Genomic DNA, 83,138 nt, shown 5'->3' on the forward strand with positions numbered 1-83,138 from the left:
TAAAAGTAATGCTGGTGCTACACAAACCGCAATAAATATATTTCTTGATCCTTTTTTATTCATAGCGTACACCCCTTCTGTAACAAGAAAACGGTGAGCATTATACTCACCGTTTTACTTATATTATTATGCATCATATAGGATACAAACGGCTTAGTTCATTGTATCTCTTAATTTGTCACTAGTTTCTTCAATATTTGATTGCCATTCTTCCAGAGATACTGAACCAGCTATTACTCCATCAATAGATTTATACAGTGTATCATGCATATTCACGCCAGGTACTGGTTCAGTTGAAGCAAACCCACCCATAGCAGGAAGTGCACCTTGTTCATCATAAATACTGTAGAATAATTTTTTGTCGTCTTCTAATTGATCAGTAATGCCATTAATAGGTTGAACCGCACCAGCTTCTAAGAAAATAGAAGCTGCTTTATCGGAATACATGAAAGTAAGAAATTCTTTTGCAGCATCTTTATTTTCAGCTTGCTTAGGTATCCACATTTGCTCAAAGAAAGTAAATGCATAACGATCACCCTCTTCACCAAATGCAGGAGCTGGCATCATACCCCATTCAAATCCTTCTTCTCTTGGTGCTTCAGCCATTTCACCTACTACCCATGTACCATTTGGCATAAATAAAGCTTCATTATCTAAAATCATTTGTTGGTTTTTCGTGAAGTCATTCGGATTTGCGTTTGCTACTGTGTTTGGATGTGTATAGTCACCCAAGTTTGCAATTGTTTCTAATACTTGTTTTGCTTCTTCTGTTTCCCAAATACCATCTTCATAGGTCATTGCAGAGTGATAAAAATCAGGCCCACCTGCAGCATACATTAATGATGGGATTAATGAATCAAAATATCCTGCAACTGGATAAGTAAATAAAGCAGTATCTTCACCTTTTGCTTTATCACCTAAAGCAAACATTGCATCCCAAGTAGCTGGCGTTTCCCAACCTTTTTCTTCTAATAAGTTTGCATTATAGAATAATCCAGTAGGGCTATAAAACATAGGAGCTAAGTATGTTTTGCCATCAGCATAAGGATTTGTAGCAAGTGTATCGGTAAAACCATCAAGTAGTTTTTCTTCTACTGTTACATCTTCTCCAGCAACTGTCATACCTAACACATCAGTAATTTCTTCTAAACCATTTTCTTTAATTAGCGTATCTGTCAAACCTTCTTCTCTACCTGTAGCTAATAAGAAAATGTCAGGATATTCACCTGCTTGTAAGTTTGGACGAACTACCTCTTCCAAATTTTTCTCAACAGTTAGCTCAACGGTTACATTCTCATTTACCGCTTCGTAAGCATCTGCAATTTTATCCCACATTTCTGCACCATATGCAGATTCTAACGCAGCAACTTTTAGTGTAACTTTTTCTGAGCCTTCATCTGATGGTGTTTCTGCTTCCTCATTATCATCTGTCCCTCCACAAGCTGCTAGAACAAGTGAAAAAACAAGTAAAGTAATAGTGAGTAATAATTTTTTCAGTTTCAAGTTAAGACCCTCCTAAATTTTTTTCTTTACAACTTAAGCTTACCTATAATGAAGCGCTTTCACAATAAACATCTTGTTGTTTTTTATAAGTATATTGCTGTTTATATAACAAATTTTTCTTATAAATATAAACTATCCCAAGATTTCTTTTTTATACAGGCAAGTAATTCTCACTCATATTTTCATCCATTTATAACCCATCGGTTCCAGCGTAACTTCAACGGTTGATCCATCACCTTTCCATACTTTCGTTTTTTGTGTATCAAAAGAATTATTAATGACAACAAACGAGCTTGCTTCTGGGAAAGCTACACACTCTGTTTGCACATTAGATGTATACCATTTTTTCAATAAGCTTTCTTTTGAAGCAGCCCAATATAAAGATCTTAGTAGTAACCGTGTATTTTCAGGGCTGAATGGCAAGCCTGCAATATAAACCGATCGTCCTGATCCAAATTGATTTGCTGCTAACGTTACATCTGAATCTACCACATTGAGTACCATTGTGTTTTGATTGGATTGGTATACATATTTCATCCCCTCTCCAAAGTTTATTGGAGTATGTTGATCTTCTAAAATAAAATGATTTTCAGCATAAAGCGTATTATATTTATTAGTATTTAAACTAAATCCAATATCTTTTTGAACTCCCAAAACATCAGACAATTGAAAAAATCTCCCTTGATTCTCATAAGCCGTCGGTTCCCCAACACCAATGAATCCTCCGCCATTATCCACCCATTCTTTAATGGTAGAAACAACTTCCTCGTCCAACCAAGATTCTCCACCACTCCAAGCGGTGTAGGCATCTCCAGTATTTATTATTACGCCAATATCATCAGCTATACCGTCTTTTTTAATATCATCAAAACTAATGAACGCAACATCAAATGGCATGCCACTTAAACTTTCAAGTATTCCATAATATGAGTAACATTGTTTGTACCAAATAGCATGATGAACATGATGACTCATCCACTTTCTAATATTTCCCCAACTATTTAGAATTGCTATCTTAAATGGAGCCTTGTAAGCACTTGTTTCTTTTGAATTCGTATGGATCTGTCTAAATTCATTTGTTATTTCTTCTACACGATCAACAAAATCCGGGAATTTTAGTGCTAGGCTTAAATACCCTCCATAACCCATTCTTTGTATCGGGCTTTGCAAAATAGCTCTTCTAGCTTGAAGCCAGTTTTGGTTTGCCTCCCCGACTGGGTCACCACCTTCTCTAAATGTATCTGGAAAGAAATACGGCAAAAACCTTCCTTCCGTATACTTCACATTAGGAATATCTGAAATCATTCTTAATGTTACTCCATCTCCTACTGACCCAACTACGGCATCAAGTCCAATGTTTTCAAAATACTTACCATAAGGTTCTGTCCCTGCCCAGTGATCACCAAGAAACATCATTGCTTCTTTACCATAACTATGAATAATATCCACACATTCTTTTGCAAGTTCGCTAATAAAACGTTGTTGAAAATCGATCCAATCTAAAAATGATTTAGAAGGAATTCGGAATGGGGAGTTATAATACCCTTCATCAACAAAATCCTCTGGGTGAAGCTTATATCCTTTTTCTTCTTCAAATGCTTGTAATGCAAGTGGACTAACTGTTGCACCATAACCAAACCAATCGACATACTTTTGCTTTGCAGCATCATTAAATACAAGTGTGAAATTATAAAAGAATGTCGTTATCCTTACCACATCAGTATCTTCATGCTCGTCTAACCATTTTTTCAAGTTCTTTAATATGTGCTTTCTCGTCTTAGGATATCTTGGATCATATGGGATGTGATGTTCCGTGTCCCATTGATTTGTTACGTGATTGTACATATGCACAGGATCCCAAAGTTGATATGCTAAAAAATTAACTGTATAGATATGCCATTTTTTCACCTGTAAAACCGTAACTTCTTTTGTTTCTTCATCATAAGCCCACTGTTCAGTAGGTACTATTTCTCCTGTTGTTCTGTCAATTACCTCCCACCATCTCTTGATATCATGATCAGTATCAGGGATAACTTGCTCATCAAAGTATCCTTCCATAATCGGAATAAGTACGTTACTAGCATGTGCTGTTACAGGCGCAGACATTAAATAAAAGTGTTGTCTTTCATCTAGGTTTGCCTTTGCCCATTCTTGGTCTCCTCTAGTAAAGAAGTATTTAGAATAAACTTTACTCGCCATATTTTTCACTTCTGAGGTTAGCTTTGTTCCATCTGAATCACGTACAGCATCTGCTCCCCACCTATCGATAATGTCAGCTATTTTAGTTTCTAAACCTTCTTCTACCGGTAATGTAACACGACCTTTGCCTTTCATCATTTATGTCCCTCCTAGTTAGTTAATGTTTGAACAATATTATTTCTTTTAAATAATGATTATAGAAGCTATACGTACAGGTTATTCTAATTTCATAGTTATAGCATTAACTTATTTGTTATTTTTAACAACTTTTTTGCTATAATAATGCTAAGCGCCTTTACACCTATAAAATCATGCTATCTTATTTCACAGAAATTTATTGTATGATATAAAAGACAAAGACATCCTAAAAAACAAACACTTGAGATACGTTTAATCAAAAAACATATATCATGCATTAGCTTCCACGAGGGAGGAATGATTAGATGACAACAACTCGCTATTCGGTTATAGAAGCTAACAAGAAAGATAATTTCACTCTGCTATTTGCATCCAAATTAAAATACAGTTCTGAATGGGCAGGACTTACTCACACGCACCCATTTACTGAGATATTCTATATTATAAAAGGAAAAGGAACGATTACCACAACCCAACATAAGTTTGATGTAAGGGAAAATAACGTCTTCATTGTTAACCCAAATGTTGCGCATATGGAAGCCTCTTCTTCAGAAGACCCGCTTGAATTTATTATCATTGGAATGGAGGGGTTGAACTTTACAGATTTGTCTGAAGACGGTGGATCTTTCAGCTTTCATAAACTGTCAAATCAACAAAACGATGTGAAATTTTATTTTCAAAAAATATATCAGGAAGCACAAGAACAGTTGGAAGGTTACGGGGATACTTGTAATTATTTATTAGGTGCGTTAATCATGCAATTAAAACGACAATTAAAACTAAAAATCGAAGCAGAAAAACAGACAAAATTACGGAAAGAAATCGCCCAAGCAAAACAATATATTTACCAACATTTTAAAGAAAATATTACATTAGATAGGTTATCTCAACTGACTCATCTGAACAAATTTTATTTATCACATTCTTTTAAGGATGAGGTTGGACAAACACCTATTGAATATTTAAATTATTGTCGAGTTGAAGAAGCTAAAGTACTGCTATCAACAACGAATTATAGTATTTCTCAAATTGCTACTGTCGTAGGCTATTCTGCTCAATCGTATTTTTCAGAAGTGTTTAAAAAATACGAATCACAATCACCGTCAAATTATCGTAAAAACCTTTCTATGGATAAAAACTAGGACAAGTATTGTTTTGCTTGTCCTAGTTTTTGTATCTTATTTCATTTTAATTAGAATACCTGTTTTATCATCTTGTTGTTTTAATCGCGGATAAACCATACATGCCTTGTCTTGATTTTCCTTCTGGTTCACCTCAGTTAATAATGTGTCTAATCCTGATGAAAAAGCTATCTCTGCGCTACACTTCCAGCCATTCTCTTCTCTCTTTTGAGTAGGCAGTAATAAGCCATCACTTAGTAATAATATCCCGATCACTTTATTTAAATGAATTTTTCCATACTCAAGTTGGTCAAAGCCTTCTTTACTGCCATCTAAAATTCTATATCCATCTGGTGTATTATACTTTTTCCGGTTTTCTAATAAAATTGGATTGACTAATTCTCTCAGTTTACTAAGTTCGACTCCTTGTCCAAATTCTTTACGAAGTGCTACGATTTTATCTAGTGCTATTTGATCAAACAGATGAACCATATCATGTGTAATCATTCTTATTTCTCCATTATCAAACTGCAGAAACAGCATGCAATCCCCTGCATGTACATAATCAAAACTAGAGTAATCTTCATTAAGTTGTATAGCAGCGATTCCAGTCGTACTTCGCTTACACTTTGGTATCGATTCGAACGTTACCTCGTCTGTATCTTTAATATGTTGTTTGTAATAAGAAACAATTTGATGATTTAATTTCTTGTTCGCCTTTTGCATACATGTTAATAAAGCATATTGATTTGTTTCTTCTAATAAAAATGATTGAAATGTCTCTGACGCCAATCTCCCAGGTATTCCCCCATCTAGCCCTGTAGCACCATCCATTACTGCATAAATATTTGCTTGTTTATTTATTACAAAACGATCTTCATTAATTGGTCTTGACCCATTTTGATATATTTTAGTTATTTTCATTGATACATTCTCCCTTTCATATTGATAGGTTATATGTACATTTATATAGAAAAAATCTCCTTATAGTAGAAAGCGTATTACACTTTATAACCCGTGTCTACTGATAAGAAGATTTATGTTAACTATTTTTTATTCTTAAGATTGTATCCTTGTTATGTTTTCTCGCTCTAACTGTTTCTTACTCTTCACAAAAAATGAGAGCACTAATCCAACAATAGAAATTACACCAGCTACAGTAAAGGAAACATTTACTCCGTGTATTGCACCATCAATCCCATCAGCAGGAATAGCACTGTTGGTCATCACAGATACTAATAACGCAGTACCCATAGCTCCAGCAATTTGACGCATCGTATTGTTCATTGCTGTACCATGTGGAATAAGGTCTGGTGGTAATTGATTTAAACCAGCTGTTGTAACTGGCATCATTACCATAGAAACACCGAACATTCTAAAGGCATGCATCATCGTCAAGTACGTAATCGTTGTTTCAGTTGATAGATCTGAAAAAGCAAACGTTGATATCGTAACAATGATTAGGCCAATAATCGCAAGCCACCTTGCACCGAACTTGTCAAATAATCGACCTGTAATAGGATTCATGAATCCCATAATAATTGCACCTGGCATTAACATTAACCCAGATTGAGTTGCAGTATAACCTAACATATCTTGTGTTAATAATGGTAAAATTACTGCCCCACCAATCATTGCAATAAATACAACCATTCCTAATACCGTAGTAATAGTAAATACTTTATTTTTAAAGACATAAAAATTCAGAATTGGTTGCTCTAAGGTAGATTGTCGCATAATAAATGTAGTCAAACTTATCACGCCAACAGTTAATGAAATAATGACAGTCCAACTACTCCAACCAGTGTTACCAGCTATACTAAATCCGTATAATAGGCCACCAAATCCGAACGTTGATAAAATAATCGACAAGCTATCCAATTTAGGAGACTTACGCTCTGTTACATTTTGTAGAATAAAATAAGCAACAATTATGTCAATGATTACAATTGGTAAAATGACATAAAATAAACTTCTCCACGGAAATTGATCAATTAACCAACCAGATAAAGTTGGACCAATTGCTGGTGCAAAAGCAATTACTAAACCGAACATTCCCATTGCGGCACCACGTTTTTCGACTGGGAAAATAATAAACAATATCGTCTGCATTAATGGCATCATAATCCCTGCACCTGATGCTTGTAAAATACGACCGACCATTAAAGCTGAAAAACCAGGTGCTAATGCAGCTACTAAAGTTCCCAGACCGAATAATCCCATCGCTGTTATAAATAACCTTCTTGTTGTGAATTTTTCAATTAAAAAAGCAGTGATTGGTATCATGATCCCATTAACAAGCATGAAAATGGATTGTAGCCATTGCACTGTATTAGGTTCTAGTGCTAAATCTACCATAATTTTCGGTAATGCTGTTGCAAGTAATGTTTGGTTTAAAATTGCTACAAATGCACCTGAAATTAATACAATTAATAACGGTACTCTGTTAATTGATTTCGATTCATTTGTTTGATCTAGATTGCTAGTCATTCATCATCCTTCTTTCTGATAGAACCTAATCTGTTATATGAGTGTTTTAAAAGCAGCTCGAATCACATCGCCACGACTAATAATCCCAACTAGTACGCCATCTTTAACAACCGGTAATTTTTTTATTTGTTTTTCTCCTAAAATAGCAGCAATATTTTCTACATGTTCATTCGAAGAAACAGTGATCACTTTTGTTTTTGCTATCTTCAATACATTCAAATCTAATAGCTTGCCTGTTCTTTCTTCAAAGCTATACTCATCGCCCATCATAACATTAACAAAGGAAAAAGAATCAATAACAATATTTTTATGCCTACCAATGTAACGCATCATATCACCATCACTAATATAAGCAACTACTTCATTACGCTCATTGACAACGGGTAGCCCGCTAATACCATGTTGGATAAATTGTTTAATCACAGTTTTAATTGTACTTGTTTCCTTTACTTTAATAACAGGATATTTCATTAGTTGGTTTGCATTCAAAATGACTTCCTCCAATTATCAAAAATAGTTGCATGATACAATTAAATAATTCTATTATGCAACCATTTCCTTGTCAATTTATTTGATTTAAGGTAAAACTAAAAGAAAGGATAGGATATGTGAGAAAATAACATATAAGGTGATGTGAAAGATGAGTAATGACTCTATTGAATCAATTGAAATCGAAATGGCCATTTTAACGAGAAGAATAACGATGCTTGCAACTGAGAAAAAAAAGGCATTTGACCGTTCTTCATATTTACTTTTACAAGCATTAGCTACTCATGGAGAAACTGGGGTAAAGAAGTTAGCGACTATCTTGCAATTAGATATTTCCACTATTAGTAGACAGGCCGCTTTACTAGAACAAAAACAATTAATAAGAAAAATACCCAATCGAATAGATAAAAGGTCTTATTATTATCAAATTACTAAAAGCGGAAAAAAAACATTACACGCTTATAAACAAAAAAGAATGGCATTTTTCTCAGATTTATTAGCAGATTGGTCACACAAAGACCGTATCAAATTTAGTCAATTACTAGAGAAATTTAATCAAACTGCACAGGAATATTATCGAAAAAAATAACATATTAAGGAACTAATGTGGTAAAAAATTGAACAATGCTATATAATACACCTATAGAATGAGGTGAGGAGATGATTGGTTTAAATGTTCTTTCCCTTTTAATATTGATCATACTGTATGTTGGTATACCAGTTGCCGTTATTTTATTATTAAAGTGGATTTATCATATAAAAAAGAACAGTGACTATCAAGTAGAACAAAACAAGCGTATGATTCAATTACTGAAAAAAATGGAAGACAATGCTTAATATAAGGATAACATTGCTTTCTACCTTCCTTGAAAATAGCAACGTATATGTAACGTTTATCCTTACATTAAAAAACTAACCTAATAGAATCCCTCCATTCCATTAGGCTAGTTTTACCTTGTTATCTATTTTAATAAATAATAGCTTGTACAATAAATGACGTGGATAAGTAAAGAGCTTACAACAGTCATTTATTATCCAAAATGTAATGTTACAGACATTATATCAATACTTATTAATTGCACCGTCTACTGCATGTCATTTTTTGAATGCTGGTGCTCCTTTTAATCAATTATTTCACGCTATAAAAACTATACTACCTATTTATTTTTAAAATCGGGCAAAGCGTTTTTTGTTACTATAGTATGGAGCATAGCGGGATCGAACCGCTGACCTCTTGCATGCCATGCAAGCGCTCTCCCAGCTGAGCTAATGCCCCAAAAAAAAAGACTCATCATTCACAACTAAACAAAATATATTCCTATAATCATCAGAAGTCTAATTACATTATAGCCACTTTCAAAACAAAACACAATTAATATTGAAACTTATTATTCATCTTTATCGTATAATTATTTGGAGGTGAAACGTTAATGGATATCTTTCTACTACTTGCACCGTTAATTGTTTTAGAAGCAATTCTCGTAATTGTAGCTCTATTAGCTTGGTTTAAAACCGATAAAACAAACGGCCCTCGTTGGCTATGGTTATTTATTATTTTATTGTTACAAATTATCGGTCCTATTCTATTCTTTATCATTGGGAGGAGGCAACAGTAATTTCATGTTCAACGTACAACATGTAACTAAAAAATTTAATGGCAATCCAGTTGTAAATGATATATCTTTTCGTTTGGAATCCGGAAAATGTGTCGCACTACTCGGGGCAAACGGGGCAGGAAAAACAACGACATTACGCATGTTATCTGGATTATTAAAACCAACAAGTGGCTCCATTTCTTTCGAAGGAATGAAACTAGGGGCTGATATTCGAAAACATATTGGTTATCTCCCGCAACATCCTGTTTTTCATGGTTGGATGACTGGGAAGGAATTTCTAATTTACGTTGGTCAACTTGCAAACTTAACAAAAATAAAAGCAACCGAACTTGCTGATTATTATCTTGAACGAGTTGGTATATTAGATGCAAAGGATCAACGTATTAGTAAATATTCTGGCGGAATGAAACAACGATTAGGTATTGCTCAAGCATTGATCCACAGTCCAAGTATGATCATGTTAGATGAACCTGTTTCTTCATTAGATCCAATCGGGCGCAGAGAAGTTTTAACATTAATGGAAGAACTAAAAGAACAAACGACGATTCTGTTTTCAACACATATTTTAAGTGACGCTGAAGAAGTTAGTGATGATTTATTACTCATGCATCACGGAAAAATAGTTGAATCAGGAACATTAAACGAGTTACGTCACAAACACCAAACGTCTAAGGTTAACTTATCTTTTCATGAATCAAATGAAAACTACCTTTCAATGATTGAGCAACTTCCTGGAATTACAACTTGTTACCTTGATCGTGAAGACATTGTTTGTGTCATTACGGATATGGAGTTAACACGACAAGCGTTACTAGCAAAAATAACAGCAGAGCAATGGCCGCTTACTAGGTTTGAAGTAAGTCGAACATCACTAGAAGATTTATTTATGAAGGCGGTGAAAAAGTGATGCAGTGGCGTACAATTTTCCGAAAAGAAATGTTAGAATACTGGCGTAATTTTAGTTGGATATGGGTACCAATTGTATTCATTATTCTTGCGATTATGGATCCACTGACTACTTATTATATGCCGATCATTTTAGACAAAGCTGGTGGACTTCCTGAAAGTGCAGTTTTTGAAATGCCTGATATTTCTGCTGTTGATGCATTTATGATGAGTCTGAGTGAATATAGTATGTTTGGTGTACTGGTGATTGTATTAATTACTATGGGGGCGATAGCAGGGGAACGAAAAAGCGGCGTAGTAGAGCTCATTTTAGTAAAGCCGGTACATTACGGAACGTATATCTCAAGTAAATGGGCTGCTAAATTAACTGTTGTATTGGCTTCTGCTAGCATCGGACTCTTAACTAGTTGGTATTATGTCAGTTTATTATTCGGTGACATACCATTTGTTCTGATCATACAAGCAATTTTCTTCTATAGTTTATGGTTCGTGCTTGTTATCACAATCACTATTTTCTTTAGTTGTTTATTCAAATCATCTTCGGCAGTCTTTGGCACTTCAATTGTTACTTTGATAAGTATGTCTGCTATTTATCGTGTATTCTCACATAAACTGAGCTGGTTTCCAAATAGCTTAAGCGGTCATATTAGTGAAATGCTACAGACTGAAACGATTTCAAATTCACTCTGGGGTGCGTCAATGATTACAATTGCCTCTACCCTAATCATACTATCTATTTCTATTCATATCTTTAGAAAAAAAGAACTCGCTTGACTAGAGGAAGCTTCTTATAACAGAAGCTTCCATTTTTTAAGAACATATAGACCTTCAAATGACTAAAAGTAAGTACTACCAGCCAGACATTTGTAACAATAAGCTTTAGAAATGTTGTTGTTTTATGTTATCTATAATTTACGATAGAAAGTTATTTTAAAACTATCTCAACAATTTCTGGGCAACTTTTGATTTCCAAATACCAAACCCCATTAAAGCACCAATCAAATTTAGGATAAAATCATCAATATCAAAACTTCCTCTTCTAGTAATTAATTGTACTACTTCAAGAACGAATAATATTACTATCATTGAGATTAAAAATAAGTTCGCTTTGTGTAATTTCCTAATAAAAAAAGGTAAATAAATACCCATTGGCAAAAACATAAATAAATTACCAGAAAGGTTTTTTATAGGTACATCAATATTCATACTTCCATCAAATATTGCTTGAATATAAGTACTGATAGTTCTAAAAGGAATAAGATTTGAAGAGTACCTTATATATTCAAACATTGAAAGGTTAGTCCACATATAACCTCTATTATCTAAGAACATCAACATTAACATCACGAGTAAATAAAATATAAAACTAATACTAAAAATAACCTTGACTTTCTTCATCTTATCCCCCACTATAAATATTTTTTTAAAGTCTCTTTCACTGAACATAATTTGAACTTTATCTCTTCTCTCATCAATCTTCTTCTCGGATTAAAGAATAAATAGACTGTTTCTTAATTAGGTTAACAATAACAAACCATCCAATCGTGATCAAAAAAAGAATTATTAAAATGGACAGGTAAAAATATTGGATATAGAAGAAATATGGATATAAATTATCTAATAATTGAGTAAGTGTAAAAATCATTAAAGACAGTACAGTTGCTATAAACAAGTAAATAATCATTTCTAAATATAATAACTTATTCACCTCCTTTTTCCTCATTCCCAAGGAAAGATAGATCCCCCATTCTTTTTTCATTAATCTATATTTACTAAATACAATGACTGTTGTACATAAAATCGATAAAACAACGGAGAGACCATAAGTAAGTTTACCTAAATATCCAACAAACACAGATATACGTTTATCGTCCTCGATAAATGTAGAGATATTTTGGTATAAACTGCCCGGTGTTAGTGCAGTTAATTTATTTAATTCCGATTCAATTGCCTTTATTTCCTCTCTATTTATACGTTCTTTTAAGTAAATAGATAATTCGTTATACCCTGTTAACAAGCCTTGCTCAATTGCAGTCTCTTTAGCCATAACAATTATAAATTCAGAGTATTGAAAATGTAATGAATCAGAAATAGTAAAGTTAAAAGGGCTATTAATCATTTCTAAAATTTCAAAGTTCCATTCCGTTGATTTATGATTTCCTTGCTTTTTTTGGACTAAAGTTATTGTTTGTCCATTTAATTTTTTTGCATCTGCTGATTTTGTATAAGCTGGATTGTATAAAATTACTTTTTCTAGTAAATTCTCATATGTCAAATTAGGATATAGTTTAATAAATTGTTCTTTGTCTACTAAAATATATTTGACATTAGGAATAATATAATCTTGTTTATAAGTACCAGCATTAGGATTAGTTTTATTTTGATTAAACCAATTTCGGATTGAAGTAGTTACTAAATTTTCATTTAAAAAAGGATGAATATCCACCATAAAAGGCGTTTTTTCGACAAAGTCAATGCCAGCCATCTCTTCAATTTGTTTTACTTTATTTGGAGGAAAAGTTAATCCCTCCTGTAATAAGACGGTTAAATTATCTACAACATCAAATCCATAAATTTCTTGCGAATTCAAATAATAATCAACCTTTGCATCCCATATACCAGTTGACTCTTTTTCTACAAAAATTGAGAAGGTAAGTATTAGAATAGATAAAGTCAAAGTAAATATCACTAATATAGAATGCTTAGGATTAGTTAGTAATTGATTTATAACTTTATTTACCATAAAATTATTTGCAATTAACGATATTTTCTTGTTTTGAGACTTATTGGGATACAGCCCCTTTAATAATTCATTAATTGATCTATTCTTAATTCGATTAAGAGATAGATACGAACTAAAAAAAGTAATGCAAAATAATACAATAATCCATATTGCTACTATCATAGTAATAGTTATAACATTAGAGAAATCTAAGTTACTGATATTAAAGGTATTTTGAATTATCCATATATGTAAGAAATATTGTAGTGGCAAGGATAACAAAAAACCAGTTAAAAGCAGAATAAGAATTTGTACAAGTATCAATTTTAACAATTTTAAGTTTGTTGACCCTACGGCTTTAAATATAGACAACTTTTTTTGTTGAGTAATATTAAAAAAGTACAATAAGCAAAACATACATAAAAAGGAAGCGATAAGTGTAATAAGTTGAAAAATAAAAGACAGCATTGTGATGTGTCGATAGTTTGCTAACCCATTATAGAATAGTCGTTCATTGAAAAAACCAACTTGACCTTCTAAAAAAGTAGAAGCCTTTTTATGCATCTTATCAATTTTTCCATAAGGCCCATTTAATTGAACTAAAAAATTTCGGTATTTAGTCTCTAGCTCGTTGTCTTTTGAAAGGACTATATTCGGAAAATCATTTATTCCTTTTTGAACATCATGAGGAACAGCCCATTTTGCTGAATAGTCATTGATTATTCCTGATAATTCCAACTCTATTTCTGTATTGTCTATCTTTACTATCTTCTTTTCACCTATCATCCAATTATTATCTATTAAGGATAAATACGAAGATTCAATTGCTACTTCATTTTTCTTTTTTGGGAATGAGCCTTCCAATAATGTGATTTTCCCAAGTTCCCTTGCTTGTTTATCTATAGTTCCTACTGTTGCTTTATACCCATTATTTAATTCAAAGTTCCCTAGAAGATCAATACCACCAATATGTTCTACCTCTTTATTTTTATAAAGAGTTTCTTTTGTTTCACTTGTGTCTAACAGGACCAGCGTATGCTTTCCGTAATCAAGATATGCCTGCTCTTTCATACCCATCTTAATAGACTCTGATGCTGTAGAGATAGATATAATAGAAGCTACAATCATAGATAGAGTTATTACTATTAAGAAGAACCATTTTTTACGTGAGACCAATGTTCTGTACCCTAATTTAAACATTTATATACTCCATCTTTAATTCGCCCTTTTGCATTTTATATAAGTGATGAGGAACTCTAATTAGATTTTTTTCGTGCGTTACAATAATGAATGTTATCCCATACATCCTATTAAATTCAGAAACCAAATCAGCAATTTTTCTCGTTGTTTTATGATCAAGATTGCCAGTCGGTTCATCTGCGAAAATAACTTCGGGTAAAGTAATAAGTGACCTCGCTATTGCAACTCGTTGTTGTTCTCCTCCTGATAATTGGGACGGTTTTTTATCTAATAGATATCCAATTTCTAAACTCTCTGCTATTTTCTTTACATTAAGTTTATTGTTATCTATTTGATTAAATACTAAGGGTAATTCAATATTCTCTCTAACTGTTAATTCGGGAATTAAAAAAAAGGATTGAAAGATGAATCCGAAGAATTTTCCGCGAATATTAGCTTGTTCATCATCATTTAATTCATAGAATGAGCGATTTCGATAATAGACTTTACCTAATGTTGGTTCTTCAATTCCACCTATCATACTTAACAAAGTAGATTTTCCTGAACCACTTTTACCTTCTATTACATGAATTTTTCCTTTTTTCACTTCTAAAGAGCTGCGCTTTACAGCAATTAGATCATTTGAAAAAGTCTTGCTTATGTTGCTAGCATTTAAAATAACAGACAAAAAAAGTCCACCTTTCTTTTTAATCGTTTTTCATTAAAATCTTTATAACTTAACTTTATAATATAATAGATTGTAAATAAATCCAATAATATATTGGTAATTTCACACAAAAAATCCTATTAAACCAAAAAATGTCTAATACTTGAAATAAGTGTTACTATCTAGTATAATTACATTTAAATAGAAAATAGGAGGTAAAAAATGAAAAAATCAAAAACTTTTAAAATACTTCTAGGACTTTTCATCATAACATTATTATTAATTCCAATTGCAACAAGTGCAAGCTCCGCCAACTATTCTTTCAAAATATCAGCTAGAGTAGATGGTAGTACCTCACACTCTTTAGCTAACAAATCAACTTCAACAACTGCTCGAGGTCAAACTTACTATTCATCTGGATCAGTGAATCCTACCAGCTCATACTACTACCCTGAATTAGATGGCGGTTGGTTTAGAGTTTATAGTACAGGTGACATTAAAGCGAATGGTTATTATTACACAAAGAGCTTTGGAACAATAAAGAAAGATAACTATACTATAAATGTTATTAAATCAAAAAAAGGATCCTATGGAGAGTATATCCAAGGATCTGGTTCTATAAAGCAATAGAGTATTTACCTGTTTGTGTTTTAATGTCATGATACTTAAGACAATAGAATAAATCATTTTAAATTTTACCCAGCTAGGAGAAAACCTCGATAAATAATAAAAAAATTGCACTTTTCCAACGCATAGTTGGAAAGTGCGATTTTTTTGGGTTCTATGGTAAATCGCGTTGGGGAATGCTAGTAGTCAACTAAAATAATGATGTGTCCAGGTCCCTGTTCAAGGGAATTTATTCTTTTATCTAAAGCCGTTTAATCCGAAGCTAATCTACTCTTCTAATAGGTAAGGAACAGCATCGAAAAGACCCGCCCGATTTAATAATTTCACTGAACGGTACCTCAATCACGGAAAAACCATGCCTAGTAAGATCCTGATTAACTTTTTTGTTTTCTGGCAAGCTAATAACGGTATAATTACCAATTGGCAATACATTTGTACCTAACGTGAATTGCTCCTCTTCGGATACCTTAATGATGACCTCATAGTTATTTTCAATTTTTTTTAAATCATCTTCTTGAAATGCATCAGGGTAAATAAGTACAGTATGATGTGCGATAACGTTAAATGCACAATCTAAGTGTAATATTTGTTTTGGGATTGGTAAGGGAATAATTTGATGGTGTGGTAATTGTGTTTGTAGCATTTGGATTGCATCAATTGTTGTTCGCTCACTTACTCCAATCCAAATGGTTTGTCCATCAACAATCACATCTCCTCCTTCTATGGAAGAAGTTTCGATCGATTGAAACGGGATCAGTTGTTGTGCTAAATGTCGCTTTAATTCACTAACTTCAGGAGCTCTAATTTGACGTTGCATATTTGACGTATATAATGTTTTTCCAATACAAAATCCAATATCACGGGTAAATACTTGTTCATATAGATCGGGGTTGGGTTTTAGTTCCAACACTTCTATTTGTTGGTCTTTTAACGTTTGAACAAATTGCTCATGCTGTTCCATAGCAATCTGCACATCAATATTTTCAGACTTATAATGTTTTTGTGTTTCATTTATGATCTTTCCTATTTTCATATAGGCGGGGGAACAAACAATTACTTTCTCCAACCTGCCATACTCTGTCTCACAGTTTACCTCATCTATTACTACTTTTTGATTCGATTGCAAAAAACATAACCTCCCTTATTTGTCTCTGTCTATTCATTTATTTTATTATAGCAAAAATCATTTAATTGGTTTGATAATTAGACTGTTAACTCCCGAATTAGTAATCGTGTACTCTTCTCCATCGGTTGTTATGACGATATCTCCTGCTTTAGCAGTTGAATATATTGTGGCACCAACTGCAAGCAAATTATCGACAGTAGCTTCTACTGGATGTCCATAGGTATTACCCTTTCCATAGGACAGAATAGCAATTTCAGGATCAACAGCTTGCAAAAAGGCAAATGAACTCGATGTATCTGAACCATGGTGTGCCACTTTAATAATTTCTGCATTTACATCTGTGCGTTGCATAATTTTCAATTCTTGTTTCTTTTCTACATCACTCATTAAGAGAAAATCGATTTTGTTCATCGTCAATTGTAATGCTAGGGAAGACTGATTGTTTGTTTTTACAATCGAATTTGCATTTAACACGATGAGTGAGGTATTATCTGCTAATGCTTTTACTGTGTTTAATTTAACAATATGTAACGGTATATTCTTCTCCTTAATATTTCGGAAGTAACGATGATACGTCCTTGTATAATAAAACTTTCCACTATCCCATATTTCTTTAATAGGTATTTGATTAATAATTGATCGTAAACCGCCTATATGATCAATATCTGGATGAGTTGCAATTAATAAATCTAATTCCTGTACGTTCTGTTTTTTTAAATAGTTCAGTACCTTTCTACTTGCTGACGGCGGCCCACCATCAATTAAAATATTTTTCTGCTCTGGTGTTTGTATTAAAATACTGTCACCTTGACCAACATTAATAAAGTGGACTTTCATTATATCGTCCTCAGCATAAACGGTCCCTGGATTGAAGTGAAAAAACAGAGCAATGAAAAACAGAATAACAAACTGTACTATTTTCATAAATCATGTTTCCCTCCTATCACGAGAAAACAATTCGACATTCATAGGATAAGTAAGTTTTTATTTTTTATGAATAAATTAAAATTGATTTTAAACAAAAAAAGATGCCACAATAATAGTGGCACCCTGTTCAAATAGTTATTTTACGCTTTTTTTACTTGAATGTTGTTATCAACTAGCTCTACTTGAATATTAATCACTTGTTCATCTTCTAATAATAGATCTGTAATACCGTCTTCCACCGTATCCTGGATCACTCTACGTAATGGACGTGCACCAAATCTTGGATCATAACCTTTTTTTGCAAGGTATTGTTTTGCTTCATCTGAAACAGTGATTGTATATCCTTGTTCTTGTACATTATCTTCTAATTCGTCTAGCATAATATCTACTATTTTAATAAGATTTTGTTGCTGTAATTCATTAAATGGAATGATCGCATCAAAACGATTCAAGAACTCTGGTTTAAAGTAATCACTTAATGATTCTAACGTAGATACAGCTTCATTCTGATCATTATTAAAACCAACTGTAATGTTCTTCACTCCACTACCAGCATTACTTGTCATAATAATTACCGTGTCTTTAAAGCTCACTTTTCTACCATGACTATCTGTTAAATGACCGTCCTCCATAATTTGAAGAAACATATGCTGTACATCTGGATGAGCTTTTTCAATTTCATCTAACAAAATCAAACTATACGGATTACGACGGACTCTTTCTGTTAACTGACCAGCTTCTTCATGCCCAACATATCCTGGAGGTGAGCCGATTATTTTTGACACAGCATGCTTTTCCATGTATTCACTCATGTCTAGACGAATGAGTGCATCTCTCATTCCAAATAGCTCTTCTGCTAGAGCTTTTGTTAATTCTGTTTTCCCAACACCAGTTGGGCCTATAAATAGGAATGAGCCAATTGGTCGATACTTCGATTTTAATCCAGCACGACTTCTACGAACGGCCTTTGCTACTTTTTCGACTGCGATATCCTGTCCAATTACTTTTTCACCTAGGTTTGCAGCAAGATGTTGCATTTTTGATTGTTCATCGGATTGAATTTTTCGTACTGGAATGCCTGTTTTTTCTTCAATAATTAGTTGAATGTCTTCTACTGTTACAGATACTTTTGTTTGTTCGATTGATTCATTCAATTTTTTCTCTAACATCAACTCTTGGTGTCTTAAGTTAGCAGCACGCTCATAATCTTCTTTTTCTGCTGCTTCTTGTTTTTCTTTAGCAATGTTATCTAATTGTTTCTGTATTGTTTCCTTATCTGATTCAGCATGAGCAAGATTTAGACGAGCGCCGGCTTCATCAATTAAATCAATCGCTTTATCAGGTAAAAACCGATCTTGCAAGTAACGTTTTGATAACGTCACTGCTCCTTCAATTGCTTCGTTCGTATAAGTTACATGGTGATACGCTTCATAACGCTCTTGTAATCCCTGTAAGATTTGAACAGCCTCTTTTATACTTGGTTCTTTCACCATAATTGGTTGGAAACGACGTTCTAATGCTGCATCTTTTTCAATTTGGCGATATTCTTTTAATGTCGTTGCACCAATTAATTGTAATTCACCACGTGCCAACGCGGGTTTTAAAATATTCCCAGCATCCATTTGTGAGCTCTCGGCAGTACCAGCACCAACTAACAAATGGATTTCATCTACAAATAATATGACATTCTTACGTGATTGCAACTCGGAAATTAATTGCTTCATCCGCTCTTCAAATTGGCCTCGAACACCAGTATTAGCAACAAGTGACGCTACATCTAGTAAATAAATTTCTTTATCTAATAATTTTGAAGGCACATTACCTTCTGCAATCTTCAGTGCAAGTCCTTCTGCAATTGCAGTCTTACCTACACCAGGTTCTCCTATTAATACTGGGTTATTTTTGTTCCTTCTATTTAATGTCTCCATCACACGTTTTACTTCTTTATCGCGACCAATAACTGGGTCAATAATTCCTGCTTTGGCTGCATGTGATAGGTTACTCCCAAGCTCATCTAATAATCCGGACTGATCTGCACCGTTTTGTTTTGCTCCATTTGAGGTAGAGCCAGCAAAAAAGTCTTGAAAACCTTGTTGTCCTTGGCCTTGACCACCAAAGATACTTGAAGGATTTTTTGCATTTTGTTGTATTTCTTTAAAGCAAGTTTCACAAACATGCATTTGTTGTGTTTGATTATTAAATCGAAGGGCTATATTAATATTAGCTGGACGAATGCCACAATGTTGACATTTCATAAAAAACTCCTCCTCAACTTAATTTAATTTAATCAAGATTTGGTTTGACTATCTTTGACCTTTGACTCTATTATAATCTGACCTTTTTTGACTTTCAAGTGTTTTGCATATATTTTTACTTTTTCTTTTTAAAATTAAAGCTTTCATTATTCTAATTTTATCGGTTCATATGACGTTTATTACTATTTCATTATAAAGTTGCATATATTGTATTAATTTTTAAAATTTAGGGAATAATTAAGCTATGAATCTACCATACTAGTAACAAGGAGGAGATTATTATGATTTTAGCGTATAGTTTGTATACCGTTAGCTTTGCAGGTGCTTTTCTAGTTAGCTATTACTATATTAATTATGCAACAGAACATGCATTGATTCGTCTCTATGCCAATATTATTGTTGCTAGTGTGATGCAGCTATCTATTTATTCACTTTCTGTATTCGGCTGGCTTTTATACACATTCCAAGAAAAAGAAGCACACTTTTATATTGGACTTCAACTAGGATTTTGGCTCGTACTAATCAGTCAACTTGGATTAATTGGTTTAGCTTTATACAAATTTAAAAAAGCAGAAACGATTCAACTAGCACAAAACGCTTGGCGCACTAGTAAAGAGAAGTTTCTAAAAATTCACAAAAATATTCGATCATTTTCTAAAGCGCAAACGAAAAATTGATCAACAAAAAGCAGAGACAGTATTATAATCTCTGCTTTTTTCTATTAAAAATATTAAGCTTTTTTAACTATTTTAAACAAAATACTTACACTGGCTGTTTTTCAAATTGACGTAATTCTACTCGACGAATTTTGCCAGAGCTGGTTTTTGGCAATTCATTAATGAATTCAATTTTTCTCGGATATTTATATGGTGCTGTCATTTGCTTTACATGATCTTGTAATTTTTTTACTAATGAAGGGTCATTTTGGTTTATATTGTCTTGCAAGACGATATATGCTTTGACTACATTTCCTCTAATCTCATCTGGACTAGCAACTACTGCGCATTCTTTTACAGAAGCATGTTTAATCAATGCGTCCTCGACTTCAAATGGGCCAATGGTATAGCCAGAGCTTACGATAATATCATCACTTCTACCTTCAAACCAGAAATACCCTTCTTCATCAAGGACGGCTTGATCACCTGTCACAAAGTAAACACCACGTCTTGCTTTTTTTGAGCGTTCTTCATCTTTATAATAGCCTTTGAAAAGGGCTGGTGTATCTAATGGAATAGCGATATCTCCGACTGTACCAACAGGCACTGGATTAGCATTCTCATCAATTAATACAACTTCATTTCCAGGTGTAGGTTTTCCCATTGAACCAGGCTTCACTTTCATTCCTTTCATAAAACCTAACAATAATGTACTTTCTGTCTGTCCATAACCATCACGAACTGTAACATTGAAGTAACGCTGAAAAATAGCTATTACTTCCCTGTTTAACGGTTCACCAGCAGATACTGCACTATGCAAGAATGGTAGTTCATATTCAGATAAATTGTCCACCTTTGCCATCAAGCGATATTCAGTTGGTGTACAGCATAATACATTGATTTGTTGATCTTGCAACAGTTGTAAATATTTTTTAGGATCAAATTTCCCATGATAAACAAAACCGGTCGCTCCCGATCCTAGTATAGATAAGAGCGGACTCCAAACCCATTTTTGCCATCCTGGAGCTGCTGTTGCCCAAACAACATCACCCTTATCCATAGCTAACCAATTAACTGGAGCCGTCTTTAAATGAGCGTATCCCCATGCATGTGTATGCATAACACCTTTCGGATTTCCTGTTGTACCAGATGTGTATGGCAAAAAAGCAAGATCATCACGAGTTGTATTTGCCATGACTAGTTCGTCTGAAGCCTCTTCTTTCCATTCGTCTATTGCAATCCAATCCTTCACTGCTTCTCCTACTGTGAATTTCTCCAATATATTGATTTGTTCAATTTCACTAAATTGATCAACAAATGGATAATAACTAACAATCGCTTTAACCTCACCATGTGTAATTCGATATTGTAAATCTTTCGTTCGAAGCATTTCAGAACTCGGTATAATTACAATACCTGTTTTTAACGCTGCAAGATACACTTCATATGTCTCAATCAAACGAGGCATCATTACTAGAATTTTGTCCCCTTTTTGCAATCCTCGTTGTAAAAAAATATTTCCAATTTTATTTGCGTTATATAGTAATTGTTGATAGGTTACACGTTTTTCTTTTCCGTTATCATCCTGCCAAATAATCGCAGTACGATTTGGATCTTGTGCATATTTCTCCATTTCCATTGCAATGTTGTACTTTTCTGGTGCTATTAAATCTTGTTTTTTCATTATTCACCCTTCTTTTATTTGCATGAAAAAATAAATCACACAATTTAGTAGTAGGTACTAATTGTATGTCATTATATCAGATTTTAATCCTTGTTTTCAATATAAATCAAAATATAGTGATCATTAACATAAAATTGATCATGAAATAAAACAAACGATTTATTCCTTATTTGCAATGCAATATGTTAAAATGAAAAGTAACTAAAAGGAGGGTTTTTTCATGCAACTTACTATTATGATAAATAAAAAGCAAATAACAATCGAAACATTACACATGTATGTATATAAGCAAAGTAAAGTCATCGAAGCAGTGGATAAAAACAATCGCTATTACTACCTTGTTTTTTATCATAATCAATACATCAATGGTGTAAAGACGACAAAAATTAAGATTGGTTCACACATGCACCGCGCCTTAACTAATGGCATCCCATTTCCATCCGACCATCCTTTTATAAATACTTTATTAAATAAAGAGATGTTTTCTTGTATAAAATTCAACCAACTCTACACAAAACTGCAACAAAAGTACTCTCCTACAGAAACTGCTTTAATCCTATCTTTTTTTGATACGTTCACTTCTCCAAACTCGATACAAAAGTTACTTAAAAAAACTTTTTATTCCTATAGAAGAAATGGAAAACTTCGCAAAGCTTTTCAAATATTATATATTTTAAAACAGGTAGATTCGACCGATACATTTGCATTAGATATGATTGGGAAAATGGAATTCCAAAACTATCGAACACTTTATCAAGCACTAGATACATTAGAGCAACATGATGCTGTAAACTTTGAATCACTTTGTTTTGAGCAATTAACTCAGCATGATATACAAAGAAAATTAATTGATTTTTATACTAAAAACAACCGATTATTGGATGCTTCCATCGTGCGTATTTTTCTATTACGTCAACAGTTTCAACCATTCGTTTGGCATGAGCTACTAACATCACTATCTGATTGGGAAGTGGAAGCTCAAATAAAAATATTATTAGACCTAAACCAACATAATCCTCATCCCGACTTTGAAAAAGAACTTATTTCAAGATTGTTACATTCTTCTTACCATAAAGAGACTATTTCTTTTCTTATTGAACATGAATATGTACCAACAACAGATGAATCCAGTCAAGTTATTTATCACCTAAATCACACAGACCCACAGCAATTAGTAGATTATTTCCATTTATCTAGAAAAAAATTATTGCAGCTTCATAAACATTTACCAAAGAAACAATTAGAACAAATCATTACCCCTTTCGTGAAAGCTTTTATGCCAATTTTTCACCTTTCAGAAATCCAAGCGTGGATAAAAAGTGTTAAAGAGGAAGAGGAACATTTTCTAATTGAAAAAACATTAAAAAACATAGAAAATCTTCAAGATGATCCGGATCGTCAATATAAACTTGGTGAATTATACGTTTCTCTAGATCAGTTAGATAAAGCAATTGAATGTTTTAAATGGGAGGTAGAATTAGACCCAAATAATACAAAAGTAATTAAAACGATCATAAAGCTTTCCAAGCAAATGGGGAATGATTCTGAAGCTGCTGTTTATCAAGATTTATTAATCCAAACACAAAAATATGTTTAAAAAACATAAAGCACGATTGCACAGTTAGCGCTATATGAATTGGATAAATATCAAATAGTTAATGTTTATTAATCATACTGCGGTAAAAAAATTCGGACGAATCAATGAGCACTTGCACGAAATGTCGATCACGTTGAAATTTAACCATATCCGGCATAACTTATCATCCACTAAACAACAAAAAATCCGGACGAATTTAAATTCGTTCGGATTTTTTTCATTATTACATACCTAAAATCGATTTCGGCAATTTATCTTTCATTACTAAATCATCCAATGATTGAAACGTATACCCTTGTTTTCTTAAATCATCGATAAAATATTCCAGTGCTTCAGCATTATCAGCTGAAACTGTATGCAATAAGATAACTGCACCAGGATGAATTTGATCCATGATTTGTTGATAAGAAGCTTTCCAACCTTTTTGTTTATCTGAGTGCCAATCAACAAAAGCTAATGACCAGAACATATGTGTATAACCAAGCTCATTTGCCCATTGAATCGTTTTAGCGTTAAATGTCCCTTTAGGAGGGCGAACATATTGTAATCTTTTTAATTCAGTAATGGAAGCAACAGCACGATCTAATAATTCTAGCTCTTCTTTCATTTTATCCTTTGAAATGGATGTGAAATCAGCATGATGATTCGAATGATTTCCAATAATGTGTCCATCCTTCACCATACGCTTAATTAAATCCGGTTCACTTCTAACATAGTGACCCGTAACAAAAAATGTAGCTGGAACCTTTTTATCATGTAAAACATCTAATATATGCTTTGTATATCCTGCTTCATAGCCATTATCAAATGTTAAATAAACAACTTTGTCACCTGATTGATCCATGTAATAACCGCCATTTTTTTCTAAAATTTCACCAAATTTACCGACTTCTGGCGGGCTGTGATCTGTCCCCTTTTTATATCCCCACCCGTAGCTTTCTGCCTTCACAAAAGCTGAACCAGTTCCTACGAAAATACATACTGAACTTATAATCATGATCCATTTTTTAAACACAACTATCACCCGTTTTTTCTTTTAGTGTGCCAAGAAACGAATCATTTATTCCTTAAAGTAAAAGTCAGTCCTCAAAAAAACAGCAATGTAAAGCTAGCAAATCAGGACCATGACGTTTCTTAAGGTCATCACGTAATGTTCCTCTACTACATGAGAGATGACCAAATATCATTTTTTGAACTTTTGAACATCGTCTTAAAGCATTAATGCAGCAAGCCAGCCTAGAATAAATAGTGGTATATTAAAATGTAAAAAGGTTGGTACACAAGTATCCCAAATGTGATGATGCTTCCCATCCGCATTCAACCCTGAAGTTGGTCCCAACGTACTATCACTAGCAGGTGAACCAGCATCTCCTAATGCACCAGAAGTGCCAATCAATGCAGCTGTTGCTAATGGCGAAAAGCCTGCCGCCATACTAATTGGCACGTATAGCGCTGCAATAATTGGAATGGTTCCAAATGATGAACCTATCCCAATTGTAATAACAAGACCAACAGATAAAAGAACAAATGCAATGAATGCTTTATTGCTATCTAAGAAACCTGAAGATGCTTGGATTAAAGCAGTTACTGCTCCTGTTTCTTTTAAGACATGGCCAAATCCGGAAGCAGTTAACATAACGAAAGCAATCGTTCCCATCATCGTAATCCCTTCTGTAATCACCTTGTCACCTTGTTTAAAGGGTACAACTAAAAATACAAATAGTAAGATAAGTCCGGTTAGCGCACCGATAATTAAACTATCTGTTATAAGTTGCATGGTTAATGCTCCAATAATAGCAATTACTGTTAACCAATGATTACGATGAAAGGAGACTATTCTTTTTTCTTGCTCTAAATCGACACGTGTAGATTTTTGTACTGGTTTCCGATACGTAATAAATACTGCAATCAGTAATCCAATAACCATTCCTAATCCAGGAATTAACAATGAAGCATTAATTTGCCCCATTGAGATTGTTGCACCATTCGACTTCATCCCTTCAAAAATGGTTTCATGAAATAATAATCCATATCCAGCAGGTATCATAATATACGGTGCTTTTAATCCAAAAGTTAAAGCAGTCGCAATTGCACGTCTGTCAATTTGCATATGATCAAACAACTTTAACAATGGCGGTATTAAAATGGGAATGAATGCAATGTGAACTGGAATAACATTTTGTGATAATGATGCGATAATTGCAATTACCAATATAACCATCGTGCGTTTTCCAGATAACACACGGATTAAATAATTCACAAGTACATTTGTAATGCCTGTATAACTTATCGCTACAGCAAATGCACCAAGTAAAATATAACTTAAGGCAGTTTTTGACTGACCTCCCATACCTTCAACAAGTAACTCCACACTTTCTATTACACTTAATCCAGACATCCATCCAGCAATAAGACTAGCAATTATTATAGCAATAATGACATGGACTCTAGCTAAGCTTAATAAGATCATAACTAATACAGATATGATAACTACCCAACTCATCTTAAATCCTCCAATGCTTTAACAATCTAATACTTTACTATAATAAAATATTTGAAGAAAAAAAACAATCCCTCTATTTTTAGGGATCGTCTTTCACCATTTATTTTGTTTGTAATGCTTGTTCCATTTTCTCAATTAATTCAAGTAATTGATCTACATCTTCAACAGATGCGTGATTAGGATCAAGCTGATCTAATTGAACTAAAAATGTTTGTAACTGTGCTTTCAATTGACTCATTTTAGCTTCTTGTACCATCTTATGCTCCTTTTTATCTAGCTTGCTTGCTTGTTTGTTACATTATACCTTTTTATCGAACAAATTAAAATGCTGCCTCAAGAATTAGATAATCATTTATGCTATAATGAACCAGATCCGTGTGATATGGAGGGAAGATAATGAATACAAAAGATATTCTAGCATTCATTAAAAGCGTGTTAGAAACAAACATTGCCCAGATTGCTCTTGGCGGACTAATTATTTTAGTCATGGTCATTATTTCACGTCGCATTATTCGTTCTTTCTTTAAACGAACACGATTTGTAGATGATAAAAAAGAAAAAACGATTGAATCTATGTTAAATTCTGTAATTAAATATGTTGCAACCATTGGGTTTATTCTCTATATTCTTTCTGTCTTTGAAATCGAAATAGGCAGCATGTTAGCAGGTGCTGGGGTACTCGGAATTGTCATTGGTTTCGGCGCCCAAAGTTTAGTGAAAGATCTCTTTGCTGGTATTTTTCTATTATATGAAAAGCAATTACAGCAAGGGGATTGGGTTAAAGTGAATCAAACGTTTGAAGGTTTAGTTGAGGAAATTGGTTTTCGGGTAATCAAAGTAAGGCAATGGTCTGGTACATTAGTAACCATTAGTAGTGGGCAGATACAAACCATTGAAAATTACAATATGAATAAAATGCGTGTAATCGAAAGTGTTACAGTAAGCTTTTATGAGGATCCTAAAAAATTGGTTTCTATTCTAGAACAGACATGCGAACGATTAAATGAGGAGTTAGGTTCCTATCTAAAAAAAGACTTGAGTGGTAGTCCAATCGAGCCGTTTACCCTTTATGGAATGGGCTCATTAAATGATAATTATCGTGGATACAAATATACAATAACCGGGCTTTGTGAAGACTTAGTTTACTTTACAGCAGCAAAAGAAACACGTCGAATAATGGCTGAAACGATGTTTGATTATGGTATTCAAATGGCTGAACAACATATTGATATGCGCACAAGTACATGGAAGAAGGAGTAGTCGACATAAATGACTACTCCTTACTTTGTTTGAAATGAAAAAGATAAGTGGTCTTGTATAGGAATCCAAGCACCAACACTTTGTTTGGTAACATTTTTTACGACTATTTTTTTCTTTGATCCCTTTAATTCAATATAGATATCTCCATAAGTAATTGCACCTTTTTCGTTTATAGCTGGAGCATATGCATCCAGTTGACCGTTTTTATTCATCGGAACCGTATACGCATTCGCTTTTTTCGTATCTTTTCCTATAATCGTATGAAACGACAATGGTAAGTTCATGTTTTGTTTCACTTTTAAAAGTATTAACTTTTTTATTTGGTCTGGCTTATCTATTTTTGTTGTTAATGCACCTTTAATGTGTGCTTCTTCTAACTGATTATAGCTTAATGTTTTCTTTACATCATTTCCTGTATTTATTAATTCATTCGTATTAATTTTTTGATATTCCCAATTCATTTCTGTTTTATCCGATTGATAGTTCAATGGCCAATGCCCCATATAAATGCTTCCTCGATACCCAATAGCAAATGGAGTAGTTTTTATTGAAGATTCATTTAATAGTTGAATTAACTTCGGATTTTCAATGTCGACATCTGCATCTTCCATTAATTTTTCAACAAACGAATTTGGTTCAAATATAACTTCATCTTCTGTAGAATTTGAATACGTATTTTCGTTGGCAATTGATAACACATGATTTGGAATTTCCAAACCTTTCTCTTTAGCCATTACTGACACAGGAAAGATGGATAATACGATAAAACTTACTATAAATAGTTTTATTTTACGATGTTTCATATTTTTCTATCCCTTCCTACAAAATCTTGCGCTATTGTAGTATTCGTTAGTAATAGAAAAATATACAAAACTACATTTTAAGTGTCAAAGGAGTGATCTAGACGTGTTGCGATTTTTTTTGCTGTTGGCTCAAACAATTGAATAGAAGGGCCTATCCCAAATAAGATAATAAATGTACCTATTCCAATCGGTCCACCAACGATAAAAGCTAACACAAATGCCAACACTTCTCCTAATGTTTTTGCTACTCTCGTACTTAAATGAAATCGTTGTTGAAGCGATACCATTAATCCATCAACAGGATTAAGCGGGAATTGGGGTTGCAAATACATTGAAACACCCAAACCTAATATTAATATCCCAATAGTTAAAGAAAGTATCTGAACTAATAAGCCATCTATATTCCATCCGTCCATTACGATTAAAAGCCAAAAATCAATCATAAATCCTATAAGAAGTACTGTTATAAGTGCAAAATAATCTGGCTTTGTTTTTACAATTATCGCATTAACGATCATTAGAATTAACCCGATGATAATAACCCAATTCCCTACAGTGAACCCTGTTATTTCTGCAAGCCCAACATTCAATGCGTCCCATGCACCAGCCCCAAGATCTGCTTTAATGGTCATAGAAACCCCGAAGGATAGAACAACCAATCCTATAATAAAAAATAATATTCTCGCTCCAATGTTTTTCAATCAATCAACCTCCACTTTTTTCACGTACTAGCTATCAAAACTTTCATATTGTCACAAATAAAAGAGCACTTATTCCATGGAATAAGGCTCTTTTATTTTATAAACTTAATTGAATTGTTTCAAGACTTTCTTCTATTTCAATACTGTTTTCTACAGATTGAATCATTGAACAGTTCTTTCTTGCCAAAGCAAGATTTTTATAAAGTTTCTCATCACTTAAATTTTTTCCTTTAATCACATAATGCAACTTAATTTTTTCAATTCGATTTGCTTCGTCTGGATTTCTCGTTACATCTGTTCGAACAACGAAATCGTCAATATTCACGCGCTGCTTCTCTAAAATTTTCATAAACACAGAAGCACTACAGCCTGCAATAGATGCTACCATTAATTGATATGGGCGATAACCATAATCTTCATTTCCGGAAATATCTAATATTCCATAAGGAAGATCTACACGAACGCCAGCTTCTTTAAACAAAAATTCCATTACTATCAACTCCTTCGATTAATCTATATATATGCTTCCCGTTACTATTTACTATAACACATTCAAAAATAGTTATTGATCTTTTTTATTTAAATAATTAGAGTATAATATGTTGTTAGGTTAGAGTGAATTGGAGTGATACATATTTTTTTGAATAACATGCGTTTTTGGATATTGATAAGTTTTGTAACCGTATCGGGATTTTCGCAAGGGATGTTGCTACCTTTATTAGCAATTATTTTAGAACAAAATGGCGTTTCTTCTTCCATGAATGGTCTACACGCCACAGGACTTTATATTGGTGTGCTTATCGCTTCTCCATTTATGGAAAAACCATTACAAAAACTGGGGTACAAGCCTATAATACTTATAGGTGGGTTCCTTGTATTTAGTTCATTATTTGTCTTTCCTATTTGGCAAGCACTCTGGTTTTGGTTCGTTCTTAGACTTTTAATTGGTATTGGTGATCATATGCTCCACTTTGCTACCCAAACATGGATTACTTCTACAGCAGCACCAGAACAAAGAGGACGAATTATTGCTTTTTATGGCTTGTTTTTTAGCCTCGGATTCTCTATCGGCCCTGTAATGACGAGACTACTTGCTATTCATGAAAGTTTACCATTTATCGTGTCAGCCGTTTTTTGTCTTATTATCTGGGTACTGATGCTATTTATTCGTAATGAACATATTAATACGAATGAGGGCGTTGAAATGATAGAAGTATCTTCATCCATTGGTCGATTTATTAAAACTGGAAAAATAGCATGGGTAGCATTGCTATCTCCATTCGCTTATGGATTATTAGAGTCCACGTTACATGGTATATTTCCTGTGTATGGACTACGGATTGGACATGATGTGGGATTATTGTCACTCGTCATTCCTTTATTCTCACTTGCTAGTTTGATCACTCAAATTCCGCTTGGGATATTAAGTGATAAAATCGGACGAAAAAAAATGTTACTAATCATTATTAGTTTAGGTATTGTCATATTTGCTATCGGTGCACAAGTAGAACATTCTGTCATTGGGTTATTTATTACCTTTGCTCTTTCCGGTATGTTGGTAGGATCGCTGTATTCATTAGGTATTTCCTATATGGCAGATTTACTCCCTAAATCATTGCTTCCAGCGGGAAATATCATGTGTGGTATTGCCTTTAGTATTGGCAGTATTACAGGCCCATATTTAGGTGGTTTATTTATTGACTGGTTCCCTAACACTTCTTTTTTCTATATTATTGTCATTTTATTAGTCCTTGTTGTTATTGCAATTGGTTCAAAAAAAGAAACAGGAGATACAATGTCCGTTTAGACATCGTATCTTCTTCCTCTTTAGTTACCACTAATTTTTTGCTTCTCTTAACACTTATCATTCATTAACATAACGACTAAATCTTTTTTCAAGTCTTTCCTGAAAAGCAGATATAACAATGCATAATGGCCAATAAATCAATGCTACAGTGATGTACATCGTTAACGAATCAAACGATCTCCCACTAACAATCTGTGCTTTTTGAAACATCTCTGGTACTGTTATGACTGCAGCTAGTGAGGTGGCTTTAGTTAAATCTAAGAAAACATTTGTCAATGGGGGAATAGCTATTCTTGCAGCTTGGGGCAAAATAATCCCTCCCAACGTTCGCCAATATGGAATCCCTAACGTTGTAGCCGCCTCCCATTGACCTGTATCAATGCTATTTAAAGATGCTCGATTAATTTCTGCAATATACGCTGCACTATTCAAACCAAAACCTATCACAGCAGCTTGAAATGCCGTAAGTTCTATCCCTACCTCTGGCAACCCTAAATATAAAACATACAAAAATACAAGAATTGGCGTACCCCTCATAAATGAAATATATATTCTCGTTGGCCAACGTAATAAACGATAACTAGAACCTCTCCCTAATGCTAAGAAAAGTCCAAGCAATGCCCCCACTCCCATTGAAAGAAATGCAACAGCAATCGTCATCGGTAAGCCACTTAAAACAAAAGGTAAATTTTCGATTGCTAACTTCACGTCAAAAATACTTAACAATGTATCCATCCATATCCCCCTCTATTTTTCTAATTTCTCATTCTGTTTTATCTTAAGTTTATTATGACACATTTGTCTAGACTGATTGTAATTATCATTGTCAACATCTATTAAATTGTCAAATTTTCTTTCAAAATCATGGTGATTTTGACTTGCACTTTTTTCTTAATAGAATATGCTGATATTAGAAGTATTTTATAATTATTTTAAATTACTTTTAAAATTATAATTGAAAAACATTATCATATCAGCGATTTGATATTTTGTTCATTTAATTATTATCAATTAAGAAAAGAAGGTGAATATTTTGAGGGGGTTTTTTAGAATGATTATTACTAATATCACATCACTATCCTTTCTAAAAAAACATCACGAATTAATAGCTGCAATCGGAAGTGGTTTAATTATTTTAGTAGCATGGTTAATAAAAGACATCATTCCTTATCAACTATGGGTTAGTTTCATGTTAGCAGCTTTTATTATCGGTGGCTATGCTAAGGCAAAAGAAGGCATAGAAGATACCATGGAAAATCGAACATTAAATGTCGAGCTGTTAATGATTTTAGCTGCTATCGGATCAGCTTCTATTGGTTATTGGGAAGAAGGTGCAATCCTTATCTTTATTTTCTCTTTGTCAGGTGCACTAGAAACATACACCATGCAAAAAAGTGAAAAAGAACTATCATCTCTCATTAATTTACAACCAAAACAAGCAATGATGATCACAAACGACACTGAGAAACTTGTTCCTGTAGATGCGTTACGTAAGCATGATATGATATTAATAAAACCCGGCGAGCGTGTTCCAGCGGACGGTAAAATTGAGAAAGGCACCTCCACACTAGATGAAAGTGCACTGACCGGAGAAGCTTTTCCAGTTACAAAAAGTAAGAATGATGAGGTTTATGCAGGTACAGTAAACTTAAGCGGAAGTCTATACATTACAATTACAAAGCAAGTAAAAGACTCTTTTGTTCAGCAAATTATTAAATTAGTTCAAACAGCACAACAACAAAAATCACCATCACAGTTATTTATTGAACGTTTCGAAGGCACTTATGTCAAAGTGGTATTAATCAGTGTTGGTATCATGCTATTTTTACCACATTATTTACTTGGATGGAGTTGGATAGACACCTTTTACCGAGCGATGGTTTTACTCGTTGTGGCTTCACCTTGCGCTCTTGTAGCGTCTATTATGCCAGCTAGTTTATCTGCTATCTCAAATGGAGCAAGAAACGGAATTTTATTTAAAGGTGGCGTGCATATTGAACAATTAAGCTCAGTCAATGCTATAGCATTTGATAAAACGGGTACACTGACAAACGGAAAGCCTACTGTAACGGATACGTTATTTGATCCATCTATAAACACAGAAGAAGTTCTTTCCATCATTGCAACAATTGAGAAAGAATCAAATCATCCATTGGCTCAAGCGATTGTTACTTATTGTAACGAAAACAAAATTAAAACAGATTTGCCCCTGGATCACATGCAAGAAGAGTCAGGTAAAGGCGTTTATGCTAGATATCAGGAAGATACTTGGCTAATCGGAAATGAAAAACTATTTACTAGAGATGACCAGTCCTTATCATTTATTCAACAAGGGGAAGTGTTAGCAAAACAAGCAAAGTCAATCGTTTATATTGGTAAAAACAAAACAATCATTGGATTAATCGCATTAAAAGATGAAGTAAGACAGGATACAAAGCAGGCAATTCAAGCTTTTAAAGAAGCAGGTATCTATACGGTTATGTTAACAGGTGATAACAATAGCACCGCTCAAGCAATTGCAAAAGAAACAAACATTGATTCGTTTATTGCTTTATGCATGCCCCAAGATAAGCAGGAACATATTAATAAATTAAAGAAATCCCATCAATCGATTGCTATGATCGGGGACGGAATTAATGATGCTCCAGCACTTGCTACAGCAGATGTAGGCATTGCAATGGGTGCAGGAACTGATGTCTCAATAGAAGCTGCTGACATTATTTTAATGCAAAACCAATTGAGCAAGATTGTGCATGCCAGAAACCTTTCCAAGCGAATGAATCGGATCGTAAAACAAAACATCTATTTTTCGATTAGTGTAATCCTTGTACTTATTTTCGCAAACTTTACACAAGCCATTGACCTACCACTTGGTGTCATTGGACATGAAGGCAGTACTATTTTAGTAATTTTAAACGGACTACGCTTACTGAAATAAATATAAAGATAATATATTTTAAAACAAACTAAATGAAACGCCACTTATATTTTTAAAGTGGCGTTTCATTTAGTTTGTTTTATTCTAGGACGTTTTTCGTTTAGTAGGGCATTAATTTCCCCACCAACTATAATAATCATACCTGAAAGAAAGAACCAAATCATTAATACAATGACACTTCCAAGGCTACCGTACGTAGCTGAGTAGTTTCCAAGGGTAGTAACATAATAAGAAAAGGCAAGTGAAACAAGTTGCCAACCAATTGTTGCAAAAATTGCTCCTACAGCTACATTTTTTAAGCTTACTCGTTTGTTAGGCGCAAGCATGTATAGAGCTAAAAGAACAACAAATAGAACAAAAGAGGATATGACCCAACGCATTGTATCCCATATTTCGAGAAAACCCTCAGACAAACCAAAGAATGAAAATATAAAAATACCAATTTGACGTCCAAATATCGGGAGAAGAAAAGCCATAATGATGACTAATAGCATAGCAATAGTTAATACAATTGCTATTAATCTAGAAACAATAAATGAACGGTTTTCTTCTACATCGTAGGCTTTATTAAATGCTCGTATAATTGCATTAATTCCATTGGAAGCAGACCAAAGCGTTCCAATAATTCCTATCGATAGTAAACCTCCATTCCGTCGATTGGTGATATTATCCATATTATTCTCAATAAGATCTAATATTTCTGCCGGAGCATATGCAGAGAAGAAGCTAATAATATCTACGTTATCAAAAGGAATGTATCCAACTAAAGTAACTAAAAAAATTAAAAAAGGAAATAAAGACAACAATAAAAAGTAAGCTAACTGGGCTGATAGTCCAGTTACATCATCTTCACCAATCCGCTTAAGCAGTTGTGTTAAAAAAGAGATAACTTTTTTCATTTTCTTTATTCCCCTTCTCCAGCATTATCTAACTGTGATTTTATTTATCAACTTACAGCTATCTGATCACGTTATCCAACTACCGTTTCTTTTTTTCGTCGATTTGATTGACAATACTTTGAAACTCATTAATAAAATCCAAAGCCGTATCAAAACCTTTAAGCATTAGTGTAGACATTGATTCATACTGATTTCTAATTTCAGCGACAACATCAGACGGATGCGTCATTAAAAAAGTTGTTTTTCGATTAACCTTCCTTAGCTTGGACTTAACTGACATACGCGTATCTCGATCAAAAAACGTAAGTGCACCGCCGACAATCGCTCCTACTACAATACCTTTGGTTAATAAACTCTTTTTCAAACTCACACACCTCGTTTTTGCTTTATTTCTGACAATAACGCACTACATCCTTTGCTTACCAAATGATACGTGTAATCAAAATTTTTCGTAAAGTATGGATCAGGAACATTTTCTTCTTCGGCTTTTTCAACATAATCCATTAACTTAGCAACCGTTACACCTTCCACTTCTTTACGAATCGTTTCAAGATCATGAATATTTTGCTCATCCATCGCAATAATATAATCAAATGTCTCCCAATCTTGTTTCACCACTTGTCTTGCTTTCATACCTTGATATGAAATATTTTTTTGATCTAGGACTTTTCTAGTACCTTCATGAGGGGGCAAACCAACATGCCAATCGCCAATTCCAGCTGAATCAACATGGAATTGATCAGCAATGCCCTCTTCTTCTGTTAATTGTCGAAAGATTGCTTCCGCCATTGGAGATCTACAAATATTTCCTAAACAAATAAATAATACATTTATCATAGCTATACCACCTATTCTATTGAATTACTCCTATTATACGCATAAAACACCTTTTTTTAAAAAAATTAATTTTGCTGATTAAACAAAAATGACATTAAGATACTTTATTTATTGGATTAGCAATGACCGATTCAATAGTTTGTTGTAATTGTTCAGCTATCGTATGATTTTTCATCTCTTTGTATTGATCTGGCATCATCGGATCACATATAGTTAGAGATACATGCCCCCCCTTCACTTTCATATCATTTTCTTCAAAAATTTTATATGTTCCATCGATGGCAATTGGAACGATTGGAACATTCGCTCGTGTTGCTAAGCGAAGACTCCCCGATTTAAATGATTGAACTGCTTTCCCTCGAGTCCTTGTTCCTTCTGGGAAAATTACCATCGATTGGCCTGCTTTTAAACTTTCAATGCCATCATCGATCACTTTTATCGCAGCTCTTCGGTTCGATCGATCAATAAAGACACATTTTAATTCTTTCATCCATGACGAAATAATTGGTATTTTTTTTATTTCTTGTTTGGAGATAAACCCCATCGGTTTATCGACATATCCAAGTAGAACAATAATATCGAATAGCCCTTGATGATTGGACACAAATAAGACTGGACCTTCTGGTAGTTTGTTTGTTCCCCTCACATCAATGGTTGACTTTGTCCGTTTAAAAACCTTTTGTGAGACTTCCTTTGGCGTTTTGAAAATACGTTTTCCTTTTTCACTAAATGGAATATGATCAGGAATACGTCTCACTTTGATTAAATTAGGAAAACTTTTTAAAACTAATAAACCTGCATATAGATAAATACCTATTGTTTTCAAAAATTACACCTCTTTGATTCGATTTCTTTAATAACTACTGTACATTCAAAAAGATCTGTTCTTGTGCAACTAATAGAACTTTTCCCTTTGTAGACTCGTTAAAAGTCATATTCCCCTCTCAATAAATTTGAAAATAGCTTTTCACCCTCTATTATAGAATAACTTTTGCAAAGATGAAATGCGTGAAACTTTTCGTATAAAAATAGGGGTGTTACAATACCTATAAGATTTAAGTGAAAGGACGAGCGATATGCTTATAGGAAGTAAAGGATGATATGTAGAGAAGATAAAATACATTGCTGTTCGTCGTTTGAAAGGTAGAAAGAGTTAAATTATTTATCGTTGCAAACATGTAAATAAAATTAAAAAATTTGAAGAGGTAAACTGTATAGCTATCTCTTTTTTGCCAAAACTAAAAAACATTAAAGTAAAGTTAAAACAGGATAAAAACTGTTGGATAACCCCCAAAAAACAAAGGGGTTGCTAGAATATTTATAAATGAAATATGAACACCATTGGAGGAAGCATCATGTTTTCAAATGCTGAGATTGGCATAGATTTAGGAACGGCAAATATCCTTGTATACACAAAAGCAAAAGGAATTATTTTAAATGAACCTTCTGTTGTTGCAATTAACTCTCAAAATAATCAAGTAGTCGCTGTAGGAAAAGAAGCGAAAGAAATGGTTGGAAAAACTCCTAGGCACATTGTTCCGATTCGCCCTCTAAAAGATGGCGTTATTGCAGATTATGATATTACCGCACAAATGCTTAAAGAAATTTTAAAGAAAGTAAGCAAAAAAGCCGGTGTCTCTATGCGAAAACCTACCGTTGTCGTTTGTACACCTTCAGGAAGTACATCGGTAGAACGAAGAGCAATTCATAACGCAGTAAAAAGTTATGGCGCTAAAGAAGTCCATTTAATTGAAGAACCAATTGCAGCCGCAATCGGTTCTGACCTTCCAGTAGATGAACCGATTTCTAGTGTTATTGTTGATATAGGTGGAGGGACTAGTGAAGTTGCAATTATATCATTCGGAGGTGTTGTGTCTTGTAAATCAGCTAGGATCGGCGGAGATAAATTGGATGAAGAAATCATTCAGTACATTCGCCGTCATTTCAATATCTTGATTGGTGAAAGTACGGCTGAGAAAATTAAAATGGAGATTGGTTATGCATTAATTGATCATCCAGAAGAAACAATGGAAGTAAGAGGTCGCGATCTAGTTACTGGATTGCCTCGAGTGATTACTGTTACGTCCACGCAAATACAAGATGCGATCCGCGAATCCCTACTATCTATTTTAGAAACGATTCATGCAACATTAGAAAGTTGTCCACCTGAATTAAGTGGAGACATTGTCGATCACGGAATAACTATCGCAGGTGGAGGGGCACTTATTAAAGGTATGCAGGAATGGTTAGCTAATAAAATTCATGTTCCTGTTCATTTAGCACCAAACCCGTTAGAATCCGTTGCAATTGGAACAGGTAAATCATTAAAAATGATTCAAAAATTACAAAAAGCAACTAAATAAAATAAAAAAAACCGAACGATTGCAATCGTTCGGTTTTTTGCATAAATTTTACACATGCTAATTATTTCACTTGGACAGTTAATACTGTAGTTTCACCCTTTATAACAGATTTTGAATCTACTTTATCAATAGATTGTGTTTCATTTGTTATAACAAGTGGCGTAATCGTAGCAGCCTTTTCCGCTACAAAATCCAAGTCAACTGTTACCAATTTATCTCCTGCTTTAACTTTATCACCTTGCTTCACATGTGCTTCAAAACCTTGCCCCTCTAAAGAAACTGTTTCTAAACCAATGTGCAACAAATATTCCACACCAGCTTCTGATAAAATTCCTATCGCATGCTTTGTTGGAAACAAGTTAACAATTTCACCTGAAACAGGTGCAACAAAAGTTCCTTCCGTAGGCTTAATTGCAATGCCATCTCCCATCATTTTTTCAGAAAATGTAGGATCCGGAACTTCTTCTAATGAAACAAGTTCGCCTGTCACTGGGGCAAGTACAACTTCTTTATTAGTAACTGTTACTTCTTCCTTTTTGCCAAACATTTTTTTGAACATCAAACTCTCTCTCCTCTAACATAAAAAATAGTGTAACCATTTATAATCTATACCCCTTAACGGAATATTACAAGCCTCTAATTTATAAAAGCTAGTCTTCTTTTGCTAAAATAGCTTTTAATTGTGTAACTTCTTGTTCGGATAAAGTAATGCCTTTTCCCATTTTTTCATGATCGGGAGACCAATCTCTTAAATCATATTTGGGTTCGCGTTCATTCCATGAAATGAGGTTTAATTCTTTACGCCAGCCTGTACTTGACTCAGAAAGGACACCAATAGTTTTTACAATTTCAAATTTTATATTCGCCATTCTAATCCACCTTTCTCTCTGATATACTAAACAAAAACAGATAAGGAGCAATACGATGTCAGAAGCAATCACATTTACAAAAGAAACAAAACAAGATGTAATAAGTAAAATACAGTACCATTTTGAAAGCACACACGACCAAGAAATTGGCGAATTATCCGCTTCGTTCACACTTGATTTCATCCTTAAAGACATTGCACCAATCATTTACAACCAAGCAATTGAAGATGCGCACGCTTATGTGACAGAAAAATTAGATGACCTATATGAACTTCAAAAACACACACAGCGATAACAGCTAATAAATGCCGAAGTTTGTTAGACCTATTACTACCATACAATATTACTTCTGCTCATAGTTATTTTAATACTTATTCAATGGTCCACTCGGCTAAGCTATCAATGGTATATGTTGGCTGTACATCCACTGTCGTTAAATCTTCTTTACTAGTTACACCAGAGTGGACTAATAATGAATCAACCCCTGCATGAATACCTGCTAGAATGTCGGTATGATAATTATCACCAATCATAATCGTCTCTTCTTTACTTGTACCTAACACTTCCAATGCTTGTTCCACAATAATAGATTCTGGTTTACCAATAAATTTCGGTTTCACTCCAGTTGTCACAGATAAGACAGAAATTAATGACCCTGCCCCTGGCAAAAATCCTCGTTCAGTTGGTAATGCTACATCACCGTTTGTGGCTACAAAGGTTGCTCCTTTACGAATTTCTAATGCTCCAATCGCTAATTTTTCATATGTAATTTCACGATCCAATCCCATTACAACAAAATCTACATTTTCATCAGCTAATTCTAACTCTTCTTCCATTAAAGCTTGATGTAAACCTTTCTCACCAACAGTATATACGCGCGCTCTAGATTTTTGTTCAGCTATATATGCTGCCGTAGCCATACTTGTTGTGAATACTTGTTTCTCTGTTGCCGGAACATCCATCTCTTGTAACTTTTCTGCTACCTCTTTTGGATGCTTCGTAGAGTTATTAGTTACAAATAAGTATGGCAAGTTTCGTTTATTTAATTCTTTAACAAATGTAATAGCTGCATCAATTTTTTCTGTGCCTCTATATACTGTTCCATCTAAATCAATTAAAAAACCTTTATACCGCTTCATGATAAACCTCCAGATAAATTTTAAAAAATATTTGTTATTTTCAGAATACGTGATACTATAGTACATAGCTAAAAAAATTATAACCGTTTTTGTTGTGCAATGTAAAATAGTTTATCTCAATATGTTTACGTGATATTGTATAGTAAGGTATTTTATTTCTTTTTTTCTTTTACAAAAGAACATGTCTAAATAGTAAAGTGTTTAAACCAATTTATTTAATTAACTTAAAAAGAGAGGTAGTAATAGTCAATGACATATCATACGCCAAAAGCAGTAATTATTATTTTCGGAGCGACAGGAGACTTAGCTAACCGAAAGCTTTATCCATCTCTATATCGCTTATATCGAAATGGTAAACTCTCTGAAAACTTCGCAGTAATTGGTGTAGCAAGGCGACCACTTACAAATGAAGATTTCCGTAACAATATAAAGAAATCAATTGAGGAATTTAATGATCCTCATATTAATCCAGACGATTTCGCTTCTCATTTCCATTACAATCCATTTGATGTACAAGATCTTACCCATTATCAGAAATTAAATGCATTTATTAATGAGTTAGATGAAAAGCATGAAACGGACGGAAACAGATTGTTCTATCTAGCAATGGCACCTAACTTTTTTGGAACGATTGCCGCCAACTTGAAATCACAAGGTGTTACAAATAATACTGGTTGGACACGACTTATCATTGAAAAGCCATTTGGTCATAATTTTGAAACAGCGCAGCAGTTAAACAATCAAATTCGACATGCTTTTGATGAGGATCAAATTTATCGCATTGATCACTATTTAGGTAAAGATATGATTCAAAATATTGAAGTTGTCCGATTTGCGAATGCTTTATTCGAGCCTTTATGGAACAATCATTACATTTCAAATATCCAAGTGACTTCTAGTGAAACACTTGGCGTAGAAGAACGAGGACGTTATTATGATGAATCAGGTGCATTGCGAGATATGGTTCAAAACCATATGTTACAAATGGTTTCTCTATTAGCAATGGAGCCACCCGCTAGACTAAATCCTGACGATATTCGTTATGAGAAGATAAAAGTATTACGTAGTTTGAAGGAGATTAACGAAAATGACGTAGATCAATACTTCGTTCGTGGACAATACGATCGTGGTGAAATCAACGGAAAAGAACTAGATGCCTATCGCGAAAGCAATGGCGTTGATCCGGATTCCAACACTGAAACGTATGTAGCGGCTAAATTTATGATCGATAATTTCCGTTGGGCTGGCGTCCCATTCTATGTTAGAACAGGTAAACGAATGGCAAAAAAATCAACTGAGATTGTTATTCAATTTAAAGACTTACCAATTAATTTATATAAAGAAAAAGGCGACACCATCGATCCTAACTTACTTGTTATCCAAGCACACCCAGATGAGAAAATCACCCTACATTTGAATGCTAAAAAAGGGGATTATGATACTACAAGTAAACCAATTACAATGTATTATGATAAAAAACATGCAGAAGATAGTTATACACCAGAAGCGTATGAAGTATTGTTAAATGATTGCTTACATGGCGATTCAACAAACTTCGTACACTGGGATGAGGTAGCTCTATCTTGGAAATACATTGATATTATTTCTAATGCATGGGAAGGAAATAAAGCTGCATTTCCTAACTACACCTCTGGTACATGTGGTCCAAAAGCAGGTGATGAATTACTAGGAGCTAACGGACACCATTGGTGGAAATTATAATCAGTAACTATAAAAGCGAACGATCATATAAATGATCGTTCGCTTTTTAATGCTGTATATTTAGTTCAAACACCCACTATGCTTAATCAAGCCATTCTGTATGGAATACGCCTTCTTTGTCGATACGTTGATACGTATGAGCACCGAAGTAATCGCGTTGTGCTTGTAATAAGTTTGCCGGAAGCGTTTCTGTACGATAGCTATCAAAGTATGCTAGCGCACTTGCAAATCCTGGAACCGGAATACCACGTTCCATCGCAATAGTAAGTACTTTACGAAGAGATGACTGATATGTTTCAACAATCTCTTTAAAATAAGGATCAAGTAAAAGGTTTGCCAATGCTGGGTCACGATCGTATGCTTCTTTAATTTTCTGTAAGAATTGCGCACGGATAATACATCCACCACGGAAAATCATTGCAATATCGCCATAGCGTAAGTTCCAGTCATTTTCCTCAGAAGCTGCACGCATTTGTGCAAAACCTTGTGCATAAGAAACGATTTTACTCATGTAAAGCGCTTTGCGAATTGCTTCAACTAACTCATCTTCATTTCCTTCATATGCTTTTTCTTGTGCAGATGGACCTTGAAGAATTTTACTTGCTTTTACTCGTTCTTCTTTCATTGCTGAAATAAAGCGAGCAAACACAGATTCTGTAATGACAGGTAATGGTACTCCCAGATCTAATGAACTTTGACTTGTCCATTTTCCTGTTCCCTTTTGACCAGCTGTATCTAAGATTACGTCGACCATTGGCTTTCCAGTCTCTTCATCTTTTTTCGTAAAGATATCCGCTGTAATTTCAATCAGATAACTATCTAATTCACCTTTGTTCCAATCTGCAAATACTTGGTGTAATTTATCTGCATCATAACCTAAAACATGCTTCATGATGAAATATGCTTCACCAATTAATTGCATATCACCATATTCAATGCCGTTGTGTACCATTTTGACATAATGGCCTGCTCCATTCGGACCAATATAAGTGACACAAGAATCGCCCTCTACTTTAGCAGAAATAGATTCAAAGATTGGCGCTACTAAATCGTAAGCTTCCTTTTGTCCTCCTGGCATAATTGAAGGTCCTTTTAATGCCCCTTCTTCCCCACCAGAGACTCCTGTTCCAATAAAATGAATACCAGATTGATCTAGCTCTTTATTTCTTCGGATTGTATCTTGATAGAACGTATTACCACCATCAATGATAATATCGCCTTCATCTAATAATGGCTTTAACGATTCAATCGTCGCATCCGTTGCAGGTCCTGCTTTTACCATTAGCATGATTTTGCGAGGTTTTTCTAAAGAATCAACAAATTCTTCAATTGACTCAGCACCAACAAAATTTTTATTTTTTGCTTCATTATTTAAAAAGTCTGCTGTTTTCTGATATGTTCTGTTAAATACAGAAACACCGTAGCCTCTACTTTCAACATTTAACGCTAGGTTTTTACCCATGACAGCTAGGCCGATAACTCCAAATTGCTGTTTTGCCATTTTGTTCGCTCCTTTATTATGTATTCCTTCTTCTATGATACGTTGAAATATAGCTTCACGCAACTCATACTCCACATACTAACTTATACCAAAAAACACAATCATGCAATGTATAATTTTTAGAAAAGTCCAATTATTCAACAACCCATTTATTGATCGCTTCTGCAACACCATCTTTTGTATGGTGTGTCGTCACCCAATCAGCTACTTTTTTCACTTCATCTTGCGCGTTCTCCATCGCAACACCGAAGCCGGATTCTTCAATCATTTTGATATCATTTAGACTATCTCCCATTGTCATTACTTGATTCATTTTAATATCTAACTTTTCGCACAGCTTTTCAATTGCACGTGCTTTGTTTATTCCTACTGCGTTAACCTCTAAATTGGTAGGGCTTGAATTAGTTACTTCAATGTCTGTTTCACCAGCTAACTCGTCAATAATTTTCTTCCTAACCTCATCTTCTGTTATGTCAAAACCGTACTTAAGCCACGTATGTGCATCATAATCACTTGGGTGTTCATTTCTCCATACTTTTTCAGTCGAGACTAGCCACGTCCACGGATTGTAAGTTTGATGTATCTGTTTAAATTTATTTAAAGCTTCTGGAAGTAACGGATTTCTGTCCAAAAGTTCACCATCTGTTGTCCAAATTTCTCCCCCATTAACTGTTATGAGATACTTCACACCTAATGCTCTCGCATAGTCAACGCATGTGCTGTAATGCCTACCCGTTGCAAAAATAACTTCCACTCCATTTTTTATCGCCTGTTTAATTGCACGCTCATTTTCTATTGAAACAGTAAGATCTGTATGTAAAACCGTACCATCCAAATCTAACGCAATTAAGCGAATATCTTTTTTATTCATTATATAGCCCCTCCATTCATTCAACTACACTAACTATATCATGAATCGGAAGCTTACATATAAAGATATACTTGACAAATAAGAATAGTTATTAGATAATAATATATAAAGCTTTACCAGATAATTCATGAAGCAAGTTAGAATGATGGCATCTGCCCATGTTTTTCAATGTATATAAAACGGAACATTATATACGAATAGCAAGACTTATTCACACTGGATCGACTTCGGAGTCGTAAGGATATAAGAGAGGTAGGGCTTATATCGTTTAGGTTAAAAGCATCCAGGTGGAACATACCGCGGCAATTTAATCAAACAAAACAATTAAATAAAATTTTTATACTTGTGAAGATTGGTAAGTTATTAATAAGGGATACGCAATGGCGTATCCCTTTTCCAATCCTATGTATTATCTATTGACGTTCATATCGGAAACTGTTACTATCTTTTTATTGATCGAAATAAATTATATACTGCAATGAATATTATGGGTTACACTATAATAGGAGCAACTTCTGGAGAGTTCGTTCAAGCGACGCCGAAGGATTCACAATCTCAGGCAACAGGACAGAAGACATAACACCATTGTATCCATGCTGTTATTGTCCCTGAGATTGAAGAACATTCTTCAATCTTTTTTATTTTAATTAACTAATGAGGTGAAAAAAATGCAAAAACGCGCAGTAGTAAGTGTACTCGGCAAGGATCAGGTTGGCATTATTTCAAAAGTAACAAGCATCCTAGCTAATAATCAAATGAATATCCTTGATATTAGTCAAACCATATTACAAGATTTCTTTACGATGATTATGCTTGTTGATATGAGAAACACAGAGGATTTAGATCGTTTAATGAAAGATTTTGAAGTAATCGAAAAAGAACTTGATCTCACAATTAGCATTCAACTTGAAGATGTATTTAAATCGATGCATCGTGTATAAAGGAGTGGAATAAAGATGGCAGTTGCTTTTACAGAAATACAAGAAACCATTCGCATGGTGCAAATGGAAAGTTTAGATATTCGTACAGTAACGATGGGAATTAGCCTAAGAGATTGTGCTGATTCTGATTTTAAAACAGTACAAAAAAATGTGTATAATAAAATTACAACGTATGCAGAGAAATTAAAACCTGTTGCGGAACAAGTAGAAAAAGAATATGGCATTCCAATTATTAATAAACGGATTTCAATCACACCAATAGCTGAAATTCTAGGTAATCATTCGCGTGAGGAAGCGATTGATCTAGCAAAAACATTAGATCAAGCCGCAAAAAAAGTTGGCGTAGATTTTATTGGTGGATTCTCCGCTCTCGTACATAAAGGGATTACTAAGGGAGACCAAACATTACTTGATGCATTACCTGACGCGTTGAGCGTAACAGAACGTGTCTGTGCTTCTGTCTCTATTGGTACTACTCGAACAGGAATTAATATGGATGCAGTAAAACAGTTGGGAACGATTATTAAACAAACAGCTGAGAATACGAAAGAAAATAGTAGTATCGGTTGTGCAAAATTTGTTGCCTTCTGTAATCCTGTTGAAGACAATCCATTTATGGCTGGTGCTTTTCATGGTGCTGGAGAAGGAGAAGCAGTATTAAGTGTTGGCGTAAGTGGCCCTGGCGTTGTGCTTAATGCATTAAAACGTTATCCCGATGTTGATTTAGGCGAAGTATCAGACATCATTAAGAAAACAGCGTTTAAAATTACACGCGCTGGTGAATTACTTGGTCGTGAAGTGGCGAAACGTCTTGATGTTCCGTTTGGTATCATGGATCTATCCTTAGCCCCAACCAATGCAATGAATGATAGTGTGGCAGAGATTTTAGAGGAAATTGGTCTAGAACGTGTAGGAACACACGGTACGATTGCCGCTTTAGCGTTAATGAATGACGCTGTCAAAAAAGGTGGCGCAATGGCTAGTTCATACGTTGGTGGATTAAGTGGTGCCTTCATTCCAGTTAGTGAGGATAATGGAATGATTAAAGGGATAGAAGATAGCGCCCTTACTTTATCAAAATTAGAAGCAATGACATGTGTCTGTTCGGTTGGGCTAGATATGATCGCACTGACAGGTGATGTAACACCAGAAACATTATCAGCAATTATAGCAGATGAAGCTGCAATCGGGATGATCAACAAGAAGACAACAGCCGTACGTGTGATCCCTGTAATCGGGAAAACAGAAGGTGATACGGTTGAATTTGGTGGCTTATTAGGTCGCGCTCCAGTCATGGGTGTTAATCCATTTAGTTCAGCAAAAATGATCCAAAGAGGCGGACGAATCCCCGCTCCATTACAAGCTTTGATTAACTAATTTAGACAATACATTTTTATTTATATTTTCTAAAAAGAAACAGTTAGCCCACGAATCACGTGTGCTAACTGTTTTTTGTTTATCATCTATTTGATTTCATCTAACAATTCATATGCTTCTTCTTTTGAGCGTACCTCTAATAACTTGTCACGGAATGCATCATCCATTAACTTACGTGATAACATTTGAAGTATTTTTAAATGTGCATCCCCTTCTGTATGCTTTGGTACAGCAATCATAAAGATCAGCTTAGCCATAGATCCATCCAAACTATACCAATCTACACCTTCTGACTTTATCCCAAAAACAACACGAGGTTTTGTAACAGCATCAGATTTTCCATGTGGTATAGCAACATTCATACCAATTCCAGTACTATTTTCTTTTTCACGAGCTAAGATAGCTTGCTTAAATTTATTTTTTGAAGTTAGAGCACCATTTTCATCAAGTTTTTCGATCATCTTATCAATAACGTCATCTCTCGTATCAGCTTTTAATTTCGTATCAATTAAATCTAAAGTTAAAATATCTGTTAATTTATTTATTTCAACCGATTGATTTTTTTTATCTTCATTCTTGGGCTGCAGTACTTCTTCGGTGTTTTCACTTACTTCTACCTTATTTACTACATCCCCCTCCGTTACAACAGTTTTATCAGAACAATAAACATCTTTCTTAAGTAATTTAATCATAAACGCTGTAACAAACGAACCAATAATAATTGCTACAAAGAACATAAATACATTGTCCACCGCTCCTAAAAATCCAACAATCGGACCTCCGTGAGCCACTCGATCACCTACGTTACTTACCATAGCTATAACAGAGCCAGTCATTGAACCAATCATAATACTAGGAATGACCCGTAGTGGATCCTGAGCCGCAAAAGGTATTGCACCTTCCGTAATACCAAATAACCCCATTGTAAATGATGCTTTTCCTGTTTCACGCTGTGCAGACTCAAATTTATTTTTGAACATAAACGTAGCAAGTCCTAAACCAATTGGTGGTACTGCAATAGCAACAGCAATAGGCCCCATAATTTCATAGTTTCCTTCGGCGATCATTGCAGAACCAAATAAGAAAGCAACTTTATTTACTGGACCACCCATATCAAAAGAAATCATCGCACCTAATATGAGCGCTAGCAAAATTGAGCTTGTTCCTTGCATACCAGCTAACCAATTTGTGAGTGATTCAAACACTTGTGCAACTGGAGCTCCAATCAAAAGAACAAATGCTAAGCCTACAATAAGTGAAGCTATCACTGGTATAATGATAATCGGCATAATAGGCTGTACCATTTTTGGTACTTTGATTTTCTTAATCCATAACGCAACATAACCAGCTAAGAAACCAGCTATAATTCCTCCTAAAAATCCAGCACTTGCTTCACTACCATAAAAGCTTCCATTTGCAGCAATATACCCTCCAATCATACCTGGGGCTAGACCAGGACGATCAGCAATACTATAAGCAATATAGCCCGCTAGTATTGGTACCATAAAACTAAAGGAAGCTGCACCTATTTGTTCAATGGTCTTCCAAATGGAATCTTCTGGTATTTTAATGCCCTCTGCACCAGCTTGACCACCAATGGTTAGTGCAATTGCAATTAATAATCCACCAACCACAATAAATGGAACCATAAATGACACACCATTCATTAAATGGCGATAAATCGGATTTTGCTTATCGTTATCTGCACGTGTCGGCATTTTTGCTTGCTTATCATCAGCATTTGAATTTCCCTGATAAACGTCAGCTTGGCTATCTTTTATTCTTTTAATTAATTTTTCAGGATTACGAATCCCTTCTTGTACCCCAACAGCAATAAGCTTCTTACCTATAAACCGATCCTTGTTTACTGTTTTATCTGCTGCAATAATGACACCGTCTGCTTCCTCAATGTCTTTAGCCGACAATTCATTTTCAACACCAATAGAACCTTGTGTTTCTATTGTCATTTTAATACCTAATTCATCTGCAGCTTTTTGCAAGTTCTCTGCAGCCATATAGGTATGTGCAATACCATTTGGACACGAAGTAATCGCTACCAATTTCATAACCCATTCTCCTTTTTATAAAATTGTTATACTGTTAGTTTAATCTAAATAAAAAAAAATAAAATTTTAATTTCTTCCGTTTCTGTGGTAAAGGTGGTTTTATTCCTTATTGTCTATTCGTTATAACTTAAATATTTTGTAAGAATCTCCATTTATCTGTTTCTTTCGTCAAACTTTCCACATGAGTTGGTTGCTCTGTCAAAGCTGTCAAACGTCGGAAAAGCTGCTTATTATTAATTGTTTCATTTTTAAGTGCTAACATAAATACAAGAGATACTTTCTCCCCGTCCCAATCAATCGGTTGTTCTAATGTAGCAACGGCAATCGTTGAATGGATAACTAACTTAGGATCAGCGTGTGGAATGGCAATCCCACCACCTATTGTTGTTGCTGAGGTTTTTTCTCTAATCAACGCTTGATAAGAATAATTCTGTTCAACGTATCCTTGTTCATATAAGCGGGTAGCTAGTTTTTCAATTAACTCAAACTGATCGTTAACTTTAACCCGTAAAAAAACAAAGTCAGCATTAATAAACTGACTTAAATCAAACATTTTTACTTGTCTACTTGATTGTTCTTTAAAGAAATACATTAGTCTTTTCTCATCAGCCTTAGTGAATAAGGGAGTTACAGTCACTTCGCGGTGTTTTTCTAAACCAATTGGAGTAGTTGTTACAATTAAATCTGGATTGTGATCTAACAAAAATTCAGGTAATTCTCGCTTTGACACTGTAGCAATAATTTTAATTTCAGGAAAACGAACATTAATTTTAGAACGAAGAATTTCAGATACACCCATTCCCATATGACAGACAAGGACAATTTCTGGACCTTTTTTCTTTCTGTGGTGAATTCTCTCTTTGGCTGCTTGATAATGCAAGGTTAGGTAAGCAACTTCATCTTCTGGCAATTCATAAGGTAGCCTACTCTTCATATCTTGCAAAACAAATAGAAGTGTATTAAACATGTAAGGATACATTTTCTTTATATCATGTACTAAAGGATTGTCTGAGTGCAAATCAAAGCTTAAACGAGTAAACATTGTGTATAGATGTAGCTTCAATCCTTCTAATAATTGACGATCCTGTTCAAAAGGATTTAATGTAATAATCGTTAACCGTTTAGATAATTCATTAGAAATGTCTATTGCTTTTTTCTCCATTTCTACGTCTAATAATCGTGGTTCAGCCTTATTGAAATGTATTTTCGCCCCTAATATTTGCATGGACAAATAGATTATTTCACTATGAGGAATAGGTACTTTAAATGTATCACCAATTTCATAAACGAATTTACTAATCCAGTGATATTCAGGTTTTTCTTTTATATATATTGCTTCTTTTTCTGTAATTGTGACGAATTCCCTCATTTTAGACCGTTTAATCATTAATAATAAATATGTTGTTATGGTATCAAAGCTATCATCTGTTAGGAAAAAAGAATACTTTTCTTGAAATTGAGTTAATTTTTTTCTCAAAATATCTAACTCGTAAGCTTGAAAATAACGATATACAAAAGGTGAAGAAGGATATTTTTTTGAACCTAATTGATCTAGCGTAACTAGTGCTACTCTTCTGTTCTGCTCTGAACCTTTAAGTGATACTCCTATGCGCTGTCTTATTATTAACCGAAGATCTTTTTTTGCGAACCATGGTTCGAGCATATCTAATGCTTTTTTTATCGCCGTTTTTGTAACATAAAAGTCTTCAGCAAAATCTTGAATCGATGTAGCAGATTTATTTATTAATAATCGGTAGGCTAATGCTTGTAAGTCATCATCACCTAAATCTGTTTGATCGGATTGCTTATTATTTTGTTGATGCAAAAAATGATATAGTTGTGTTAATTCTTCTTTTTCTATCTCGATAGAAACGCCTGCTCCTGGCTTTCTAATTAACTTAGCTTGGTAATGCTTTTCTAAAAATACTTCAATTGTATCGCAGTCATTCCGGATCGTTTTTTCCGAAAAGGATAGCGTCTCTGCAATATCACCAATTAAAATATATTCTTTCTCTTTTAATAAGAGCAAACGAAGAATTTCAAGTTGTCTCGCATGCAAATTATTCATCCCCTTCATCAAAATACGGTATCATAATTAAATTGGATTGGAAACTTAAATGCTTTCTATTAAATAAAAGTTTCCGTTTTATAAGCATTTTTTATTCTATCTTTGTTTTTTAAAAAGAAAAAGACTCCATGTAGAGTCTTTTTAGCAGTCTAAATATATTTATGCATGCCAATCATATGCCCACTGATCTTTTAAATATAAATACAAAATAAATAGTGTATTCTCCGTGTCTACCACACTTTTGTTATCAATGGTGAGGTCTAATTTAGGAAACAGTATTTCCGCAATTTCATAAGTCAATTGTCTTTTTTCATGTAATGGGAGCGTATCATACCTCTGACAAAAGGTGTTTAATAGTTCCCAATCTTTTTGAGTGAATTGATTAATAACCATGTCGTTTAGTATTAAATCATTTTTAGATAATCGACGCATGTCAATAATTTTATCAATTACTGACTTTTTATTTCTTTTTTTCATTTGATTATCATAGATAACAATTGTACCTGCTGTCAAATCCCCTAATCGCTTATGCTTTGGATGTAGAAATACAAGCAACATTCCAACGAAATATAAAGAAGGTAATGCATCAACTAAACGCATCATATTCCTAATAACAGAAGATAATAATGTCATTGGATGTCCACTATCTTGAATAACACGAAGGCCAATCACTCGTTTTCCTATCGTTTTACCACCCCACAGAAACTCAAAGAATATATAATATCCAAAATTAATAATAAAAAACAAGATGATTACGATTGCTATTAACAATCCTCCATTATCAAATAAGTAAAATAGATTAAAGTCCGTATCCATTACGAGTAGTAAACCGATAAATAATATAGTATTTACAATAAGTAAAATAAACTGATCGATTATAAAAGCAGCTGCTCTACTTCCTAAACCAGCCACCTGAAACTGTAGTGATACAAACTCCGGTGTTCTAATATCTGTTTGTTGTCCATACCAGTCTGTCACATTTTCCCCTCCGTTCATAGTTAATTTGTTCCATAATACTATCAATTTTTAACTGTAGCATTTATAATAATAATAAAGTAAATTTCAAGTAAAGGTGATTATTGTGCAATTAAAAACATTTATTCAGCAACATCGGAGTGAATGGATGGCGCTAGAAGCATCTATTTACACATTACGAAAAAGAAATTCTATGAATCAAACGAACATTAATGAATTTGAATACTTATACCAAAAAACAACACAGCATTTATCCTATAGTCAAACCTACTTTCCCAACGATGAAGTGACCCGTTATCTAAATGAATTGGTGGCAAAGGCACATAACCTTTTATACCAAACCGAACGATCATCTTGGAAACAAATGCAGCATTTTTTAAGTACAAAATTTATTGGTTTATTATTAGATCAATGGCAAGCTATAGTCATTGCAATGCTCTTATTTACACTAGGAGCAATAGCAAGCTTCTTAGCAGTCATTGAAAACCCATTACATATTTACAAAATTCTTCCTAGCGACATGGTACAAAACATTGCAGATCCTAGTCAGCTAGAAGCAAATCAAAATGCAGGAAATGCCCCGCTAATGTCTGCTCAAATCATGACCAATAATATACGTGTTGCTATCCTTGCTTTTGTAGGTGGCATCACTTTTGGAATATTAACACTATATGTGCTAATTTATAATGGCATACTTATTGGCGCATTGGCAGGATACTTTTGGAATGCAGATAGTTCTTATATTTTTTGGGCTTACATTGTCCCTCACGGAATGATTGAGCTTACTGCTATTTTCATTGTAGGAGGAGCAGGTTTGCTCATGGGATATCGTTTATTCGTACCGAAAAACTTTTCTAGAGTATATCACCTTAAAGTGCAAGCAGTACGCTCAGTACAATTACTGTTAGGTACCATTCCATTATTTATTGTTGCTGGCCTCATAGAAGGGTATATTACACCAGCCGATTTGTCTTTAGAAATAAAATATACTGTTGCAATTACAAGCGTCGTCGCAATGATTGCTTACATGTTAATCGGTTATCATTTATTACAAAAAAAGACTAGAGCACCCCTCTATTCAGCTGATCAATATAGTAGGAAATAGCAGTTACAGCTAACCGATCTTCAGGGGCTTCTAACACAACGAAGCCTCGTTTCCCAAACTTACTTTATTTGCTTTGCTTTAAATTGTAATTGCTTTTGTGCAATCGTTTTTTCCATTGCTATTCGCACAGTTAAAGGATAAATGTTACGCTTAGCTTGTAATTGTTCGTCCTCAATCCCAATGATTATAAACAAATGTTTTTTTCTAATTTGTTGTAATGAATGCAAGATCGTTTCCTCATAAACAAACGTATCAACATCGCTAAAAAGCAATAGTAAGCTACGTTTCTTTTGCTTTAATTGGACATAGTGCAAAACATTTGTATAATTTGATTCACTAGCATCAACTTGTAACGCATACACCGCACGCAAGATAACTTGTAAATGTTCTAATCCTTTCGCTGGAGCAACATACGTATGTATCTTACTTGAAAAAGCAACAACAGATACGTAATCACCATTTTTTAATGCCGCTGCAGCAGTAGCTATCGTTGCCTCCAATACTTTCTCTAATCGATTTCCTTTATCTAGCTCCACCCCCATCATTCTGCCACAATCAATTAACAGTGTAATGTGCTTTCCGTGCTCTGGCTCATATTCATTTGTCATCACTTCTTGTAACTTTGCAGATTGATGCCAATTTATTTTTCTTGGATCATCACCAACGACATACGAACGAACCTTAGAAAATTCCCCCATGCCTGTTTTCTGCTTACGTATTTTTATTCCTTCATGCAACAAGTATCTTTGTGCACTTGCTAAGTAACGGTTCGTTTCCTCTAAATTAGGAATGACATGAGCAACCTGTCTAATCGTAACTGTTTTTTGTTTTTCCCATAAACCAAGCATGCTTTTATAACGAATATAAAGCTTATTAATCATATATTCTCCTCGCTCTAAAGGAAATACATGATAATTTATTTCTGTCATACGCTGCGCTTTAATCATTTGATTATATGGAAAAATTGTCTGAAATGACGTTGGAATCTGATCTACAAATCGCAGCATACAAGGTCGGTTACTGTTATTCTGAATGGTAACGGTAATCGTATGATTCTTTTGGCGCTCGAATTCTTCTGGAATAGAACGATGAGCTTCTAACAGACTTCTTTTTGGTGACAATAACAAATCAATCAATGAGATACTTATTAAAATTGCAGTCATGATAAGTACATGGTGTATTAAAAAGTGATTAATAGCTAACACAGTTAAAATAAAACCGATTATAGCTAGAATCACTAATAGCTTTGCAGTTGGTAAAACTCCTCTATCTTGGAACAGCAATCGCCCCCACCAATTCTTGAATAATGTCATCAAGGTTTGTTCCCTCCATTTCTGCATATGGAGATAACTGTACACGGTGACGCAGGCTAGGAACCGCTACAACTTTTACATCGTCTGGAGTTACATAATCCCTTCCTAATAAAAATGCCCAAGCTTTTGCTGTTTTTGCTATTGCAATTGCACCTCTTGTACTAGCCCCATATTGAAAGCTTTCAATTTCTCTTGTTTTGCGGACAATTTTAGTTATGTAATCAGCGATTGAATCATGTAATGTAATACTCGCCACTTCTTTTCTTACTTCATCTAACATGTCAGATGAAAATATGGCATTCGCTTCTTGTTTCGTATCTTGCTTTTCACCCGTTACTTGCTGTAACACACTGATTTCTGCTTCTAAGCTAGGGAAATCTACATCTAGCTTAAATAGAAAACGATCTTGCTGTGCTTCTGGCAATGGATAAGTCCCTTCAAATTCAATGGGGTTTTGTGTTGCAGCCACAAAGAAAACATCTGGCAATGCATAAGTCTTTCCTTGTATCGTAACTTGCTTTTCTTCCATTGCTTCTAATAAAGCTGCTTGGGTTTTTGCAGGTGTTCGATTGATTTCATCCGCTAATAGAACATTCGTGAAGATCGGGCCTTGCAACGTTTGAAAGGCCCCCTCCTTCATATTATATATCGTGCTTCCAGTTATATCACTTGGTAATAAATCAGGGGTGAATTGAATACGACTAAAATCACCACCTACTAAAGAGGCTAACGTTTTTACCATTTGTGTTTTCCCTGTCCCTGGAACGCCTTCAATTAATACATGACCATCTGCTAGAAATGCAGTTAATAGCAAACGGAGATTTTTATTTTGTCCGAGCACTTTAGATTCATAGGTTTCTAATAATGTTGCTATCTGCTCTCTCATTCTGATTCTACCTCTTTTCGTATGTGATCTATTTTTTGTGACCAATATATAAATGCTTGTTTAGATATCTTTTCGTGCGTTACTATCTCCTCTAAGCCTTTAGCAAAGATGCGTATTGCTTCTTTTGACAGTGAGGGCGTGATTCGATCAATTAGCTCTATATTTTCAACCCATGATTTTTTATAAGGAATACCGTAACGTTCTAGTAAACGACGTTTCAAAAAATCGGATTGAATCATTACTGCATCACGATAATTCTTTCCTTTTAAATACCAATTAGCAATTGCTTTTATCCTTTCATTACTGAACCTTACCGTTGCTTCCCTAGGTGTAACAATAGAACCAAATCGTTTTCCTTTTAACCATAAAACACCTATTAATAAAAGAAATATTTCAAACCAAACTACTAGAATCCAATTTGGATAAACTAACAATTTCGAAAATGCAGTAGGTGGGTTATGTATATATTCATTAAATATTATCGATTGATAAGAACGAAAATCAATGATAGAAAACAATGCATCAAGGTGGTCTTGTTCTAGGATATTCTCGTTTGTTAACCATTCTGGCTCGGTTACAACAAGTAAATGACCATCTCCATATGATCGTTCAATAGCAATAGCACCAGCTTTATCCTCTAATAGCACAACGTCTGACGGATTGTGCTCAAGTCGAATCGTTGAAGATACACTTACATGCAAGGACTTGTCCAATAACTCTGTAGATTCACCGACATTTTGAAATGAATTACTCGTATCAATATCAAACATCCCTTTTGGATTTTGTTTAAATAAAACAATCGTATTGCCATTTTCCATATAGGATTCATATAGTTGAAGTGCTTCTTCATCTGACAAAAGTGGCGGTTCAACCATAACTAATAATGTGTCTTCTAGGTTTTCTAAACGAGTTGGATTATGTTCCAAGCGTTCTGTAGCAACCTGTTCCTGCTCCAGAAAAGTATAGAGTGCTTTTGTGCCATTTGGCGCAGGTGACTTAGACAAATAAGCAGGGTAATCCTTTGGTTGATCACGCACGAGAAAATAACTAACTAATACAAATACAGAGAGGAGAATAAGTAGCCAAAGCCACATTTTTTTATCTGTTGTCTGTTGCGACATGCCCATTCTCCCCTACCTTCCATTCATCGCTCGTCTGCTTAAGGAGACTCATCCAATTCTCCCATTCGTCTCGAAATGCAGCATAGGACTCCTTTGTTATTGAACGATTTCCATAAGTACTTTGTTCGAAAAATATAGCGCACGAATAAAAATGTTTTGCTAATCTTGAATCAATTTCTACTAATTCGTCATAATATTCCCAGTTTGTTTTCCATGCTTGTGTTTTAACTAGACCTTTTTCATTTAACAATAATAAGAATGAAAGAAATAAGTGACGGGTTGCATTCGCATATCGTTGTTGCTCTTCAAATTGATTTGCTTTTTGTAAATGATCCTCACTCGTCCAATGTTTTTGATCCTTGTGAAGTGGCTGAATATTAGAGAACTTTTTACGACGAAAAACGTTTCTACTTATCTTGTAAACAATAGTAAAACCAACTACAACAATAGCCAAAATAGATATAATAATAATTAAGCTACCTATACTATTTGACGGGTTAGCAGAAAAAAACAACTTATCCACTAAATCTTCAAACCAAGAAGCGACTTGGTCGAATATTTTTTCTATCAAACTACGGTTATCTTGATAATAAATTTGATATTCTTGCTGATTTAAGATTGCTTTTAATTTATCTTCAGCTTCATGCCTCTCCATCATTTTCTCACCCTGATCAACATTTAATTATTGTAGCTTTTCTTCATGATAGGTATGAATCATCCCTTTTAAGTCATCTGCAGTATTTCGTGTAACGGAATCAAAATACATTACACCATATCCTACCACTGTAAATAAAGTAGTAAATAAAATCACTATGTTCAGAATAACCCCATATAGTACACTCATTCCTAAAAAGAAGCTAAATAACTCAACAACAGTAATAAATGCAAATGTAATTAGTATAAATACAACATATAACCAAAATAACTTCCATACTCTACCTTTAGATAACTTCCAACTAGCAGTTAATCCTGGTGCTACGCGATCAAATAACACAGCCGGTAAATAGAAACTCCAACGGGTAAACAGTAATCCAAATCCGATAAATCCACCAAGAAATAATAGAAAAGCGGTTATAATACCTGCTAAAGCATTAGTAGCTATACTAGAGAACAGAATAGTAAGTATTATTATAGTTGGTATAATCAAAATCGCAGATACAATAACACTTATTAATAATGTGCTCCATAGAAGTGGCCAAAACCGGGTGAATGCTTTCTTAATTAATTCACTAACGGTATATGCCTCTCCATCTTTCACACGCTTTACTAATAAAATAATTGCAGCAAATAATACCGGATAAAATAGTGTCATTAATAGAGTTGTGAGTATTATACCAATACTTTCTGCAACTGCCATTAATAAACTAGCGTCTTCATAAGTGTTGAGCGATTGCTCAAACCATTGACTATTGTCAACATCACGAATGAGGTCATATCCAGCTATGATTTCACTTAATGCTTGCAAAAGTATAATTGGACCCATGAAAATAAGTAACAATAAAAATAATTTAGAAAAGTGCCCTTTTGAAATCTGAAAAGTTACATCTAAAATCTCACCAAAACGCATTGGTCTTTCAAATTTATTTTTCATTATATCTCCTCCTCAAGAAACATCTGAGAATTATTCTACCATTGTTTCTTAATTATTAACATATGATTGGAAAAAATTATTTTAATTTTCCTTTAATGTTATAATTACTAATACTTATATAAAATAATGAGGGATGTAAACATGACTAAGAACAGGAGTGCCAATTCAATAATAATATTGGTTACAGTTAGCTGTATCGTTATGGCTTGGGTAGACGCAATATGGACACCAAATTATGCTTTGAAATCAGGAATAAAATTACTATTATTTTTAGTTATACCGATTAGTTACGCAATGATCAATCACAACACTTCTTTTTCACAGCTATTTTCATTTAAAAAGCAAAAAATACTACACCCCTTTCTTTTAGGGGTGACGGTATATCTATTGATTATAGGCGCTTATTTTTCATTTGGCTCTTTCTTTGATTTAACAAACATTACAGCATCACTTCAATCAACTATAGGAGTTTCAAAAAATAACTTTATTTTTGTTGCTTTATATATTTCATTTATTAACTCTTTATTAGAGGAATTTTTTTTTCGTGGATTTGCTTTTTTACAATTGAAGAAACATACGAATCGTAAGGCAGCATATTTTTTTAGTGCTAGTATTTTTGCTATTTACCATGTAGCGATCATGTTAGATTGGTTTAGTATTGGCTTATTCATTGTTTTAGTTGTGAGCTTAGTCTTTGCAGGAATGTTATTCAATTGGTTAAATGAGAAAAATGAAAGCATTTATACTTCATGGTTTGTACATATGGCAGCTAATTTCGCTATCAATACAATTGGTTTTATCTTGTTTGGTATCATTTAACCATTTGCGATCGCTTTCTATAAAAACATTATTTTTCGTGATAATGTTCACATAAAAGTCATTCTATCTTTCTTTCTTTTTTGTTATAGTATTACATGATAAACTTACTTAATATTACTAACGGAGGTTACTATGAAAAAAAATCGTTGGCTTATTGCACTATCAGCTATTGCAATCCACTTATCAATTGGTTCGGTATACGCATATAGTGTATTTAAAAACCCTATGTCGGATGCATTAGGGTGGAACAGTAAAGAGGTTACACTTTCATTTACAATCGCTATTGCCTTTTTAGGTCTTTCAGCAGCAACATTAGGAAGATTTGTTGAGAAGTGGGGACCAAGAAAGTCTGCTATGATTGCAGCTATTTTATTTTCTTCTGGAATGATTGGTGCAGGCTTTGCTATTAGTCAAGAATCACTTGCATTATATTATTTAACCTATGGTGTACTTGGAGGAATAGGTTTGGGTGTTGGATACATTGCTCCTGTTTCTACATTAGTAAAATGGTTCCCTGACCGTCGCGGTCTTGCAACCGGCATGGCAGTTATGGGATTCGGTGCTGGTTCATTGATTGCTAGTCCCGTAGCAGCTGAATTAATTGCAGTAGTTGGTCTATCTAAAACCTTCCTTGTTCTAGGTCTTACCTATCTTGTTTTAATGGTAGCTGGGGCATCATATATTGTTCGCCCTCCTGAAGGATGGTTACCAAAAGGAATGGAAGAAGGAGCCAACACAAATAAAAAGAAAAAAATCAGAACTGATTTATCTCAACTGACTGCAAATGAAGCAATCAAAACCAATCGTTTTTGGTTACTTTGGGTTATGATGTTTATTAATATCTCATCAGGAATTATGCTTATTTCAATTGCTTCACCACTCGGACAGGATAAAGTAGGAATGTCTGTCGTTGCAGCGGCTTCAATGGTAGGGATTATGGGATTTTTTAATGGATTAGGAAGAATTGGCTGGTCATCTATTTCAGATTACTTAGGTCGAAGTAATGTATTCATTCTATTCTTTGGAGTTCAGTTTATATTATTCTTATTGTTACCTAACATTACAAACCCGCTAATATTTCAGCTACTTATCTTTATCATTATTTCTATGTACGGTGGCGGCTTCGCTTGCTTACCTGCATTTATCGGAGATTTATTCGGAACGAAGCAACTTGGAGCTATCCACGGTTACTTGCTAACCGCTTGGTCCTGTGCTGGCGTTTTCGGTCCAATGCTAGTCGCTACAATCAGCGATGCTACCCAAAGCTACAATGCAACATTCTATATATTCGCTGTTTTACTTGTTGTAGCACTTGCAACATCGATTATCATGCAGCTTAGTATAAATAATGAAAAAAAGAAAAACATGAAAGTAACACAATCCGCTTAAAGCAAAGCAGGAAACCTACAAGAATAGGTTTCCTGCTTTTTTCACATATTTATTGGTTAATAGTCACGTTCAATAAGATAGGTCAAAAGGTAGGTTAAGAAATGATAAGATGCAGGTAATTGATTCAACACTTCCTGCGCCTCACAATAATGATCCCACTTTTTTTTCTTAGCACCTAACGTACCTAATACAGTAACAAATGTTGAACGATTATTTTCTTCATCCATTCCACTAGATTTCCCAAGTAGATCAGAATCTCCTTCTACATCTAATAAATCATCTTTAATTTGAAAAGCAACTCCGGCATGATAAGCAAACTGTTTAAGTAACTTTTTTTCCTGATCACTTACACCAGATAATATAGCAGGCATTAACAAAGATGCTTCAAAGCCTAAGCCTGTTTTATAAAAGCACATCGTATTTAATTGCTCTAATGAAAGTACTGACCTCTTTGAATCTAAATCCATTGCCTGACCTTTGCACATATGTGCAGTAACTTGAGATGCATATCTAATCAATTCAAGCACCGTATTAGAATCAAATTGAGTGAGTGAGGCCTGTTCGTAAGTAGCTTGCTGTGTTAGAAACAAACCTGTCAATTCACCAACAGCTTGATCATATACTTCATGAACCGTAGCGCGCCCTCGTCGAACAGAAGCATTATCTTGCGCTGGTAAATCGTCAAATATAAGAGATGCCGTATGCATATATTCTAATGATTTTAATAATGGAATAATTGCACACTTGTCCAGTTGATATGTTTTTTCTGCTATCATCCACGACATGATCGGTCGTAATCGTTTGCCACTTCCTTGCACCGTGTAATTGGCTGCATCTGTTATCCTTTCCATCAGTTCTTTGGCTTGATTTTCTTTTGAAAAATACAATAATTGATTAAGTTGTTCTCGTACCTTTTTTATCTCCTCTACCATGTTATCTTTTTCTTCTTGTTCCATTTGAAATGTTTCTAACATCGTATCTCTTATACGTTTATCGAAGAAATCAACATCGGTTGCTTTACGAACCATTTTTTCAACTAAACCTTGTAACTCCTTATTTTTTATTGATAATTCTTTCATCACCTCATTATATTTGTTAACACCGTTCTTTTCTTTAAAACGTTTAAGTCCATTTATGGCACGATCTAATATTATTTCACATATAAGTGGATCGGAATGATAAACGTTATGAATTAAGTAAGCAATGACATTCCAATATAATTCAAACGGATTAATTAAGTCCGATCGTGTTTTTTTATATGTCAGATAATACGTGTAAGGTGTGACAGCTCCTACCTTCAAATCATCGAACATATCAGCAAAATCATCTGATAACTGATTGTATATTCCATAAAAAAATGTGCGTGTTTCTTTGTATTCATCTCGATTTGTCCCTAAAACAGCTCCTACGATTAGTCTTGATGAAGCTGATTTTAAAATAATAGGAAGATAAATATCTTTATTCTGATAGCTTGTAATTTCAAGTTGCTTTATCCGATCCAATTCTTGTGACCGAAAGAAAACATAAGCTTGCTCAAAAAAAGTATCACTCGTTTCTTTGCTTTGCTGGGAAATGATATACTGAAAAGCATCACGCAATTCTTTATATACAAACAGCATGAAATCACGATTTTCTCCCGCCCATGTTTTTATGTTTGGAACCGACCGAGCAATAAGTGCTGATTCTATTATTTTAGAAAAATATTGCTTCTCATGTGTAGATAATATATTAGAATCTAGTAAATCATCAATAAATGGATACGTTAAGCCATATGCATATCCTAATCGAACCGCTTGATCTAGCTGTTTGGCACGCACTTCGTTATCTACGTTATCATCTAAGTCATCTAGTACTTGCATGACTACACCTGCAATGGTCTTGATTAACTTTCTCTTTGCGTGTGCGACATCCATTCCTTTAGGAAAATGTTGAACAATTGTATTTATTTTTCCCATTACCCAAATAATCGCTTCTTCAACTTGTTCTTTTTTCGCCCAACGGTAAACACGATGCACGTTAAAATCTGAGAGCACATCATCTTCTTGATTAATATTGTGCTTTAACTTCTCTATCACCTGTAGAATGCGATGCTTTGTCTGTTCTTCACTTATATCTTTCCCTAAATCACGCATATAAATATAAGAAATACTTCTTTCTAAATAGCGGTCTAATTGCCCCTTTTTTTCTAGCCACGTGAGATAAGTCTTATCCGTGTTTTTAGACATACCTTTTCTCCTGAAAAATAACAAACAAGTGTGTAGAAAAGAGGTATGATGTTGCTTCCATAGATTTATGTCTTTTATTAAGGTAGATTCATAATTTCTTTGTTCTAATTGAGAAAGAAGTGTTTCATAATAGTTCTCTGCCTTCTTTTCTGCTCGATTGTAGCACATGGATGCCCTTTGTTTTTCGTCTTCATTCATTCTATACACCTCTTACCATGAATTATATTACTTAAAATTATATATATCCATTATTCATTGAATACACACATTTTCCTTATCATAGCATTTTTTTTCTTCACATATAAAAAGGAAGCAATATATCTGCTCCCTTTTCACAACGATTAACTATTAATTTTTTTCTTCACTCATGGCAACTTGTTTTGTTTGGTGCACGGTATTAAACGGATGCTCAGGTGGTGCATAAATCGAATAAAGCTTCAGCGGACAATTACCTACATTAACTAGGTTATGCCATGCACCTGCTGGAATCATGATCGCATCGTCATCTGTTACATAACGGCTGAAATCCAACTGTTTTGGCCCCTTCCCTATTAACACAAGCCCCTGACCTTCTTCTATTCGTAAAAATTGATCTGTATTTGGGTGTGTTTCTAAACCAATGTCTTGCCCTACTCCAATACACATTAACGTAACTTGCAAGTGCGTCCCCGTCCATATCGCAGTACGATAAGTGACATTCCTTTTTGTAGCTTTTTCTATATTCACAACATAGGGACGCCCACCATAATCCTGCCCTATTGATCCCATTGTATAAGAATTAGATTGCTTATGAAAATCGTTCCAATTGATATAATTATCGTAAGGATTGATTGTAGGCACCCACTGGGATTGTTGATAAACCGGGTGATAATACACGCTTTTTTCCTCCTCTTTTCAATATTTCTATTTATCTTATGCAAATGCCTAACTAAATGGAAACAGAAAAAGCAGGAATGGGCTTCATGCATACCATGTTTTTTTCTAACTAGAGCTCATATATTTATACAACTTAATACATATTACTACTTTTTGTATATGACGCTTCGACAGAGATACATCGAACGAAAAAATGGGCTTTATTTTCGAGGAGTGTCTATTTTCACAGCCAAATTTTCAACTTGAATTAAATTGACGAACCTTAATTCTTTTAGAATTAAGGTTCGTCTTTTAGTAACCATCATTTAGTCATATCCAAAATTTTTTACTCTTATATTACTTCTGCATTGCTTTCACGGTAAATAACCGTGCCTGTTTTCCCAAGTATTGCATCTTTTGCTCGTTCTAAGGAAGAAATAATCGCTTTACGCCCTTTCTTAGATTCAACAAATTTAAGCGCTGCTTCTACTTTAGGTAACATACTCCCTGGAGGAAACTGCCCTTCAGCAATATATTGTCGTGCTTCTTCAATAGAAATAGAATCTAATGCTTGTTGACTTGGTGTGCCAAAATTAATCGCCACTTGATCAACAGCTGTTAAAATAAACAAAAAATCTACTTCTAATGCTTCGGCAAGACATTCGCTGGCAAAATCTTTATCGATTACAGCTTCAATCCCTATTAATCGATCATTATCTCTGATCACAGGAATACCACCACCTCCAGCACCAATAACAATGTGACCAGAATCTACTAAATCTTTCATCACATCTTTCTCAACTACTTCTATAGGTGTTGGGGATGGAATAACTTTTCGATAACCTCGTCCAGCGTCTTCAATATACGTGTCACCTGTTTCATCCATCAATCGCTCAGCTTCTTCTTTTGAATAAAATGGCCCAATGGGTTTGGTTGGATTTTTAAAAGCTGGATCTTTCGGATCGACGACCACTTGACTTACAATAGATGCTACAGATTTAACCATTCCACGATTCGCAAGCTCTTCCCGTAAGGCATTTTGCATATGAAAACCTATATACCCTTGACTCATCGCTCCTGATTCAGCAAAAGGCATTATCGTATCTTCACCTTTTTCTTCTGCATATTTTCTAAAAGCTAAATTTATTGCACCTACTTGTGGGCCATTACCATGTGAAATAATTACATCATGTCCTTGTTCAATCATATCCACAATTGGCTTTGCAGCGTTTCGTACTAATTCTCGCTGCTCTATTGCATTATTTCCTAATGCATTGCCACCTAATGCAATTAGTATTTTACTCATGATGTTCACCTCGATATTGTTCTGCGAATGCAAGAAGTGCTTTCTCAAAACATCCAATTGGCGGGTGTACAATACCTGCACCTACTTGTCCAACACCTGCTTCTTTATGTGCCATACCTGTATTAATAACAGGTAGAACATTCGTATCAATCACCTTTCTGATGTCAATACCATACGCTCCGCCACGGAAGTTCAATGTAGGAATAGAATAGTTTGTGTTCTCACCAACTGTAATATCATACATTTGTTCACTGTATGCAATAGCATCTTCTACTTGACCACCAACAAATTGCACAATAGCTGGTGAACCGCCCATAGCAAAACCACCAATACCCATTGTTTCCGTAATTGTACTGTCTCCTAAATCTGGTGCGGCATCATTTTCTGTGTACCCAGGAAAAAATAATCCTTTAACGAAATTGGCTGGTGCAGTAAACCACATTTTTTCACCAAGACCACTTACACGTATTCCAAAATCAACGCCATTTCGACTCATTGTTGTAACCACTGTTGAATAAGGAATGCCATGGGCTGCATCTAAAGCAGATTTGCAAGCTGGCATGGACAAGTTAAGGAAATAATGTTCATTTTCTTTAATGAAACGAATTACTTCTCGCAAGTCCTCTTGAGCCACATTTGTCTGTAAAAAGTAATCAATAATCTCTCGATAAAAAAGACTAGTTGAAGCTTTATTTCGATTATGGCACTCATCACCCATGTGTAATGCTTGTGAAGTGATTGATTTTAGATCGATTCCATCAGCTAATGCAAGTGCATTTTTCAATGCTGGTGCAAATATCGTTTCAATCCATTTTAATCGATCTAATACTTCTTTTGAGTTTGCACCAAAGCGAAGTACTTTACCTAATCCTTCATTCACCGTACAATATGCTCGATTTCCATGTACTCGATTTTCAATAACATGTACAGGCATAGAAGGAGATATAATACCAGCCATTGGTCCAACAGCAGCATGTTCATTTGCAGGTGCAAATTCTATTTCACCAGATGATGCTAGCTTATCTGCTTCAGCTTCATCATTTGCTAATCCTTCATATATTAAAGCACCAATAATAGCACCTTTTGCAGGTCCACACATACGATCCCAAGTGATTGGTGGTCCAGAATGAAGGATTTTTTTGGAGTGCATGTTAGGAATAACATTTACTGCTTGATCAATGTCAACTAAAAATGGGTGTGCATCTTTCATACGTTTAATAGCTTCTTGGTTTGCTTTCTCTACTTTTTCATTATCTTGTAGATCATCAAGCGCTTTAATTAATTGAACATTTCCACTAGCAGGTGGTCTCCAATCTAATTGAACTGACTCTACATTTTGCAAATCCAAATCTTCTTTAAATTTCGATGTTCCTATATTTATAACTCTAAGTGGTTGATTAAAAATTTCTCCTATTTGACTCATCTACATAACCTCCTTTTTCGCAATCATACACGCAAGCCTACTTGCCATTTCGTTTGAACTTGCAACGAAAATACCTGCATCTTTCAATTTTTCCGCTTGGCTTTGATATCCTTGCTTGTCTGTAAAGGTCCCGCAGATATATGCAATAACTGATAAGTGTCTACCTGCATCTTTTGCTATCTTTATTGCCTCTTTAATAGTATCTATAGATTCTCCTACAGCGTCTTCATGCGAGCCATAACCTATCTCAAAATCTAGCAGTAGTACCGCTGTTTCTTGATCTTTCGCCTCCTGTAATATACGATCATTTCTTAATGAAGGCTCAATCATAGGATGTGGTTTTCCTTTTGTAAAATCATCATCACCCATATCAAGTAAGCTATGTCCTTCACTAATGGAAATATCTGTAAGTTTTTCTTCTTCGTTTTTAGCTACATTACTTTTTACTTTTTCACCCATTGAACGAATAATAGAGAGAGCTTCTGAAGTTAACGTTCCACCACAGAATAGTCCTCTAACATAACGTTGGTCTTTAGCTAATTTTCTTCTTTCATTGTTCACCCATGAAATGCTTTCTTGATCTAACTTTGCGGTTACATCTGCCTCTGGATTTAGTACTTTAACTGACTGACGGGCAGTTTCAATTAATGTTGATGCAAAGATTGCCCCTACTGATTCCACAGCTTCACGATCACCATCAAGAAAACCAACTACAACCGGTTTAGAAATATGTTTGATTTCTTTCAATATTTTATCTTGTACCACTTTTGATGGTGGTTTTGAAATTAATGTAATTACTTTTGTTTTCTCATCTTCATCAAGGGCTTTTAAACCTTCTATCATCATGATACCGCCTATATCTTCATGCAAATCACGACCACCAGTCCCAATTGCTTGGGTAATACCATAGCCCATGCGATCAATTTGGACTGCCACTTCTTGTAATCCAGTACCTGATGCAGCGACTAAACCAATACCTCCTTGTTCAACTTTGTTTGCAAAGCATAGCCCAACATGGTTAATAATTGCAGTGCCGCAGTCTGGTCCCATCACAAACAATCCTTTTTCACGCCCAAGCTCTTTTAAGCTTTTTTCATCTTCAATGGATACATTGTCACTAAATAACATGACGTGTAGTCCATTTTTTAAAGCTTGACGTGCTTCTCTTGCAGCATATTCACCTGGCACAGAAATAATTGCCATATTCGCATCTGGAACAGCATTCAGAGCACCATTTAATGTTTTAACTGGGTCATTTCCATTTTTGGATTTTTTCTGTTTCTTTGCATTTAATGCTTCATCAATATATACAAAAGTTTCTTCTACTACATCATCTGACTTTGCTTTAACAGCAATAATTAAATCATTTTCTGTAGCTTCCGCAGCTTCATCTGTCATAAGTCCAATATTTTCTAATAAATCTTTGTTCATCTGTGTTGCCATAGACACAACGGCTTCTTCTACGCCTTCTTTATTTAAAAGCTTACCTGATAACGACATTAAGGTAACTGAATCATGATAAGCATTTTTCTCAATGATAACTTTCGATGCCATTTTAATCCCCTCCTAATATATACCTATCTCTGAGCACTCGATAACCAGTAACAACACCAACTAACATGTCTGTCCCTGATGTAGAACCAATATTTAATACGATATCCATATCTTTTTCACTTACGTTGTCAGCTTTTATTACTATTTGGTTTAACCCCTCATTCGTCATCCCTTCTAAACAATGCTTTAACATATAGTAACTAACCAACGTTGTTCTTCCTTTAATAAAGGTTAACCATGCTTGTTTTTCGTTTATATTTTTATTTATTGAATGTCCACCATAAGCATGTAAAACAGTCAATAAACCGGTGAGAAAGTCATCACCTGAAGGAGTTAAACCAATACCTAAGCCAATAAAGTGTTTTAATTGCTTACTATTATATGATTGTTTAAATAAAATCAAACGATCCAATAGTGCACGTTGATGCACCGTAAGTTTAATTTCTAAATCTTCTTCTCTTGGATTAAATACATGTTGATAAGCATGTAAAACGCCTGCTTTTTCTCCTTTTTTATCCAAAAAGATATCTATCTTATGAATTATTTTCTCTAATTTGTTTAAAGAGCAGGAGAGCTCTTTTATCTTGGCTCTCCTGCTTATTGCTTTTTCAAAATCAATCATGAGTTCTCCAATTAACAACCGATGATATCCTATTAAAAATACCTTTTTACTCTGTTTTATAGATAAACCCCATGATTTAAAATTTACATCATCTGTTGTTTTCATCATATCCGGTGACTGTATAATATTTTTTGATGCCACTGTAATGAATCGATCTGCTGTTTTATTGTGAATATTAATCACTCGATCGTATACACTATGAACTTCCCCAACTATTTCCCCTTTTTTTATAGAGGATAAATAATGTTTTAATTCATGGTCAATTTGATCGACATATAAATACATCTAAATCCCTTCTCTAACTATTGGGTAATTGATTTTTTTCATCTGGATGTTCATAGAAATGGAACACTAATAATCCAATTGCCATTGCAACATATCCTAATGCAGCATTAGCACCTGTACCCAGCCCTATCTCACCGGCATGTATAAACCCAAAGTAGGAAAGAGCCGCTGTGATCAAACTATACAGAGCTGCCACTTTAAATTTCTTATCTATTAGATAAATAACTATCGTAATTAACATCATAGAAACCAATATATCTGAGGAGCCTAATGTACCCCAACCCTCATAATACACACCATTATTCTGCAACACATTGAATCCAACTTCAGATGCACTCGTTCCTGCTGCTGTTAAAGCATTATCCACTTGCATGATAATATAGCTTGCTATGAAAGGCATTAGCCCTAATATCATCGCCGGCATGTGTTTTGGATCCGCCGTTGAATAAGCTTGCGTACCAATAGTCATAGCAATGTAAACTAAAATTGGTAGTAATGCTACTAACGGCACAATAGACATAACAAGCGGTAACAAACCAACAAATGCAATTGCAATAATTCCAACACCTGTTGCTAATGAATAACCAACACGAGCTCCAGCTTTCTTCCAACCTGGATGTCCAATGTAGATAATTGTTGGGTAAACACTTCCTAATCCTGCACCGACTAAAGTTAATAATCCTGGCACAAGCAAGCTTAGTCTTGTTGGATATTTATCTCCACCTACTTCTGCACTTTCAATGTTATCTAAACTTTCTAAGAAATCATAAATTGCTAAAGGAATAGCTGCTGCTAAAAATGGTGATAAATAAGCAAATCCTTCAACTAAATGACCAATTGCTAGTGTTGGCAAAGAAATAGAAAATCCACTAGCTGCTTCTTTTACGGCAACAAAGTCCATATATCCAGTAACCCAAGCAAGTGTCATACCAATAACAATTGCTAGTAAACCTGCTGGAATATTTCCCGGTAATTTTTTATGTGCAATCCAGCCACCTAATACAATCACTAAGGTTAATAAACCAATATATGGCGTACTAAAGATTTCCCCCATTGGGTTCATTGCAATAAACGTTAATGCAATTCCTGCCAATGACCCTAAAAGTGCTGCTCGTGGAATATATTTTTGAATATATGGTCCTACTAGTGCTCCTAAGGTCATGACCACTCCCTGAACAAGATTCCATGCAATACCAGTTGACCAAGCGATTACCCAATCTTGTGTTTGTGCATAGACAGGTAACATGACACCGAATGCTACAATGAAATAGTGTGGCACACTTAATCCGTAAGGTAGGGCAGTCATACTATCTTTACCAAGTTCAAGCGATTTCTTTCTTGCCTGTATAGCAAAGATAATTCCTCCTAAGCCAATTGCAACGGCTGTTCCTGGTACGATATTGCCATAAATAATATCTCCTGGCATATTAATTGCAGCCAATAAGCCAATAGCAGCTAAGAAGTTTGTTAAGACGTTACTAAATAAGCCAAAAAAACCATTAACGTCACCTTTAACAAACCACGGTGTTCCTTGTGTCTTTGTCGTCATGTCAATTCCTCCTTATTGTAAAACCTCTAGTACATTAGTAGATGGAGTAGTCCATCCAAAAATACCACCTTGTTGATTGATCATACGGATAGAATCTTCATGATCCTTTTCATCAAATGCGGCACAACAATCTTCTAACATTAAACATTCATATCCACGATCATTCGCTTCACGAATCGTTGTTTGAACACAAACATGTGTAGTTACTCCTGCAACAATTAATGTTTCAATATCTTTATTATTTAAAATGATGTCTAAATCTGTTTGATAAAATGCACCTTTTCCAGGTTTATCAAGAACAACTTCTCCTTTTATTGGTTGTAATTCATCTACAATATCGTGACCATATTCACCACGAACTAAAATCCTTCCCATTGGTCCTTGCTCACCAATATTTCCTCCACGTCTTTGTTTGCTTGGTGGTACATCTGAAAGATCTGGACGATGTCCTTCACGTGTGTGAATAACCAGCATATCTTTCTCTCGTGCTGTTTCTAACATTTTTTTCACGTTTGGAATAATAGCATTTGTAGTGGACACATCGTTTCCTAACTGCTCACCAAAACCACCAGGATATAAAAAATCTCGTTGCATATCAATGATTACCAATGCTGTTTTATTCAAATCAAATTCAAAATTATAAGGTTTTGCTTTTACCGAAAATTGTTTTTTCATTTTTTACTCCTCCATTACTCTTTTTTTATTTTTAAAATAGATACTAAGTAAAATAAGACTAACTATCGTATAACTTATTGCCATTTCATACCCTACACCAAATCCTACTGTTTCATAATGAATAACACCAAAGAATGATAGTATTATCCCTACTATTGCGACAATTGCTGCAAAATTAAACTTCTGATCAATAATAAATACTAAAATGCTAGACCAAATCAACCCTATAACGATCGCACCTGAACCTAAAGCAACTAAACCACTAAATTCTAAACCAGCTTCAGCAATAGCCTCATAACCTACTGTCGCCGCATCCGTTTCTGCAGCCGTTAAAGCGTTACCAATAATATTTCTTCCCCAATCAGCTAACCAAGGAATTAGTGCTAAAATAACAGCTGGGGCATATTTAGCTTCTACTTGTTGAAAAGCTTGTGCACCAATAACTAAACCAACATAAATTAGAATTGGTAATATAGCTTCTAACGGTATAACAGTTAATAAAAAGGAGATAAGTCCTAGCCATGTAATCAATAAAATGGCAACTCCTGTTAACCATGTATAGCCAATTCTTGCTCCAGTCTCTTTCCACCCAGCATGTCCAATAAAAACAGCAGTAGGAAACGGACTGCCAAATAGACTGGCTAATATACTTGTCGATCCGTCAGCAACCATTGCAACTGTCGTATGATAGGAATCTCCAGCCACTTCAGCACCTTCAATATTGTCAATGGTTTCGAACATGTTATAAATGCCTAGTGGTATAGCTGATATGATGAATGGAGCAGCTTCAGAGAAACCATTTACAATCCTTTCAACTGAAAATGTAGGGAATGCTATTTGAATCTCACTTGCAGCAGTGATCATTGTTGATACGTCCATATAGCCCGTTATCCATCCAATACCTGTTCCAATGATGATTGCTACTAAACCAACTGGCAATCTAAATGGAAACGTCACTTTACCAAACCAACCTAATAAAATAATTATTAATGAAACAAATCCAATATAAGACAAATCAAACGTTTCCATTGCAGGAGTCATCGCGATAAATGTGATTGACGCACCTGCAAGTGAACCTAGCATAGCCGCACGTGGCAAAGCCTTTCTTATTTTCGGTCCAATAACAGAGCCTAGTAACTCAATCATTCCTTCGATCATTCCCCACGCTAAACCAGCAAACCAAGCAATGTACGGGTCTCCTGTCTCTCTAAAAACAGGTCCCATAATTAGGTAAACAATTAAAAACATGTGAGGGACACTTGTTCCTGAAGGTAATGCAGTAACAGTGTTTCTCTGTTCTTTTACTGCTAATCGATAAGCCATCCAGCTATAGATCATGCTACTAGCAAAAATAGATAAGCCAACAGCTGGTAAAATAGAGCCAAATGTAATATCAACGGGAATTCCTACACCTATTAACAATCCTGCCATTACAAGTAGATTCGTTAGGTTATTGGTGAACAATCCAAAAAAACCATCAATATCTGATCTTTGCCATAACTTTATCTTTTTATTAAACGCTTTCATTTCCTCCCTCCTTGTATATGATATTATAAATATGGTCGGAGTTTATTTCTTCTCCTATCATTGCAATTTGATTATATCAAGTTAACAAACAACAAACATTGTTACTTATAAACAAAAAAAAATATCTTTTTTGTCACATTATGATGGTTTAAAAAACAATTGGTATTTGTGAATCACTTTTTTATCGCAAGTAAAAAAATAACCCGTTAGAAAACGGATTATTTTTCTTATCATAATAGAGTTTGATACCTTTCCACAAAAAACAGTGGTATAGTGCATATTTAAATATATAAATATTGATATAATTTACATGCTACAGCTATTTCAGTAAAAGCATGACCATCATCTAACGATAATCCTAGTTCTTTTAGTTTATTCACACGATAACGCAAGGAATTGTAATGAATATACATTTCATTTGCCGTTTGTTGAAGGTTTCCCTTATGTTTGACTAAGTAAAAAAGTGTTCCTAATAAATCAATGTCACGTTGTTGGTCATATTCAATAACCACGCCAATCGTATCATTCACATATTCTTTTAGACTATCTTGATTATCAACTAAATGAAATAGCTTATACAAGCCTAAATCTTTATAAAATTGTAGAAAAGAGCCTGATCGTTGTGTCGAATTATAGATGTGATGGACAAGCAAAGCACTTTCATAAGAAGCTTTTACTTGATTCACCTGATAGATAGGGTCAGAAATACTTATGCCTATTTCACCATAATCTTTAAGCGCAGAAATGATTTCACTTCCTGCTCTCCGTAATCTCTCAGTCAACCTTGTTTCAAATGCCAAACTTATAAAGCACAATAGCTCATCATTGTAATAAATCACTTTACAATTTTGAATTGGCACCCCAAAAATACTAGATATAATTCTAGGTATCCATTCTGAATCTAAAATTTTGTAATAGGTAGAAAGACGTCTACTACTGTCTTTAATATTTGATTTTATAAGCATAATGACATTCGGAAAATTAAAGCTCCACCGAAAAACTTTTGCTTTCTCTATAATTTCTGCTTGAGATTGATACCGATCGTTCATTATGTCACGAACAAAGCTATCTAAATAGTTCCTTTCTTTTTCTATTATCGTTTGCTCTGTTTGTAGTAAAAATGCTAACAAGATAATTGCTTGTTCAATAATAATTTCTATGCGCTTCGTTGTCTCTTTTTTCTCTTCAAATAAAACAACTAAATAACCCAAATGCTTTCTACCTGCCGAAATAGACTGAATAAACATTTGATTTGTTTGGTATATCTTTTCATCGATTTTCAAGATATCGCTTGTTCTTTCTTCTACATGAAAAGCATCTATCACACGATAAAATCTCTCTTTGTTAATATTAATTGAATCGTGGTTTAGTGTCATAGAAGAAGCAACAACATTTAAACTATTATCAAAAATAACAATAGATCCTCCAGTTATTTCTGATACATATGCAACAAATCTTTCCATGTTTGCACCTTGTAAAAGTAATGTATGTAACTGGTGTGAAATGTCCTCTCGAAATTCAAGCATATTTGTTTTCATACCAAGTAAAGTCGTTAAAATTTGGTTGGTTAGCGTTGATAAATTTGCATTCTCAGGCAATTTAATGATTGGAAGTTGAAGATCATCAGCTTGTTCTATCATATATTCTGGTACTTCTTTAATATAACGTCCTAGTTTAATTGCTACACCGGCTAAACCTTGTTTTGCTAGTTTAGGGATAAAAGACCTCATGGCTTGCTCATCATTTACTATTGGATATAATGTTGTGAATAATAAACCACCACGATCAATATACGGAAATATATCAGGAACTTCCATAACATAGACGTTTTGGATTTTTCGATTCATTCCTTTATAGCCAGCTATCATTTCTAAATCGGAAAATGCTTCCATATTAAGTACACTCTCAATTGATATAGACATTTTTTTCTCCCTTTTTTATACTTATCTTCATTATTTTCTTTCAATCACTTTCGTTTTCTGTAACCTTTGGCATCGTTACATTATATTATTCAATATATACTTGTTATTTAATATTTTCTAATGTAGCATATACTATTAGTAAAGAGAAAGAGGAGATATAGAGATGAAAAAAGTACACATTTTCAACCATTCCTTAATCCAACATAAGCTTGGTATTGTCCGTGATAAAAGTACAGGTCCAAAAGATTTTCGTGAGTTAGTCGAGGAAATCTCTAAACTAATGGCATATGAAATTACACTTGATTTACCATTGATGGATGTTGAGATCGAGACACCAGTTTGCTCTACAACGGTTAAGCGCTTAAGTGGTAAAAAATTAGGTGTCATACCAATCATGCGTGCTGGTCTGGGCATGGTCGATGGTATTCTTAGTTTAATACCTGTTGCAAAAGTAGGACATATTGGCTTATATAGAGATCCTGAAACACTAGAAGCTGTAGAATATTATGCTAAGCTACCTGAAGATATTGGAGAGCGAGAGCTTATTGTCGTCGATCCAATGTTAGCTACTGGTGGGTCTGCATCTGCCGCTATTGACGCAATCAAAAAAAGAGGCGCTAAACACATCAAATTTCTTTGCCTCATTGCTGCGCAAGAAGGTATTGATAAAATTCATGAAGATCACCCGGAAATTCCAATCTACACTGGCTCTATCGATGATGGGTTAAATGAAAAGAGCTACATCACACCTGGATTTGGCGATGCTGGTGATCGATTATTTGGCACAAAATAAAAAATGATATGAATGTAAATGAGATTTATCACTTGTATGGATGATAAATCTCATTTCGTATTTCTTTAAAAATTCATTTGTCTTTTTACCATGCCTATAACCATTTCGTTACTTGATTGTACGAATATGAAAAATAAAATAATAATGTTTATAGAAGGCAATTAAAATTAACAAAATCTTCAACCAAACATAATCAACAATGAAGACAGATAAAAGAATCATGGAATCAGCCATAATGTTAATCCAGATCTTTTTTCTAAGTGTAAGCGCCCGCTCTCTTAGAAATGGCTCTACTTCTTTTTGATATAACTTAGTCCCTTTAAACCAAGTATCTAAACGATCAGATCCTCTAAAAAAGCAGATCGATGCTATGATTAAGAAAGGAATGCTAGGTAGCAATGGTAAGATGACTCCTAGAAATCCTATACTCATAAAGATAAATCCAAAAAATATGTAAATAGCCTTTTTCAAAACTTGAAACATATCTATACTCCTTAAACATATATCTATTTACTATCAAGTATAATGAATTTACACAAACAATGCTACTCAACTATTTTATAAAACATTTTCAGATAGTTACCTTGACTTGAAAGGAGCATAGCATCAAACACCTTGTAGCATTTTTTTTATGATTTGATTATTTGTAGTATAGAATGTAATTCCTCTTGTGTAATTTCACCTCGAGCATAGCGTAATTTTACAATTTCTTCTGCCTCATTGACTACAAAATGTTGTTTTTTATTAGTTGAAAAGTTTTTTTGTTTGCGTCTTTTAAATATAACGAACAAAATGACCAATATTAGTATAAACGCAATAAAAATCAGAAAATAGTCAGTAAACATTCGATCGAACCAATTAAATCTTGAATGCATTCCATTATAACCGTGAAATCCTCCATTATTATGAAAGGACCCCATATGCCCGTGACTCATCATGTTCATTCCCTCTTTTCTGTTGATAATAGATGATTGCTATAACAACGCTTTTAATTTATCATATTGTTTCCAAAATAGTTGACAAGTTGTTTACCTGTAATTAATAAGACATTTAAAAATAGTTAATATATTCTATTTGTTGGCTTGCACATTGCTCATTTATTTTTGGAGCTCGCCTTTTTGTTACAATGAAAAAGCAATCATAGATTGTTCAATTTCTACAATCTCTATTCTTGTCTAATAGAAGTTGCTATTAAAAACTATCTACCTTTGTTAGTTATGCATACTACTCATTCCTCTATATTTTTTGTTGGCATTTGTGTTGCGATGCATCCCTCTACTCCAGTCTTCATGATCTTGAGTATAAGAATTTTTATGCACCTCATTCATATATGTGCCCATTTGTTCATCATGGATTTGCTCCTGTTCCCTATCACTTTCCCTACTTTCAAAGGCTTCGGCATTCATCCATTTTTTCATCTTGTCATATGCTCGCGTTTTTTCTTGAAAATGATTTTGTCGATTTAACGGCTTATTTCTATTGTTTACTCTAAAGCTTCTCATATGATCAAAACTCATATTGTTATTTTTCATAAAACTATCCATGTTTTTAAAATCTCCGGTGTGTGCCCAATCAATCATCTCTTCAAAATGAAACGCTTGTCTTTCAAATAGATTAGCTTGGTTTAGATCCTCTTCGCCGGAAAATAAAGATAACCCCACTCCGCTTGAAAAAGCTACCATTGCTGCTAACATTCCGTTAAGTATGTTCATTTCTAAACTGTCTCCTTGTTGTGTTTTATCAATTAAAAATTGTAATTATTACTTAATGTGTTGCTTTATTTGCTCAAATTCTTCAAAGGTTATTTCACCTTTTGCCAGTCTAATTTTAGCAATTTCTAACGCATTTGGTTCCATTTGTTGTTCATTTTTTTTCTGATTAGATGCTTGTTGGCTATTAACTCCTAAATAAATGAGATAGCCTACTAATAAAATGATGACAACCATCATAAATAATCCACCTCCAAGTCCAAACATTCCTGAACCATGTCCTATTCCCATCATCTCTTACCACTCCTTTCATTACTTATATTACTTGCTAATAATGTAGATTTTATGAGTAACTTATGTGAATGTTATGAAGATTTTTTGAGTCATATCTGAAATAAAAATGAGACGAGGGGTTTGTTTCCCCTCATCTCATTATTTATTTGGATTTATTACAATCTTTCTAACAATGCTAGAAAAAAGATACTCTTGCTCTTCTATTACTAGATCTGCTTTCTTAATATTATCCATCGTTCTTCGATTAATGTTTGCTCCCCACATATTTACGGAAATTGGATTTAGTATATCCATAATCTTCCCAACCGCTTCATTGTCACTTCTCATATGTTCTAATAAAATTATTTTCCCACCTGGTTTACATACTCTTCGCATTTCCTTTAATCCTTGAATTGGATCAGGTACCGAGCAATAAACACAAGTAGCTATAACATAATCAAAAGTATTGTCTCGAAAGCCCATTTGTTGCGCATTCGTTTCCATTAATGTAACTGGATAAGGTAGTTTGAGTGTATCTACCTTTTGTTGGGCACGCGTTAGCATTCCAGAACTAAAATCAATACCTGTCAACCGTATATCATTCGGATAGAATGGTAAATTAGACCCCGTACCTACACCGACTTCTAATACATTTCCTGATACATGTTCAAGTAAATCTTTTCGCCAACGTTCCTTGATCATTATATCCATCCAATCGTATACCTTCGACACCCGATCATACCGTTTCTTAATCGTTTCGGTTAATTTTTGATCCATATATACGACATCACTCCTAATATAAAAATCCCCTTACTCAACTGGAAACTGTACACTTACAGTTGTTCCAACACCTAACTCACTCGCTATCTTAATTTTCCCATCATGCGCTTCTACAAGAGCTTTAACAATCGATAACCCAATACCGATTCCTCCTGTTTTACGATCGCGCGATTTATCCCCTCGATAAAACCTTTCATATAAAAATGGTAGATCATCTTTCTTAATTCCTTCTCCTTGATCTTGAACGATAAAAGTAAGTTCACTAGCTGTTCCCTTGAGATAAATAAAAACACTTTTCCCTTCTGGCGTGTATTGCAACGCATTGTTGACTAAATTGGTTAAAATTTGGATGATCTTATCACGATCTCCGAAGAACCAACGTTGATCTTTAGGATAATCAACCTTTAAATTCACTCCTTTCTTCAAAAATAAGGAGCTAAATTGATTATCTATAGATGTTAAAAGTTTTCCTACTTCAATTTTTGTTTTATCTAATCTAATTTGAGGGTTTTCAGCAGCAATTAATTTTTCTAATTCATTAACTAACCGAACTAATCGCATCAGTTCTTCATGGCACTGTCCTAATTTATTGGAATCAGGCTCCCATATACCATCTTGAAAGGCTTCAATATGACTTCTTAACGTAGCAAGCGGTGTCCTAAGTTCATGAGCAAAATTTGCTGTGAATTGCTTACGTAACATTTCTTCTTTTGCTAATGATTCAGCTAATTGATTAAAAGACTCACCTAAAGGGCGCATTTCATCAGTTAATTCATGAACAGGTACTCGACTTCTCCATTGCGATTTTCGTAATCCAGTAACTGCATGAATGATCTTCTTAAGTCCTCCTGTCAATCGATTAGAAAACAATAAACTGAATAATACCGATAATACCACTGTAATAATTACCGCAAGAACAATGTTTCTTTTAATTTCATTTAAAAAAATAAAGTCCTCCCCCGTTAAATTTTCGGGATAAAAAACAACCAATGTTCCAACAGTACGTCCATTGCTACTTAAGGAATAGGTATCAGATTGGTAATCATCTGTCTTATCCGACTTTGAACCGTGCATTCGATTCATCATTCCCATCATAGAATGAGCCGAAGTAGTATCTAATAATAAATTACCATCACTATCATAAAGTTGATAATACAAATCTTCTGTCATTGCATGTCGATGCGTGATATCATCTATTTGGTCATTGATTAATTCACCATTTCTTTCATATTGTGAAAGGGCTATTTGTTTAATTTCTGCTATTTGTTCTTCTCTACTTTTTTTAAGATAATTAGAAAATTGATTTTCCACACCGAAAAAAATAGTAAAACTAGTAATAAAAACGCCACTTAAAGAAACGATTAAGAGATAAATAAATATTCTTGATCTAAAGGTTAGGTTCATCCTTTTCTCCCCCAAACTTATATCCCATTCCAAATACGGTAAGAATAAATTCTGGCCGACGCGTATCTGTCTCGATTTTTTTACGCAAATTTTTTATGTGCGTATCAATGCTTCTCTCGTATCCTTCAAAATAGATATCATCTTCTTGTATTTTTTCAAGTAAATCAGCTCTGCTGTAAACTCTACCAGGATAGCTCGCCATTGTTATTAAAATTTTATATTCATTTGGAGTGAGAGATAGTATCTCAGAATGTAATTTCACTTCTTTTTTAACATGATCAATCATTAGTTTTTGCTCATTAAAACTGAGTTGTTTTGCATTCGTCAGCTGCTGTGTTCTTCTTAACAAAGCTTTCACTCTCACGACTACTTCTCTCGGGCTAAATGGCTTTGTAACATAGTCATCCGCTCCAATAACAATCCCATTAATTAAATCATCCTCAGAAGATTTAGCGGTAAGCATAATAATTGGTACATTACTATCTTTCCTTACTAACCGGCAAACCTCTTCACCCGAAATATCCGGTAACATTAAATCTAACACAATTAAATCTGGTCGATGTTCTTTTACTTGCTTTAGTGCATCAATGCCATTAGAAGCAAAAAACATTTCCCATCCTTCTTTTTCGAAGTAGGCTTCCAACACCTCACGTATTACTTTTTCATCATCAACTACAAGTATTTTAGCCATACAATCACCTCTCATATGCATATTATCACCTTCTATAGAAAAAAAGATAATCTCCACAACTTCTACACAATTTAAACATAGAAACTACATATGTTATCGATAGAATACATGTAAGAAAGAAAGGAGATGGAAACGAAATGAAAAAAATTATAGTAAGTTTATTGGGTGCGATAGTAATTATAGGGGGAGCAGCCACCTATACATTTGCACATTCCAATAACAATTTCAATAATAACGAACGTTTTAATTATGAAGAAATGAGGCCATATATACAAGAAATGCATCCTAATTGGTCAAATCAACAGCAAAGAAAAATGTTTGAACTCTGCCATTAAATTAAGAACGAGTTAGCATACATCTATATATTTAACATTATTAAGAAGTGACTAGACACAGATACAGCTTATGTTCTATATCTTATAGCCCTAAGCCACTTAATTATTTTCAACCAGCTTACATTCGATATATTACGAAAGAACTATTTATTTTCTTCCTCAAAATTGATGTTTATAACAATAATGAATGGGAATATTGAGGAATAAGTATTCTTACTAGGCATGCATGTCTAGAAAACTGCTACATCATTCAGGTGGCAATGTTTCAGCAGCGTATACGTAACTGCCAATTAAAATAAAAAATCTAATGTGCAATAAAAGCAATTCCTACTGGTTTAAGAAACGATAAAATTTATTGTGAAAAATCTACGATAATAGGAGGAAAAACATTGAACAAATTTAAAATTACACTAATTTCTATGGTAAGTATACTAATTTTAGCAGCTTGTGGTGGAGAAAACGATCCAGAAGAAACTACAGAAACTAAACCGCAGAGTGAAGAACAAGCAGACAATGAACATGCTGACATGAACATGACAGGCTCTGGCGATGTTCCAGAAGGATTAGAAGAAGCTGAAAATCCAACATATGAAGTTGGCAGTCAAGCTACCATTGAAAAAGATCATATGGATGGTATGAAGGGTGCTCAAGCAACCATTGTTGGTGCATATGATACTACCGTATATACTGTTTCTTACACGCCAACAACTGGTGGAGAAAGAGTAACAGACCATAAATGGGTGATACATGAAGAATTAAAAGATCTGTCAGAAGAACCTTTAGAACCAGGCGAAGAAGCAACCATTCAAGCAAGTCATATGGAAGGCATGGATGGAGCAACAGCAACGATCGACTCTGCAAAGCAAACCACCGTTTATATGGTTGATTTCACATTGACTACATCTGGAGAAAAAGTGACAAACCATAAGTGGGTAACAGAAGATGAGCTTTCATCTGCTAAATAATTGCAAAGTATAAAAATAGTTTATTAGCGCACAAAGCGTATGAAGTAAAATTGAAGAAATACTTTTACATCTACAGAATGTGAGCCACGGTCAACGAAATGTAATCTAACATTTAAGCTAACTGTGGCTCGATTTGTTTATGGAAAAATCACGCGTGTCTGTTAATGAAAACTTCACTTATTTTATAAACTGTTTTCTTAAGGAAACAGCTACAAGGTGTGTTCGATTTCTCGCCTCCAACTTATACATCAGTTGACTAATATAATCTCGAACAGTATGCTCGCTCAAAAGTAACTCCAATCCTATTTCTTTATTGTCAAACCCTTCACCTAATAAATTCAAAACATCTTTTTCACGCTCTGAAAGTAATAGAGGCTCTCTTGTAAATTCATAGTAACCAATTCTATTTATATAGACACCTAACAACCTTCCAATTTCTTCTAGATATTCTAGCGATTCAGAAGATTGATAACAATCCTCACCAATATTGTCTAATACCATCCACCCAAACATCTCTTCATGTGAATAGACAGGAACAATAACTACCGAAGAAAGCTGGAATGCAGCAATCATATCTTCTTCAAAAAAAAATCGTGGATCTTTAATCAATAAAGCTTTCTTTGAATGATAAGTATGGGTAAATGGTTTTTGTGAGAGTAAAGGTTCTCGAAGTTTTTTTATCTTATTCATTTCTTCTCCAAATACTCCAACGACTTCTCGTGTTTCTGGAATATACGAATAATATGAACTCCTCTTAAAAGAAAATTTTTCTTCAATTTTTTTTAATGTATGGACTATCCCTTGATATCCTTCATGAGTAATTAAAATTTCTAAAATATCAATAAGTGAATCTTTTTTACTTTTTGATTTTTCAGGAACAAATTTTATATTAGAGGTTTTTAGGGTAATGAATATAATTTCAAGTAATATATGTAATTCCTTCTTTATATTATGTTGAACCGAAACATCATCACAAAATGTAGCAATTGCTTTACCTAGAACTTCTTCAATAATTCGTATACCTTCTGTTGTTAAGAAAAAATGATGCCTCTCAAACCATATTTCAAGAACATTTTTTATCATGTCAGCGGGGGGGCTATTGGCTGCTCTATTCAATACTTGAATAAATGATTCAGTCATAAATGAATATATGTCACATTGATCATTTGTAAACGAAGTATTAAAATATATGTAATTCGTAGTGAATTTTTGTATTTCTTTATTATGAAGCTTAATAAATGTAGCAAGCGACTCGATTTTCTGTTCTTCCTTCATTCGTATCACCTTCTTACCTTCAGTATATCTTTATGAAAACATATCTTCAATTAAAGATACTTATGAAAAAAGTCCCTTAAGATTATAAACCTTAAGAGACTTTTGTAATAGATAACTATTTTGAAAACTATTTCGTTAATAAAGGCGCTTTGAAATTAGAATATCCATCATCAACTCTAATACATGATCCGTTGATACTATTGGACTCTTCTGATGCTAAGAAAGCAACTGTATTTGCGATCTCTTCCGGATTTGTCAGTTTACGACGCATTTGTTCTTGCATCACTTGATCCCAAACTCCATAATCCTTATACCCTTGAATCATAGGTGTATCTACACGACCAGGAGCTATAGAAACCACTCGAATACCATGTACCCCCAATTCCATAGCTGCTGATGCTGTCATCATATTAACCGCTGCTTTCGTTGCATTATAAGTAAACGTAAATTCTCCTGGAAGGATCCCAAAAACAGATGCAGTATTAATGATTATTCCTTCAATGTTCAGTTCAATCATCTTTTTCGCTGAAGCAAGGATGCCATAATACACACCATTTTGATTTACCGAAATAACTGGATCATAATCAGAAGACGGGTCATGTTCAAGAAACGGCTTTGGCATACTGATACCTGCATTATTAAACATCACATCGATTCGCCCAAACTTTTCTACCGTTTTTTCAACTAAATCGACTACTTCTTCATATTTCGTAACATTCGTTTGCACAAAATAAGCTTCTCCACCATTTTGTTTCAACACTTCTACTTGTTCTTGTCCTACTTTTTCATTAATATCAGCTACAACTACTTTTGCACCTTCTGCTATAAATTTCTTCGCTGTTTCAAAACCAATACCGCCACTACCCCCAGTGATGACAGCTACTTTATTATTTAATCTCATTTTGCTTTCCCCTTTCTATACTTTCTTAACATAATTATATAGAAAGCGTTTCCAGTATAGTACATACAAACAGACGTATTTATAACGTCTTCCCCCTTTGTTTATAGGGTGATAAACAATCATGAAAAAATCGTGAGCGACATTATTTGCATGCTTCTCATAATTTTTATTGAACATTCCTGAACTTTACAGCTATTCGCGACGCATGATAAAAAATTTAACATAGTCCTGAATTATTCATACTTCCTAATTAAGTCATGTTTGAAATCAAAATCAAATATTTTCTTGTTCCATTGAAAAAGT

Annotated in this window: 79 protein-coding genes, 1 tRNA gene and 1 riboswitch; of the genes, 24 read left to right on the plus strand and 56 right to left on the minus strand. The window is 34.2% G+C overall.

What is annotated here, in order from left to right; translation table 11 throughout:
• Positions 1 to 153 precede the first annotated feature (153 nt).
• Both ACH6CY_RS08095 and gnpA read right to left on the minus strand, forming a co-directional pair.
• Positions 154 to 1,503, minus strand: coding sequence for a carbohydrate ABC transporter substrate-binding protein (locus ACH6CY_RS08095; RefSeq protein ID WP_374066827.1), 1,350 nt, complete (start codon positions 1,501 to 1,503; stop codon positions 154 to 156).
• 174 nt (positions 1,504 to 1,677) lie between these two features.
• A complete protein-coding gene (gnpA, locus tag ACH6CY_RS08100; RefSeq protein WP_374066828.1) occupies positions 1,678 to 3,840 on the minus strand; it encodes a 1,3-beta-galactosyl-N-acetylhexosamine phosphorylase in 2,163 nt (720 codons plus the stop codon).
• 305 nt (positions 3,841 to 4,145) lie between these two features.
• On the opposite strand from gnpA, the gene ACH6CY_RS08105 reads away from it, so the two are divergent.
• Positions 4,146 to 4,982 (plus strand): helix-turn-helix domain-containing protein, encoded by an 837-nt coding sequence (locus tag ACH6CY_RS08105; RefSeq protein WP_374066829.1) that lies wholly within the window; start codon positions 4,146 to 4,148, stop codon positions 4,980 to 4,982.
• 36 nt (positions 4,983 to 5,018) lie between these two features.
• Here ACH6CY_RS08105 and ACH6CY_RS08110 read toward each other — a convergent pair whose 3' ends face one another.
• The 3 genes from ACH6CY_RS08110 to ACH6CY_RS08120 all read right to left on the minus strand — a co-directional run bounded on the left by ACH6CY_RS08110 (position 5,019) and on the right by ACH6CY_RS08120 (position 7,940).
• Positions 5,019 to 5,885: a hypothetical protein gene (locus ACH6CY_RS08110; protein ID WP_374066830.1), complete on the minus strand. Its 867-nt coding sequence runs from the start codon at positions 5,883 to 5,885 to the stop codon at positions 5,019 to 5,021.
• A gap of 135 nt (positions 5,886 to 6,020) precedes the next feature.
• Positions 6,021 to 7,451 carry an MDR family MFS transporter gene (locus ACH6CY_RS08115; RefSeq protein ID WP_374066831.1) on the minus strand — a complete coding sequence of 477 codons (1,431 nt, stop codon included), beginning with the start codon at positions 7,449 to 7,451 and terminating at the stop codon, positions 6,021 to 6,023.
• A gap of 33 nt (positions 7,452 to 7,484) precedes the next feature.
• Positions 7,485 to 7,940, minus strand: coding sequence for a CBS domain-containing protein (locus ACH6CY_RS08120; RefSeq protein WP_374066832.1), 456 nt, complete (start codon positions 7,938 to 7,940; stop codon positions 7,485 to 7,487).
• A gap of 151 nt (positions 7,941 to 8,091) precedes the next feature.
• On the opposite strand from ACH6CY_RS08120, the gene ACH6CY_RS08125 reads away from it, so the two are divergent.
• The 3 genes from ACH6CY_RS08125 (at position 8,092) to ACH6CY_RS08135 (ending at position 9,111) form a co-directional block, all read left to right on the plus strand.
• Positions 8,092 to 8,529 (plus strand): MarR family winged helix-turn-helix transcriptional regulator, encoded by a 438-nt coding sequence (locus ACH6CY_RS08125; RefSeq protein ID WP_374066833.1) that lies wholly within the window; start codon positions 8,092 to 8,094, stop codon positions 8,527 to 8,529.
• A gap of 71 nt (positions 8,530 to 8,600) precedes the next feature.
• Positions 8,601 to 8,777 carry a hypothetical protein gene (locus ACH6CY_RS08130; RefSeq protein WP_374066834.1) on the plus strand — a complete coding sequence of 59 codons (177 nt, stop codon included), beginning with the start codon at positions 8,601 to 8,603 and terminating at the stop codon, positions 8,775 to 8,777.
• Positions 8,778 to 8,985: 208 nt separating this feature from the next.
• A complete protein-coding gene (locus ACH6CY_RS08135; RefSeq protein WP_374066835.1) occupies positions 8,986 to 9,111 on the plus strand; it encodes a hypothetical protein in 126 nt (41 codons plus the stop codon).
• Positions 9,112 to 9,143: 32 nt separating this feature from the next.
• Here ACH6CY_RS08135 and ACH6CY_RS08140 read toward each other — a convergent pair.
• A tRNA-Ala gene (locus ACH6CY_RS08140) sits at positions 9,144 to 9,216 on the minus strand.
• 154 nt (positions 9,217 to 9,370) lie between these two features.
• Between ACH6CY_RS08140 and ACH6CY_RS08145 the strand changes: the two genes are divergently transcribed.
• From ACH6CY_RS08145 to ACH6CY_RS08155, 3 genes are read left to right on the plus strand one after another with little or no spacing between them, the layout of a single operon-like run.
• A complete protein-coding gene (locus ACH6CY_RS08145; protein ID WP_374066836.1) occupies positions 9,371 to 9,556 on the plus strand; it encodes a PLDc N-terminal domain-containing protein in 186 nt (61 codons plus the stop codon).
• A gap of 4 nt (positions 9,557 to 9,560) precedes the next feature.
• Complete coding sequence (locus tag ACH6CY_RS08150) at positions 9,561 to 10,463, plus strand: ABC transporter ATP-binding protein (protein WP_374066837.1); 903 nt, start codon at positions 9,561 to 9,563, stop codon at positions 10,461 to 10,463.
• A complete protein-coding gene (locus tag ACH6CY_RS08155; protein ID WP_374066838.1) occupies positions 10,463 to 11,236 on the plus strand; it encodes an ABC transporter permease in 774 nt (257 codons plus the stop codon). Before ACH6CY_RS08150 ends, ACH6CY_RS08155 begins: the two co-directional genes overlap by 1 nt.
• A gap of 162 nt (positions 11,237 to 11,398) precedes the next feature.
• Here the strand turns inward: ACH6CY_RS08155 and ACH6CY_RS08160 are convergent, their stop codons facing one another.
• The 3 genes from ACH6CY_RS08160 to ACH6CY_RS08170 all read right to left on the minus strand — a co-directional run bounded on the left by ACH6CY_RS08160 (position 11,399) and on the right by ACH6CY_RS08170 (position 15,051).
• Positions 11,399 to 11,872: a VanZ family protein gene (locus ACH6CY_RS08160; protein ID WP_374066839.1), complete on the minus strand. Its 474-nt coding sequence runs from the start codon at positions 11,870 to 11,872 to the stop codon at positions 11,399 to 11,401.
• Positions 11,873 to 11,933: 61 nt separating this feature from the next.
• A complete protein-coding gene (locus ACH6CY_RS08165; RefSeq protein WP_374066840.1) occupies positions 11,934 to 14,384 on the minus strand; it encodes an FtsX-like permease family protein in 2,451 nt (816 codons plus the stop codon).
• A complete protein-coding gene (locus ACH6CY_RS08170) occupies positions 14,377 to 15,051 on the minus strand; it encodes an ABC transporter ATP-binding protein (protein ID WP_374066841.1) in 675 nt (224 codons plus the stop codon). Before ACH6CY_RS08170 ends, ACH6CY_RS08165 begins: the two co-directional genes overlap by 8 nt.
• A 201-nt stretch (positions 15,052 to 15,252) precedes the next feature.
• On the opposite strand from ACH6CY_RS08170, the gene ACH6CY_RS08175 reads away from it, so the two are divergent.
• Entirely contained in the window at positions 15,253 to 15,660 is a 408-nt protein-coding gene (locus ACH6CY_RS08175; protein WP_374066842.1) for a hypothetical protein, read from the plus strand.
• A gap of 259 nt (positions 15,661 to 15,919) precedes the next feature.
• Here the strand turns inward: ACH6CY_RS08175 and ACH6CY_RS08180 are convergent, their stop codons facing one another.
• The 3 genes from ACH6CY_RS08180 to ACH6CY_RS08190 form a co-directional block, all read right to left on the minus strand.
• On the minus strand, positions 15,920 to 16,783 hold the full coding sequence (locus tag ACH6CY_RS08180; protein WP_374066843.1) for a dimethylarginine dimethylaminohydrolase family protein: 864 nt from the start codon (positions 16,781 to 16,783) through the stop codon (positions 15,920 to 15,922).
• 57 nt (positions 16,784 to 16,840) lie between these two features.
• Entirely contained in the window at positions 16,841 to 17,707 is an 867-nt protein-coding gene (locus tag ACH6CY_RS08185; RefSeq protein ID WP_374066844.1) for a ComEC/Rec2 family competence protein, read from the minus strand.
• Positions 17,708 to 17,850: 143 nt separating this feature from the next.
• Positions 17,851 to 19,965, minus strand: a complete 2,115-nt coding sequence (locus ACH6CY_RS08190) for an ATP-dependent Clp protease ATP-binding subunit (RefSeq protein ID WP_374066845.1) — start codon at positions 19,963 to 19,965, stop codon at positions 17,851 to 17,853.
• A gap of 281 nt (positions 19,966 to 20,246) precedes the next feature.
• Here ACH6CY_RS08190 and ACH6CY_RS08195 point away from each other — a divergent pair, with 281 nt between their 5' ends.
• A complete protein-coding gene (locus ACH6CY_RS08195; protein ID WP_374066846.1) occupies positions 20,247 to 20,642 on the plus strand; it encodes a hypothetical protein in 396 nt (131 codons plus the stop codon).
• 85 nt (positions 20,643 to 20,727) lie between these two features.
• Here the strand turns inward: ACH6CY_RS08195 and mbcS are convergent, their stop codons facing one another.
• Entirely contained in the window at positions 20,728 to 22,305 is a 1,578-nt protein-coding gene (gene mbcS / locus ACH6CY_RS08200) for an acyl-CoA synthetase MbcS (protein ID WP_374066847.1), read from the minus strand.
• A 220-nt stretch (positions 22,306 to 22,525) separates the two neighbouring features.
• Between mbcS and ACH6CY_RS08205 the strand changes: the two genes are divergently transcribed.
• Positions 22,526 to 23,902, plus strand: a complete 1,377-nt coding sequence (locus ACH6CY_RS08205; RefSeq protein WP_374066848.1) for a hypothetical protein — start codon at positions 22,526 to 22,528, stop codon at positions 23,900 to 23,902.
• A 223-nt stretch (positions 23,903 to 24,125) separates the two neighbouring features.
• Here the strand turns inward: ACH6CY_RS08205 and pdaA are convergent, their stop codons facing one another.
• From pdaA to ACH6CY_RS08220, 3 genes are all read right to left on the minus strand, one after another.
• A complete protein-coding gene (pdaA, locus tag ACH6CY_RS08210; protein ID WP_374066849.1) occupies positions 24,126 to 24,899 on the minus strand; it encodes a delta-lactam-biosynthetic de-N-acetylase in 774 nt (257 codons plus the stop codon).
• 213 nt (positions 24,900 to 25,112) lie between these two features.
• Positions 25,113 to 26,405, minus strand: coding sequence for a Na+/H+ antiporter family protein (locus tag ACH6CY_RS08215; protein WP_374066850.1), 1,293 nt, complete (start codon positions 26,403 to 26,405; stop codon positions 25,113 to 25,115).
• Positions 26,406 to 26,505: 100 nt separating this feature from the next.
• Positions 26,506 to 26,661 carry an SE1561 family protein gene (locus ACH6CY_RS08220; RefSeq protein ID WP_374066851.1) on the minus strand — a complete coding sequence of 52 codons (156 nt, stop codon included), beginning with the start codon at positions 26,659 to 26,661 and terminating at the stop codon, positions 26,506 to 26,508.
• Positions 26,662 to 26,801: 140 nt separating this feature from the next.
• Here ACH6CY_RS08220 and ACH6CY_RS08225 point away from each other — a divergent pair, with 140 nt between their 5' ends.
• Positions 26,802 to 27,665 (plus strand): mechanosensitive ion channel family protein, encoded by an 864-nt coding sequence (locus ACH6CY_RS08225; RefSeq protein WP_374066852.1) that lies wholly within the window; start codon positions 26,802 to 26,804, stop codon positions 27,663 to 27,665.
• A gap of 20 nt (positions 27,666 to 27,685) precedes the next feature.
• Here ACH6CY_RS08225 and ACH6CY_RS08230 read toward each other — a convergent pair whose 3' ends face one another.
• The 3 genes from ACH6CY_RS08230 to ACH6CY_RS08240 form a co-directional block, all read right to left on the minus strand.
• Positions 27,686 to 28,468, minus strand: coding sequence for a YfkD family protein (locus ACH6CY_RS08230; protein ID WP_374066853.1), 783 nt, complete (start codon positions 28,466 to 28,468; stop codon positions 27,686 to 27,688).
• Positions 28,469 to 28,545: 77 nt separating this feature from the next.
• Complete coding sequence (locus ACH6CY_RS08235; RefSeq protein ID WP_374066854.1) at positions 28,546 to 29,169, minus strand: YczE/YyaS/YitT family protein; 624 nt, start codon at positions 29,167 to 29,169, stop codon at positions 28,546 to 28,548.
• Positions 29,170 to 29,266: 97 nt separating this feature from the next.
• Positions 29,267 to 29,659, minus strand: coding sequence for an OsmC family protein (locus ACH6CY_RS08240; RefSeq protein ID WP_374066855.1), 393 nt, complete (start codon positions 29,657 to 29,659; stop codon positions 29,267 to 29,269).
• Positions 29,660 to 29,818: 159 nt separating this feature from the next.
• Here ACH6CY_RS08240 and ACH6CY_RS08245 point away from each other — a divergent pair, with 159 nt between their 5' ends.
• Positions 29,819 to 30,976 (plus strand): MFS transporter, encoded by a 1,158-nt coding sequence (locus ACH6CY_RS08245; RefSeq protein ID WP_374066856.1) that lies wholly within the window; start codon positions 29,819 to 29,821, stop codon positions 30,974 to 30,976.
• Positions 30,977 to 31,033: 57 nt separating this feature from the next.
• Here ACH6CY_RS08245 and ACH6CY_RS08250 read toward each other — a convergent pair whose 3' ends face one another.
• The gene (locus ACH6CY_RS08250; RefSeq protein ID WP_374066857.1) at positions 31,034 to 31,711 is read right to left on the minus strand and encodes an amino acid ABC transporter permease; all 678 of its coding nucleotides are present in this window, start codon (positions 31,709 to 31,711) and stop codon (positions 31,034 to 31,036) included.
• Positions 31,712 to 32,027: 316 nt separating this feature from the next.
• On the opposite strand from ACH6CY_RS08250, the gene ACH6CY_RS08255 reads away from it, so the two are divergent.
• Positions 32,028 to 33,914, plus strand: coding sequence for a heavy metal translocating P-type ATPase (locus ACH6CY_RS08255; protein WP_374066858.1), 1,887 nt, complete (start codon positions 32,028 to 32,030; stop codon positions 33,912 to 33,914).
• A 65-nt stretch (positions 33,915 to 33,979) separates the two neighbouring features.
• Here the strand turns inward: ACH6CY_RS08255 and ACH6CY_RS08260 are convergent, their stop codons facing one another.
• From ACH6CY_RS08260 to ACH6CY_RS08275, 4 genes are all read right to left on the minus strand, one after another.
• Positions 33,980 to 34,813, minus strand: a complete 834-nt coding sequence (locus tag ACH6CY_RS08260) for a YihY/virulence factor BrkB family protein (protein ID WP_374066859.1) — start codon at positions 34,811 to 34,813, stop codon at positions 33,980 to 33,982.
• 79 nt (positions 34,814 to 34,892) lie between these two features.
• Positions 34,893 to 35,177 (minus strand): hypothetical protein, encoded by a 285-nt coding sequence (locus ACH6CY_RS08265; protein ID WP_374066860.1) that lies wholly within the window; start codon positions 35,175 to 35,177, stop codon positions 34,893 to 34,895.
• Between the two features lie 2 nt (positions 35,178 to 35,179).
• Entirely contained in the window at positions 35,180 to 35,650 is a 471-nt protein-coding gene (locus ACH6CY_RS08270) for a low molecular weight protein-tyrosine-phosphatase (RefSeq protein ID WP_374066861.1), read from the minus strand.
• A gap of 94 nt (positions 35,651 to 35,744) precedes the next feature.
• Entirely contained in the window at positions 35,745 to 36,476 is a 732-nt protein-coding gene (locus ACH6CY_RS08275) for a lysophospholipid acyltransferase family protein (RefSeq protein WP_374066862.1), read from the minus strand.
• A 529-nt stretch (positions 36,477 to 37,005) separates the two neighbouring features.
• On the opposite strand from ACH6CY_RS08275, the gene mreBH reads away from it, so the two are divergent.
• Positions 37,006 to 38,013 carry a rod-share determining protein MreBH gene (mreBH, locus tag ACH6CY_RS08280; RefSeq protein WP_374066863.1) on the plus strand — a complete coding sequence of 336 codons (1,008 nt, stop codon included), beginning with the start codon at positions 37,006 to 37,008 and terminating at the stop codon, positions 38,011 to 38,013.
• 61 nt (positions 38,014 to 38,074) lie between these two features.
• On the opposite strand, the gene ACH6CY_RS08285 is transcribed toward mreBH, so the two are convergent.
• Entirely contained in the window at positions 38,075 to 38,572 is a 498-nt protein-coding gene (locus tag ACH6CY_RS08285) for a PTS sugar transporter subunit IIA (protein WP_374066864.1), read from the minus strand.
• 91 nt (positions 38,573 to 38,663) lie between these two features.
• Complete coding sequence (locus tag ACH6CY_RS08290) at positions 38,664 to 38,882, minus strand: YdbC family protein (protein WP_374066865.1); 219 nt, start codon at positions 38,880 to 38,882, stop codon at positions 38,664 to 38,666.
• A 55-nt stretch (positions 38,883 to 38,937) separates the two neighbouring features.
• Between ACH6CY_RS08290 and ACH6CY_RS08295 the strand changes: the two genes are divergently transcribed.
• On the plus strand, positions 38,938 to 39,177 hold the full coding sequence (locus ACH6CY_RS08295) for a DUF2164 domain-containing protein (RefSeq protein WP_374066866.1): 240 nt from the start codon (positions 38,938 to 38,940) through the stop codon (positions 39,175 to 39,177).
• Between the two features lie 76 nt (positions 39,178 to 39,253).
• Here the strand turns inward: ACH6CY_RS08295 and ACH6CY_RS08300 are convergent, their stop codons facing one another.
• Entirely contained in the window at positions 39,254 to 40,021 is a 768-nt protein-coding gene (locus ACH6CY_RS08300; RefSeq protein ID WP_374066867.1) for a TIGR01457 family HAD-type hydrolase, read from the minus strand.
• 249 nt (positions 40,022 to 40,270) lie between these two features.
• On the opposite strand from ACH6CY_RS08300, the gene zwf reads away from it, so the two are divergent.
• Positions 40,271 to 41,743, plus strand: a complete 1,473-nt coding sequence (gene zwf / locus ACH6CY_RS08305) for a glucose-6-phosphate dehydrogenase (RefSeq protein WP_374066868.1) — start codon at positions 40,271 to 40,273, stop codon at positions 41,741 to 41,743.
• Between the two features lie 82 nt (positions 41,744 to 41,825).
• Here the strand turns inward: zwf and gndA are convergent, their stop codons facing one another.
• Both gndA and ACH6CY_RS08315 read right to left on the minus strand, forming a co-directional pair.
• Entirely contained in the window at positions 41,826 to 43,244 is a 1,419-nt protein-coding gene (gndA, locus tag ACH6CY_RS08310; RefSeq protein WP_374066869.1) for an NADP-dependent phosphogluconate dehydrogenase, read from the minus strand.
• Positions 43,245 to 43,377: 133 nt separating this feature from the next.
• Positions 43,378 to 44,115 carry a Cof-type HAD-IIB family hydrolase gene (locus tag ACH6CY_RS08315; protein ID WP_374066870.1) on the minus strand — a complete coding sequence of 246 codons (738 nt, stop codon included), beginning with the start codon at positions 44,113 to 44,115 and terminating at the stop codon, positions 43,378 to 43,380.
• Positions 44,116 to 44,620: 505 nt separating this feature from the next.
• Positions 44,621 to 44,696, plus strand: a riboswitch (glycine riboswitch).
• Between the two features lie 87 nt (positions 44,697 to 44,783).
• On the opposite strand from ACH6CY_RS08315, the gene ACH6CY_RS08320 reads away from it, so the two are divergent.
• Both ACH6CY_RS08320 and ACH6CY_RS08325 read left to right on the plus strand, forming a co-directional pair.
• A complete protein-coding gene (locus tag ACH6CY_RS08320; RefSeq protein ID WP_374066871.1) occupies positions 44,784 to 45,056 on the plus strand; it encodes an ACT domain-containing protein in 273 nt (90 codons plus the stop codon).
• A gap of 15 nt (positions 45,057 to 45,071) precedes the next feature.
• Positions 45,072 to 46,433, plus strand: coding sequence for a PFL family protein (locus ACH6CY_RS08325; protein ID WP_374066872.1), 1,362 nt, complete (start codon positions 45,072 to 45,074; stop codon positions 46,431 to 46,433).
• An 86-nt stretch (positions 46,434 to 46,519) separates the two neighbouring features.
• Here ACH6CY_RS08325 and ACH6CY_RS08330 read toward each other — a convergent pair whose 3' ends face one another.
• From ACH6CY_RS08330 to ACH6CY_RS08340, 3 genes are all read right to left on the minus strand, one after another.
• Complete coding sequence (locus ACH6CY_RS08330; protein ID WP_374066873.1) at positions 46,520 to 48,499, minus strand: fructose-specific PTS transporter subunit EIIC; 1,980 nt, start codon at positions 48,497 to 48,499, stop codon at positions 46,520 to 46,522.
• Between the two features lie 127 nt (positions 48,500 to 48,626).
• Positions 48,627 to 50,558, minus strand: coding sequence for a BglG family transcription antiterminator (locus ACH6CY_RS08335; protein ID WP_374066874.1), 1,932 nt, complete (start codon positions 50,556 to 50,558; stop codon positions 48,627 to 48,629).
• Between the two features lie 168 nt (positions 50,559 to 50,726).
• Entirely contained in the window at positions 50,727 to 51,545 is an 819-nt protein-coding gene (locus tag ACH6CY_RS08340; protein ID WP_374066875.1) for an RDD family protein, read from the minus strand.
• Between the two features lie 103 nt (positions 51,546 to 51,648).
• Between ACH6CY_RS08340 and ACH6CY_RS08345 the strand changes: the two genes are divergently transcribed.
• On the plus strand, positions 51,649 to 52,647 hold the full coding sequence (locus ACH6CY_RS08345) for a stage II sporulation protein M (RefSeq protein WP_374066876.1): 999 nt from the start codon (positions 51,649 to 51,651) through the stop codon (positions 52,645 to 52,647).
• 59 nt (positions 52,648 to 52,706) lie between these two features.
• Here the strand turns inward: ACH6CY_RS08345 and ACH6CY_RS08350 are convergent, their stop codons facing one another.
• The 5 genes from ACH6CY_RS08350 to ACH6CY_RS08370 are packed head-to-tail and all read right to left on the minus strand — an operon-like array spanning position 52,707 to position 57,558.
• Positions 52,707 to 53,960, minus strand: coding sequence for a DUF58 domain-containing protein (locus tag ACH6CY_RS08350; RefSeq protein WP_374066905.1), 1,254 nt, complete (start codon positions 53,958 to 53,960; stop codon positions 52,707 to 52,709).
• A complete protein-coding gene (locus tag ACH6CY_RS08355; protein WP_374066877.1) occupies positions 53,914 to 54,846 on the minus strand; it encodes an AAA family ATPase in 933 nt (310 codons plus the stop codon). The genes ACH6CY_RS08350 and ACH6CY_RS08355 overlap by 47 nt, the downstream gene beginning before the upstream one ends.
• A complete protein-coding gene (locus ACH6CY_RS08360; protein WP_374066878.1) occupies positions 54,843 to 55,967 on the minus strand; it encodes a DUF4350 domain-containing protein in 1,125 nt (374 codons plus the stop codon). Before ACH6CY_RS08360 ends, ACH6CY_RS08355 begins: the two co-directional genes overlap by 4 nt.
• A complete protein-coding gene (locus ACH6CY_RS08365; RefSeq protein WP_374066879.1) occupies positions 55,945 to 56,622 on the minus strand; it encodes a DUF4129 domain-containing protein in 678 nt (225 codons plus the stop codon). The genes ACH6CY_RS08360 and ACH6CY_RS08365 overlap by 23 nt, the downstream gene beginning before the upstream one ends.
• Before the next feature lie 27 nt (positions 56,623 to 56,649).
• Positions 56,650 to 57,558, minus strand: a complete 909-nt coding sequence (locus tag ACH6CY_RS08370) for a hypothetical protein (RefSeq protein WP_374066880.1) — start codon at positions 57,556 to 57,558, stop codon at positions 56,650 to 56,652.
• Between the two features lie 141 nt (positions 57,559 to 57,699).
• Between ACH6CY_RS08370 and ACH6CY_RS08375 the strand changes: the two genes are divergently transcribed.
• Both ACH6CY_RS08375 and ACH6CY_RS08380 read left to right on the plus strand, forming a co-directional pair.
• Complete coding sequence (locus ACH6CY_RS08375; RefSeq protein WP_374066881.1) at positions 57,700 to 58,377, plus strand: CPBP family intramembrane glutamic endopeptidase; 678 nt, start codon at positions 57,700 to 57,702, stop codon at positions 58,375 to 58,377.
• A 132-nt stretch (positions 58,378 to 58,509) separates the two neighbouring features.
• A complete protein-coding gene (locus ACH6CY_RS08380) occupies positions 58,510 to 59,766 on the plus strand; it encodes an L-lactate MFS transporter (protein WP_374066882.1) in 1,257 nt (418 codons plus the stop codon).
• A 56-nt stretch (positions 59,767 to 59,822) separates the two neighbouring features.
• On the opposite strand, the gene ACH6CY_RS08385 is transcribed toward ACH6CY_RS08380, so the two are convergent.
• The 10 genes from ACH6CY_RS08385 to ACH6CY_RS08430 all read right to left on the minus strand — a co-directional run bounded on the left by ACH6CY_RS08385 (position 59,823) and on the right by ACH6CY_RS08430 (position 73,709).
• Positions 59,823 to 62,189, minus strand: a complete 2,367-nt coding sequence (locus ACH6CY_RS08385; RefSeq protein WP_374066883.1) for a polyprenyl synthetase family protein — start codon at positions 62,187 to 62,189, stop codon at positions 59,823 to 59,825.
• A 150-nt stretch (positions 62,190 to 62,339) separates the two neighbouring features.
• On the minus strand, positions 62,340 to 62,867 hold the full coding sequence (locus ACH6CY_RS08390; protein ID WP_374066884.1) for a cupin domain-containing protein: 528 nt from the start codon (positions 62,865 to 62,867) through the stop codon (positions 62,340 to 62,342).
• Positions 62,868 to 63,198: 331 nt separating this feature from the next.
• Positions 63,199 to 64,152 carry a carbamate kinase gene (gene arcC / locus ACH6CY_RS08395; protein WP_374066885.1) on the minus strand — a complete coding sequence of 318 codons (954 nt, stop codon included), beginning with the start codon at positions 64,150 to 64,152 and terminating at the stop codon, positions 63,199 to 63,201.
• Positions 64,145 to 65,575 (minus strand): YlbE family protein, encoded by a 1,431-nt coding sequence (locus tag ACH6CY_RS08400; protein WP_374066886.1) that lies wholly within the window; start codon positions 65,573 to 65,575, stop codon positions 64,145 to 64,147. The genes arcC and ACH6CY_RS08400 overlap by 8 nt, the downstream gene beginning before the upstream one ends.
• On the minus strand, positions 65,576 to 67,129 hold the full coding sequence (gene fdrA / locus ACH6CY_RS08405; RefSeq protein ID WP_374066887.1) for an acyl-CoA synthetase FdrA: 1,554 nt from the start codon (positions 67,127 to 67,129) through the stop codon (positions 65,576 to 65,578).
• Between the two features lies 1 nt (position 67,130).
• A complete protein-coding gene (locus ACH6CY_RS08410) occupies positions 67,131 to 68,036 on the minus strand; it encodes an oxamate carbamoyltransferase subunit AllH family protein (protein WP_374066888.1) in 906 nt (301 codons plus the stop codon).
• A gap of 13 nt (positions 68,037 to 68,049) precedes the next feature.
• Positions 68,050 to 69,585 carry a xanthine permease gene (locus ACH6CY_RS08415; RefSeq protein ID WP_374066889.1) on the minus strand — a complete coding sequence of 512 codons (1,536 nt, stop codon included), beginning with the start codon at positions 69,583 to 69,585 and terminating at the stop codon, positions 68,050 to 68,052.
• Positions 69,586 to 69,597: 12 nt separating this feature from the next.
• The gene (locus tag ACH6CY_RS08420; protein WP_374066891.1) at positions 69,598 to 70,260 is read right to left on the minus strand and encodes a cysteine hydrolase family protein; all 663 of its coding nucleotides are present in this window, start codon (positions 70,258 to 70,260) and stop codon (positions 69,598 to 69,600) included.
• 3 nt (positions 70,261 to 70,263) lie between these two features.
• Complete coding sequence (locus ACH6CY_RS08425) at positions 70,264 to 71,787, minus strand: xanthine permease (RefSeq protein ID WP_374066892.1); 1,524 nt, start codon at positions 71,785 to 71,787, stop codon at positions 70,264 to 70,266.
• Between the two features lie 281 nt (positions 71,788 to 72,068).
• The gene (locus tag ACH6CY_RS08430) at positions 72,069 to 73,709 is read right to left on the minus strand and encodes a PucR family transcriptional regulator (RefSeq protein WP_374066893.1); all 1,641 of its coding nucleotides are present in this window, start codon (positions 73,707 to 73,709) and stop codon (positions 72,069 to 72,071) included.
• A 163-nt stretch (positions 73,710 to 73,872) separates the two neighbouring features.
• Here ACH6CY_RS08430 and upp point away from each other — a divergent pair, with 163 nt between their 5' ends.
• The gene (gene upp, locus ACH6CY_RS08435; protein ID WP_374066894.1) at positions 73,873 to 74,502 is read left to right on the plus strand and encodes a uracil phosphoribosyltransferase; all 630 of its coding nucleotides are present in this window, start codon (positions 73,873 to 73,875) and stop codon (positions 74,500 to 74,502) included.
• 108 nt (positions 74,503 to 74,610) lie between these two features.
• On the opposite strand, the gene ACH6CY_RS08440 is transcribed toward upp, so the two are convergent.
• The 7 genes from ACH6CY_RS08440 to ACH6CY_RS08470 all read right to left on the minus strand — a co-directional run bounded on the left by ACH6CY_RS08440 (position 74,611) and on the right by ACH6CY_RS08470 (position 79,359).
• The gene (locus ACH6CY_RS08440) at positions 74,611 to 74,985 is read right to left on the minus strand and encodes a YbaN family protein (protein WP_374066895.1); all 375 of its coding nucleotides are present in this window, start codon (positions 74,983 to 74,985) and stop codon (positions 74,611 to 74,613) included.
• A gap of 146 nt (positions 74,986 to 75,131) precedes the next feature.
• Positions 75,132 to 75,422, minus strand: a complete 291-nt coding sequence (locus ACH6CY_RS08445; RefSeq protein WP_374066896.1) for an SHOCT domain-containing protein — start codon at positions 75,420 to 75,422, stop codon at positions 75,132 to 75,134.
• Positions 75,423 to 75,713: 291 nt separating this feature from the next.
• A complete protein-coding gene (locus ACH6CY_RS08450; RefSeq protein WP_374066897.1) occupies positions 75,714 to 76,214 on the minus strand; it encodes a hypothetical protein in 501 nt (166 codons plus the stop codon).
• A gap of 48 nt (positions 76,215 to 76,262) precedes the next feature.
• Positions 76,263 to 76,505, minus strand: coding sequence for an SHOCT domain-containing protein (locus tag ACH6CY_RS08455; protein ID WP_374066898.1), 243 nt, complete (start codon positions 76,503 to 76,505; stop codon positions 76,263 to 76,265).
• 138 nt (positions 76,506 to 76,643) lie between these two features.
• Positions 76,644 to 77,261 (minus strand): class I SAM-dependent methyltransferase, encoded by a 618-nt coding sequence (locus ACH6CY_RS08460; RefSeq protein WP_374066899.1) that lies wholly within the window; start codon positions 77,259 to 77,261, stop codon positions 76,644 to 76,646.
• A 33-nt stretch (positions 77,262 to 77,294) separates the two neighbouring features.
• Positions 77,295 to 78,668, minus strand: coding sequence for a sensor histidine kinase (locus ACH6CY_RS08465; RefSeq protein WP_374066900.1), 1,374 nt, complete (start codon positions 78,666 to 78,668; stop codon positions 77,295 to 77,297).
• Positions 78,652 to 79,359 carry a response regulator transcription factor gene (locus ACH6CY_RS08470; RefSeq protein WP_374066901.1) on the minus strand — a complete coding sequence of 236 codons (708 nt, stop codon included), beginning with the start codon at positions 79,357 to 79,359 and terminating at the stop codon, positions 78,652 to 78,654. The genes ACH6CY_RS08465 and ACH6CY_RS08470 overlap by 17 nt, the downstream gene beginning before the upstream one ends.
• A 137-nt stretch (positions 79,360 to 79,496) precedes the next feature.
• On the opposite strand from ACH6CY_RS08470, the gene ACH6CY_RS08475 reads away from it, so the two are divergent.
• Positions 79,497 to 79,694, plus strand: a complete 198-nt coding sequence (locus ACH6CY_RS08475) for a hypothetical protein (RefSeq protein WP_374066902.1) — start codon at positions 79,497 to 79,499, stop codon at positions 79,692 to 79,694.
• Positions 79,695 to 80,113: 419 nt separating this feature from the next.
• Positions 80,114 to 80,659, plus strand: a complete 546-nt coding sequence (locus ACH6CY_RS08480) for a YdhK family protein (protein ID WP_374066906.1) — start codon at positions 80,114 to 80,116, stop codon at positions 80,657 to 80,659.
• 177 nt (positions 80,660 to 80,836) lie between these two features.
• On the opposite strand, the gene ACH6CY_RS08485 is transcribed toward ACH6CY_RS08480, so the two are convergent.
• Complete coding sequence (locus ACH6CY_RS08485) at positions 80,837 to 81,934, minus strand: LuxR C-terminal-related transcriptional regulator (protein ID WP_374066903.1); 1,098 nt, start codon at positions 81,932 to 81,934, stop codon at positions 80,837 to 80,839.
• A 127-nt stretch (positions 81,935 to 82,061) separates the two neighbouring features.
• Entirely contained in the window at positions 82,062 to 82,835 is a 774-nt protein-coding gene (locus ACH6CY_RS08490; protein WP_374066904.1) for an SDR family NAD(P)-dependent oxidoreductase, read from the minus strand.
• Between the last annotated feature and the right edge of the window lie 303 nt (positions 82,836 to 83,138).

The sequence above is a fragment of the Paraliobacillus sp. JSM ZJ581 genome, from assembly GCF_044383835.1.
Classification (GTDB): domain Bacteria; phylum Bacillota; class Bacilli; order Bacillales; family Amphibacillaceae; genus Paraliobacillus.

Excerpts from the sequence above, each read along its gene's own strand:
- ACH6CY_RS08325 (WP_374066872.1), top strand. The coding sequence starts at position 45,072 with ATGGCAGTTGCTTTTACAGAAATACAAGAAACCATTCGCATGGTGCAA.
- ACH6CY_RS08175 (WP_374066842.1), top strand. The coding sequence starts at position 15,253 with ATGAAAAAATCAAAAACTTTTAAAATACTTCTAGGACTTTTCATCATA.
- ACH6CY_RS08195 (WP_374066846.1), top strand. The coding sequence starts at position 20,247 with ATGATTTTAGCGTATAGTTTGTATACCGTTAGCTTTGCAGGTGCTTTT.
- ACH6CY_RS08285 (WP_374066864.1), bottom strand. The coding sequence starts at position 38,572 with ATGTTCAAAAAAATGTTTGGCAAAAAGGAAGAAGTAACAGTTACTAAT.
- mbcS (WP_374066847.1), bottom strand. The coding sequence starts at position 22,305 with ATGAAAAAACAAGATTTAATAGCACCAGAAAAGTACAACATTGCAATG.
- ACH6CY_RS08205 (WP_374066848.1), top strand. The coding sequence starts at position 22,526 with ATGCAACTTACTATTATGATAAATAAAAAGCAAATAACAATCGAAACA.
- ACH6CY_RS08480 (WP_374066906.1), top strand. The coding sequence starts at position 80,114 with ATGGTAAGTATACTAATTTTAGCAGCTTGTGGTGGAGAAAACGATCCA.
- ACH6CY_RS08470 (WP_374066901.1), bottom strand. The coding sequence starts at position 79,359 with ATGGCTAAAATACTTGTAGTTGATGATGAAAAAGTAATACGTGAGGTG.
- ACH6CY_RS08255 (WP_374066858.1), top strand. The coding sequence starts at position 32,028 with ATGATTATTACTAATATCACATCACTATCCTTTCTAAAAAAACATCAC.
- ACH6CY_RS08250 (WP_374066857.1), bottom strand. The coding sequence starts at position 31,711 with ATGGATACATTGTTAAGTATTTTTGACGTGAAGTTAGCAATCGAAAAT.
- zwf (WP_374066868.1), top strand. The coding sequence starts at position 40,271 with ATGACATATCATACGCCAAAAGCAGTAATTATTATTTTCGGAGCGACA.
- ACH6CY_RS08385 (WP_374066883.1), bottom strand. The coding sequence starts at position 62,189 with ATGAATGAAGACGAAAAACAAAGGGCATCCATGTGCTACAATCGAGCA.
- ACH6CY_RS08245 (WP_374066856.1), top strand. The coding sequence starts at position 29,819 with ATGCGTTTTTGGATATTGATAAGTTTTGTAACCGTATCGGGATTTTCG.
- ACH6CY_RS08110 (WP_374066830.1), bottom strand. The coding sequence starts at position 5,885 with ATGAAAATAACTAAAATATATCAAAATGGGTCAAGACCAATTAATGAA.
- ACH6CY_RS08300 (WP_374066867.1), bottom strand. The coding sequence starts at position 40,021 with ATGAAGCGGTATAAAGGTTTTTTAATTGATTTAGATGGAACAGTATAT.
- ACH6CY_RS08290 (WP_374066865.1), bottom strand. The coding sequence starts at position 38,882 with ATGGCGAATATAAAATTTGAAATTGTAAAAACTATTGGTGTCCTTTCT.
- ACH6CY_RS08420 (WP_374066891.1), bottom strand. The coding sequence starts at position 70,260 with ATGAAAAAACAATTTTCGGTAAAAGCAAAACCTTATAATTTTGAATTT.
- pdaA (WP_374066849.1), bottom strand. The coding sequence starts at position 24,899 with ATGATTATAAGTTCAGTATGTATTTTCGTAGGAACTGGTTCAGCTTTT.
- ACH6CY_RS08450 (WP_374066897.1), bottom strand. The coding sequence starts at position 76,214 with ATGAACATACTTAACGGAATGTTAGCAGCAATGGTAGCTTTTTCAAGC.
- ACH6CY_RS08365 (WP_374066879.1), bottom strand. The coding sequence starts at position 56,622 with ATGGAGAGGCATGAAGCTGAAGATAAATTAAAAGCAATCTTAAATCAG.
- ACH6CY_RS08415 (WP_374066889.1), bottom strand. The coding sequence starts at position 69,585 with ATGACGACAAAGACACAAGGAACACCGTGGTTTGTTAAAGGTGACGTT.
- ACH6CY_RS08165 (WP_374066840.1), bottom strand. The coding sequence starts at position 14,384 with ATGTTTAAATTAGGGTACAGAACATTGGTCTCACGTAAAAAATGGTTC.
- ACH6CY_RS08375 (WP_374066881.1), top strand. The coding sequence starts at position 57,700 with ATGACTAAGAACAGGAGTGCCAATTCAATAATAATATTGGTTACAGTT.
- ACH6CY_RS08455 (WP_374066898.1), bottom strand. The coding sequence starts at position 76,505 with ATGATGGGAATAGGACATGGTTCAGGAATGTTTGGACTTGGAGGTGGA.
- ACH6CY_RS08355 (WP_374066877.1), bottom strand. The coding sequence starts at position 54,846 with ATGAGAGAGCAGATAGCAACATTATTAGAAACCTATGAATCTAAAGTG.
- ACH6CY_RS08220 (WP_374066851.1), bottom strand. The coding sequence starts at position 26,661 with ATGGTACAAGAAGCTAAAATGAGTCAATTGAAAGCACAGTTACAAACA.
- ACH6CY_RS08330 (WP_374066873.1), bottom strand. The coding sequence starts at position 48,499 with ATGAAATTGGTAGCGATTACTTCGTGTCCAAATGGTATTGCACATACC.
- ACH6CY_RS08150 (WP_374066837.1), top strand. The coding sequence starts at position 9,561 with ATGTTCAACGTACAACATGTAACTAAAAAATTTAATGGCAATCCAGTT.
- ACH6CY_RS08295 (WP_374066866.1), top strand. The coding sequence starts at position 38,938 with ATGTCAGAAGCAATCACATTTACAAAAGAAACAAAACAAGATGTAATA.
- ACH6CY_RS08230 (WP_374066853.1), bottom strand. The coding sequence starts at position 28,468 with ATGAAACATCGTAAAATAAAACTATTTATAGTAAGTTTTATCGTATTA.
- ACH6CY_RS08225 (WP_374066852.1), top strand. The coding sequence starts at position 26,802 with ATGAATACAAAAGATATTCTAGCATTCATTAAAAGCGTGTTAGAAACA.
- ACH6CY_RS08350 (WP_374066905.1), bottom strand. The coding sequence starts at position 53,960 with ATGACATTATTCAAGAATTGGTGGGGGCGATTGCTGTTCCAAGATAGA.
- ACH6CY_RS08400 (WP_374066886.1), bottom strand. The coding sequence starts at position 65,575 with ATGAGTCAAATAGGAGAAATTTTTAATCAACCACTTAGAGTTATAAAT.
- ACH6CY_RS08445 (WP_374066896.1), bottom strand. The coding sequence starts at position 75,422 with ATGGGGTCCTTTCATAATAATGGAGGATTTCACGGTTATAATGGAATG.
- ACH6CY_RS08105 (WP_374066829.1), top strand. The coding sequence starts at position 4,146 with ATGACAACAACTCGCTATTCGGTTATAGAAGCTAACAAGAAAGATAAT.
- ACH6CY_RS08380 (WP_374066882.1), top strand. The coding sequence starts at position 58,510 with ATGAAAAAAAATCGTTGGCTTATTGCACTATCAGCTATTGCAATCCAC.
- ACH6CY_RS08115 (WP_374066831.1), bottom strand. The coding sequence starts at position 7,451 with ATGACTAGCAATCTAGATCAAACAAATGAATCGAAATCAATTAACAGA.
- arcC (WP_374066885.1), bottom strand. The coding sequence starts at position 64,152 with ATGAGTAAAATACTAATTGCATTAGGTGGCAATGCATTAGGAAATAAT.
- ACH6CY_RS08425 (WP_374066892.1), bottom strand. The coding sequence starts at position 71,787 with ATGAAAGCGTTTAATAAAAAGATAAAGTTATGGCAAAGATCAGATATT.
- ACH6CY_RS08460 (WP_374066899.1), bottom strand. The coding sequence starts at position 77,261 with ATGGATCAAAAATTAACCGAAACGATTAAGAAACGGTATGATCGGGTG.
- ACH6CY_RS08320 (WP_374066871.1), top strand. The coding sequence starts at position 44,784 with ATGCAAAAACGCGCAGTAGTAAGTGTACTCGGCAAGGATCAGGTTGGC.
- ACH6CY_RS08485 (WP_374066903.1), bottom strand. The coding sequence starts at position 81,934 with ATGAAGGAAGAACAGAAAATCGAGTCGCTTGCTACATTTATTAAGCTT.
- ACH6CY_RS08410 (WP_374066888.1), bottom strand. The coding sequence starts at position 68,036 with ATGTATTTATATGTCGATCAAATTGACCATGAATTAAAACATTATTTA.
- ACH6CY_RS08130 (WP_374066834.1), top strand. The coding sequence starts at position 8,601 with ATGATTGGTTTAAATGTTCTTTCCCTTTTAATATTGATCATACTGTAT.
- ACH6CY_RS08270 (WP_374066861.1), bottom strand. The coding sequence starts at position 35,650 with ATGATAAATGTATTATTTATTTGTTTAGGAAATATTTGTAGATCTCCA.
- ACH6CY_RS08155 (WP_374066838.1), top strand. The coding sequence starts at position 10,463 with ATGCAGTGGCGTACAATTTTCCGAAAAGAAATGTTAGAATACTGGCGT.
- mreBH (WP_374066863.1), top strand. The coding sequence starts at position 37,006 with ATGTTTTCAAATGCTGAGATTGGCATAGATTTAGGAACGGCAAATATC.
- ACH6CY_RS08465 (WP_374066900.1), bottom strand. The coding sequence starts at position 78,668 with ATGAACCTAACCTTTAGATCAAGAATATTTATTTATCTCTTAATCGTT.
- ACH6CY_RS08240 (WP_374066855.1), bottom strand. The coding sequence starts at position 29,659 with ATGGAATTTTTGTTTAAAGAAGCTGGCGTTCGTGTAGATCTTCCTTAT.
- ACH6CY_RS08475 (WP_374066902.1), top strand. The coding sequence starts at position 79,497 with ATGAAAAAAATTATAGTAAGTTTATTGGGTGCGATAGTAATTATAGGG.
- ACH6CY_RS08315 (WP_374066870.1), bottom strand. The coding sequence starts at position 44,115 with ATGAATAAAAAAGATATTCGCTTAATTGCGTTAGATTTGGATGGTACG.
- ACH6CY_RS08360 (WP_374066878.1), bottom strand. The coding sequence starts at position 55,967 with ATGTCGCAACAGACAACAGATAAAAAAATGTGGCTTTGGCTACTTATT.
- ACH6CY_RS08490 (WP_374066904.1), bottom strand. The coding sequence starts at position 82,835 with ATGAGATTAAATAATAAAGTAGCTGTCATCACTGGGGGTAGTGGCGGT.
- ACH6CY_RS08215 (WP_374066850.1), bottom strand. The coding sequence starts at position 26,405 with ATGAGTTGGGTAGTTATCATATCTGTATTAGTTATGATCTTATTAAGC.
- ACH6CY_RS08370 (WP_374066880.1), bottom strand. The coding sequence starts at position 57,558 with ATGAAAAATAAATTTGAAAGACCAATGCGTTTTGGTGAGATTTTAGAT.
- gndA (WP_374066869.1), bottom strand. The coding sequence starts at position 43,244 with ATGGCAAAACAGCAATTTGGAGTTATCGGCCTAGCTGTCATGGGTAAA.
- ACH6CY_RS08430 (WP_374066893.1), bottom strand. The coding sequence starts at position 73,709 with ATGTCTATATCAATTGAGAGTGTACTTAATATGGAAGCATTTTCCGAT.
- upp (WP_374066894.1), top strand. The coding sequence starts at position 73,873 with ATGAAAAAAGTACACATTTTCAACCATTCCTTAATCCAACATAAGCTT.
- ACH6CY_RS08190 (WP_374066845.1), bottom strand. The coding sequence starts at position 19,965 with ATGAAATGTCAACATTGTGGCATTCGTCCAGCTAATATTAATATAGCC.
- ACH6CY_RS08125 (WP_374066833.1), top strand. The coding sequence starts at position 8,092 with ATGAGTAATGACTCTATTGAATCAATTGAAATCGAAATGGCCATTTTA.
- fdrA (WP_374066887.1), bottom strand. The coding sequence starts at position 67,129 with ATGGCATCGAAAGTTATCATTGAGAAAAATGCTTATCATGATTCAGTT.
- ACH6CY_RS08135 (WP_374066835.1), top strand. The coding sequence starts at position 8,986 with ATGTTACAGACATTATATCAATACTTATTAATTGCACCGTCTACTGCA.
- ACH6CY_RS08145 (WP_374066836.1), top strand. The coding sequence starts at position 9,371 with ATGGATATCTTTCTACTACTTGCACCGTTAATTGTTTTAGAAGCAATT.
- ACH6CY_RS08260 (WP_374066859.1), bottom strand. The coding sequence starts at position 34,813 with ATGAAAAAAGTTATCTCTTTTTTAACACAACTGCTTAAGCGGATTGGT.
- ACH6CY_RS08440 (WP_374066895.1), bottom strand. The coding sequence starts at position 74,985 with ATGTTTCAAGTTTTGAAAAAGGCTATTTACATATTTTTTGGATTTATC.
- ACH6CY_RS08185 (WP_374066844.1), bottom strand. The coding sequence starts at position 17,707 with ATGAAAATAGTACAGTTTGTTATTCTGTTTTTCATTGCTCTGTTTTTT.
- gnpA (WP_374066828.1), bottom strand. The coding sequence starts at position 3,840 with ATGATGAAAGGCAAAGGTCGTGTTACATTACCGGTAGAAGAAGGTTTA.